This is a genomic window from Mycobacterium sp. (assembly GCF_965230835.1).
GTDB lineage: Bacteria > Actinomycetota > Actinomycetes > Mycobacteriales > Mycobacteriaceae > Mycobacterium.
The window spans coordinates 1-115,343 of record NZ_CBDDLW010000001.1; the positions used below are offsets into that span (position 1 = coordinate 1).

The following is a 115,343-nucleotide window of genomic DNA, read 5'->3' on the forward strand; positions in this document are numbered from 1 at the left end:
TGGCAATAGATTTTGTTCTTGTCGCGTTCCGCGTCGGCGGCTCGTTTGAGGACGACAAAGCCGCCACCTTCGCCGCGAACATATCCGTTGGCGTCACGATCAAAAGGCCGACAGACTCCGTCATCAGACAACACGCCCAATTCCGCGATACACCGCCCGGCTTGCGGATCTAGGTTGAGGTGCACCCCACCCGCGATGGCCACGTCACACTCACCCTTGCGCAGGCTCTCCACCGCCTGGCAGATTGCTACGAGCGACGATGATTGGCCGGTGTCAACAACAAGGCTCGGGCCTCGAAAGCCAAACCAGTGCGTGATGCGTCCGGCGATTACTGAGCGGAGCGAACCCAAGGTGCTACGCGCATTGGGAGCAAACGCAGGACGCGAGACTAATGACGCAAAGTCGTCGCGCATCGCGCCGACGAAAACGCCCACCGACGACGAATCCGCGACCCGCTGTGGAACCATCCGTGAGTCTTCAAACGCCAACCATGCCAACTCCAACGCCAACCGTTGTTGCGGATCCATGTGCTCGGCCTCGACGTCTGAGATCGAAAAAAACGTGGAATCGAAGCCAAACGCATCGTCCAAAAAGGCGCTGTATCTCAACGGCTCAAGAAAAACCTCGTTAACGTCGAACGGAACTCGTTCAGTCTGGTCGCAGGAAACACTGCTCGCCTTATAAAACAAAGTCTGCCACAGTTCATCTGGGCTGTTCACGCCTGCCGAGCGACACGACAGGCCGACAATAGCCACACGACGATCAGCAAACACATTAAACCCAACGGTCGTTAGCGAAACTGGACGACGATTTCTCTGTCGAAGCTCTGAAAGCAACTGCACTGTAACGGGATTTGCTGATAGGTTTCTGAGTATTTCCTGTAAGTGTGATGGTGTCGGAGTCGCGAATGGTCGTATTTCATGAGTGCGAGGGCGTGGTCTAGCTGTTGTGCGGCATGAACGCGCAGCGGAGTCCTATGTAGCAAGGTGGTGTTGATCCCGACTAAGGCGGTCGATGCCACTGCGGTGTCAGGAAAGGCCTTCGCAGTGTGGTTCAGTGCCTCACTGCGTCAGGGTGGTGGGTGGTAACGGCGTGCTCTGGGCCTTGTCCTGGTCCGGGCGAAGCTCGCGGTCAGTATCGGTCAGGCTGCATCTGCAGTCACCTAGATCGGTGACGATCTTGCGACACTGCTTTTCGTGTATCTTTCAACCTCGCGTGTCCATGACGTTCTTTTGCGGCGGTGAAAAGAATGTCTACATGGATGAGACATCATTGCGAGCCGACTCCGCAACACGATGGCATGGGCAATTGGTGAAGCGGTCGGACACGTTCATCTGCGAGTCAACCGCAGGCGTCAGCCAAACCGGGCACACCAAACCTGCGTGGAATTTCCTGTTCAGTCACTCGTTTTTGCGTGTGCAGTGAACTGCCCAAAACGGTGCATGCACGAGATGGTCTTCGAGCAGCGGTCCTAGTATTCGGATTTGTTCGCGGACAGGCTTCATCTGCTCCGCCCACGCTTGGTTACCAGATAGTTTGGCGAACATGTCGGGAGCCAGCCGACATTGGTACGTCGTGGGACCTAAGTAGTCGATGTTCCAACCCGATGCTGGTAGCACGTCAGTGAACGTTGCGGCTGCTAGCCCGTCCCATTGCAGACCGTTGATGTTCTGGCAGCCGAATTCGAACATGTAAAGCCGGGCTCCTGGTTTGGTGGCCCGATACAGCGCCCGCATATACCGATGTTGCGAATCTTCATCGTTTCGGAAGACGTGATACAAGGCGGTGGCGACGACGGTGTCAAACCGATCCTCAAACCCGTCGAGTTTCGTGGCATCAGCCACCTGAAAGTCGGCTTCGACTCCGGCGAGCTCCGCGTTGCGCTTGGCTTTCTCTATCGCCGCCGGCGACGCGTCGATCCCTGTGACTGAATAGCCTTGCGACGCAAAGTAGATCGCGTGGTGGCCGGGTCCGGTCCCCGGTTCGAGGATCTCTCCGCGCAATGCGCCGTGGGCTACCAACTCCCGTACGACCGGCTGCGGACCTCCGATGTCCCACGGTGTGAAGGCAGCCGGACCCGACGCGGATAACTCGTTCTGGTACAGCTGCTCGTAGGCGGTCTGGAAGGTTTCCCCAGGTCGCGGTGGCGTGTTTTCCACAGGCGGTTCCGTCATCACGAGTGATCCCATCTGGGGGGCACGGATGCTTCGACGGCGAAGGTGAAGTTCGTCGGTATGACATCGGTACGCAAATGTTTGACCTGCTGGTATTCCGGGCAGTTCCAGAATCCCCGCAACGCGTCCATGGACGGAAACTTGAAGAGCGTGAAACGTGCTCCTTGATTCCACTCCCCCTCGAAATGATGCAGGAACTGGCCGGTCGAGCCGGCGATGAGAACCTCGCCACCGTATTTCGCGAGCAGCGGCTGGGCTGCTGTCCCGTAGGGTTCCAGTGAGCCGTGACCTTCGTGCATAAATGAACTGGCCACCAGATAGGCCGGGTTGTCGTTAGCCATCGCTGGCCCTCCTCTTCTACTTGTTGTGTTGTTTGCCCGGCGTCCATGCCGGCCTGTGAGTGCGCCTTGGGCGGTGGGTAGCGCTTGCGCGTTTGGTGAGGCTGGCTTCTGTGCCGTTGCCAGCGAATGCGCTGCTCACGAATTAACATCGGCGAGCTGGTTGAGGCTCGACGTCGGTATTCGATCGGGGCGATCTCCGAAGCAGCCCGCCCCGTGGGTGTCCACAGTGTGGGCGGTCGGGGAGTAGCAGTGCGCTGTCGCCGAATTCGTGCCAGAGGTATTCGTGGGTAAGCGCTTGTTGGTAGGCCGCGCCGATGAGGTCGCTGCCGGCCACCGCTTCCAAGAGCAGTAAGTGCGACGCGGTCGCGTCGTGCCACCCGGTGATCAGGCCATCGACAACGCGAACTGGTTGGTCGGGTCCGATGACGATTTCAGTCCAGCCATGTGCCGGACCAACGCTGCCGTCGTGGCAAGCTGCGGATTCCAGGGCTCGAGTGGCCGTCGTGCCGACCGCGACGACCCGACCACCGTTCGCGCGAGTCAGGTTCACCAGCTGCGCGGTGCTCGGTGAAACGTCGAACGATTCAGCGGCCGGTGACTCGCCAGCCTCGGCCGAGGAAACACCGGCGTGCAACGTGATCGGCGCGATCCGAATTCCGGAAGTCACGAGTGATACGACAAGCCGCGGACTGAATGGACGAGCCGCACTGGCCATCTCGGCACTGCCGGGACTGCGAGCGAACACGGTTTGATAGCTGGCCAGCGGCCAGCGCCGTGGTACGTACGCGTAGCGGATCGGCCGTCCGTAGCGGGCCAGAAACGTTGTGACGTCGCCTTGAATTGTGACGCGTGTGCTCCACAAACGGCTGCCGACGACACCGGGATCTGGATATGACGACAGCACTGTCGACGTTGCGCCGCCCGGTAGATCGATACGTTGGCCGGGCCGAACATCTAAAAGATGGCCTCGAGCGATCTCTGCTGGTCGCAGCTCCACCACCCAGGTACCGTCATCGCGCGCCATGGAGAAATGGACGGTAATCGGCCGGCCCGCGCGGTTACCGTCGACCGCGGCGGCCATGGTCGCGGAATTGTTCACCACCAACAGGTCGCCGGCCTGAAGATAGTCGCCGAGATGGGTGAACCGCGTGTGCGTGATGCCGCGCGGGGTGGCGACGAGTAGCTTGACCGCGTCGCGGGCCACACCATGAGCCTCGGGGGGCTCAGTGGCATCCGAACTCGCAGGGCGGTCGAAGTAGGTGTGCGGAGCGGCCAGCATCAGATGCTCTCTCCAACACGCGACAGATCGCTCGCCCGATAGCGGTCGCCCGGCGGCCTAGCGTCGAGCAGTCGAAGCATTGACGGCACAACGGACTCTGGCTCGGGGCGGTCTGTGATGTCTTGGCCCGGGAACGCGGCCTGATGCATCTCGGTGCGCATGTCGCCGGGATCGAACGCGTATACGTTGACCGCAGTGTTCTCTACCGCAAGAACTGCCGAAAGTTGAACAAGGGCAGCCTTGGACGATCCGTAACCGCCCCAGCCCGCGTAGGCCTCAGTCCCCGCATCCGAGGAGACGTTCACGATCGTGCCAGCGTTGGCAGTCAATTCGGGAAGCGCAGCTTGGATCATGGCGAGTGGCGCAAACACGTTGACGTCGTAGACGGCGCGTAGGTCGCCAGCTGGGTACTCGGCGAGGGCCGGCTGCGGGGTAGGCCCGAGGCAGCTGGCGTTGTTCACCAACAAACTCAGCTTGCCGGAGCCGACAGCGGCGTCGATCAGTACGGCGCGATGAGCGGCATCAGTGATATCCCCGGCGTGGGCGATCAGGCGTGGCGAGTTGAGTGCGGCGGCGGTTGCCGCCAAATCGGCACTACGTCGGGCGTCTATCACGACTTTCCAGCCTCGATCGAGCAGAGCTGCCGTGATCGCTCTGCCCAATCCGCGCGAAGCGCCGGTGACGATCGCAACAGGACAACTGCGTTGAAAGCGCGTCATTCCCACATACTTGTAGTTAAAGTAAACTTTAAGTCAATACCCGAATAACTATGAGGTACTTCACATGGACGACCTCCTTACCGTCGGAGAACTGGCGAACCGCAGTGGTTTTGCCACGTCAGCGATCCGCTTCTACGACAAGCAGGGGCTCATCACTGCCTCGCGAACAAGCGGTGGGCAGCGCCGATTCGAACGGAACATGTTGCGGCGACTAGCATTTATTCGCGCCGCTCGCAACGTTGGCCTCAGCCTCGAAGAAATCGCTGCAGCCTTGGCGACCTTGCCTGACAACAGAACTCCGGCTAAAGCGGACTGGAGCCGATTGTCGAAGGCATGGCGGGAACGCCTCAACGATCGGTGGCGTCTTAGGACTGGTGTAAAAACGCTGGGCGCATGTTCCTGGTGGTCATGTTACGCGGCGGTGGTGTCGGTCGTGGTTGTTGTGGTGGGGGGATGCAGTGGGCGGGGTGGCTCGAGCAGTTGGTGGCGTAGTTCTTGGAGGTGGCGGCTGGTCGCTGATGTTTGGGTGACTCCGCGCCAGCCGCGGCTGGCGCGGTCGAGGACGGCCCATACCAGCGACAGACAGCTGGTTTCGCCGGGTAGGCGGCCGATGACCTTGACCCGGCGACGGGATTCTCCGAAGGTGCGTTCGATGAGGTTGGAATGGCGGATGCGTGTCCAGTGTTGGCGGGGGAAGCGCAAATGCACGCTCAGCGAGGCGAAGTCGTTGGCCAGGCAAGCGACCGCGGCTGGGTAGAGCCCGCGGTATGTGGTGGTGAACTCCTCGGCGCGGCGGGTGGCTTCATCCACGGCCTGCTGGCCGGGTGGCTGGTCAATGTCATCGAAGATCGACCAGAACGCGGCTTTGATCTCGTCCTGGACCGCGACAGGTGTCTTGGCGATGACGTTACGGCAGCGATGGATCAGACACCGCTGACGCAGGCTTGCCGGAAACGTGGTCTCCCATGCGGCGATCAGGCCCGGCGCCCCGTCGGAGATGCCCAGTAGCGGCGGGCGTAGTCCCCGGTTCCTCAGGTCAGCCAAGAAGTCGGCCCACGCATCAGCCGACTCCGCTGCGGCTGGGGCCAGCCCAATAAACAGGGGCTTGCCGTCGGTGCAGATGCCCCAGGCGGCCAGCACCGGCTCGGCCGGGGCGTTGGGATGCATCCGAAAGTTCGAGGCATCCAAGAACAGGTAGTCCAACACCAGCTCATCAAGGCGTCGAGACGACCACGCAGCGAACTCGTCTTTGATGGCCGCACAAATCCGGCTCACCGTCGAGCGCGACAACGCCGCCTGCGAGCCCAGCACCTCGGCCAACGCGGCCTCGATGTCGCGATCCGACAAACCGCGCACCCATCCCGAAATCACCAACGCCTCCAGAGCGTGGGTGCGCGTCACCCCGGCACCGAATAGCCGCGAACAGAACCGCTCGTCGGTGTCGCGTAGTTTCGGGCGGCATAATTCGACCGAGCCCATCGTGGTCTTCACCGTCGCCGGCGGTTGATACCCATTGCGGTACCCGCCCGGGCCGTCCTGAACCCGACGCTGGTGACGGGCTCGGCCCAACACTGCTTCTACCTCGGCCTCCACGGCGACCTGAAACACCAGACGCACCGATAACCGCCCGACCTCCTCCAAAATCTCGGTCAACGGCCGCTCGGTCGCGGCGAACAACTGATCCATCTCAACACGCACACGCTCAATCGGCGATACTCGCTTGGTCACGGGCGTAGCCCCTCCTTCATAGCTTTCGTCGGTTGCGACGGAACCTACGCCCGTGACCATTTACACCAGCGATGAGACGCGACCGCAACGATCAGATCGCAGGATTAATAACTCTTCGTGATCAGCTCGACGCTTGTATCGGGTGTGGCTGCCTATCACTGAAGCGCTGCGCGATTGCCAACCCCGTCGACACCGCAGCTTGGGCGGGTCCGGGCGCGGTCTACCTGCCCAAAACACTGCGGTGACAACGCATGGATTGGGTATCCGATATCCATCTACCTGCTGCCGGTCACCCGGTATCCGAACCGGCCATTGTGATCGACGCATCCAGCCTGGGTGGTCACATGCCTGCGGCCGTGGTATGACCGCAAAAACTTCAGGTTGTGTGGGTTGTGGCAGTGGGGGACAGGGTTGGTTGTTGGGTTCGGCTTCCTGAGGTCTGGTAGTCGGCTTGATCCGGGAGACGTCCGCTACGTAGCAACAGCACGGTGAGGACGGCGCCGGCGAGAAAGAGTCCGCCGTTGATGCTGAACGCGACGCCGTAACCGTGGACGGAGGCCGCAGCTTGCACCTGCGAGGTCGGCGGTTGGTGGTCGGCTACGTAGCGTGTCAACGCTGAAATGAAGATAGTGGACAGCGCGGCGGTGCCGATCGCGCCGCCGATCTGCTGGCTGGTGTTGACCATCGCGGAGGCGACCCCGGCGTCTTCGTGGGCAACGCTGGCCGTAGCTGTGGCGACCGCGGGGGCGAAAGTCAGGCCCATGCCGACGCCGAGGGTGAACACTGGGCCAATGACATCGTGGGTGTAGCCGGAATCGATGCCCAACTGTGCGAGCCAGAACATGCCGCCCGCAGCGATCAGCATGCCGAACGGGATCAAAGGGCGTGGCCCGAACCGCGGGACGAGAATTGTGTTCGCCGATCCAGCGGAGAGGCCGATGCCGGCGGCGAGAGGGAGAAACGCCACGCCGGTTTTCATAGGGCTGTAGCCCAAGTTCTTTTGCGCAAAATAGGTGAGAAACAAAGACGCGCTGAACATCGCGCAAAAGGCGAACGCGATAGCTAGATACGACCCGCTGCGATTGCGGTCGGCGAGGATACGCAGGGGCAGCAATGGCTCGCGGACCAACGCCTCGATTGCGATAAAGCTGACCAGCAGAACCGTGCTGGCAGCGAACATGATGATGGTCAGCCTGTCGCCCCAACCATGGGTTTGGGCGTTCGACAGGCCATAAACCAGGCAGAACAACCCACCGGATACCGCAAGAGTGCCGGGGATGTCCAGCCGTCGGCTCCGGTCGCTAGTGTCCTTGACAGCGACAAAGACCACTGCGGCGATGGCCGCCGGTAGGGCGAAAACCAGGTTCACATACAAACACCACCGCCACGACAGCCACTCGGTCAGTGCGCCACCCAGAATCAGTCCGACTACCGCGCCCCCGGCAGAGATCGCAGCGTAGATTCCGAGAGCTTTGCCACGTTCCTTGGGCTCGGTGAAGGTCACGTTCAGGGTGGACAATGCTGCGGGCGCCAGGACGGCGGCGAATACGCCCTGTAACGCGCGCGCGAAGACGAGGGTTGCGAATCCAGGTGCTGCACCGCCGAGTGCGGAGGCCGCTGCAAACCCGAGTAGTCCGATCAGCAGCGTCCGCCGCCGCCCGATCTGATCGGAGAGCCGACCGCCAAATAGCAGCAGACTTCCAAATGCCAGCGAGTAGGCGGTGATGATCCATTGCCGACTGTCAGTGCCGAAACCGAGGTCGGCCTGTGCGGAGGGCAAAGCGATATTGATGATGGTGGTGTCGAGCACCACCATCAGCTGCGCCGCACCGACGATCGCCAGCACCAGCCAGCGGTGCGCCGGCGCCGACCAGCCATTAGCTTGAATGGTCTCGTTGATGGGTTGCGGCGGTACGTCGACGCCTCTGGGTTTGGGTCTGCGGCGCGGCATTAGTTGTCCTCCTGTTGCGGGGCCCAAACGAAGGGGGCGATACAGTCTTGGATTGTTCTACAGCAGGCCGGCGATCTGTGGTTCCGCGCCCTTGCGATCGGACCGGCACGCGCGTGACTTTTCCGGTATTTGCTGCGTCCAGCTGTGAGTCGGCAGGATTCATCTCAAGGTCTGTCTCCACCGGGATGAGGCTGTGCCTGCCTGCAAACCTTTTTGGGGGGATGCTTTCCGAGCGCTGCAACACCCGAAGCCGGTTAATCGGATCGATTCTGGCGAGGCAGGGTTGAGCGATTGCCGCCACGACCAACCGCAGTGGTGTGACAATCGCCGCTGCATTAGCGGTTCTCTCCAGTGCGAATGGCCCGTAGAACCTAGCCTAGGTTTTTCTGCTGATCTGGTTGCGCTGGGGTCAATGTCAGTTCGCGTGATTCGAGCCAGATGTGGATTCGTTGGGCGACTGCGGCCCATCCCGGTTCAATCATCATCTCGTGCCCCATATCCGGAAACAGTTCCGGCTGAGCGCTGTACGCCCGTGCCGTCGCGAGGGCTTCCTTGTCGCCAAAGATTCCGTCGCACTGCCCGCTCAAAACTAGTACCGGCGTTGTGACGAGTTCGGGTGTCGGCAGGTTCAGAAACATCATGTCCAGGTAGATCGCTCGTTTGCTCTCTGGCTGAAACCGCCCGGCACAGTCGGAGACGAACGGCTCCGGGGTTCGCTGCGAGAACATGTACTCGCGGATATGTTCGGAGGTGCTGACAAGCGCCATGGTGTCGCCGGTGAGCACTGATTTAGCAGCGAGCCAGGGGTGGCTTCTAGCGAAACGCAGCATGGCCGCGCGGATTCCTTGCGGGGGCACGGACGCCAGCAGAACGGCGGCGGGAGCTCGCCGTGATTCTAGATACTTTTGCACGATGAAGCCGCCCATCGAGTGACCGATGACCACTGGCTTTGTGGGCAAACTGTCCGCAACCGCGGTGACATCTTCGACGTAGTCGGCAATTGAGCAAGTTCGAAGCGGTTTCGCCGACGAGCTGTTTCCATGTCCGCGCAGACTCACCGCCAGGGCGCGGTACCCCTTCGCGGCGAAGAAGTCGAGGAAGTGTTGGTCCCAGCACCACGCGGCCTGCCAGGCGCCGTGGACAAAGAGTAGTGGCACCGGACGGGATTTGCTGGATGAACCTTTGTCGATCACTTCGAGCATAAGCATGTTTCCTCGACTGGGCAGCTATCGACGACTGTCGATGCGGTTGTTGGTCGTGGCTGCGCTGAGGAGAGCATCCTGCTCAACACATTGAATTTGCTGAGTTCCTTACACAATAGTTGGTCAGCTGTTGGGGCTCGTACCTAGCGTCGCCGTCGACATTGGGTTGCATCCGGCCAAAGTGCGGTCGCCCAGCGCAAACAATAGGGTGCAGACACGGAGTCCACGGGTGGCAGGGATCGGGCTTCGTGAGCTGCATCCTGAGCCGCACGGCGCCCGAATGGGCTCACCTATCTGGCTACCCGAACCCCCATGCAGGAGGAGCGCACATGATCAACGACATCGACGGTCGAGAAGCGTTGGGGGTGAGTTCAATTCGGTCTGTACGAGCGACACCATTGAGACGGGTAGCGATGGCGAGCTTTGTGGGAACCGCGATCGAGTACTACGACTTCTTCATCTATGGCACCGCTGCCGCGCTTGTCTTTCCCGACGTGTTCTTCCCCGATCTGGGGCCCACTGTTGGGATGGTCGCCTCGTTCGCGGCGTTCGCCGCAGCCTTCTTCGCCCGTCCGCTGGGGGCGGCGTTTTTCGGGCATTTCGGTGACCAGATTGGCCGGAAGAAGACCCTGGTCGTCATTTTGGTCACCATGGGCATGTCGACTGTCGCTGTCGGGCTGGTTCCTTCAACCGCGTCAATTGGGATAGCCGCACCTCTTATTTTGGTCACTTTGCGACTGTTGCAGGGATTCGCGGTGGGCGGCGAATGGGCCGGCGCAGCGCTATTGAGCGCCGAATACGCTCCCCACGGCAAGCGTGGAACGTATGGAATGTTCACCCAGCTCGGCGTCGGCGCTGGAAGTGTGCTGGCCACCGGAGTATTCTTGGTCATCAATTTCACCATCGGTGAACAGAGCCGGACATTTATGACCTGGGGGTGGCGGCTGCCGTTTCTGCTTAGTGCGGTCCTGGTCCTCATAGCCTTCTACGTTCGGCTCAACATCGCTGAAACGCCGGTGTTCGTCGCGGAAAGCGCTCGCAACGCCACGTCGAAAGCGCCCCTGCGAGAGCTGCTCGATAGTCAGCTCCGTCAAGTCATGCTCGCGGCCGGAGTCATGCTGGCCCCCTTCACGTTCGGCTTTCTCGGTGGCACCTATCTGCTTGGCTACGCCAATACCGAGATTGGGCATCCACGTAATCTGGTCCTTGGAGTCGGGATGCTCAGCGGGCTGGCAGTGATGGTGTTCATCGCCTTGTCGGCACGCCTGTGCGACACCCTGGGACGTCGACGCATCATCTTGTTCGGACTGGCTCTGGCCCTACCGTGGTCGGCGGCTGTATTCCCCTTGATCGATACCGGCTCACCAGTGCTATTCGCGGTCGACATGGTGGTGACCCCCGCGATCCTCGGTGTGACCTTCGGGCCCCTGGCGGCATTCATCCCGGAGATTTTCGCCACCCGCTACCGCTATACCGGCGCGGGACTGGCACTCAACCTCGGCGGAATATTCGGGGGTGCTGTTCCGCCAGTTATTGCCGGCGCCTTGCTTGCCACGCTCGGTAGCTGGGCTGTCGGTCTGATGATGGCGATGACGGCGGTAGTCAGCCTTATCTGTGCCTACCTACTGCCCGAAACTATGGGCTCTGCACTCGACCCCAGCGAACGGTTCGCCCCAGCATCGGCGTGAATTTGATTGCACTCATGGCGCCGAAAGTGTTGCGGGTGCTCCGGTGCAGAATTCTCCGCCCCGGACTTTCAGACCAAGGGTGAACAAGTGTCGTATCAGGATGGTCGCGCCAGCGGAGCCTTGGTCGCGTTGTCGGGAGGTGCTGCTGAGTCGGCGCCCCAGGTGTGGGGCAGCATTGGCGCCCGCGGGCTGCCCCCGAACGCGTCTTCGGCCAACGTGGCCAACCCGGCCGGTCTCGCACCGCTCGCCCGGGCCGCGGTGCCGGTGAATCCGCGTGGTCCGGCATGGCGGTCCGAGGCGGTCACGGTTGGCTCCGGTTCCAAATCCATGTATTCATAACCGCGGCCGAGCGTGGTAGCCCTCGTCCGCCGGCGCCGTTGTACCTGTTCCTTAGGAGCCGTTATAGCCGTTGGGGTTTCGGTGCTGTCGGGCACTGGAGTCTTCTGGGCGCGGCTACTGGTGCTGGCCGCCCGCTGGGCGCCCAAGCCCAGATCACCGACCATGTAGAGCATTCCGTCCATGGTTGACCACGGTGGTCCCGCTGGTGTTGGCGGTGGGCCGCCAAGTGCGGGCGGTGCGGGTGTTGGAGCCGGTGCCGCCGGTGCTGGTGCCGGTGCAGATGCCGGGGATGCGAGAGCGGGTGGCGAGGGCGGAGGCGGAGCTGAAAACACCCCGGGCAGCGGGGGCGGTACCGGTGCGGCCGCGACGGGGGCCAGCCCTGCCAAGCCGGCTAGGCCCGCCAGCCCGACCGGTGCGATCGCCAGCGAAGCTAGGGAGGGGATCGCCAGCGGCAGGATGGCCGGTATCACGGCAACGATGGTCTGCTCGATCAGATAGTGCAGCAACTGGATGGTGTTGCCGATTGTGGAGCCGATGATCTCGACGGATGCCAGCGCTATGACCAGGGGCAAAGCGTAGGGGTTAAATGCGGCGGTGTACAGAATCGCCAGTATGTCGTCGATGATGACGATGGACGTAAACGCGATGTATGACCCAGGATCCAGTGGCACCGCCAACACGTAAGCGATGGTGGCGGGGTTGAGATAGCTCAGCGGGTTGCCGGTGAACGCCAGCCACGACCCAGGTACACCAACCGGCGGCAGCAACGACGACCCGTTCAGCGACTGAAAAAAATGTGCGAGCGGATCTGGGATTTCGGTGAAACCGATCTCGTGGAAGAAGTTCAATATTTGCTGATAGAGCGGGAAGTCGTTGGTGTCGGGATATGGCGGTCGAGGGAAAAGACCTTCCAAAAACTTCTGTAAGTCCTCAAACCATGCGGGCGGTTCTGGTTGTGTCGGCTGGGCGGCTGCCACCGACTGGGTAATCGTCGGCGACGGTTCGGGCGGCGGGGCCGCCGCGACCGCTACGTTGGCGACGCTCTCGTAGGTGCTCATCACGGTGGCGGCCTGGATCCACATCCGTGTGTAGTCGGCTTCGTTGAGCGCGATCGGGATGGTGTTGATGCCGAAGAAATTTGTCCCCAGCAATACCGCGTGGGTGGCGTGGTTGGCGGCCAGCTCTGCCAAGGTTGGCATCGCGGCCAGTGCGGTGGTGTAGGCGGTGGCGGCGATTTCGTGCTCGGCGGCCACAGCGGAGCTGTTGGCGCTTTCCTGTAGCAGCCACGCTAGATATGGCGCATGGGCGGCCAGGTACGCTTCGGCGGTTGGGCCTTGCCAGGCCCCGGCCTGCGCGGCGTCCAGCACCGCGGTCAGCTTGCCAGCCGTCTCAGTGTAGGCGGTGCTCAGCGCGTTCCACGCCCCTGCGGCCGCGAGCAGCGGCCCCGGACCGGGGCCGCTGCTCAGCAGAGCCGAGTGCACCTCTGGGGGAGAAGCTATCCAGATCGGGGCGGTCATCGCCGGTTACCCGCGCTTGGATAAGACAACGTGACAATGGTCGTGGTGGCCGTTCGGGCCTTGGGCAGGACGCGCAGCATCATGACGGGTCAGCTCTCTCGGGGTACACCGCCCCGGGTTGGCAGGACGCGATGACGCGAGTCTCCTGGCTCTCGGATCGATGCTCGCCTCGCCTTCCAACCTTGCGGCCGTGGCTTTGAGGGTTGCTCCCCGATGACAGTGGCGGGACCGCGCCGGATTCGCACCGGCTTCCTCTATCGTCATCGCCTTACGCAGGACCCTACCGCATGCCGGTCAGCGGTCGGTGCTCTGTTTGCAAAGATGCTCTTGCACATAGGGCGAAAGGAAGGAAGCGTCATGACCGATGTCAAGACGGACACCCCCCCGGTTGTCGAAAACGATGGAGGCGGACGCGAACAGCGTTGGCCGCTGCCCGTTGACGAGCAGAGCTTGCTGGACTTGATCCACCTGTGCTTCGACGAGTACTGGGACGAAATTTGGTTTGGCATCATCATGGAGGGCGCGGCGTGGGAAGTAGCGGCGCCGAATCCGCCCAAGCGCGTCTCGGTGCAAGATGGCTACGCGACGGTCGACTTCGGTCGTTGGCATTTTCACCTGTGTATCGGAGAGCATCGCGCAAGCGGGCCAGAGCGCGGTCGCATCCGCCGATGCACACGGGCCGAGCTATATCGCGGCGTCGACGGCGGCGGGCACCCCAGCACCTGGGGTGTGCGCTTGTATAACGGTCGTGACGAACAGATGATGACGCTGATGCTGCCGAACCCGTTCCTCACCAACGACCAGCAGCTCCGCGACGAGCCCGCCTGGGGACAACTGGAATTGTGGGATCGGCTGCGGGCCCGCTACCTGGGCTTAGATTCTGACCCGCAGGATCGCGCCGGCAAGGGTTTTCGGCACGGCTGAACCGGGTTCAGCGGCCGGTGCATGTCCACCTCACTGTGCGGCTAGGCCGCATCTGACACTCGGCAACGCCAGCTGCATGATCGTGTTCGCGGCTGGCGGCAGCAAAGCTGCCGGATGCAACAGGTCGGCGACCTGGGCTACGGAGCGCATCATCGGCGAAACCCTCTCCACGACGGCATAGGTGCCAGTAGGCCACGTATGAGACGCTGCCGGGGTGTTTGCGTCACCGCGGCGGACCCGGATCATCGGCGTGTTGGCCGGCTACTTGGCCGACCTTGCCCTGGGCGATCCGAAGCGCGGCCATCCGGTCGCGTTGTTTGGCCAAGGTTCGGCAGCTGTGGAGCATTACACTTACCGTGACACTAGGGCTGCCGGGGCGGTGCACACTGGCCTACTAGTCGGTGCGGTCGGTGCGTTGGGTGCGTTATTGCAGCGAAGTGCCCGATACCAGGGACGGTTCTGGCCCATGACATTGATCGCAGCGGCCACCTGGTTATCCGTGGGCGGCGCATCCTTGGCGCGCACAGGGATGCAGATGTCAGATCTACTGGACAGCGGTGACGTCGAGGCAGCGCGCCGGCTGCTCCCATCGTTGTGTGGACGTGATCCAACCCGGCTCGACGAATCCGGACTCGCGCGTGCTGCACTTGAATCGGTGGCGGAGAACACCTCCGACGCGGCGGTGGCGCCGCTGCTGTGGGCGGCCGTGGGCGGGGCGCCGGCGGTGCTGGGATATCGCGCCATCAACACCTTGGACTCAATGATCGGATATCGCTCGCCGCGCTACATCCGATTTGGTTGGGCCGCGGCGCGTTTAGATGACGTGGCCAACTATGTCGGCGCGCGTGCGACTGCGGCGCTGGTCGTCCTGTGCGCGCCAGTGGTAGGTGGTTCGCCTGCGGGCGCGTCGCGGGCTTGGCGCCGTGACGCCGCTCGGCACCCTAGCCCCAACGCGGGAGTGGTAGAGGCGGCCTTCGCCGGCGCGCTCGGCGTGCAGCTGGGCGGGCCCACCCAATACCGTCATGAGCTGCAGATCCGGCCTACGCTCGGCGACGGGGTTCGCCCCGAGGTAGCCGATCTGCGCCGCGCGGTGGTGTTGTCGCGGACAGTGCAGGCGGCGGCTGCCTTAGTCAGCGCTTTCTGCCTTCAGATCCGTCGCCCATAGCGGTCGGCAAGTTTCTCCTCGACGGTCATCGGGCTGCCCTGCGGTGAAGCCTGCTGCTTTTCGCGGCGGCGAGCGCGGATCTCCGCGTAGGCGAAATACCCGAGTCCGATCGGCGCCAGGATGCCAAAAGAGATCCATTGGATGCCGTAGGACAGGAAGGGTCCTGGGTCTAGCCGCGGAACGCCGACCGCTGCCAACCCCCCGGGTTGTTCGTCTACCAACTGTAGATAGGACCCGGCCAATGGAACTTTGGTCACCGCTGCGATTTGTTCGGTGTTAATCGAATAGACGTGTTGGTTACCGTCCTGAGTGAACGGTTGCTGGCTCGCGATCGGCTCGGAGTTGCGCAATCGGGCTGTGATGGTGACACGCTCTTGGGGCGGATGGGGGATCGCTGGAACGCCAGAGCCCTGCTCAGGCCGCACGTACCCGCGGTCCACCAGGACAGTCGGTCCGCCGTCGACGGCGAACGGTGCCAGTACTTCGAAAGCCGGGTTTGCGTTGATCACCCGTAATCGTGCTAGCACCTGCACGTTCGGCAGGTAGTGCCCAGTTGCGGTAACACTGCGCCACTGGCTGCCCGGAGCCGACGAATCCTGCTGCGGTAATAGTCTTTTCAGCGCTACCGGCGGGGCATTGAGGGCATGTTCGATTTGCTGGTTCTCGCGCGACGTTTTGGTGTTCTTACCTAGCTGCCACGGCGTGAGCACCATAAAGCACAGATAGGTGAACGCGATAACCACCAGGGCCAATACCAGCCAGCCTGGCCTGAGCAGGAATGCCAAGCGTGACAGAAAACGGGGCATCAACCTGGTCCGTTCTGTGCGAGCCGCTCATCGACCCAGGTGTGCAGGCCGGGCAGGGCGGCCTCGATAACGGCGAAGACCTCTTCGAAGTCGTCGTGGTCGCCATAGTAGGGATCCTCGACGTCGAGGGCATGGGCACCTGACCGCGGGTCGAATGAGCGCAGCATCCGCAGCCGGTCTTCGTCAACCCCTAGCTGGCGCAACAGTCGGGCGTGGTTGCGTCCCAGAGCCACTACCAGATCCGCTGCCAGGTGCTCGGCGTCGACCTGTGCCGCACGGTGGTCGGTGGGGTAGCCGTGGGAGCCCAAGACCGACCGTGCCCGGGTATCAGCCCCGTTGCCCACGTGCCAGTTCCCGGTTCCCGCACTGGTAACCCGCACACTGCCGCTCAGCCCTCGGCGCTGGATCTGGTGTGCGAACATCTTCTCGGCCATCGGCGAACGACAGATGTTGCCAGTGCAGACAAAGGTCACGTGTAAAGCTGTGTCAGACACCGAGGGCCCTCCGCAGCTCGTCGATGGTCGCGGCATGCGTTACGCCCGCGGAGCAGGCCCGGTCAGCAAAATCGGCATGTCCGTAGCCCCACCCGACCACGACGGTGTCGATGCCATGCGCGGCAGCTCCTTCGACGTCGTGGCTGCGATCGCCGACCATGACAGTGCGCTCGGGCACGGGTTGCAGCTGTGCCAGAGCGTGGGCAAGCACCTCTACTTTGCTGCTCCGGACGCCGTCAATACTCGCGCCTGCGATGACGTCGAAGTAGTGCGACAATCCGAAATGAGCAAGGATGCGCCGTGCGGATGGCTCGGCTTTGGAGGTGGCGACGGCCAGGCGGACCTGAGCGCTGCGAAGGTCGGCCAGAAGCGGTTCGATCCCGTCGAACAGGCTGTTCATCGCCCATCCCCGCGAGGTGTAATCGTCGCGATAGGCTGCGATAGCTTGCTCGGCGTGCTCGCCGAGTTCCATCGCGCGCAGCGTAACGTGCATTGGTGGGCCGACAATCTGGGCGACAAGGTCACCTGCGGGCACGGCGGCGCCGATGTGACTGAGTGCGTGGCGGAAACTGGCAACTATCCCTGGTGCCGAGTCGGTGAGTGTGCCGTCCAGATCGAAGATCACCAGCTGCGGTGTCGCGCGGGTGGACAACGCCCGCTCGGCGATGTCGCGGGATGGGGGCGGGAGGTCGCTCCCCGCCGAGCCGGTGGCTGTCACGTGTCCATTCTCCGCGATGGACCTGCCATTAGGAGACGGTCCTCCCAATAATCGGTTGGTCTGGCGGCGCACTAGTGTTCTAGTGATGGTCAATCCAGATCACAGCGCGTCGATGAGCTACCTGACGTCGCGTTACCACGGTGATCAGGCCGTCGAGCCCGGCATGCTGGACTTCGCCGTAAACGTCCGTCATCCGCAACCGCCGTCATGGCTGCTAGAGCGACTGGCCGCCCGGCTGCCGCAGTTGGCCCACTACCCGGGCTCTAGGGATATAACGGACGCTCAAGACGCGGTCGCGCGCCGCCACCGCCGAACCCGCGACGAGGTCCTGCCGCTGGCCGGAGCAGCGGAAGGATTCGCATTACTGAGTAATCTGCGCCCGGCCCAGGCGGCGATCATCGCGCCCTCGTTTGCAGAGCCGGCTGTAGCGCTGGCCGCGGCCGACGTTCCCGTGCGGCATGTCGTCTTAGAGCCGCCGTTCAGCCTCGACGGCGTGCAGGTGCCCGACGACGCTGATCTTGTTGTGGTCGGTAATCCGACCAACCCCAGCTCCGTGCTGCACACCCGCGAGCAGCTGCTCGCGTTGCGCCGGCCGGGGCGGCTTGTGGTGGTCGACGAAGCTTTTGCCGATTCGGTACCTGGGGAGTCGGAGTCGGTGGCTGGTGATGCGCTGCCCGACGTACTGGTGCTGCGCAGTCTGACGAAGACCTGGGCACTAGCCGGATTGCGCGTCGGCTATGCGCTTGGCACACCCGAGGTGCTGGCCCGGTTGGCCACGCAGCGCGCGCATTGGCCGGTGGGCACGTTGCAGCTGACGGCGATCGAGGCCTGTTGTGCATCGCAAGCCGTCGCCGAGGCCGCCGCTGACGCTGTGCGGTTGGCGTCGCTGCGCGCGGAGATGGTGGCCGGTCTGGAGGCGGTGGGTGTCGAACCGGTCGATGGTCGGGCCCCGTTTGTGTTGTTTCGCACGCCCAGTGCCGAACTGATCCGTCGCCGACTGCACGACAAAGGTATTGCGATCCGCCGTTGTGACACATTCGTCGGTCTGGACCGGTGCTACCTGCGGGCAGCAGTGCGGAAGGAGTGGCCGTTGCTGGTGCAGGCAATCGCCGAAGTAACCGATTGCGCGAACAATGGGAGGCACCGATGAGTGCTCGGCTGGCGGACGTCATCGCGGTGCTCGACGAGGCATACCCGCCGCAGCTTGCTCAGTCGTGGGACTCGGTAGGCCTGGTGTGCGGCGATCCCGATGATGTGTTGGATTCGGTAACCATCGCCGTAGACGCGACACCGGCGGTCGTCGACAACGTTCCCGAGGCCAGTTTGCTGCTCGTCCATCACCCATTGCTGTTGCGGGGGGTGGATACGGTTGCGGCCAGCACCCCGAAGGGCGCGCTGGTGCACCGCTTGATTCGCAGTGGGCGATCCTTGTTCACCGCGCACACCAACGCCGATTCGGCGTTCCCGGGAGTATCCGATGCCCTAGCACACGCTCTTGGCTTGCATGTCGAGGCCGTGCTCGATCCACTGCCTGCTGTGGCCGATCTCGACAAGTGGGTTATCTATGTCCCGCGCGAGAATTCAGAAGCGTTGCAGGAAGCAATCTTTGCGGTTGGTGCCGGACACATCGGCGACTATTCGCACTGCAGTTGGAGCGTGACCGGTACCGGGCAGTTCCTGCCGCACGACGGTGCGTCGCCGGCAATCGGCAGTGTCGGAACTGTTGAGCGGGTAGCCGAAGACCGGATCGAGGCCATAGCGCCGGCCCGACTGCGGACCGATGTGCTGGCCGCACTGCGTAACGCGCATCCGTACGAAGAGCCGGCGTTCGACATCTTCGCTCTGGTGGCACCACCGGCGGAGGCCGGGTTGGGGCGCATCGGCACGCTGCCGCAACCCGAGCCGCTGCACGCCTTCGTCTCTCGGGTCGGTGCCGCGTTGCCGCGCACGTCGTGGGGGGTGCGTGCCGCAGGAGACCCTGACATGCGTGTTTCGCGGGTTGCCGTGTGTGGCGGTGCGGGCGACTCATTGCTAGCCAGCGCTGCCAGCGCGGACGTCCAAGCCTATGTCACCGCTGATCTGCGCCACCACCCGGCCGACGAGCATCGTCGTGCTTCGAATGTTGCCTTGATCGACGTCGCGCATTGGGCGAGCGAATTCCCTTGGTGCGGCCAGGCCGCCGAGGTGCTGCGGTCCCATTTTGGCGTGACGTTGCCGGTGCAGGTCTGCACCATCCGCACCGACCCCTGGAATCTGACAACAGCGGTGGGGAACGAGTCTTTGGGAGATTCTTCATGAAAGCCGAAGTGGCACAGCAGCGTTCGCTTATGGAGCTGGCAAACCTGGATGCGGAGCTGGCCAGGATCGCGCATCGTGCCAACCATCTGCCGCAGCAGGAGGCCCATGATCGGGTACAGGCTGAGCACGACGCTGCCAACGATCGGTTGGCTTCTGTCCGGATCGCGTTGGAGGACTTGGACGCCCAAGTGTCGCGATTTGAATCGGATATAGACGCGGTGCGCAAACGTAAGGACCGAGACCACTCGTTGCTGACATCGGGTGCGACCGACGCCAAGCAGCTGTCTGATCTGCAGCACGAGCTGGACACCTTGCAGCGCCGTCAGGGCAGTCTGGAAGATTCTTTGCTGGAGGTGATGGAGCGCCGTGAGGAGCTGCAGACTCAGCTGTCAGCTGAGTCGAGTCTGCTCGCGGGGCTGCAGAACGACTTGGTGGGCGCCCGAGGAGACCTCGACGCAGCGCTTGCCGAGATCGATCAGGCACGCCAGGACCATTCATCGCGACGTGACGCGCTGACCGCGGCGCTGGACCCGCGCCTTTCTGAGCTGTACGAACGACAGCGTGCCGGGGGAGGGCCGGGTGCTGGGCCTTTACAGGGGCATCGTTGCGGCGCGTGCCGGATCGAGATCGGCCGCGGCGAGCTGGCCAGTATCTCGGCGGCTGCCGAGGACGATGTGGTGCGGTGTCCGGAATGCGGGGCGATCCTATTGCGGGTCAAAGGGTTCGGCCAGTGAAGGTAATCATCGAAGCTGACGGTGGATCGCGGGGGAACCCCGGCCCAGCGGGCTACGGAGCGGTGGTGTGGACTGCAGACCATGTGACTGTGCTTGCCGAGAGCAAGCAGGCGATCGGCCGGGCAACGAACAACGTCGCTGAGTACCGAAGCTTGATAGCAGGTTTGGACGACGCCGTGAAGTTGGGCGCCACCGAAGCCTCCGTTCTGATGGATTCCAAGCTGGTGGTGGAGCAGATGTCGGGCCGATGGAAGGTCAAACACCCCGACTTGGTTCAGCTCAATGCTCAGGCTCGCGCGCTCGCGTCGCAGTTTCGCCAGATCAATTTCACGTGGATTCCGCGGGCCAAAAATTCGCATGCCGACCGATTGGCCAACGAGGCGATGGATGCCGCTGCGCACGCTAAGCGCGACGTGGAAAAAGCCACCGTTCCGGTTGCCGGGTCCGGCAAAGACTTGGCGACCGAATCCCCCACAGCTCCCGGTTGGACGGGTGCGCGCGGCACGACCACCCGGCTGTTGTTGTTGCGGCACGGGCAGACCGAGTTTTCGGTGCAACGGCGCTATTCGGGGCGCGGCAACCCCGGTCTGAACGACGCTGGCCGGCGCCAGGCTGAGGCGGCGGCACGGTATCTGGCTCAACGCGGTGGGATTTCCGCGGTGGTCTCCTCACCGCTGCAGCGGGCCTACCAAACCGCGAAAACAGCGGCCGGCGCGCTGGGCTTGGAGGTGGCCGTCGACGAAGATCTCATCGAGACCGATTTCGGTGCGTGGGAAGGCCTGACGTTCACCGAAGCCGCTGAACGCGATCCTGATTTACACCGCCGCTGGTTGCAGGATGCCGACATCAAGCCGCCGGGCGGTGAAAGCTTCGATGACGTGCTGCAGCGGGTTCGCCGGGGACGTGACCGCATAGTGGCGGCCCACGAAGGTGCGACGGTGTTGGTGGTCTCTCATGTCACGCCGATCAAAATGTTGTTGCGTCTGGCCTTGGACGCCGGTCCGGGGGTTCTGTACCGGTTGCATCTTGATCTGGCTTCGCTGAGCATCGCCGAGTTCTATTCCGACGGGGCGTCATCGGTGCGTCTGGTGAACCACACCGACTACGTATAGTGGTGTATTCGTCGCAGCAATGCGCGTGGCGATGGTATCGCTTTGGCTTACGCGTGCTTCGCTTGTAGTGCGGCAGAACATGCGTCGAAGTAGATGGCTGCGGGTAACGCAGTCGGCGCAACGCCGCTGGCCTAGCGGTGCGGTAGCGAGTACGGTGATGTTCGCGGACGAGTTGGCTGGGCGGCCGCGGCCGGCGCTGGACCGAGTGGTCCGGTGCCGAGTCGAGGAAAGTCCGGACTTCGCAGAGCAGGGTGATTGTTAACAGCAATCCGAGGTGACTCGCGGGAAAGTGCCACAGAAAACAGACCGCCACCTTCGTGGTGGTAAGGGTGAAACGGTGCGGTAAGAGCGCACCAGCATCCCGGGTGACCGGGGTGGCTAGGCAAACCCCACCCGAAGCAAGGCCAAGAAGGCCACACCGAAAGTGTGGCCGCGCAGGTGTTCGAGGGTTGCTCGCCCGAGCCTGCGGGTAGGCCGCTTGAGGTACCCGGCAACGGCGTGCCCAGATGGATGGTCGCCGCCCGTACCACCGTTGGTTGAGCCGCGGTGGTGGGGAACAGAATCCGGCTTACAGGCCAACTCGTCCGCCCTGACCGGGGACCCGAGCATTTTGCTAGTCGGAGCTGCAGTCTTCGGCAGTACATCCGAGCCGAGTCGATCGCGTCCCTGGTCCGATCGTCAGAATCGGGTCGCAGGTGGGTGTAGGTGTCCAGCGTCTCGACCGCACGGGCTAACGAGTGGCGGGGCTCTCTAGGCCGACACTACCCTGGCCACTGTTCGTTTCCCTAAGTCAGGCGGCAGGGGGTGGACACGGCACCATCCCAGGGCCACCGCCGGCTACAGCATGAAAGCAAATCTTCAGATATCGGTCGTCACAATAAGAGCGCAACGGGTGGAGGCTACATGCGCGCTTCTTCATCAGAAGAGTTCACCGAGGCACCTGACCACGAAGCGCCGATGCGGCGTGTCGCAATATCCAGCCTGCTTGGCATCACCTTCGAGTACTACGACTTTTTGTTGTACGGCACCATGAGCGCGCTGGTATTCGGTCTGGTTTTCTTTCCGCAGTCCGACCCATCAGCGGCCGCGATTGCAGCCTTCGGCACTTTGGCAGCGGGCTATGTGGCGCGTCCACTTGGGGGAGTCCTTTTCGGCCACTTCGGTGACCGGCGTGGGCGCAAATCAATCCTTGTAGTCACCATGGCCATGATGGGTGTCGCGAGTGTGCTGATAGGGATGGTCCCGACATACACAGCGATTGGTGTGGCCGCGCCCGTCATCCTCGTCACGCTGCGCGTCATTCAAGGTGTAGCGATCGGAGGGGAATGGGGCGGCGCCACGTTGATGGTTACCGAGCATGCTGATCCGGGGCGCCGCGGCATGTGGAACGGCTTCATGCAAATGGGGTCAGCGATCGGCGGACTTCTCGCGGCCGCGGCGGCTGCCGCTGTTACCTATCTGCCTGAGGCCGCCTTCCTGACATGGGGATGGCGTCTTCCTTTCCTGGCGAGCGTCATCTTGATTGCGGTTGGCTTGTATATCCGGCTTGGCATTCCGGAGAGCCCTGTTTTCCACAAAGCCCACACCACGGCTGGAACACCTGACAACTCAATACCGTTGCTGATGCTGCTGCGCCGTCCCCGCTCTCTTGTGCTTGCGTGCTGCGTTGGCGTCGGGCCGTTCGCGTTGACTGCTCTTAACAGCACGTACATGATCTTCTACGCCGTAGCCATCGGTTATGAGAGATCCGATGTCACGACCGTTCTGGTGTTGATGGCCGCCAACGCCTTGATAACCATCCCTGTTTTCTCCGCGTTGTCCGACCGCCTTGGGCGCCGCACCGTCATCGTGGCCGGTGCGATCGGAATCGTTGCCTACGCGTGGCCGTTCTACGCCATGGTCGGGACCGGTTCGCTACCAGTGTTCATCGTCGCGATGATGATCAGTCAGGTCATTCAGTCGGCGATGTTCGCACCGTTGGGAGCATTGCTTGCAGAGGTATTCGGAACCGCTATCCGTTACACGGGAGCGTCGATGGGATATCAGCTCGCAGCGCTCATCGGTGCCGGCTTCACGCCGTTAATCGCAAGTAGCGTGCTGGTCTCGGGGCCGCGTAGCGGCCCTTTGGTTGCGCTGGCGATGGGCTGCGGAATCGTGAGGTCGCGTCTCATCGCTGGTGTAAATGGTCACGGGCGTAGGTTCCGTCGCAACCGACGAAAGCTATGAAGGAGGGGCTACGCCCGTGACCAAGCGAGTATCGCCGATTGAGCGTGTGCGTGTTGAGATGGATCAGTTGTTCGCCGCGACCGAGCGGCCGTTGACCGAGATTTTGGAGGAGGTCGGGCGGTTATCGGTGCGTCTGGTGTTTCAGGTCGCCGTGGAGGCCGAGGTAGAAGCAGTGTTGGGCCGAGCCCGTCACCAGCGTCGGGTTCAGGACGGCCCGGGCGGGTACCGCAATGGGTATCAACCGCCGGCGACGGTGAAGACCACGATGGGCTCGGTCGAATTATGCCGCCCGAAACTACGCGACACCGACGAGCGGTTCTGTTCGCGGCTATTCGGTGCCGGGGTGACGCGCACCCACGCTCTGGAGGCGTTGGTGATTTCGGGATGGGTGCGCGGTTTGTCGGATCGCGACATCGAGGCCGCGTTGGCCGAGGTGCTGGGCTCGCAGGCGGCGTTGTCGCGCTCGACGGTGAGCCGGATTTGTGCGGCCATCAAAGACGAGTTCGCTGCGTGGTCGTCTCGACGCCTTGATGAGCTGGTGTTGGACTACCTGTTCTTGGATGCCTCGAACTTTCGGATGCATCCCAACGCCCCGGCCGAGCCGGTGCTGGCCGCCTGGGGCATCTGCACCGACGGCAAGCCCCTGTTTATTGGGCTGGCCCCAGCCGCAGCGGAGTCGGCTGATGCGTGGGCCGACTTCTTGGCTGACCTGAGGAACCGGGGACTACGCCCGCCGCTACTGGGCATCTCCGACGGGGCGCCGGGCCTGATCGCCGCATGGGAGACCACGTTTCCGGCAAGCCTGCGTCAGCGGTGTCTGATCCATCGCTGCCGTAACGTCATCGCCAAGACACCTGTCGCGGTCCAGGACGAGATCAAAGCCGCGTTCTGGTCGATCTTCGATGACATTGACCAGCCACCCGGCCAGCAGGCCGTGGATGAAGCCACCCGCCGCGCCGAGGAGTTCACCACCACATACCGCGGGCTCTACCCAGCCGCGGTCGCTTGCCTGGCCAACGACTTCGCCTCGCTGAGCGTGCATTTGCGCTTCCCCCGCCAACACTGGACACGCATCCGCCATTCCAACCTCATCGAACGCACCTTCGGAGAATCCCGTCGCCGGGTCAAGGTCATCGGCCGCCTACCCGGCGAAACCAGCTGTCTGTCGCTGGTATGGGCCGTCCTCGACCGCGCCAGCCGCGGCTGGCGCGGAGTCACCCAAACATCAGCGACCAGCCGCCACCTCCAAGAACTACGCCACCAACTGCTCGAGCCACCCCGCCCACTGCATCCCCCCACCACAACAACCACGACCGACACCACCGCCGCGTAACATGACCACCAGGAACATGCGCCCAGCGTTTTTACACCAGTCCTAAGACGCCACCAATCGTTGACGTTGCTTGCTGTCTGGCAGATTAGCGAGACCAAAGGCAGTGACCTGACGGCCACAACCTGAAAGCGCCAATCCGAGGGCGCGCGATCAATCACACAGCCGGTCAACGGACAATATTGACAGTTCCGTTCTGGCTTAGCGTCGTGCGTGGCGCGCCGACTTGTCTAGCTTGCGTAGGGCGGCGTCGAGTTGCTCACGGCAACTGTCAGCCAGGTCGGCTTCCCGTTGATAGAGCAGGCCGTAAGTGAACGTGTCCTCTCCCGCAGCATGCGCTGCATTGGCTTCGTGAATCAGGCGCTCCCGGCTGACCACGCTGTCCTGATGGTCGCCGAGTAACGTCTGAATGGCTTTAGCCTGCTGGGACACCTCTTTCGCTCCGGTCGCTGCCGCGGTGTAGCGCAGGCGCTTGGCGCGCTTACGGATCTGGTGTAGCGCCTCGTTGTGCTGTGCGCCATCGTCCGGGTCGCCTTGAGCGGCGGCGTTCGCCGCCTTTGCGGCCTTTCGGACCCGCCTGTACGCCGCTTCTATTCCCACCGGGGCCACCGGTTCGACTGCCTGGCCGGAACTGGCGGCCGGGCGTATAGCAACCATTTCGTCGAGAGCGTCGAGGAGCCGGAAATAGCGTTGCGATCGCATTGCGACCAACGAACGGCGCAGCCCTGTTTGATAGCGGCGTTGTGCGTCGTTGACCAGACGTTCCCGAACCCGACCACGCACCAACGCGGGTGCGAGCCGATTCAGTTCGCACTGGTAACGCTCGCCGAGCACCTCCGCGTCGCGTGCCACGCCGAGGACTCCGGCCAGCTCGCGAAGTTCGTCGATGACCCACGCGTTGTCGGACAGTCCGAACAAATCCTGAGACTCACGGAGCAGACTTCGGATCTTGCGTATGGTGACCCGCATCTGGTGTACGGCATCATGGGCGTCGGCACGCACCGCGCGATCCCATGCCAGCAGCTCAGCTACTTGTTGGGCCACCGCACGGTGTACTGGGTCTGACGGTTGCGTGCCGGCGGGCGCAGGCTTCACGTTGAGCACCCGCGCCAGCTTGGATCCGTGCCCCGCCGGCGAACCGCCCGCATCGAGCAGCCGGTTGCTCAGCCGATCCAGTAGTTCCCGGTCGGCTGAACCGTTTGATGCCACGATTTCTAACTCCCATTCGCGCCACTGTTGCGCGGCCGGGTCCGAGTCGGAGCTATCGCACTTTGTGCTGGACCGGGCGGTAACGCGATCGTTGCAGAACTCGGCTACAGCGACGCCGCGGCCGTCGTACAACACTTGGCTTTCGCGCTCGGTCGTGATCTGGGCGACCGGTTCAACCGGTCGGTCACGAACAATCGCAAGCACGACATCGAGCAACTCTGTGGGCGCGGTGTTCCCAGCAGCGCCGCCGCATGGGGCAAGCGGCATTCTCAACTCCGTGCGGGCGTCGGGTCCAGCCGGCAGTTTGAGGTGCCAACCGGGGTCCTGGCCACCGGTGCGGCGGCGCAGGGTGACCCGGTTGCGCGCCAGGTCTTGTGCGGGCGTGTCGAAATACACCGCATCCAGCGATTGGACGGGCAACTTTTCGACGCGGGCCACCGCTGCGATGCCGTCGAATGACGGCGGCACTGTGGATTCGACGGCGTCGAACTTGCGCTCCACCTCCAGCTGACGCGACGCTTTTGACGCTTTTACAGGCATTGCCGCCTCCGGTGAAAACACGCTGCCACGATGCTGGGCGGTCGTGTGTGGTCGTGTCGCTGTGGCTGTCTCCGCAGCGGGTCTGGCTGGCGCTCGCCTCGGACATTCGAGGCCGAACTCACCTTAGGGCGGTGGTGGCGGCGGATAGTCTTCGGGCAGCGGGGCGTAGTAGCCGGGTGGCGGGGCATAGCGGGAAATGGCATCGGCGACATTGGCGCACCCAATCACCGAAACACGCCGACCCACGTTGACGCACACATCGGCTTGGGCAACGCCTGTAGACCGCACTATAGCCGTAGCCCCGAAACCCAGGGCAAACGTCGACAAGATCAGCAGAGCCAATAGGTGCCTGGTCCAACCGTGTCGCTTCATCCTCGATCTCCTCCCTAACACCACCGAGTCGGTGTCGCAGTTCGGCGGGCGGACTGAGGATTGGAGTATATCGACCAAAGGGTATCCAGCCGGTCGTACGGGTTGGGCTTGTTTGGTCGATGCCAATCACCTAAACCGCATATCGTCTTCGGCATCAGCGACCGCTGCGGCTCGGCTGTCAGATATCTGATGAAGGAGCTTTCCATGATATTTGTTGGTTGTTTCCCATCCCGCATCGTTGCTGGTGGAATAGTCGCCGCCGCGTTGAGCGCAACCACGTATCTGGGTTCGACCGGCTTGGCATCTGCCGAACCCGCGCCGGCAGCGCCGAACTGTACGGCTGCCGACGTGGCCGGGGTGTCGGCAGGCGTTGCTGCGGCCACATCCGTCTACTTGTTCACACATCCTGAAGTCAACGACTATTTCACCAGTTTGAAGGGCCAGTCGCGCGGGGATATGCGCGATCAGCTGCAGCAGTACATGGATTCTCATCCGCAGGTGCACGCTGAACTTCGGGGCATTCGTCAGCCCTTGACCGATCTGAAAAACCGGTGCGGCGAGATAGTCGCAGACTGAAGATGGCGCTGGACGCCCGGCGATTCGGATGCGATTTCAGAAGCAGTGTTCGTCAGCTGGAAATACGCCGCCGGCTACTTCGTCCGCGTATTTCATTGCTGCACTTCGCAGTTCACTGGCAATGTCTGCGTATCGCTTGACGAATCGGGGGGGTTTACCGCTGCTCATGCCGGCCATGTCCTGCCATACCAGGACCTGGCCGTCACAGTTGGGACCGGCTCCGATCCCGATTGTGGGAATGGTGAGCTTGCCGGTGATCTGGGTGGCCAGCTCGGCCGGGACCATCTCCATCACGACCGAAAACGCTCCCGCCTCGGCGACGGCGATCGCGTCCGCGATCGTTTGTTCCGAAGCGTCACCGCGGCCCTGCACCCGGAAGCCACCCAAACTGTTGACGCTTTGCGGGGTAAAGCCGATATGGGCCATCACCGGGATGCCCGCGGCGGCCAGGCAGGCGATCTGCTCGGCTACTCGCTCACCGCCCTCAAGCTTGACTGCGTGCGCGCCGCCCTCTTTCATGAACCTGGTGGCGCTGGCTAGCGCGGCAGCAGGTCCAGCTTCGTAGCTGCCAAATGGCAAGTCGGCGACTACCAAGGCGTTCTGCGCGCCCCGCGCTACGCCGCGGACGAGCGGGAGCAGCTCGTCAATCGAAACGGGCAGCGTGGTGTCATAGCCGTAGACCACGTTGGCGGCTGAATCACCGATCAGCAGAACCGGTATGCCGGCCTCGTCGAAGATTCGGGCGGTCGTGTAGTCGTAGGTCGTGAGCATGGCCCACTTTTGGCCTTCGGCCTTCATTTTCTGAAGGTGGTGGGTGCGGATCTTGGTCCGGGGCGTGGCAGGCGGGTTGGATGGGCCAGGCCCATAGATATTCTGCTCAGACATCACTGTCCTTAAGGGATGGTCGGGTCGATCCTCGTGGCCCTCAGGTCTAGCGCTGGTGGGTCCCCGGGTTCGTCTGACCCCAATAGTCTGCCATCTGTTCCGCGCGGGTGCACCACGCGCCCCCATCCGCATACCATCGACACATGCAGCGGCTCAGTGGGCTCGATGCCAGCTTTCTGTATCTGGAAACCTCCACTCAGCCTCTGCATGTTTGCTCGATCATGGAGTTGGATACCTCGACAGCGCCGGGCGGCTATACCTTCGACCGCTTGCGTGACGCGTTGTCGCTGCGGCTCAAGGCGATGCCGGAGTTCCGCGAAAAGCTTGCCAACAGCCCCCTGAACCTCGACCATCCGGTCTGGGTGGATGACAACAACTTCAGAGTCGATCGGCATTTGCATCGCATCGGGTTGCCGCCACCTGGCGGGCGGGCTGAATTGTCGGAGATCTGCGGTCATATTGCGTCGTTACCGCTGGACCGCAACCGGCCGCTGTGGGAGATGTGGGTCATTGAAGGTGTGGCGGGCACTGACTGCCATCGCGACGGCCGGGTGGCGCTAATGGCCAAGGTTCACCATGCTGGCGTGGACGGGGTGACAGGGGCCAACCTTATGTCGCAGCTGTGCACCACCGAAGCCGATGCGCCCGCCCCCGATCCGGTGGACGGCGTCGGCGGCGCCAGCGGCTGGCAGATCGCTGCTGGCGGACTATTGAAGTTTGCCGGCAGGCCACTGCAGCTGGCCAACATGGTGCCGGAGACGGTGTCCTCGTTGGTCTCGACACTGCAGCGGGCGCGTGACGGCCGGACTATGGCGCGCCCGTTCACTGCGCCGAGAACCGCATTCAACGCCACCATCAGCGGCCGCCGAAACATCGCCTACGCCGAGCTGGATCTCGAGGACATCAAGACGGTGAAGAATTACTTCGGAGTCAAGGTCAACGACGTGGTGATGGCTTTGGTCTCCGGGGTGCTCCGGCAATACTTGGCTGACCGCAAAATCTTGCCTGATTCGTCGCTCGTCGCAATGGTGCCGGTGTCGGTGCACGGAAAATCTGATCGTGCCGGGCGCAACCAGGTTTCGGGAATGTTTTCCAGTCTGGAAACTCAAATTGTCGACCCGGTCGAGCGTCTGAAGGCTATTGCCGAAGCTAATTCCGTTGCTAAGCAACATAGTTCAGCAATCGGTGCCACGCTCTTGCAGGATTGGTCAGAGTTCGCCGCGCCGGCGGTCTTCGGTGCCGCGATGCGGGTCTATGCCCGGACCCGGTTTACCGAGAGCCTGCCGGTGCACAATCTGGTGATCTCCAATGTGCCGGGTCCGCAAATCCCGCTTTACATGTTGGGCTGCGAGGTCAAGGCGATGTACCCGCTAGGGCCGATCTTTCACGGCTCAGGACTCAATATCACCGTGATGTCGCTGAACGGTAGTCTCGACGTCGGGCTCATCGCATGCCCAGAACTGCTGCCGGACCTGTGGGAAATGGCTGACGAGTTTGCCCGTGGCATGGAAGAACTGGTGGCAGGGACCCGGTAACCACGGTTTTCCAGCGATCTCTGGCAGCATAGAAGGTATGGGCTTTTTTCGCCGCGACAAGATCGCGCGCATGCTGCTGATCTGGACCGTGATTGCCGCCGTGGCGATGGTTCTCTCGGGCTGCATCCGCGTGGTCGATGGGCGCGCGCACATGTCCGAGCCGAAGCTGGGTGAGCCGATTGAGTGGAAGCCGTGCCGATCCCTCGGCGGGGTGGAAATCCCCGGCGGTGCGCTGTGCGGCAAGCTCGCCGTGCCGGTCAACTACGACCGTCCCGAGGGCGCCGTGGTGTCGCTAGCGATGATTCGTTTTCCGGCGACAGGAGACAAGATCGGTTCGCTGGTAATCAATCCGGGTGGCCCCGGTGAATCCGGCATCGAGGCCGCGTTGGGCGTTTTCCAGACATTGCCCAATCGGGTTCACGAGCGGTTCGACCTTGTTGGGTTCGACCCCCGTGGGGTGGGGTCTTCGCGGCCGGCGATTTGGTGCAACTCCGACGCGGACAACGACCGGCTTCGCGCCGAGCCTCAGGTTGACTACAGCCCGGCAGGCGTGGCGCGAACGGAGAACGAAACCAAGCAATTTGTCGGTCGCTGCGTCGACAAGATGGGCAAGAACTTCCTGGAGAATGTCGGGACGGTCAACGTCGCTAGGGATCTGGATGCCATCCGCGCGGCGCTAGGTGACGATAAATTGACCTACCTCGGCTACTCCTATGGCACGCGGATCGGCAGCGCCTACGCCGAAGCCTATCCACAGCGGGTACGGGCGATGATCCTGGACGGTGCTGTCGACCCCAACGCCGATCCCATCGAGGCGAACTTGCGCCAGGCCAAAGGATTCCAGGAAGCATTCAACGACTATGCCGCCGACTGCGCCAACGACTCGACCTGTCCGCTGGGCACTGACCCGGCTAAAGCGGTTGATGTCTACCACAGCCTGGTTGACCCGCTGGTCGACCCTGACGACCTTACGGTCAGCCGGCCGGTACCGACGAAGGACCCGCGCGGGCTGAGCTACAACGACGCGATCGTGGGCACCATCATGGCGCTGTACTCACCCAATTTCTGGCACCACTTGACCGACGGGCTGGCAGAGCTAGTAGACCATCGCGGAGATACGCTGCTTGCTCTGGCCGACATGTACATGCGACGCGATGGTAGCGGGCATTACTCCAATGCCACTGATGCGCGAGTGGCGATCAATTGTGTTGACCAGCCTGCGATTACCGATCGTTCTAAGGTCATCGAGGAAGACCGCCGAGCACGTGAGGTTGCGCCGTTTATGAACTACGGCAAATTCACTGGCCACGCGCCACTGGGTACCTGCGCATTCTGGCCAGTCCCGCCGAGCAGCAAGCCGCATACCATCTCGGCTCCCGGCTTGGTGCCGACGGTTGTGGTATCGACCACGCATGATCCGGCGACGCCCTACAAGGCCGGAGTTGATTTGGCGAGTCAGCTTCGCGGCTCCCTGCTGACCTTCAACGGTACCCAGCACACCGTGGTGTTTCAGGGCGACAGTTGTATTGACAACTACGTGACGGCGTATCTGATCGGCGGCACGACACCGCCCAGCGGTGCCAAGTGTTAGCGTTGCGCTAGGCGCCGATGCGGCCCGCGCTCGGCGCGGCGCGGCGGAGGCTTGCCGTTCTCCGGTACGTGCCGATTGACTAGAGATCAAGGCGTGACCATTTCGCGCCGCCACAGGTATTAGAGAGTGAGACGATGGCGGCCATGTGGCGCCTGAGACAGTTGAGTTTGGCGCTGGTATCGGTAGGGCTGTTGTTGGCCAGTCAATCTGTGGCAGCACCGCTTCGGGCCAGCGCGACACCAGAACCCGATGCCGGTCAGAACACCAACCCAGTGCCGGCGGTCGTCGCGCCGCCCCAAGCCTGGGGTTCGTGCAGCGGATTCATCGGAGACACCCGCGTCATCCCGACCGCGCAGTGCACGACGGTGTCGGTCCCGATCGACTACGACAACTCCGGTGGGCCACAAGCCAAGTTGGCGCTGATTCGCGTTCCCGCGACTGGTCAGCGGATCGGTTCGTTGCTTGTCAACCCCGGGGGGCCCGGGGCGTCTGCGGTCAACACGGTCGCCTCGATGGCGCCAGCTCTGAAAGACACCGACCTCACTCGCCACTTCGACCTGGTGGGCTTCGACCCAAGAGGGGTCGGGCATTCGACGCCTCTGCTGCGCTGCCGCACCGACGCCGAATTCGACGCCTACCGGCGAGAGCCGATGGCCGATTACAGCCCGGCTGGCGTTGCGCACATCGAGCAGCTCTATCGACAATTAGCGCAACAGTGTGTCGACCGCATGGGCCCGGGATTCCTGGCTCACGTCGGCACGGCATCGGCCGCTCGCGACATGGATATGGTTCGTAAGGCACTGGGCGACGATCAGATCAGCTATCTCGGATTTAGCTATGGCACGGAGTTGGGGACTGCCTACCTCGAGACGTTCGGCACCCATGTGCGAGCAATGGTGCTCGACGGCGCGATCGACCCGACCAGGGGCCCGATCGAAGAAAATGTCAACCAAATGGCCGGATTCCAGACTGCCTTCAACGACTATGCCGCGGACTGCGCCCGCTCGGCGGCCTGCCCATTGGGCACCGATCCGGCCCAATGGGTCAACCGTTTCCACGCCCTTGTTGATCCGCTGGTTGACAAACCGGGACCGACCTCGGATCCCCGTGGATTGAGCTATTCCGACGCAATCACCGGCACCATCAACGCGCTCTACACTCCGCAGCGGTGGAAGTTTTTGACTAGTGGTCTGCTTGGACTGCAGCGCCGCACTGACGCAGGCGACCTGCTGTTGCTTGCAGACGACTACGACGGTCGCGACAGCGCCGGGCACTACAGCAACGACCAGGACGCGTTCAACGCGATCCGTTGCGTCGACGCGCCAACGCCGACGGATCCGGCCGCCTGGGTGGACGCTGACCGGCGGTTCCGCCAAGCCGCGCCGTTTGTTAGCTACGGGCAGTTCACCGGTTATGCGCCGCGTGATCTTTGCGCAGTGTGGCCGGTCCCGGCGACCTCGGCGCCGCACGCCGCCGCGCCGGTCGCGCGGGGTAAGGCCATCGTGGTCTCGACCGTGCACGACCCGGCCACCCCATATCAGGCCGGGGTGGACCTGGCTCGCCAACTTGGTGCCCCGCTGATCACCTTTGACGGCACCCAGCACACCGCGGTGTTCGGTGGCAACCAGTGCATCGATACCGCAGTGCTCGGCTACCTGCTCAATGGGACGCTGCCGCCGCCGAATCTGCGTTGCCGGCCTTAGGTCGACCCCGGCTCGCCAGCCGCCCACTTCGGAAGTCCCGAGAGGCCGCTGGCCGAACCCCGGTTACACAGAATTAATAGGACTTGCATAGTGTTCGAGGCATGGATCGACAGAAGGAATTCGTCCTCCGCACTCTTGAGGAGCGCGACATCCGGTTCGTTCGGCTCTGGTTCACAGATGTGCTGGGTTTCCTGAAGTCGGTCGCCATCGCGCCGGCCGAACTCGACGGCGCCTTCGAGGAAGGCATCGGATTCGACGGATCCTCGATCGAGGGATTCGCGCGGGTATCGGAATCCGACACGGTTGCGCACCCCGATCCCTCCACCTTCCAGGTGTTGCCGTGGTCGACCACCTCCGGCTACCACCACTCGGCGCGGATGTTTTGCGATATCACCATGCCCGACGGTTCGCCGTCGTGGGCTGACCCGCGACATGTCCTTCGGCGGCAGTTGACCAAGGCGAACGAACTCGGTTTCTCGTGCTATGTACATCCGGAAATTGAGTTCTTCCTACTGAAGGCTGGGACCGAGGATGGGGAGGTGCCCATCCCGATCGACAACGCGGGCTATTTCGATCAGGCCGTGCATCAATCCGCCTCGAAGTTTCGCCGGCACGCGATCGACGCCCTGGAGTTCATGGGAATTTCGGTTGAGTTCAGTCACCATGAAGGTGCACCTGGCCAGCAGGAGATCGATCTGCGGTTCGCCGACGCGCTGTCCATGGCCGACAACGTGATGACTTTTCGCTACGTCATCAAAGAAGTCGCACTCCATGAAGGGGTGCGGGCGACGTTCATGCCTAAGCCATTCGGCCAACATCCTGGCTCGGCGATGCATACACATATGAGCCTTTTCGAAGGGGACGTCAACGCCTTCCACAGCGCCGATGATCCGCTGCAGCTGTCGGATGTCGGCAAGTCGTTCATCGCCGGGATACTTGAGCATGCCTCTGAGATCAGTGCGGTCACCAATCAATGGGTCAATTCCTACAAGCGGCTCGTTCTCGGTGGCGAAGCGCCCACCGCTGCCTCGTGGGGGGCTGCCAATCGATCAGCCCTGGTACGCGTGCCCATGTACACACCGCACAAGACGTCGTCGCGGCGGGTCGAGGTGCGTAGCCCAGACTCGGCATGTAACCCTTACTTGGCGTTTGCCGTCCTGCTAGCTGCCGGCCTGCGCGGAGTCGAGAAGAACTACGTGCTGGCTCCGCAGGCCGAGGACAACGTTTGGGACTTGACGCCCGAGGAACGCCGAACGATGGGATACCGCGAGCTGCCGTCAAGTCTGGACAGTGCGCTGGGCGCCATGGAAGCCTCAGAGCTGGTCGCGGAAACCCTGGGGGAGCACGTTTTTGACTTCTTCCTACGGAACAAGCGCCGAGAGTGGGCCAACTATCGCAGTCATGTGACTCCGTTCGAGCTGAGCACCTACCTCTCGCTTTAGCGCGCCTGGCGCGCTGCTAACCAACAGGGATCGCCAGTCGGTTCGGCGACATTTCATTGTGCGCTACGGTCGTGATCGTGACCAAGCCCGCGACGCAGCGACCCAAGTTGCCCAGTGTCGGCCGGCTCGGATTGATGGACCCGCCCGCTGGTGCGCGTCTTGACCAGCTCGGTTGGACGGGAAAGGACGACCAGGCATACGTCGATCGGCTGTGGTCGCTGTCGCGCGCCGCAGATGCCGACGCCGCGCTGCGTGCAATGGTCCGCCTGTCCGAGAACCCAGAAACCAGCTGGGACGAACTGAACGCGGCGCTGCTCACCGAACGGAGCCTGCGCGGCCGGTTGTTCGCGGTTCTGGGTTCGTCGTTGGCGCTGGGTGATCATGTGATCGCCCATCCGCAGTCCTGGAGGTTGCTGCGGGGCAGGGTCACGCTGCCGTCCCGCGATCGTCTGCATCAGGCATTCACCCAGTGCGTTGAGCAGGCGTCGGGCGCGCCGGGCTCGGTTGTGCACGAATTACGTGCTCTGTACCGCGATCACCTTCTGGTGCTGGCGGCGCTTGACCTGGCCGCGACGGTCGAGGACGAGCCGGTGTTGCCCTTTACCGTGGTGGCCGCGCAGCTGGCGGACACAGCCGATGCCGCGCTTGCCGCAGCGTTGCGGGTGGCCGAAGCGAACGCATGCGGTGATCGGACACCTCCGCGTCTGGCGGTCATCGCCATGGGAAAGTGCGGCGCCCGCGAACTCAATTATGTCAGCGATGTTGACGTGATCTTCGTTGCCGAGCGCGCCGACGCACAGAGCGCACGCGTCGCAAGCGAGATGATGCGGGTGGCATCGGAAGCGTTCTTCGAAGTAGATGCCGGGCTGCGCCCCGAAGGCCGTAGCGGAGAGCTAGTGCGCACGCTCGATTCGCACATTGCCTACTACCAGCGGTGGGCTAAGACCTGGGAGTTCCAGGCTTTGCTGAAAGCCCGGGCGGCAGTTGGCGATGTGGAACTTGGCGAGCGCTACGTGGCCGCGGTGATGCCGATGGTATGGAGAGCCTGCGAGCGCGATGACTTTGTGACCGAAGTCCAGGCAATGCGGCGCCGCGTAGAGCAGCTTGTTCCGGCTGATATCCGTGACCGCGAACTCAAACTCGGTAGCGGTGGACTACGGGATGTGGAGTTCGCAGTGCAGCTGTTGCAGCTGGTGCACGGCCGCAGCGACGAGTCGTTGCACGTGGCTTCCACAGTGGATGCGCTTGCGGCGTTGAGCGCCGGCGGTTACGTCGGACGCGACGATGCGGCGAACTTGACCGCCTCTTACGAATTCCTTCGGTTGCTGGAGCACCGACTGCAGCTGCAGCGGCTCAAGCGCACCCATGTGCTGCCCGAAGCTGATGACGCGGAGGCGGTGCGGTGGCTTGCGCGCGCGGCCCATATCCGCCCGAACGGCCGGCTCGACGCTGCCGGGGTCTTGCGCGAGGAACTCAGGCATCAGAATGTTCGAGTCTCCCAACTGCACGACAAACTCTTCTATCAACCGTTGCTCGAATCGATCGGTCCAGCTGGTCTGGAAGTTACACACGCGATGACCTCGGAGGCCGCGGAACGTCAGCTGGCTGCGCTCGGCTACGACGGGCCAGAGACCGCGTTGAAGCACATGTCGGCGTTGGTCAACCAAAGCGGGCGGCGCGGGCGGGTGCAGTCGGTGCTGTTGCCAAGGCTGCTGGACTGGATGTCATACGCTCCAGATCCCGACGCCGGGTTGCTGGCCTACCGGCGCCTTAGCGAGGCGCTGGCCATGCAAAGCTGGTACCTGGCAACGTTGCGCGATAAGCCTGCGGTGGCCAAACGCCTCATGCATGTGCTGGGCACCTCGGCTTACGTGCCGGAGCTGTTGATGCGCGCACCGGAGGTCATCCAACAGTATGGGGACGGGGCGTCTGGTCCTAAGTTGCTCGAGACCGACCCGGCGACAGTGGCTCGTGCGTTGATCGCCTCGGCGAGCCGCTACGGTGACCCGATTCGAGCCATCGCGGGTGCGCGCACGCTGCGCCGGCGGGAGCTGGCGCGCATTGGTTCCGCAGATCTGCTGGGCCTGCTTGAGGTGACTGAGGTGTGTTGCGCACTCACGTCGGTGTGGGTCGCTGTGCTGCAGGCAGCGCTGGACGCGATGATCCGGGCGAATCTTCCCGAAGACGGCCGCGCACCGGCAGCGATCGCGGTCATTGGTATGGGCCGTCTGGGCGGTTCGGAGCTCGGTTACGGATCGGACGCCGACGTGATGTTCGTCTGCGATCCGCGCAGCGGTGTCAGTGACGCGACCGCAGTCAAATGGTCCACGTCGATCGCTGAACAGGTTCGCGCGTTGTTGGGTACGCCCACCGTCGACCCGCCGCTAGATCTCGATGCAAATCTGCGGCTGGAGGGGCGCAACGGTCCGCTGGTTCGCACGTTGGCCTCGTACGCGGCTTACTATGCCCAGTGGGCTCAGCCCTGGGAGATTCAGGCCTTGTTGCGTGCGCAAGCCGTTGCCGGCGACGCCGAGCTGGGGCAGCGGTTTCTGCTGATGGCCGACAAGACGCGATATCCGACCGATGGCGTATCAGCCGAGGCGGTACACGAGATCCGCCGCATCAAGGCTCGCGTCGAATCCGAGCGGTTGCCGCGCGGCGCTGACCCCAACACCCACACCAAGCTCGGTCGTGGCGGACTAGCTGACGTCGAATGGACTGTGCAGTTGATGCAACTACGGCACGCGCACCGTATTCCGGCCCTGCACAACACCTCGACGTTGGAATCCCTGGACGCTATCGCCGCGGCCGACCTGGTTCCCGAAGCCGACGTGGGGGTGCTTCGGCAGGCTTGGTTGACTGCCACCCGGGCTCGTAACGCCTTGGTGCTGGTTCGCGGTAAGCCCACCGACCAGCTTCCTGGACCCGGACGCCAGCTCAACGCGGTCGCCGTTGCCGCAGGCTGGCCAGATGATGACGGTGGTGCGTTCCTGGACAACTATCTGCGGGTGACGCGGCGAGCCAGGAAGGTTGTGCGCAATGTGTTCGGCAGCTAGGGCGGGAGGCTGGTCAGGTTGGACGCCACGTTTGAGGCACTAGGTGAAGCGGAGCTCAACCGGGTGACATCGACGTACGCTCCGCTTACCGATGCTGTCCGGGATCTCATCGATGCCACCATTCGCACCCAGGCTGACGACGACCTCGTCGCCGAGGCGCGGACGGCGATCGAAGCGGTGAGCCGATCGCTGCGCAGCCAGCGCAACCGGCCAATCGGCGTGAGTTATCACGCTGACGGCCGCCCCGTGCCGTTGGGTAACGCCGCCGTTGGCCTGTGCAACCCGATAGCCCCGCCGATGGTCATTCATCATGACCACGATGCCGAAGACGGACGGTGTTGGAGTGAGTTTGCCCTGGGGGTGGCCTACGAGGGTCCGCCGGGCTTGGTGCACGGCGGTGTCTGCGCGTTAGTGCTCGACCAGATCCTCGGCGCGGTTGCCAGCGAGGGACTGACCAAGCCACGGTTCACCGGAACGATCACCGTGCGCTACCTGCGTGGCACCCCGCTGGGGTCACTTCGGGCTGAGGCTTTCGTCTATGGCACCGAAGGTGCCAAAGTATTCGCCCGCGGATCTATTTCGGATGCAACGGGAGTCACAGCGGAGGCCGAAGGGATCTTTGTGGAGCCGGCGTGGTCGCGGGAAGCTCGCCGCTGACCATCGCCATGGCGACCACAGCGGTCTCACCGGAAATCCCCGGCGCACCATTGGTGTTTGATGCTGTCGGCGGCAACTGAATACTGACCAGTGGGCGGCAATTGAAAATTGACCAGCTTCCTAGAGTGCCTTGGCTATGTGTCAAGGAGGAGGCAGGTGTTGAACGTGGAGGATTGGGCTGAGATTCGCCGGTTGCGCCGGTCGGAGCAGTTGCCGATTGCCGAGATTGCGCGGGTGATGGGTATTTCGCGGAATACGGTGAAGTCGGCGTTGGCTTCTGATGGGCCGCCGAAGTATCGGCGTGCGGTGAGGGGTTCTGTTGCTGATGAGGCCGAGCCGCGGATTCGGGAGTTGTTGGCGGCCTATCCGCGGATGCCGGCGACGGTGATTGCTGAGCGGATCGGTTGGTCGTATTCGATCCGCACACTGAGTGGGCGGGTGCGTGAGTTACGGCCACTGTATTTGGCGCCGGATCCGGTGTCACGGACGACGTATGTGGCCGGTGAGGTCGGGCAGTGTGACTTCTGGTTTCCCGATGTTGTGGTGCCGGTGGGGTATGGCCAGGTTCGTAGGGCGGCGACGTTACCGGTGTTGACCATGGTGTGTGGGTATTCACGGTGGGCTTCGGCGCTGTTGATTCCGACACGCGCTGCCGAAGACTTGTATGCCGGTTGGTGGCAGCATCTTTCGACGTTGGGTGCGGTTCCACGGGTGTTGGTGTGGGATGGTGAGGGCGCGGTCGGGCGGTGGCGGGCACGCCGACCAGAGTTGACCCCGGCATGTCAGGCTTTCCGCGGGACCTTGGCCACCACGGTAGGGATCTGTAAACCCGCTGATCCTGAGGCCAAGGGTCTGGTTGAACGGTTCCATGACTATTTGGAGCGGGCGTTTTTGCCGGGGCGGGTGTTTGGCTCCCCAGCCGATTTCAACATCCAGTTGCAGGCCTGGCTGGTGGGGGCCAACCACCGCCAGCATCGGGTGCTGGGATGCCGGCCAGCAGATCGCATCGCCGCCGATACCGCAGCGATGCTGGCATTGCCGCCGGTTGGGCCCAGCATCGGATGGCGACGCTCAACGCGGTTGCCTCGCGATCATTACGTGCGCCTCGACAGCAACGATTACTCGGTGCATCCGGCCGCGATCGGCCGCCGTATCGAGATCATCGCAGATCTAAACCGGGTGCGGGTCTGGTGTGACGGCACGCTGGTCGCCGACCACGACCGGATCTGGGCCAAACATCAAACGATCAGCGATCCCGAACATGTCCAGGCCGCGAAACTGCTGCGGCGCAAACGGCTCGAGGTTGTTGGTCCACCGCATCACGTGGAGGTCGAACAACGCCGTCTCGCTGATTACGACGCCTTGTTGGGCCTTGACGGGCCGGTGGCGTGATGGCTGCCAAGACCGCGACCAGCAGCCGTGATGTCACCGCCGAGCTGGCGTATCTGACCCGGGTGTTGAAAGCCCCGACGCTGCGTGAGGCCATCGAACGTCTCGCTGAGCGCGCCCGAACCGAAGCGTGGAGCTATGAAGAATTCCTCGCGGCGTGTCTGCAGCGTGAGGTGTCGGCTCGGGAATCTCACGGCGGCGAAGGGCGCATCCGCGCTGCCCGCTTCCCATCACGTAAATCGTTGGAAGAGTTCGACTTCGATCATGCCCGCGGTCTCAAACGCGACATCATCGCCCATCTGGGCACCCTGGACTTCGTCACCGCTAAAGACAACGTGGTGTTCCTCGGCCCACCAGGGACCGGCAAGACCCACCTGGCGATCGGGATTGCGATGCGCGCTTGTCAAGCAGGTCACCGCGTTGCGTTCGCGACCGCTTCGCAATGGGTTGATCGTCTTGCTCGCGCCCATCACAACAGCACCCTGCAAGCCGAATTGGCGCGGCTGGCCCGCTACCCCCTGCTGGTTGTCGATGAAGTCGGCTACATCCCGTTTGAACCCGAAGCCGCCAATCTGTTCTTCCAACTCGTGTCGTCGCGTTACGAACGGGCCAGTCTCATCGTCACCTCGAATAAGCCCTTCGGGCGGTGGGGCGAAGTGTTCGGCGACGACGTAGTCGCCGCCGCCATGATCGACCGACTCGTCCATCACGCCGAAGTCATCGCCCTCAAAGGAGACAGCTACCGCATCAAAGACCGAGACCTCGGCCACACCACCACAGCCGAGGACCAATGAAACCAAGCTGGTCAATTTTCGATTGCCGAAACCTGATCAGTTTTCACTTGCCGTTGACAGATGCGAGACGGGGACCGGCGCGCTCGAACAGTCGACAGAACTCCCGCGCCAGCGGTATTAGCTGGCTAGATCGTAGGGCTCGCAGATTACCAGTGGGATCACCCGGTTCGTAGCTTCTTGATAGCCATGGTATTGCGGGTACATCCGCAGGAACTGCGGCCAGTAGAAACGGTGCTCCTCGGCTGCGTCCAGATGCCGGTGTAAAAGGCAGGGCCAGTTTCGCTCCGCTGTTAGCATACGGGCGTCTGGTTCGGCGGCAGGTCGATTCGCGGGTTGGGGGTTGTACGGGCCGGTCGTGGTTCGTGCGCCGGCGATGTTTGGGCTATGAGGGCGCTGGTGGTTGTTTCTGCGTGGTCGAGGTGGCGACCGCAGGCGATTCGGGACGCTGACCAGTGGCGCGACGCGATGCCGCGGTGATGAGGGTGCGCTGCCAGTCGGGTGGGACCGCAGCGAAGATTCCGCGGTCGATAGTGGCCAGCGCCTGTGCAGCGACCTCGGCGGGGTCGATGCCGTCGGTGGACATGCCTGTCGAGACCAGGGCGGGGCAGATCATGCTCACGCCGATCGGCGTGTCGGCCAGTGCCAGCGCGGTGTGTTCGGCCACGGCCACGACGGCGTGCTTGGAGGGTCCGTAAGCGCCGCCGCTGGGAAAGGTCAGCACCCCAGCCAATGAGCCGGTGATCAGGATGTGCGCGGGCTGGTTCGCGGCCAGCAGTCTGGGTACGAACGCACGCAAGCCGTTGACAACGCCACCGACGTTGACCGCGAACACCCTGTTCCAGTCAGGAGCGGCCACTTCCCACGGAGCACCAAAGCTCCTACCGGTGATTCCGGCGTTCAGGCACACGACCCGGGCGTCGCCGGCGGCTTCAGCGAGCGATTCGACCGCATCCGGCATGGCAACGTCAGTGGGAACCGCTTGTGCCCCCAGTGACTGCGAAACTTCGCTCAATGTGACGGTGTCGATGTCGGCGAGCACGAGGTTGGCTCCACGGTCGGCCAGTGCATGCGCCAACGCGCGCCCGATGCCACTAGCTGCGCCGGTCACCACCGCTGTCATCCCATTCAGATCCACATTGTGCAGGCTATCGACCACGGCCACGCCGCCGTGGCAAACGGTTTCCCTCACCTCCCCTTACTGGGACCGGGTGGGCGTCGTCACGCGTGCGTGCGCCTCGCTACGCCGTGGCGGAGACGGGATCTGCCTGGCCGGTAGGTGCTTGACTTTGAGGCGGTCGCAGTTGGCGGGGTGAGTCGAGCAGGGATCGGCGTAGGTCTTGCAGCAGTCGGGTGCCGACCGGTGTCATGGTGAGGCCGCGCCAACCGGCCGAGGCGCGGTCGAGCACGGCCCACACCAGGCTGATGGCGCTGGTCTCGCCGGGGAATCGGCCAATGACCTTGGTCCGTCGCTTAGTTTCTCCAAAGGAGCGCTCAATGAAATTTGAGTGCCGAACGCGGCCATGGTGTTCAACCGGAAACCGCAGATAGGCGGTCAGCCCTGCTTTGTCGGTGAGCAGGATCCGCATAGCCGCCGGGTAGAGGTCGGAGTATTTAGCGGCGAACGCCTCGATCCGCTTGTCGACGATCTCAACCAGCTGCGGTCCCGGCTCGATACCCAGGCCGGTGGTATCAAAAATCGCCCAGTATCTGTCACGGACCTCGACTTGCATCCCGGTGGGGATCTTCGCAAGCACGTTGCGAAGGCGATGAATAAGACATCTCTGGCGCAACGCTTTTGGGTAGATTTGTTCGATGGCTGCGATCAGTCCCTTGGCGCCGTCAGAGACGATCAGCAGCGGAGTGGCAAGACCGCGTTCGCGCAGGTCGGTCAGGAAGTCGGACCACGCGTCGGTGGACTCTCCGGTCCCGGGTGACAATCCGACGAACACGGGTTTGCCCTCGGTGGTGACGCCCCAGGCGGCGAGCACAGGCTCGGCCGGCGACCCGGGATGCATCCGAAAGAAACTGGCGTCCAAAAACAGGTAGTCCAGAGCGATCTCACCGAGTGGGCGACGAGCCCACGCCTGGTATTCGGCCCGGATCGCCTTACAGACTTCCGAAACCGCGGACTTGGAGATCGCCGCCTGATCGCCGAGCGCTTCAGCGAGGGTGGCCTTGACATCCCGGACGGACAGGCCGCGGATGAACGAGGCGATCACCAGCGTTTCCAGGGCGTTGGTTTTCGTCACATGCTTACCGAACAGCCGAGAGGCGAACGCTTGCATGGTGCCACGCAGTTTCGGCCGCTCCAAGGTGACCGCACCTGTGGTGGTCTTGATGGTCACCGGCCGATATCCGTTGCGCGAACCGCCGTTAGCGTCGGCACAGGCGGCGGTACGTTGGTAGCGTTCACGACCGAGGAACTCGGTGACCTCAGCCTCCAGGGCCGCCTGCATCAGTAGCTGGGCGCCGAGGCGGGCGATTTCTTCAAGGATTTCAGGCAGTTCCCGATCCTCGGCGAACAGGGCGTCGATTTTGGTGCGGATACGGTCGGTCGCTGATACGCGGACAGGCACGAGCGTGACTCCTTCTTCGCAGACTTGCAGGTCGTGAAGCGGAACCTACGCGCGTGCTCCCTATTTACACCGGATCCCGGACACGACCGTGCTCCTCTGCATCGGCATCGCGGGCAACGAGCGGCCGGCGTTCGGAGCCGGTTTGCACCTCTACCTTCGGATTTGCCCGAATGTTGTTATACCACAAAGGGTTTTTCTCCCTGCCCATGAACGAGGCCGGAAAAATAACCCGGTCGCCGTCACGAAGATGGAGCATCGGAGTGGTACGTGGCAGACCGGTCTTGCGTCCAGTAGTGGTTAGCAATGCCACCGGAATGACTGCTGAGGGAAGCCACAGCAGCTTGGCGCCAACTTTGCCATTAGTACGCCGGTACAGCCATGTGTGTGCACGTGCAATTAACTTGATAACAAAGATAGCAAACTTGGAATTACGGATCCAATGTTGGTCGTGATCGGTCTCGCTGCCCAATAAGTTCAACATGATTAGTAGCCCCGTACACTAGAGTATAAATTCGACATGGAAACAGACGCGGCTATTACGACTGTGGATGACATTAGCTTGAAGATCGCGTAAATTACAGCTCGTAATTGCCGTGCCGGCCGAACCCGGCAATCAGCTCAGCTTCGATGCCGCGCCGGGCCGATATGGTCCGAATCGCCCTGCTGCAGAACCTATCATCGGCGGGAAGTAGCTGTCCAAGCTGGATGGGTGTGACTTTTCGCACACGATATTGCATATCTTTTCGCACACGATATTGCATATCGTTGAAATGCGTCGCTGGGCTAAGATCGAGAACAGCATCCAGCAATGCCCAGGGTTCGTTGCCTCATATTCTTTCGTTTGACGTGCCCTGACGCGGAAGGCGTCTAGTCGCCGTGTCTCATACTGAGATATCGGGAGTGCGCGTTCATGGCGATCGTGATAAACCTGTCACATTACGCAAACATGATTATTCATCTCACATAGAGCTACCAATGAGTAGATGGTTAAAATGCCGCGGAGCCCGATTATGCGTTTAGCGCAGCTCAAGGGGGACTAACAGTGATCAGAATTATCAAAAAGACGTGGATGCCGTTCATCATCGTGGTTGTGGTGGCTATCGCTGGATTCACCGTGTCCCGAGTTCGTGCGTACTTCGGTGCCCAAGACGCTACGTCGGTGACCAGTCCGACGGCCGATCGCATTGCTCCATTCAACCCCAAGCATGTGACCTATGAGATCTTCGGTCCCCCTGGTGCTGTGGCGACTATCAACTACCTGGATCTAAATGCAGAGCTGCACACCGTGGACAACACTCCGTTACCGTGGTCGATTACATTGACGACGACCGCGCCCGCGGTCTTGTCGAACATCGTGGCGCAGGGCGACAGTAACTCTATTGGCTGTCGCATTATCGTCGACGGACAAGCTAAGGACGAGCGGAAGAAAAGCGGAGTGAGCGCCCAGACCTTCTGCCAAGTGAAGTCGGCATGAGCGGCAAGGAATCAAAGCCCTCTTTTGCTTCGCGCACCACCAGGCAGTACGCCGTTCCCATCGTATTGTTCTGGGTGGTGATTACTGCCATCCTCAATGTCGTTGTGCCGCAACTAGAAGCGGCAGGAAAAGCGAATTCGGTATCCATCAGCCCAAGCGATGCGCCTTCGCTACGAGCGATGAAACACATCGGCCAGGTGTTCAAAGAGTTCGACTCGGACAGTGCCGCGATGATCGTTCTGGAAGGTGATAGGCCTCTGGACGACGGTGCCCATCGTTTCTACGACGAACTGATCAAGAAGCTTGATCGAGACACCAAACACATAACGCACGTCCAGGACTTCTGGGGGGATCCGCTCACTGCAGGAGGAGCGCAAAGCGTCGACGGCAAGGCCGCGTATGTGCAGGTATTTCTGGCGGGTGACCAGGGGGAGTCGCTAGCCAATGAGTCAGTCGATGCGGTCAAGCATATTGTGGACAACACCCCGGCGCCGCCGGGCGTGAAGGCCTATGTAACTGGCCCCGTGGTTCTCGTCGCAGATATGAACGAAAGCGGCGACCGAAGCATTCTGCTCATCACCGTTGTCACTGGCTTGGTGATCATGGCCATGCTGCTCTTGGTCTTCAGATCTGTCGTCACCATGATCCTTGCCCTTGTCATGGTGGGGCTGGAGCTGTCTTCTGCGCGGGGAGTTGTCGCGTTTCTTGCGCATTTCAACGTGATCGGCTTGTCGACGTTCGCGGTCAACCTAATCGTCGCCCTGGCGATGGCCGCTGGAACTGACTATGCGATCTTCCTCATTGGCCGCTATCAAGAGGCGCGCCAAGCCGGCGAAGATGTCGAGACTGCCTACCACACCATGTACGGTGGAACCGCCCACGTTATTTTGGGTTCTGGGTTGACTATTGCCGGTGCCGCATTCTGCCTAAGCTTCACCCGGTTGCCTTACTTCCAAACTATGGGTGTCCCGTTGGCAACAGGGATGGTCGTGGTCGTTGTGGTGGCACTCACCATGGGTGCTGGCATGATCGCCATCGGCAGTCGTTTCGGTCTTTTTGAGCCGAAGCGGATGATCAAGAGTCGTGGCTGGCGCCGCGCCGGCGTTGCAGTCGTTCGGTGGCCCGGGCTGATTCTGGCGGCAACATGTGTCATCTCGGTCGTCGGCTTGATCGCGCTGCCTGGCTACCAGCAGAATTACAACGATAAGAACTACGTGCCGGCTGAAATCCCGGCTAACGTTGGATATGCGGCTGCCGACCGACATTTCTCGCCGGCTCGGATGAATCCCGAATTACTATTGGTCGAAACCGACCATGACCTGCGCAATCCCGCGGATATGCTCATCATCGACAAAATAGCCAAATATGTTTTCCATGTTCCCGGTATTGCGCGGGTGCAAACTATTACAAGGCCTTTGGGGAGCCCGATCGAGCATACATCTTTGCCGTTTCAGATCAGCATGATGGGGGTTACGCAGTTTGAGAATATGAGCTATATGAAAGAACGTATGGCTGACATGTTGAAAATGAGCGATGGCATGCAGCGGATGATCGACAGCATGGAAAAGATGTCGGCGCTTTTGCGAAAGCTCAATGGCACAACCCAATCGATCGTCGGCAAAACTAGGCAAACGGCAACACAAACCAAGGAACTAAAGTCTTATGTCGCGGATTTGAAGAAGTTCTTTGGTCCAGAGAGGGACGGTAGCTCCGCTGAACCGCAATGTTTCAGTGCCTCCGATTGCTCGCAACTTCGTTCCATGCTGGCCAGCCTCGATACTGTAGATGCTCTCAGCAATAACCTCGCTGGTCTCACGGGGGATATGGGAAACCTGAAACACGCAATGCCGCAGATGCTGACGCTTCTGCCGCCGATGATCGGGACCATGAAGACGATGCGGACAACGATGCTGAAGATGCATAGCACATTTTCGGGGCTGATGGACCAGATGGGCGCCATGCAGAACGATGCAACCGCAATGGGTCGGGCATTTGACGCCGCTAAGAACGACGATACCTTCTACCTGCCACCTGATGTTTTTAAGAATCCCGATTTCAAGCGTGGCCTAAAGATGTTCGTATCGCCTGATGGCAAAGCCGTTCGGTTCATCATCTCCCACGAAGGCGATCCCGCTAGCGCCGAGGGAATATCCCACGTTGACGCCATCAAGAGTGCCGCCAAGGAAGCTATCAAGGGCACTCCATTGCAAGGGGCCAAGATAGAACTGGCTGGCACCGCCGCGACCTACAAAGATATGCGGGACGGCTCTACGTGGGACTTGATGATCGCTGGAATATCCGCGCTTACGCTGATCTTTATCATTATGCTGATCATTACACGTAGTATTATTGCTGCGGCTACGATCGTCGGTACTGTCGTGGTATCGCTGGGCACATCAATTGGACTTTCTGTGCTGATCTGGCAGCACATTCTCGGCATCGAATTGCATTGGATGGTGCTGGCGATGTCGCTGATAATACTATTAGCAGTGGGCTCCGACTATAATCTTCTGCTGGTGTCCCGCTTCAAAGAAGAAATTGGTGCCGGATTAAATACCGGTATCATTCGGGCAATGGCTGGTTCAGGTTCGGTGGTGACTTCAGCTGGTCTGGTATTCGCATTCACCATGGGGTCGATGCTGGTTGGCGATCTGCGCATCATCGGGCAGATCGGCACGACCATTTGCCTCGGGCTATTGTTCGACACGCTCGTGGTGCGGGCATTTATGACGCCATCGATCGCAGCACTTTTGGGGCGTTGGTTCTGGTGGCCACAGAATGTTCGAACTCGGCCGGCTTCACCGCTGCGCCGGACGCCTGCCTAGCACGTGTTAGACAGCTGTCTAACACGTGCTAGTGGCGTGCACGCTTGATGCGACCGTCATGCTGTGATCAAATCAGCTGCTTACGTTCGATTTTCGCGAAGAGGCGTCGTGGCATCAGCCGCATTACCTGCATAAGAAATATCCAGGGCCACCGTGGTACGACTGCGCGTGCTGGCTGTGCTTCGATGGCGTCAACAAGAGCTTTGGCGCCATCGGTGTTCTTTGTCATGAGCATGGTGCCACCATTGCTGCTATCAAGGAGCTCTGACTCGATGTACCCCGGCTCAATAACCGATATTTTGATCGGCGTTCCAGCGTATTCGGAAAGCAAGGACTCGCCAAGTGAACTTAGCCCTGCCTTGCTGGCCGCGTAAGCGGCATCCCTGCCGGGTACACCCCTGACGCGGGTAACCGAAGATATCAGCACTAGATGGCCTTTATTGACTTCGGAAAATATCCCTAGCGCAGCTTCGATTTGCACGAGCGCGGCAACAAGGTTGGTTTCGAGTGTTTCCTTGTTGGCTACCACATTGCCAGATCCCAATAATGCTCGTCTATTTACGCCAGCGTTAACGATAATCCTGTTTATTCCGCCAATTTCATCGTTCAGTTCGGTAAATACTTTTGGTATCTCGTCGTGGTCGTTGACGTCTAAACCCGCGACAGCGATAACCGTGCCGGGGTAGAGTTGTGTAAGCTCAGTTTTCAGCTCTTCCAGTCGATCGACACGGCGGGCGCATAACGCCAAATGATAGCCTTTGGAAGCGAATATTCGAGCCATTCCAGCGCCCAGACCGGAGCTGGCGCCGGTAATAAGAACCTTTCCCCTGGGGGCTGGTAATGCGGGATCAAAGTATGATTCTGAATCTGCGCGCGTCACGCGGGATTTAAATGCGGTACTGCTCAACAATGTTGCTGCTGTTAATGCTACAGGAAGTGGGGATAGGGTTGGCCGTATTTTGCGATGCGATTGGCGGATCGGTACGGATTCGTCGCGCTTAGCGGATTGCCTGGAAAAAGGGAAAAAGTTTGAATTATGAATCCACGTTCGAGAGCTTTCAGTCATGCCGCCCAGTATAGCCGAACCGCGTGCCAACAGGGCCCGAAAAATAGGGTAGCAAACCTCACAGTCATGGCGCCGAAGGTGTCGAGGCGTGACCCTCCGGTTAACGATATATGAATCGTAAGTTAGGTTTACTCGAGGGAAAATTATTGGCAGATTTGATTGTTAATCGTGCGGATTGGGTTGTTTGACTAGGCGTGCGGAATTATGCAAAACGATTGTCCAAATCGGGTCTGTCTTGCTATTTTATATCGCGTAAAATATATCCCTCTCCGACGGCTATATACCGATTTTTCTGGGCCTTTATCTCGATTGAATATCGCCTAATATGTCGGGTGGCCGCATTTTTCCGGGGCTATCTAAGGTTCTCATATCGTGTGCAACTCGAAATCACTTCGCGGTGCGTTCGAGGTTGCGTTCGAGGCGTGCAGCGGCATGCGGCCGCGACGATCGGGACGGTTGCTGCCGGGCGCAAAGCCGGTTCGTGTTGCGTGGTCGGGGCGGCTGCCTGGACAGCGTCTTCAAGCTGGCGGTGGAAGCGCAGAAGGGGCTTACAAAACGGCTTGACGGACAGCGTCGGGGGAGCCAGGTGCGTCGCCTAATGTCCGGCGATTCGCCCATTGTCACGTGACGGTCAGGAGTCGGACTGGCCCCGCGGGTCTTCGGATCACAGCCGTTGCCCGTGGGCGGTGGCTGTGCGGGCGTGGTTGGGTTCGCCAGAGCGGTGAGAGTACGCAGATCCTGCAGGGCTGGGCACTGACGTCGACGAATTTTGTCCGCTCGGCGATTGAAGGGCCAATCGCCGAGCGGACAACCGTATTCGAGGAGCTACGAGCGACGGACTACGGACGCGGCGGCTCGCCGACGCATATTTACGCAGTCCCGGGTGGAAGCCCGGATCACACGTCGTAGTAGAGCGCGAACTCGTACGGGTGCGGCCGGACGTTGATCGGCTCGATCTCCTTCTCCCGCTTAAAGCTAATCCACGTCTCGATCAAGTCGGACGTGAATACGCCGCCCTCGGTGAGGTATTCGTGGTCCGCTTCGAGGCGGTCGATCACCGCGGCCAGCTGGGTGGGAGCTTGCGGTATGTTGGCTGCCTCTTCCGGGGGAAGTTCGTAGAGGTCTTTGTCGACCGGTGCCTGCGGCTCGATCTTGTTCTTGATGCCATCAAGACCGGCCATCAGCATCGCCGCGAACGCCAGGTACGGGTTGCCCGACGAGTCTGGGCAGCGGAACTCGAGCCGCTTGGCTTTCGGGTTGCTACCGGTGATCGGGATGCGCACGCATGCCGACCGGTTGCGCTGACTGTAGACCAGGTTGATCGGCGCCTCGAAGCCAGGAACCAGTCGCTTGTAGGAGTTCACCGTCGGGTTGGTGAAGGCTAGCAGCGACGGCGCGTGGTGTAACAGGCCGCCGATGTAATGGCGGGCGGTGTCCGACAAACCTGCATACCCAGTCTCGTCGTACATCAGCGGGCTGCCGGCTTTCCAGAGCGACTGGTGGGTGTGCATACCGGAGCCGTTGTCGCCGAACAGGGGCTTGGGCATAAACGTCACCGTCTTGCCGGCCTGCCATGCGGTTTGTTTGACGATGTATTTGTACAGCTGCATGTCGTCGGCGGCGTGTAGCAGAGTGTTGAACTTGTAGTTGATTTCGGCCTGTCCGCCCGTGCCCACCTCGTGGTGGCCTTTCTCCAGGCTGAAGCCGGCCTTGATCAGGTTGGTGAGCATTGAGTCGCGCAGATCGACGTAGTGATCGGTGGGGGCTACCGGAAAGTAGCCGCCCTTCGCGCGGACCTTGTATCCGCGGTTGGGGCTGCCGTCAGACTCCGTGGCCGCGCCCGTGTTCCAACACCCCTCGATCGAGTCCACCTCGTAGAACGAGCCGTTGGTGCTGGAGTCGAAGCTCACCGAGTCGAAGATGTAGAACTCTGCCTCCGCGCCGAAGTAGGCGGTATCGGCGATACCTGTGCTGACCAGGTACTTTTCGGCCTTGCGCGCGATGTTGCGCGGGTCGCGCGAGTATGGCTCGAGGGTGAAGGGATCGTGGACGAAGAAGTTCAGATTGAGCGTCTTCGCCGCACGGAACTGGTCGATTTGGGCGGTTTCAGGGTCGGGAAGTAGCAGCATGTCAGACTCGTGGATGGACTGGAACCCGCGAATCGACGAGCCGTCAAAGGCCAAGCCTTCCTCGAACACGCTCTTATCGAAGAACGAAACCGGAATCGTGAAGTGCTGCATGATGCCGGGCAGGTCGCAGAACCGGACATCGACAAATTCGACGCTCTCGTCCTTGGCGAGTTTGAAGACGTCGTCGGGCGTCTTATCCGTCACAGAATGCTCCTTTACTTGGTGATTCGCGGCCGACGCTAGGGAGCCGTTATTGCCCGTCAGTCAACCGCGTGTTGCGCAGACGTTACGTGACCACAGCCCCTGTACGTAGACCCGGGATGCCCCTGGGGCCCTATTGTGAAGCCATGGCCCGCAAGATGGTATCTGGTCGGCAGTCGGGGTTTCGCGGGTTATTGTGCCGCTTGTCTGGTCGGAGATGGTGCCACCTGGCCGGTGCGGGCCGATGACCGCGGAATCGCCCACCGAGTACCCTGGCGCATCACTTGGCCTACCCCAGATCGGACAGGGTTCAATGGCTCCAATGGGGCGGAGGCTGGTAGCGCTGCTGATCGACTGGCTGGTGGCCTATGGCCTGGCGCTCCTGGGCCTGCGGGTCGGCGTGGTGTCTCAGGTGATGCTTTCGACGGCGGTCCTGGTGATCTGGTTGGTGCTCGGTGTCGTGGCGGTACGCCTGTTTGGATTTACGCCAGGCCAGCTGGCGATGGGGCTGGCGGTGGTCACGGTGGACGGACAGCCCAGTGTGGGGATTGGCCGTCTGCTTGGCCGCGGCCTCCTGATCGGGTTGGTGGTCCCGCCGCTGTTCACAGATTCGGACGGACGTGGGCTGCACGACCAGCTGACCAGGACAGCCGTGGTTCGCCGCTGAAGTTTTGACCGTGCTACTTGCGGCGCACAGTGCGTTGGACACCTCGCATCTTGGCGGCGGTGGGCAGCGGTCCTTTGGGCATGATGCTGGCCCCGGCGCGCGAACTCAGTGCCGCCAGGCGTGACTCTAGAGTGTCCATCTGTTTGACGGTGATGTTGGTTGGTAGTCGGGTGAGGTGACGCTCCAACTTGGCTAGTGGAACCTCATCGTCGCCGTTGCCGACGATGATGTCATAGATCGGTACGTCGCCGACTAGCCGCGCGGTGCGCTTTTTCTCCTGGGCCAACAGTGGTTTGACCCGGGCTGCCGATCCCTCGGCGACGAAGATCACACCGGGCCGGCCGATCACCCGATGTACGGAATCGAAGTGGCCGGTGGCTGCGACACCTGGGCTCACCCGCCACTTGCCGCGCAGGTTTTCCAGGGCCCAAGCGGCAGCGCCGGTTTGGCCCTCGGCTTTGCGGTAGACCGCTCGCTGTGCGCGGCGACCGAAGATGATGAAGGCGACCAAGGCGCCAAGCAGGACGCCCAACGGGATCATCGTGATCATGGTGAACCCACCGGCCCAGAGCCCGACCGCTACCGACACGCCCACGATTAGCGCGAAAGCGCCGATCATGTACGGCAGCAGCCGCTTGTCCTCTTTGCGCTGCATGTTGAACGCCTGCCACAGCTGAGTGCGGCGCTGGCGACCGGCCGCCTTGCGAGCTGCCTTTGCTTGCGCCCTGGCAGCCTTTTTTTCGGCGGCGCTTCGGGGTTTAGCCATAGTCAACCAGGATACGTAATCGCCGCCTAAAGCGAGGCCGAGGTCCGAGAGACACAAGCTTGCTCGTAGAGCCGGCGCGCTCGATAGGACGACCGCACCAGCGGCCCGGCCAGGACCCCAGTGAAGCCCAGCTCTTGGGCGAATTGAGCGTACTCGACGAACTCCTCGGGACGCACCCAGCGCTCGACGGGGTGGTGACGAGGTGACGGGCGCAGGTATTGGGTGACGGTGACGATGTCGCAGCCAGCGACTCTCAGGTCTGTTAGGGCGGTGTGTATCTCGTCGGGGGTTTCGCCCAAGCCCAGGATGAGGTTGCTCTTGGTGACCAACCCGGATTCGCGCGCCGCGATGAGTACGCGCAGACTGCGCTGGTACTCGAAAGCGGGGCGGATCCGTTTGAAGATGCGGGGAACGGTTTCAACATTGTGCGCCAACACTTCCGGGCGGGATTCGAAGACCGTGGCGAGTCGGCCGGGCTCGCCATTGAAGTCGGGGATCAACACCTCGACACCGGTCTGCGGGTTCTGTTTTTTGATGGCGGATACCGTTGCTGCGTAGAGCCAGGCGCCACCGTCAGGAAGGTCGTCGCGTGCGACACCGGTGATGGTGGCGTAGCGCAGTCCCATTGTTTGCACGCTTTCGGCGACCCGCCGTGGTTCGTCAGGATCCAGCGCCGCGGGCTTACCGGTGTCAATTTGGCAGAAGTCGCAGCGTCGGGTGCACTGGTCGCCGCCGATCAGAAATGTAGCTTCTCGGTCTTCCCAGCACTCGAAGATATTAGGGCAACCTGCCTCTTCGCAGACCGTATGCAGCCCCTCACGCCGGACCAGGCTCTTCAGCTGGGTGTACTCGGGTCCCATCCGAACCCTGGTTTTGATCCACGGCGGCTTGCGCTCGATTGGTGTTTGCGCATTGCGCACCTCTAGGCGCAGCAAGCGCCGCCCCGCCGGGGCAGCGGGGTTGGTGACATCAGGTTCGGGTGTGACCGTCACATCGCTGATGCTACGCGGCCAGGGGAATGCTCGCGGACTGGCAGGAGGCCGTCCAGGGCATCGCAGACGGCATCGGCGACCGCCGACCGGATTTCGTCGACGGCAACTGTGTGTCCCAGTTCGGCGGACAACGACGTGACCCCGGCATCGGTGATGCCGCACGGCACGATGCTGGCGAACATGTCCAGGTCGCAATCGCAGTTGAGCGCAAATCCGTGCAGGGTGGTCGCTCGTGCCACCCGGACGCCGATTGCGGCAACTTTGCGTGCCGGTCGGTCGGCGCTATCTGGCACCCACACTCCCGATCTGCCGTCGACTCGACAGGTGCGCAGGCCAGCATCGCCGCAGACTTTCATCAGTGATTCTTCGAGCCGCCGAACGTAGTTGACGACGTCGAGAGGTTCGCTCAGTCCGATGATGGGGTAGCCGACCAACTGTCCGGGACCGTGCCAGGTGATCTTGCCGCCCCGGTCGGTGTCAACCACAGGGGTGCGGTCGGTCGGTCGTTCGTTTGGTTGGGTGCGCCGTCCAGCTGTATAGACCGCGGGGTGTTCCAGCAGCAGCAATGTGTCGGGACCGCCAGCGACTCTGGCATCGGCTAGGCGTCGCTGCAGCTGCCAGGCGGCACGGTAGTCGATTCTTCCCAGCTGTCTAACATCGACCGCGGCCGGGCTCGACCGGATGGAACCCGTCACGACGGCCAGTTTACCCGTGAGCTGGCCGAACGCTGCGGGTCGCGGGCGCCATGTGCCCCAACGATCTGCCCGTCGGGTTCGGCTAGAGGCCTGCTAGCGGTCGTCGATGCGGCGCCGGTGCGAATAGGTCTACTACTGATCGGGCCGTGCGGTGGCATAGTCGAATGCTTCGCCAATTGTGTTGTGGTGAAATCTGAAGCCGGCACGCTCCAGCGCGGCTGGGATCGCGCGCTGGCCCACGAGTAAGCCCTCGTCGGCGAACTCGCCGAGGGCAGCCCGAACTGCAATGCTCGGCAGTGCGAATGGGGTTGGCCGGTTGACCGCGCGGCCGAATGCGCTGGTGAACTCGGCGTTGGTGACCGGCGCCGGCCCGGTGATGTTCACCGGGCCGGACAAGCTGGTTTCGGAGATGGCGAACAGCAACGCCCGAACCTCATCCTCGAGGCTGACCCACGACATGTACTGACGTCCGCTGCCCAGGCGCGCACCCAGGCCCACCAAGAACAGCGGACGCATCCGGCGTAGCGCACCGCCTGTCGGAGCCAGCACGAGCCCGGTGCGTGCCAACACCACACGGGTTCCGGCGCGTTTGGCCGGCTGCGTGGCCGCTTCCCAGTCCACGCACAGCTGAGCCAGGAAGCCGTCGCCCGCTGCGTCTTTCTCGTCGACCACCCGGTTCTTGCTGTTCCCGTAGTAGCCCACCGCACTGGCATTGATCAGCGTACCGACGCCCGCTTCGGCCACGGCTGCGGACAGGACCTCGGTGGGAGTGATCCGGCTGTCTCGCAGGCTCTGCTTAAACGCCCCCGACCAACGGCGCTGGCCGATGCTGACGCCACAGAGGTTCACGACAGCGTCGACATCGGTGAGCGCGTGCGAGTCGAACTCACCGCTTTCGGGATTCCAGTGCAGTTCTTCGGAATTGGCCGGTGTGCGGCGCACGATACGGAGCACCGGGTGGGCGGCCGCGCGCAATGCCGCTGTCAGCGCGGAGCCGATCAAGCCAGACGAGCCCGCTATCGCGATTACTGCTTTGGTCACGCTCTCACAATCCTAAATCGGCCTCGAACGCTCCTTCTTCGAGGCGATGCTTGACTGTGGTGAGGAAACGTCCGGCGTCGGCGCCGTCGATCAGGCGATGGTCGTAGGTTAGCGGGAGATAGCAAATCGACCGCACCCCGATCGACTCGTTGCCGCCCGCGTCGGCGACTACTCGCGGTCGTTTGACGATGGCTCCCGTACCGAGCATGGCGGCCTGGGGGGGTACCAGTATGGGTGTGTCGAACAATGCGCCTTGGCTGCCGATGTTGGTGATGGTGAAGGTGCCGCCGGACAATTCGTCCGGCTTCAGATTGCCGGATCGCGCGCGGGCGGCAATATCGGCGATTGCCCGAGCCAGGCCTGCCAGCGACAGGTCGCCGGCATTGTGGATGACAGGGGAAAGCAGTCCCTGGTCGGTGTCTACGGCGAACCCGAGGTGTTCAGCGTCGTAGTAGGTGATCTCCTTGGTGTTGTCGTTGTAGCTCGCGTTGATATTGGGATGAATCTTGAGGGCGTCGATCACGGCCCGCGCGATGAACGGAAGAAATGTCAGGTTCACGCTCTCGCGCTCGGCGAACTCGGCCTTGGCTTTGCCCCGCAGCCTCACGATCGTGGTCATGTCGACCTCGTGAGTCTGGGTGAGCTGCGCTGTCGCCTGCAAGGATTCGCGGGTCTTGTTTGCGGTGATCTGACGGATCCGGCTGGCCTTCTGCGTGGTGCCCCGCAGGTGCGCTAGCGCAGCCGATGCAGCGGGGGCTGCGGTAGCTGTCTTGGGCGCGACCGCTGCTTGGGCGTTCGGCGCTGCCTTGGCGTCTTCGCCGCTTTGTTTTTTCTGCTGTGCTGCGGCCAGCACGTCTTGCTTGCGGATGCGACCCCCGACACCTGTGCCAGTGATCTTGGCGAGGTCGACGTTGTGTTCGGTGGCCAGTTTCCGCACCAGCGGTGTCACGTACGGGGCTCCTTCGCCGCTAGCGGCTGCCGGCTGCGCCGCGGCAGGTTCGGTTTTCGGTGCGGGTGCGGGTGCGGGCTGACGAGCTGCCGGGGCCGGAGCCGGGGGTGTCGGTTCGGGTGCGGGAGCGGCACTGATGTTGGCTGCTGCGCCGATACGCCCCAGTTCCCCTCCGACCGGGACGGTGGTGTCCTCATCGGCGGTGATGCTTGCCAGCACGCCGGCCACCGGTGACGGGATTTCAGTGTCGACCTTGTCGGTGGAAACCTCTACCAGCGCATCGTCAACCTGAACCGAATCCCCAATCTTTTTCAACCACCGAGTCACCGTGCCTTCGGTCACTGACTCACCAAGCTCGGGCATCAGCACCGGCGTCGCGTGTTCCCCCGCGGCTGGCGGGGTCGGTGTTCTTTCGGGTTCCGGCCGGCTTTGCGGTTGCGGAGCCGGTGCGGCTTCAGTCGAGGGCTCGGGTTCGGGCGGCGCGTCTGTGCCTTCCGCTAGCTCGCCGACTAGTGCAAGTTGGCCACCGACCTCCACCGTGTCGTCTTCCAACGCGATGATCTTGATCAGCACGCCTGCAGCCGGGGACGGGATTTCAGTGTCGACCTTGTCGGTCGAAACTTCCACAAGGGGCTCGTCGATGTCGACCGCGTCGCCTTCTTGCTTGAGCCAGCGGGTGACCGTCCCCTCGGTGACGCTCTCACCAAGTGCCGGCATCTGGACTGAGAAGGCCATCTGTGTTGACTCCTCGATCGATCGTCGGTCGGGACTGGTCTCGACTTCTGGCTTACCACACAGTCGCGCGCCGGGTATGCAGCCTAAGCCGATGTCGAAACCTATCCTGTCACTGGCCTTCGGCCGGCACACATCCAGGGCGCCGAGGCTTCGGACGGGGTCGGACCGTTTGCCATGGCTCGGCGGGACGTCGGAACGGCGGAGTGCACTTGCTACGGTGATCCGACCGAAATCGCAGCAAGTCGCAGGTAGGCGGAGGTCCGATGCCGGCAGCACAAGAGTCAACTCAGTGGTTTGTCGGCAGCGCAGATGGCGTCCGCATCGCGGTTTACCAGGAAGGTAACCCCGAAGGGCCGACCGTAGTACTGGTGCACGGCTTTCCCGACTCGCACAGGCTGTGGGACGGTGTCGTGCCGTTGCTGGCCGAGCGATTCCGAATCGTGCGTTACGACAACCGCGGTGTCGGCTTGTCGTCGGTGCCCAAACGTGTCGCGGCATACTCCATGGCCCGGTTCGCCGACGACTTCGGGGCCGTCGTCAATGAGCTCGGCCCCGGTCAGCAGGTACACGTGCTCGCCCACGACTGGGGTTCGGTTGGTGTATGGGAGTACCTGGGCCGGCCCGCTGCCAGCGACCGAGTCGCGTCGTTCACTTCGGTGTCTGGCCCCAGCCAAGATCATCTGGCCGCCTACGTGCTGGCCGGCCTGAAGCGACCCTGGTACCCGCGAACCTTTGTGCGGGCGCTGAGTCAAGCCCTGCGGTTGAGCTACATGGCCGTGTTTTCGATACCGGTGTTGATACCGCTGGTGCTTCGCGTCGCATTGTCGAGGGCGGTGGTCCGGCGGAACATGGTGGACAACATCCCCATCGACCAAATCCACCACTCGGATACTCTGGCTCGCGATGCCGCCCATTCGGTGAAGACGTACCCCGCCAACTACTTTCGGTCATTGGCTGCCAGACGCCGCAAGGCCATCAGGATCGTCGATGTACCGGTGCAGCTCATCGTCAACACCGATGACCCGTACGTGCGGCCGCACGGCTATGACGAGACCGCGCGCTGGGTTCCGCAGCTGTGGCGACGTGACATCAAAGCTGGCCACTTTTCACCCATGTCGCACCCCCAGGTGATGGCTGCTGCGGTGCACGATTTTGCCGACCTGGTCGAAGGCAAACCGCCGAGCCGCGCCATGCTGCGCGCGCAGGTCGGCAGGCGTCGTAAATATTTCGGCGACATGCTGGTGTCGGTCACCGGCGCCGGCAGCGGAATCGGTCGGGCGACCGCGCTGGCATTCGCCGCGGAGGGCGCCGACGTCGTGGTCAGCGACATCGACGAGGTGAACGTCAAGGACACCGCTGCGCAAATAGCCGCCCGCGGTGGCACCGCATACCCCTATGTACTCGACGTGTCCGACGCCGAGGCGGTCGAGCTATTCGCGGAGCAGCTCAGCACCGAGCGCGGAATCCCTGACATCGTGGTCAACAACGCTGGCATCGGACAGGCGGGGCGGTTCCTCGACACCCCGGCTGACCAGTTCAACCGAGTGCTAGACGTCAATCTCGGCGGCGTGGTCAATGGCTGCCGGGCTTTTGCCCGGCAGATGGTTGAGCGTGGCACTGGGGGACACGTCGTCAACGTGTCGTCGATGGCCGCTTATGCGCCGCTGCAGTCGCTGAGCGCCTACTGCACATCCAAGGCAGCGACCTACATGTTCTCCGATTGTCTGCGAGCCGAACTGGACGCGGCCGGGGTCGGCCTCACCACGATCTGCCCCGGCGTAATCAACACCAACATCATTCAAGCGACCCGATTCGATGCACCGGCCGGTAAGAACGATCAGGTCGATGGGCGGCGCGGCCAGCTAGAGAAGATGTTCGCACTCCGCCGCTACGGACCGGACAAGGTTGCTGACGCAATCGTGTCTGCGGTGAAGAAGAGCAAGCCGATCCGGCCGGTCGCGTTCGAAGCATATGCGCTGTACGGGGTTTCGCGGGCGCTGCCACAGGCGTTGCGTAGTACCGCGCGCATGCGGGTGGTCTAGCCGAATTTGGCGCGCGGTTGATGGGGCCAGCGTAACCACTACCGCCGCTAGCCGTGTTCAGCGATGTCAGCAAGCACTGCGATCATGGTGCGCGTGGGCAGGCCGGTGCCGCCCTTGGGCGTATAGCCCCATGGGCTGCCGGTGTTGTACGCCGGGCCGGCGACGTCTATGTGTACCCAGTGCACCGAGTCGTCAACGAATTCCCGCAGGAACGCGCCAGCTACCAGCATGCCGGCGAAGCGCTGCCCGCTGACGTTGGCCAGATCGGCCACCGTGGACTTCAATTCGTCCTTGAGATCCTCGGGCAGCGGCATTGGCCAACCATTGTCGCCGACGCGCTGAGAAATCGACGCCACTCGGTCGCGGAACTCTTCGCTGCCCATAACCCCCGGAATGCGGGTGCCAAGCGCTACGGTCTGCGCACCGGTCAGCGTGGATGTTTCGATGAGGTAGTCCGGGTCGTCTTCACAGGCCCGAACAATGGCATCGGCCAGGATGAGCCGACCCTCCGCGTCGGTGTTGAGCACTTCGACGGTTGTTCCGCCGTACTGCGTCAGCACGTCGCCCGGTCGCTGCGCGGTTGCCGACGGCATGTTCTCGGCCATCGGCACCGTGGCGATCACATCGATAGGCAATTCCAGCTGAGCGGCCAAGGCGACAGTAGCGATCACCGCCCCGGCACCGCCCATATCCGAGGTCATATGGTGCATCGACGCCGCGGGCTTGATTGAGATTCCGCCGGTATCAAAGGTGATGCCCTTGCCCACCAGGGCAACTTTTTTTGCCCGCTTGGCCTGTTTGGCCTTGGCCAGCTGCGATCCTCGATGGATCAACCGCACCAGCCGTGGCGGACGCGAAGAGCCTTGCCCGACACCGATCACGCCGCCGTAGCCCGCCTTCTTCAGCACCTTGTCGTCGAGTACCTCCACTTCGAGACCAGCAGCTACACCCAAGGCTTTGGCGCGTCGGGCAAACTCGGCTGGGTAAAGGTGGCTTGGCGGAGTGTTGACGAAGTCGCGCGCGGTGGCTACTGCGGTGGCGACTGCTGCGCCGTACGTCGTTTGCTTCTTGGCCCCTTTGGCCCCCTTATCTTCAGCGCAAAGCACGGTGATCTTGCGTAGACCCGTGTCCTTCGGAGCTGTCTTGGCGCTGCGGAAGTCGTTGAACCGGTAGCTGCCCAGGATCAATCCCTCGACGGTAGCCGAGCAGATCCCTTCGCCTGGCAGCTCGGCCAGCGTTGTGATCGCCGCCTGCGAACCGCCTCCAAGCGCACGCGCTGCCACACCGGCGGCGCGGCGGATTGTATCGGCGGGCCATTCGGCGCGCGGTTTGCCTAAGCCGACTGCCAGCACACTGGTCACCGGCAGCGACGACACGGCCAAGCGGTGTACCTGCTCACTGGCGCCAGTCGCGTCCAGCGCGCGCAGGCCAGCTTCGATTTCTGCTATCGCATCAGCAGCCAGAAACTTCTCTGCGCAGGTGACCGCCGCCCCCGGTGCGTCGTCGGTGGTCGAGACGACCGGCACGATCAGCACTGAAGAAGCGACGCTGCGTTTGGGCAATGTGGTGGCAACGTTGACAGAAGGGCATTGGTAACCCGATTCGGTGGTCACGGGCAATCACCCTAGTCACCTGCGAATGGGGTTCACTCAGTAGTGTCGCTTGCATTGCGGCTGCGGCGCAGTTCCACGACGGTCACCGGGGCGTCAAAGCCTTTAAGTGTCAATGGGCCATGGGTGCTGGCGGGCCAGTCCGGCAATCTCGCTTGCAGTTCTGATGAGGCCAGGATCTGCCCTGGCTGCGCGGCGGACACGAGTCGCGCCGCGAGGTTGACCGGATTGCCGAAGTAGTCCCCATTGATGGCTAGGACTGTGCCGTAGGCAAGGCCGGCGCGAACCTGGACTCCCGCCGCGTGCGCTCGTGGGTGGTCGACGAGATCAGCCGCTGCTTTCGCAAGCCGCTCGGGTGTCGAGCTCACCCACATGACGGCGTCGCCGATGAACTTCACCACTCGACCGCCGTCGGCATGCACCACGTCTGTAACCGTGGCGCCGAACTCGTTGAGAACCTCCGACAGCTGCGGCGGAGTAAGCGCTTGGGTCAACGAGGTGAAGCTGGACAGATCCGCAAAACCGATACCGCACACCACACTGGCGGTCGCGTCACGAAGGACGTCTTCGAAGTATGTTCGGGCGCTGATCATGTGATGACGGTGAATGGTGTCCAGCAAGGCGCCCATGCGGGGCACGAACTCTGCGGCTGAGCGGTAGGCCTGGGCGGTGGCGAGCTCGTCATTGGTATAGGTCATGTCGATGTTCGGCGAGGCCGTGCGGATCATTGTCGCCTCGGCTTCTGCAAGTCGCGCCATCGCGGCGCCCAGAACTCGCAAAAGTCCGAACGCGCCGTCGTCGCCGATCAGGCCTTTGAGGGCGACCCAGGTCGCCAGGCCGTCGACATCTGCCTGGCTCAGCGCAATAACGTCGGGACCGGCGACCGTCAGGCCCAGCAATGCCCAGGCGTGTGCAACCTCCTCGGCTGTCAACCCAAGTTGTTCGGCTGCGGACTGCACCGTGTAAGCCGGGGGTCCCGACCGTTGTAGGACATCGCCGGCCAAGCCGAACAGCCGGCCACGACGTTCGGCGTCGGCCATCTCGTCGACGGTGAAGCCGAGCCCTTCCAGGTACTTCAGCAAGTTCACCCGGTCGCGCGGGTTGGCGATTCCAGCAGCTTCCAGGGCATCGAAGTCCAAGGAATCGCACACCTGCCCAAGTGTGCCAGCAGCGGGGCGGATTAGGGTGTGACGCCGTGAGTGTTGAGCCAGAGCTGCTGCAGGGACCGTTGGAAGACCGCCATCGCGCGCTGGGCGCCAGTTTCGCCGAGTTCGGTGGCTGGCTGATGCCGGTGTCGTATGCCGGAACCGTGAGTGAACATAACTCGACTCGGAACTCGGTCGGCTTGTTCGATGTGAGTCATCTCGGGAAGGCGTTGGTCCGTGGCCCGGGGGCTGCGCAGTTCGTCAACTCGGCGCTGACCAACGATCTCGGCCGTATCGGGCCGGGTAAGGCGCAGTACACGTTGTGCTGCAACGAGTCCGGCGGCGTCATCGACGATCTGATTGTCTACTACGTTGATGACGACGAGATCTTTCTGGTGCCCAACGCCGCAAACACCGCGGCGGTGGTCGCCGCGCTGCAGGCCGCGGCACCGACTGGCTTGACGATCACCAACCAACATCGGTCCTATGCGGTGCTGGCTGTGCAGGGGCCCAGGTCCACCGACGTGCTCAGCAACCTGGGGCTGCCAACCGACATGGATTACATGGGCTACGCCGACGCCTCCTTCTCGGGGGTGCCGGTGCGAGTGTGTCGCACCGGCTACACCGGCGAGCACGGCTACGAACTGTTGCCGCCGTGGGAGTCCGCAGGCGTTGTGTTCGACGCGCTGGCAGCGGCGGTATCGGAGGCCGGAGGCGAGGCTGCCGGCCTGGGCGCGCGCGACACCCTGCGCACCGAGATGGGTTATCCGCTGCATGGGCATGAACTTTCGCTCGACATCTCGCCGCTGCAGGCGCGATGCGGCTGGGCCATCGGCTGGAAGAAGGACGCCTTTTTCGGCCGTGACGCTTTGCTGGCCGAGAAGGCAGCGGGGCCGCGACGTCTGCTACGAGGGTTGCGTGTCGTCGGCCGCGGTGTGCTGCGCCCCGGGTTGACGGTGCTGGGTGGACAGACCCAGGATGCTCAGGTCGGGATCACCACGTCGGGAACATTTTCTCCGACCTTGCAGGCTGGTATCGCGCTGGCGCTGATCGACCGCGACGCCGGCATCGAGGACGGCCAGCAAATCCTCGTCGACGTCCGCGGCCGCGCGGTGGAATGTGAAGTGGTGCGACCGCCGTTCGTCGAGGTAAAAACTCGCTAGCAGTGCCTTTCGCAGCGAACGCGACGGCAAAAACCCGCTTGCACTTGGATATACAATCGGCCACATGACCAGCGGCTCCCTAGCGTTCACGGTTTCGCATGCGACACAGCCGGCGACCGCGGCCGAACGGGAATCGATTCTGGGTGACCCTGGCTTCGGCAAATACCACACCGATCACATGGTGTCGATCGAGTACACCGAAGGCCGGGGTTGGCACGACGCGCGGGTCATCCCGTACGGGCCAATTGAGCTGGATCCTTCGGCGATCGTGCTGCACTATGCGCAAGAAGTTTTCGAGGGACTCAAGGGCTACCGTTGGGCGGATGGGTCGATTGTGTCGTTTCGTGCCGCGGCCAATGCTGCGCGGCTGAGGTCGTCAGCCCGTCGGCTGGCGATCCCCGAATTGCCCGACGAGCTGTTCATCGAATCCCTGCGCCAGCTGATCGCTGTCGATAACGCCTGGGTACCGGCGGCTGGGGGGGAAGAAGCCCTGTATCTGCGGCCGTTCATCTTCGCCACTGAGCCAGGTTTGGGAGTGCGGCCCGCCAAGCAATACCGCTACCTACTGATCGCGTCGCCCGCCGGTGCGTACTTCAAGGGCGGCATCGACCCGGTCAGTGTCTGGGTGTCGACAGAGTATGTGCGGGCTAGCCCGGGGGGCACAGGCGCGGCGAAGTTCGGTGGCAACTACGCCGCCTCGCTACTGGCTCAGGCCGAAGCTGCCGACAACGGTTGCGAGCAGGTGGTGTGGTTGGACGCGATCGAACGCCGCTACGTCGAAGAAATGGGGGGGATGAATATCTTCTTCGTGTTCGGCGGCGGCGGTCTGACCCGCCTCGTCACCCCGGAGCTATCCGGTTCGCTGCTGCCCGGCATAACGCGGGATTCGTTGCTGCAATTGGCCGTTGACGCAGGATTCGGTGTTGAGGAACGCAAGGTCGATATCGCTGAGTGGCAGAAGAAGGCTGCTGCTGGCGAGATTACCGAGGTGTTCGCCTGCGGCACCGCGGCCGTCATCACCCCGATCTCGCGGGTGAAATGCAGCGACCGCGAGTTCACCATCGCCGATGGCCAGCCGGGTGAAGTGACGATGGCCCTGCGCGACACGCTGACCGGAATTCAACGAGGTACTTTCGCCGACACACACGGTTGGATGGCTCGGCTGGGCTAGCACGTCATGACCTGGTTGCGGGGCAATGATTCGGCAATCGTAGTGGGCGCCGGAGCTAGACCTGGACCAACCCCGCAAGCGCCACAGCGGTCACCGTCGTGGTCAGTTCGATAGCGGCGCCGAGTACATCACCGGTGATGCCACCGAAGCGGCGCACGCAGTGTGCGACCAGGATCGCGCCGCACGATACTGCTAGCAGTATGGCAACCGGTCCTTGCCACGGTTGCGATCCTGCTGGCACCGAAATGACCAGCAGGACGACCAGCCAGGCCGCCGCGACCGGTGCTGGCTGAGTACCCGCAACTTTCGCCCCTAAAGTGCTGCCCTCCGCCGTGGGTATTGATCGGCGGCAAGCCAGTACCGCGGTTACCCGGCCGGCAACGACCGCAACGAGGATCCCGGGAACGCCGAGGCGCCCGAGTGCGCCCAGCGCGGTGAAGGCATACCCCTGCAACGTGATGACCAAGGCGACGGCAGCCACTCCGAACGGGCCGGTTGACCCGTCTCGCATTACCGCAAGTGCCCGCTGCGGTGGCCCGTAGCAGCCCAGCCCGTCTGCGGTATCGGCGACGGCGTCGATGTGCAGACCGCGGGTTGCCAGCAACAGCACGGCTACCGCGAGCATCCCGGACAGTGGGCTGGACGGGCCGAATACCAGAGCGCTCCCGTAGGTCACGGCCGCGGCTAGGCCGCCCAGCGCAGCGCCGACCAACGGCAGCGCTGTTATGGCGCCGCGGCCTAAGGTGGCGGCCCACGAGGCTGGGACGGGTATGACCGTTCCGAACGCGAAAGCTGCCGCCAGCGAGCGCATTAGGTTGGATCTATGGGGTCAGTGCGGGGACCCGCCTGACCGGTTACGCCAGGTGCCCCGGCTATTCCAACGACACCGGCCTCTGCGAACGTTGCCATCGATGACAACGCCGCCACGGCGCAGCGCAGCACCGACAATGCGACCGTCGCGCCAGTACCCTCACCCAGTCGCATACCCAGATCCAGGATCGGGTCCAACTGTAGAGCCGCAAGCGCCGGCGGATGGCCTGGCTCGGTGGACCGGTGGCCGGCCTGCCACCACCGCCGAGCGCCGGGGGCTAGGCGCTCGGCGACCAATGCTGCTGAGGTGGCCACCATGCCGTCGAGCAGAAGGGGGGTACGCCGGACGGCGGACTGCGCGCAGAAACCTGCCATCGCTGCCAGATCCGCGCCGCCCCCGCAGCGCAGCAAACCGACCGGGTCAGGCAACACAGACCGTGCCCGAAACAGGGCGTCGCGCACCGCAGCTGTCTTGCGGGCCCAGCCGGCGTCGTCGATACCGGTGCCGAATCCGACCGCCGCGACCGGCTCGACGTTCGCCAGCGCCGCTACCAGCACCGACGCCGCTGTGGTATTTCCTATCCCCATGTCACCGACGATGAGCAGGTCAGCGCCGGCGTCGACCTCTTCGTCGGCGATCTGTTGGCCAGCCGCGATGGCGGCCTCGGTTTCGGCCTCGGTCAACGCGTCCTCTGTGGCGATATTGCCGCTGCCGCGCCGCACCTTGTGCAGAGCGATCTTTTCCGAAACCGCATCTGCATCTACCGCAAGGTCTGCGATCCGCAGCGTCGCCCCAGCCACGTCGGCCAGCGCGTTGATCGCCGCCCCGCCGGAGTCGATGTTGGCGACCATCTGAGCGGTCACCTCCGGCGGGTAGGCCGAGACGCCGGACCGGGTGACACCGTGATCACCGGCGAATACGACTACTCTGGCGCGCTGAAACTGCCGCGGCGGGCAGTGCCCCTGGCAGGACGCGACCCACACCGACAGATCTTCAAGACGGCCTAGCGCGCCGCGGGGTTTGGTCAGGGCGTCCTGATGCGCGCGGGCGGCTGCTTCGGCGCGTGCATCGGGCGGCACCACGGGCGCGAACCCGATCATGTTTCCGACGATTTGATCGGTAACGTCTCTCCGGCGGTTGCCCCATGGCTGGCCTGCTGGGCCCGCGTGATGAGTTCTGCGGCCCGGCCGGATTCAGCCGACCTCGTATCGCCGGACGTGTTGGTCCACATTGGGGTCAGACGACTTTCCGGTGACGATTAGTCGACATCGCTGCCACGCTCGACCCTGGGGCGGGGAGCCCGCATACGACGCATTTGGGAAGCCCGTCCGGCCGCATAAAAGCCCAATTTCCAACGGCTTTCGGTGTTATTTGGGAACTTCGCGTCGACCAGCCGGGCAACCTTTCGGCCCAATACGAGTCCGTCTATGGTCATCAGCGCCATCAGCAACAGCATCGCCGGAGACATGTAGAGCTGCACTTGGGGGACAGCGAACATGACGAAGAGCAGAGTCAGTGCTGACGGCATGAACAGGCCGAGCACGTTGCGTCGGGAGTCCACCACATCGCGGACGTAGCGTCGTACTGGGCCCTGATCGCGAGGTAGCAGGTAGGCCTCTTCGCCCGCCATCATGCGCTCCCGGCGATTCGCCATGCGGGCTCGGCGCTCGGCTTTGTCGGATCTACGTTCTTCTCGGTTGCGTTTGGGTCCGGCGAGAGTCTTCCGCCGGGCCCGCGCTTGGGCGGCCGTCATGGGTGCCGGTGCTACCGGGCCCTTTTTTTTCGTGTGGCGCCGGACGGCATCGCTTCGCTTGGGTGTGGGTCGGCCCTTCGGGCTCGTCGTACGCGACCCGCCAGGTGTGTCTGACGTCGATGCACCACCAGAATTGGCGGTCCCTCCGGGCGGGTCCGTCGTGTCGGATTCCCCGTCGGAGCCTTTCGTGTCGCCCTTCTTGCGGCCCAACAACTTCACGGTCGCCAGGTTACTTTGCGGATTGCCGGCACCGGAATTCGCATAGCCAGGCGCGCGCCGGCTGTGGGGCCCTAGTCTGGCCAGTGATGAACGGCTCGCAGGACTTGGATGCTGTTGGTGTGTTGGGGCCCGGTCGGCTCCAGCTGCCCGAGATGCGGGTGCTGGTGGCCCCAGATTGCTACGGAGACAGTTTGTCTGCGGTGGATGCCGCTGCCGCCATCGCGACCGGTTGGACCAGGTCACGTCCGGACGACCGGTTTATTGTCGCCCCGCAATCCGATGGCGGTCCCGGCTTCGTCGAGGTGCTACGCGGCCGGCTAGGGCAGTTGCGACGATTGCGCGTGGCAGGACCGCTCGACACCGCTGTGGACGCGGAGTGGGTCTTCGATCGCAGCTCGGAAACGGCCTACCTGGAATGTGCACAGGCGTGTGGGCTGGGTTTGATCGGTGGTCCGCCGTCACCGGAGACCGCGCTGTCGGCTCACAGCAGGGGAGTCGGTCAGCTCATCGCGGATGCGTTGCGTGCCGGAGCGGCGCGGATCGTGGTCGGGCTGGGAGGCAGTGCGTGCACCGACGGTGGGCAGGGACTGATCGCCGAGTTGGGTGGCCTGGATGCCGGTCGCGAGCAGTTGGCCGGAGTTGAGCTGATTGCGGCGTCGGACGCCGAGTACCCGTTGCTGGGGCCGTGGGGCGCGGCGCGGGTTTTCGCGCCGCAGAAAGGCGCTGACGCCGCCACAGTCGCGGTGCTGGAAGGCCGCCTCGAGACGTGGGCCGGCGAGCTGGACGCGGCGGCGGGACGCGCAGTAAGCGCTGAACCGGGTTCGGGCGCCGCTGGCGGAATCGGGGCGGGATTGCTCGCGCTCGGCGGCCGCTGCGAATCGGGTGCGGCAATCATCGCGGAGCATACTCAGTTGGCTGAAGACATCGCCGACGCAGACATGATCGTCACCGGTGAGGGCCGTCTCGACGAGCAGTCCTTGCATGGAAAAGTGGTAGGCGCGATCGCGGATGCGGCCCGTCCGCTGGGGATTCCGGTGATAGTGCTAGCGGGCCAGGTGTGCTTGGACAAGTCCGCGACTCGCGGAGCGGGCATAATGGGGGCTCTGTCTATAGCCGAATACGCGGGTTCGGTGCGGCTGGCTTTGGCCGACGCCGCCAATCAGCTGATGGGTCTTGCGTCTCAGGTGGCGGATCGACTCGGGAATAGCGGCGCCGCAAGGTACCGTTGAGGCAGTGGGTAATCCCGAAGCAGATCGCAGACTGGTGTCTATTGAGTTGGATTCCGCTGGTTCGGACCCCGACGATCGAGCCATGTAGGAGAACTAATGACGGTGCAGAACGAGTCGATTACCAAGACGCACGGCGTCATCCTCACCGAGGCCGCTGCCGCGAAGGCGAAATCGCTGCTCGATCAGGAGGGGCGGGATGATCTGGCGCTGCGAATTGCAGTTCAGCCGGGCGGATGCGCTGGGCTGCGTTATAACCTCTTCTTCGACGATCGGACCCTGGACGGTGACCTGACCGCCGAGTTTGGTGGTGTAACCCTCACCGTGGACCGGATGAGTGCGCCTTATGTGGACGGTGCGTCGATCGATTTCGTGGACACGATCGAGAAGCAGGGTTTCACTATCGACAATCCCAACGCCGCCGGCTCATGCGCGTGCGGGGATTCGTTCAACTGACCTTCAACTGGCCGAGGTCTGCTGAGTCGCGGCCGGGTTGGCCCAGCTAGTACGTCCCTGCGGTGCGCAGTACGTACGAGCAGACCAACAGCTGGCCGCGCTGTAGGAGCAACTGTGCAACGCCTTGCACGTGGCCTCGCGGCGGGCCGCCGGTCGCCGGCGTCACTTCCATGGTGAACAGCACTTGCGCCTGGTAGGGCGACCAGTACACGATCTTGTCGATCGAGGTCACGTCGGCTTTCGAGAACTGCTTGCGGAAGGCGTCGCTGCTGAGTTTGGCTAGCGCTTCGTCGGAGCGCTTGTCGCGGACGCCGTCGTAGATGCCGCACAGCGCGTTGCGGACGATGACGTCGAGGTCGCGGTTCACGAGTGCGTTCAGGTATCCCTGAATTGCAGTCTTGGTGGAGCCCTGCGAAAACGTGCCTGCGCTGTTGCTCTCATTGGTGCGAATCCCGAACACGATAACCGTGGCCAGCACGGCCACCAGGGCGACAGCCAGCAGAACGCCGATGACCAGCCGTTTAGCTCCCCGTTTCGGGTACGGTACTGGCGGCGGCAGTGGCCCCGGAGGGTTGACGGACGGGGGCACAGCGTCGCCTACCGGTGTGGCGGTTAAGGGCGGGGCCATGGGACTACACTCGTTGGGGAAGTCAAGGGCCCGAGGCTGGTAGGGGCCTGACACGGGGTAAGGTCGCACTTCCTGAGGTCCGTCGGCGCCGACGGCAGGGTTCGGCGGGTGCGGACCGGCCATCGTCGTTCTCCTACGGTGGTGAGCTGGGCTACGGATGGTTGCCACCCAGCAAGGAGTTGGGCAACCAGATGAGTTCTCTAGGCAGGCTAGCGTAAGAGCTGCCGGCGCCCGTGGATGCGACAACGTTAGTCGCACAGCCGATGGTCATGAGAGGTTAGATGACCTCACAAACGAAGGGTGGAGATTTAGTGACGATTGCGGTAACGGGTTCGATTGCGACCGACCATCTGATGCGGTTTCCGGGAAAATTCTCCGAGCAGCTGCTGGCTGATCACCTGCACAAGGTGTCACTCAGTTTCCTGGTCGATGATCTGGTAGTACACCGCGGTGGCGTCGCGGGCAACATGGCGTACGCCATCGGTGTGCTCGGCGGTGACGTCGCCCTGGTCGGCGCGGCAGGCGCCGACTTCGCCGATTATCGCGATTGGTTGAAGACCCACGGTGTCAACTGCGACCACGTTCAGATCTCGAAGACAGCGCACACCGCGCGTTTCGTGTGCACCACCGACGTGGATATGGCCCAAATCGCGTCGTTCTATCCAGGGGCCATGTCGGAGGCACGCGATATCTCACTCGCCGACGTGGTGTCGTCCGTCGGCACGCCAGAGTTGGTGATCGTCGGTGCTAATGATCCAGCCGCCATGCTTGTGCACACCGAAGAGTGCCGCAAGCTCGGATTGGCTTTCGCTGCTGACCCGTCGCAGCAGCTGGCGCGGCTCTCGGGTGATGAGATCCGCAAGCTCACCGACGGCGCCGCGATCTTGTTCACCAACGATTACGAATGGGAACTGCTGCTGTCTAAGACCGGCTGGTCGGAGGCCGATGTGATGGCGCAGATCGGGTTGCGGGTGACCACGCTGGGCGCCAAGGGGGTGGACTTAGTGGAACCCGACGGGACCACGGTCCACGTGGATGTGGTCCCGGAGAACAGCCAGACGGATCCGACTGGTGTCGGTGATGCGTTCCGATCCGGCTTCCTCACTGCGCGCAGCGCCGGTTTGAGCCTGGAGCGTTCGGCTCAACTGGGCTCGCTCGTCGCGGTACTGGTGCTGGAGTCCACGGGGACCCAGGAGTGGGATTGGGATCGCGGGGTCGCCGCGACTCGTTTGGCCGGAGCCTACGGCGAGGATGCTGCCGCGGAGATTATGGCGGTGCTCACCTAATCCAGCCAGTAGGAGTGAAGTCCCCCGAGAGTCGCGCGGTTCTCGGGGGACTTTCCGTAGGGTTGTCGATCAATCAAAGGCGCACCGGGTACTGCGGCTCGCGGATTTGCGGCGCCACACTGTGCTCGACGAATATCGCATGCCACAGCATGAAAATCAGTATCGTCCACAATCGGCGGCTGTGATCGTTGGTGCCGCGTCGGTGCTCGTCGAGCATCTCGCGCACCGCAGCACTGTCGATGAGGTGATTGGTTTGCGATGAGTCGACCATCGCGTGAGCCCATTCCAGAAGTTCCCCGGCGCGCAGCCAATGCCGGATGGGGACCGGGAATCCGAGTTTCGGCCGATGCAACACATGCGCTGGAACGACGGGTTCCAGCGCCCGTCGCAACGCGTACTTGGTGGTGGTTCGGGTGATCTTTGCCTTTAGCGGCAATCGCGAGGCCACGGCGAACACCTCGGGATCTAGGAACGGCACCCGTAGTTCCAGGGAATTGGCCATGGTTATCTTGTCGGCCTTGACCAGAATGTCGCCACGCAGCCAGGTGAGCAGGTCGACGTGTTGCATGCGGGCGACTGGATCCCAGCCCGCGGACTCGGCGTAGATGGGCGCCGTCACGTCGGTGTGGTTCCAGTCGGGCCGGAATCCGGGCAGTACCGCGCGCAGTTGTGCGTCAGAGAAACTGCGTGCATTGCCGTAGTAGCGCTCTTCGAGGGTCAACGACCCACGGTGCAGCAGACTCTTGCCCCGTATGCCTTCTGGCAGCGGTTTGGACACCTTTCCCATCGACCGCCGCACGGGTTGGGGTAGGTAGTCGAACGGCCGCAACGACAGCGGCTCACGATAGATCGTGTAGCCGCCGAACAGCTCGTCGGCGCCCTCACCCGATAACACCACTTTGACGTGTTTGCGGGCCTCGCGAGCCACGAAGAATAGCGGTACCAGCGCGGGGTCTGCGACTGGCTCGTCGAGATACCAGACGATCTCAGGCAAGGCCGCGACGAACTCCTCCGCGCTGACCACCTTCGCGATGTGGCGCGCGCCGATGGCCTCGGCGGAGGCAACCGCGACGTCAATCTCGGAGAAGCCTTCGCGCTCGAAACCGGTGGTGAATGTGATCAGCCGCGGGTTGTGTCGGATGGCAAGCGCGGCGATCGCCGTAGAGTCGATCCCCCCGGACAGGAACGCGCCCACGGTGACGTCGGCGCGCATGTGCTTGGCCACCGAGTCCTCCAGCGCCGAAGTTATCTCGTCGTAGCGAGCCTGTTCGGTGCCGCGGGTGATCGGCGTGGCCGCGAATCGGGGCGCGAAGTAGCGGGTGACCTCCGGGGCAAGCTGGCTGGGGCGGATTCTGGCGTAGCAGCCTGATGCGAGCCGGCGCACTCCGCGCTGCAGCGTCTCTGGCTCGGGCACGTATTGCAGAACCGTGTAGTGCTGTAGTGCCCGGTGATCGATAGCGGGGTCGAATTTCACCAACTCGACCAAGTCAAGCAGGCATTTCTTTTCGCTGGCCACTGCGGTACCGCCGTCGCCGGTGGCGATAAACAGCGGCTTGATCCCGAATGGGTCGCGGGCGCAGAACAGCTCACGGGTGACGGTATCCCAGAGGGCGAACGCGAACATGCCGCGCAGTCGATTCAGGACGTCCGCGCCCCAGTAGTGGTAACCAGCGGCGATCGCTTCACCGTCGCCTTCTGTGGAAAAAGTGGCGCCGTGTCGGTTGGCTAGGGCGTCGCGTAGTTCCAGGTAGTTGTAGATCTCCCCGTTGAACACCAGCACGTAACGACCGGGTGTTTCCGGTGGCCCCCACCGTAAGGGCTGATGCGAATGCGCAATGTCGATGATGGACAGCCTGTTGAACCCGAAAACAACGGTGCCGTCGGCGTGTGGATCGGTCCAGGTGCCCGGTTCGTCAGGCCCCCGGTGGCGCATCAAATGTGCTGCGCGGGCGATTGAGATGTCGGCGTGGGCGGCTGGAACTGCAGCGGCGTCGGGGGAGGCGGCCGCGGTTGGGGCCGAAACGAACGCCAGCAGTCCACACACGGCGCCCCAGTATGCCGCACTGTGGCGGCCTTGGATATGCCCCTGTAGATGTCGCGCGCGGCGTTCGAGATGACCAGGCAGTCGCCCGGTCAGACCGCGTGGTCTACGCTGCGTAGTATTCGACATCCGAGTTAGCCGACGGGTTCCGCCGCAGGCGGCGCTTCGCCAGCCGGTCCAGCTTGTGATATAGGAGGCGCCAACGTGACACTTCGCGAGCCAGGTCGTTCGCAATGCTTGTCGCAGTGCAGATCTCAGCATCGTTCCGAAGGCCAACGGCGAGGTTCCGCTCGTCGCCTTCGGCTGGTGGCATTGGCCGGGACGTTCGCCACGCTGGCCGTTACTCTGAGCGGCTGCAGCTGGTCTGAAGCACTGGGTATGGGATGGCCGGAAGGTATTACTCCGGAAGCTCACTTCAACCGGGAGTTGTGGATCGGTTCGGTGATCGCGTCCCTGGTCGTGGGCGCCATCGTGTGGGGTCTGATCTTCTGGTCGGCGACGTTCCACCGGAAGAAAAAAACCGACACCGACCTTCCGCGTCAGTTCGGCTACAACATGCCGCTTGAGCTGGTGCTCACTCTCACTCCGTTCCTGATCATTTCGGTGCTGTTCTATTTCACCGTGGTGGTGCAGGAGAAGATGCTGAAGATCGCCGACGATCCGGAGGTGGTCATTGACATCACTGCTTTCCAGTGGAACTGGAAGTTCGGTTACCAGAGCGTCAATTTCAAAGACGGCACCTTGACCTACGACGGTGCCGACCCGGCGCGCAAGCGGGCAATGGCGTCCAAGCCAGAGGGCACCGACGAGCACGGCGAGGAGCGTGTCGGGCCGGTTCGAGGGCTGAACACCGAGGACCGAACCTACTTGAACTACGACAAAGTCGAGACTTTGGGAACCAGCTCTGAAATTCCGGTCCTCGTGCTCCCGGTGGGCAAGCGGATCGAATTTCAAATGGCGTCTGCTGATGTGATACATGCCTTCTGGGTGCCAGAGTTCTTGTTCAAGCGTGACGTGATGCCCAATCCGAAAGCAAACAACTCTGTCAACGTCTTCCAGATTGAAGAGATCACCAAGACGGGGGCTTTCGTAGGCCACTGCGCCGAGATGTGTGGGACTTACCATTCCATGATGAATTTCGAGGTTCGGGTGGTAACTGCCAACGACTTCCACGCCTATCTGCAACAACGCGTCGACGGAAAGACCAACGCCGAGGCTCTGCAGGCGATCGACCAGCCACCTCGCGCGGTGACCACCCACCCGTTCGACACCCGCCGCGGTGAATTGGCCCCGAGGCAGTAAGTTAGGACATCCAATGCATATCGAAGCCAGGCTGTTCGAGTTCGTCGCCGCGTTCTTTCTTCTGACGGCAGTGCTATACGGCGTGCTGACTTCGGTGTTCGCCACCGGTGGTGTCGAGTGGGCCGGCACTACTGCGCTCGCTTTGACGGGCGGGATGGCGTTCATCGTGGCCACCTTCTTCCGGTTCGTGGCTCGCCGGCTCGACACCCGGCCGGAGGATTACGAAGGCGCTGAGATCAGCGACGGGGCAGGAGAATTGGGCTTCTACAGCCCGCACAGTTGGTGGCCGATCATGGTCGCTTTGTCGGCTTCGGTGGCTGCGGTCGGTATCGCATTGTGGCTTTCCTGGTTGATCTTCGCCGGCGTGGTTTTAGTCCTCGCATCGGCGGCCGGTTTGGTCTTCGAGTACTACGTCGGTCCCGAGAAACATTGATCGGTGCCGGAAAGGTCACAATCAGAGCAACAGTTGCTCGGGGGTCAGTTCGTCGAGACTTCTGCGCTACGGCCGGTTGGGTAGGGTAACCGAGGCACCATGAGAATCCACCGGGCGTGGGCGCGACGGTATAGATGCGAAGCCCCGCGTTATGGAGATGCAGTTGGACAGGGTAGGCAAACATGAGCGGGCCGAATCCCCCGGGATGGGAACCTGAAGAACCTGAACCCGCCGGTGCATCCAGCGGCGAGCTGGTACCCGAGTGGCAAACCGGCGGCGACAATGGAAACAAGCTGGACGTGGGGATCGAGCCTGGCGAACTAATCGAACCTCGCAGCGGTGGCCACGAAGGTGGGCCGAGCGACATAACCACCGAACTCGACGAATATTCGCGAGCGTACTCAGCGCCGGAACACGAGCAGTTCACCGGCGGCCCTTACGTACCTGCTGATCTCGGCCTTTACGACTACGACAGTTATGACGAGCTGTCCGATCCAGATGACGAGCCGGCCGCGCCGCGCTGGCCGTGGGTGCTTGGCGTCGCTGCGATCATTGCCGCCATTGCCTTAGTGGTATCGGTGTCGTTGCTCGTGACACGCACCGGTGTCCATAAACTCGCCACTCCCAGCACCACTGTGTCGGTACCGCCTGTGCAGGACGAGATCACGACAACCAAGCCGCCGCCGCCACCACCCCCGCCGCCGCCACCACCCACCACCGAGATCCCGACAGAGACGGAAACGGAGACCGTGACTGTGACGCCTCCACCTCCACCTCCGCCTCCACCTCCGCCGGAGACCACAACGCCGCCGCCAGAAACCGGCACGGCAGCCCCCCCGCCTCCCCCCCCAACAACAACGCTGGCCGGTCCGCGACAAGTCACCTACGCGGTGACCGGCACGAAAGCGCCGGGCGACATCATTTCTGTGACTTATGTCGATGCCTCCGGTCGCAGACGGACGCAGCACAACGTCTATATCCCCTGGTCGATAACCGTCACACCGATCTCGCACTCTGACGTGGGCTCGGTCGAGGCACACAGTCTCTTCCGAGTCAGCAAACTCAACTGCTCGATCACCACCAGCGACGGAACGGTGCTCTCATCCAATTCCAACGACGCAGCGCAGACGAGGTGTTGATGGTTGGCAGGTCTTCGGCATACCGGCGTGGGCCGGACACCATCTCAGCGGACGTCGTTGACCGCATCATGGTCGGGGCGTGCGCCGCAGTCTGGCTGGTGCTGGTAGGCGTCAGCGTGGCCGCTGCAGTTGCCTTGGTCGACCTGGGTCGCGGTTTCCACAAGATGGCAGACAGTCCGCACACCACTTGGGTGTTGTACGCCGTTATTGTCATTTCCGCGCTGGTTATCGCTGTTGCTATCCCGGTACTGCTGCGGACTCGGCGGGTGGCTCACGCGGAACCGCCGCCGTGGTCGGTGCGCGTCAGGAGCGCGTCTCATCCCGTTGCGGAGCGCTCTGCGGCGCGCAGTCTGGGGCAGTCGAAGCGTGCTGAGCCAGCCGAGGCTGTTGGCGGGGGAGCCGAGTGGTTCGGCCAGGCGGTGGACAGGATTTGGCTGCGGGGAACGTTGGCGCTGGCAGGCGCTATAGGGATGGCATTGATTGCGGTTGCGACGGCGACCTATCTGATGGCTGTCCGCCACGAAGGAGCATCTTGGGTCAGCTACGGTCTAGCCGGTGCGATTACCGCGGGAATGCCGGTGATCGAATGGCTCTACGTTCGTCAGCTGCGCCGAGTGGTTGCCCAGCTCTAAACGCGCTCTGACGCCGGAATTTCGGTGCTCCTCGGCGAACGCGAGCAGCGTTGGCCCTGCAACGACATCCGCCGCAGGGTACGGCGTCGCTAGGTTCAGGGCGCTCCTGGCCGGTTACGGAGCGCTCTGCGGCGCGCAGTCTGGGGCAGTCGAAGCGTGCTGAGCCAGCCGAGGCTGTTGGCGGGGGAGCCGAGTGGTTCGGCCAGGCGGTGGACAGGATTTGGCTGCGGGGAACGTTGGCGCTGGCAGGCGCTATAGGGATGGCATTGATTGCGGTTGCGACGGCGACCTATCTGATGGCTGTCCGCCACGAAGGAGCATCTTGGGTCAGCTACGGTCTAGCCGGTGCGATTACCGCGGGAATGCCGGTGATCGAATGGCTCTACGTTCGTCAGCTGCGCCGGGTGGTTGCCCAGCTCTAAACGCGCTCTGACGCCGGAATTTCGGTGCTCATCGGCCAACGCGAGCAGCGTTGGCCCTGCAACGAGATCCGCCGCAGGGCGCAGCAGCCGCCAGGATTGGCAGCGTCGCTGAGGCTAGTGCTCCCCGTCTGATGAGTTCGAGACGCTTTCCTGATGCTCGCGCAATGCCGTCAAGGCACGTTGTTCGGCGGCATGCCCGGACTCGCGTAGCGCGGCATCCTCTGATTCCGGATCGGCGAACAGGAAGCTGCCGCTTCCCGGCGAGCCTGCCGAGCCCAGCTTGTTCATCCGCTTGGGCAGGGGAGTGCCCTGGTACTCCAGCGGAATGGGGTGGCCGTGTTCGTCGACCGGCCCCAGCGGTTGATGCAACTCGACATAGGCGCCGTGCGGCAGCCGCTTGATGATGCCGGTCTCAATGCCGTGCTCGAGAACTGACCGGTCGCTGCGTTGCAGCCCGATACACCATCGATAGGTGACGAAGTAGACCAGTGGCGGAAGAATCACCATGCTTATCCGCGCGATCCAGGTCGTCGCGTTCAGCGAGATATGGAAGTTCAGTGCGATGATGTCGTTCATCGCCGCCAAGGTGAGCACCATGTAGAAGCTGATTGCCATGGCGCCGATGGCAGTGCGCACCGGTGCGTCCCGCGGACGCTGCAGCAGGTTGTGGTGGGCGTAGTCGCCAGTGAATCGTTTCTCCAGGAATGGGTAGACGATCAGCAGGACGAAGACGAGGGTCATGATTATCGCGACCCAAACCACGGCGGGGATTGTGTGATGCCAGAAGTAGAACTCCCACGGAGGCCAAATACGTGCCAGACCCTCGGTCCACATCATGTAGAAGTCAGGCTGTGAGCCGGCCGAGACCTGCGATGGCTTGTAGGGGCCGAGATTCCAGATCGGGTTGATTTGCAGTAGCCCACCCATCAAGGCGAGCACGCCGACGATGCTCGCGAAATAGGCGCCGGACTTGAACGCGAATACCGGCATGACCCGCACGCCGACGACGTTGTGCTCGGTCCGTCCCGGACCGGGGAACTGCGTGTGCTTCTGGAACCACACCAATGCCAGATGCATCCCGATCAGCGCCAGGATGATCCCGGGAAGCAGCAGAATATGCAACGCGTAGAGCCGGGGGATCAGGATCGTGCCCGGGAAATCGCCCCCGAACAGAGCCCAGTGCAACCAGGTTCCGATCACCGGCATGCCCAGCGTGATCGATGAGAGCGCGGCGCGCAGGCCGATACCGGACAGCAGGTCGTCAGGCAGCGAGTAGCCGAAATAGCCTTCGAACATCGCCAAGATCAGCAGCAGCGAACCAATAACCCAGTTGGCCTCGCGCGGGCGCCGAAACGCCCCGGTAAAAAAGATGCGTGCTAGGTGCACCATGATCGCCGCTGCGAACATCAACGCAGCCCAGTGGTGGATCTGGCGGACGAATAAGCCGCCACGGACTTCGAAGGAAATATCCAGGGCCGTCTCGTAGGCGCGCGACATCTCGACTCCGCGTAGCGGCTGATAGACACCGTTGTAGGTGACCTCGGTCATGGACGGATCGAAGAACAGCGTCAGATACACCCCGGTGATCAGCAGGATGACGAAGCTGTACAGCGCGATCTCGCCCAGCAGGAACGACCAGTGCGTCGGAAAGACCTTGTTCAGCTGGCGGCGCAGCGCCGCTGACGGGTGATAGCGAGTGTCGATTTCCTGGGCCTGGCGGGCCAGGACATCCCCAACTTTCGGGACTTTCGGACTCATGAGGTGCGCTCCCAGAATGCCGGTCCGACGGGCTCGATGAAGTCGCCGTTGGCGACCAGGTACCCGTCTGTGTCGATGGTGATGGGCAGTTGTGCCAGCGCGCGCGCCGCCGGACCGAATATCGGTTTGGCGAAGTGCAATGCGTCGAACTGCGACTGATGGCACGGGCACAAGATGCGGTAGGACTGCTGTTCATACAGGGATGACGGGCAACCTAGATGCGAGCAGACCTTGGTAAAGGCGAAGAACTCGCCGAAGTTGAAGCTCTCTTGGCCCTTGCGTTTGACCACACGCGACAAGTCGTTGGGTTTGATACGGATGAGCATGACCGGATTCCGGATGCCCATTGCGACCGACTGCAACTTTTCGTGCGACTCGGTGGTGGTGCCGTCGCCGTCGGATTCCCGCCACGGGAATACCGTCTCCATCCCGCCAGCGTCGATATCTTCTGGGCGCATCTTGATGAACGGTGGCCCATCGTTGGTGCCGGTGGCCCGCGCCAGATAGATGGTCTCGCCTTTGTAGCGTGGGGTCCAGCCGGACGTCCACAGCACGGCCTTCATCCCGTTGGCTGTGGGAACCACCGGCTTCCACGGGTTCTTGATGAGGCCGCCGATAAACGCCACGGCGGTGCCCAGTCCGAACGCGCCCAGGCCAACACCCAGGGACAGCCCGACGAGCTTGCGGCGCCCGATAGTCGATCCCTCGAAGGCGCTGGTGAGATTTGCCGCCACCGTTTTGCGGTCTATCTCGCGGGAGTCGCCGTCGTGTCGTTCCTGGATCGAAATCTCTTCGGGGATAAATCTTTTCTGGAACTGGATTGCCCCGATCGCGATCGCCAGGATCGAGAGTCCGAAGGTCACGCCATAAAGCGGTGTGGCCAGCGAGTACAGGAAGTTGTACTGGCCGTCAGATGTCTTGTACTGCCAGGGCCAAAACAAAAAGACCAGCAGGAGCGCAAGGCCGAAGAAGCCGCCCAGCAACAGCCAAATGGCGACCCCCCGCTCGGCGCGTTTCTCGGCTTTGGTGTCCGCCACCGGCCAGCGAGGCTCCTTGTAGACGGTCTCGACGCCGTCCATGCGGCCGCCCAATGCCACGAGTTCGTCGTTGGACATTGCGGTCAGCGCCGCGTCGTCGGGCTGATCTGGAACATTGGTGTCGTTGTCAGAGGTGGCGCCGTTGCCGATGTCGCTCATGAACGCGCCCCAATCCAGAGTGCCAGCCCTATCGCGGCAACCATTCCGATGATCCACATCGCCATGCCTTCGGGAGCGGGTCCGAATCCACCGAGGTTGTAACCACCTGCCTGTCTCGGCTCCGTAATGGTCCGTACGTAGGCGATGATGTCTTTTTTCGCGTCGAAGGAAAGTTGGCGGTCGGAAAACTTGGGCATGTTCTGCGGTCCGGTGCGCATCGCAGCCAGGATTTGCTGCTCGTTGGCGGGCCGCAGGTCAGGCGCGTATTTGCCGGAAGACAACGCCCCGCCCTTCCCGGTGAAGTTGTGGCATGAGGCGCAGTTGAGCCGAAACAAGTCACCGCCGCGGCCCAGGTCGCTGCCGCGCAAAGAGTGCATCGCCAAGCTGCCGTCTTCGTTGCGTACCACAGTCGGGCCGCCCCCGTTGGCCTGAACGTAGGCACCGATAGCATCGGTCTGCGCCTCGTCGAAGATTGGATCCTTGCGGGGTGCCTGGGCCTCGCCGCGCATTGCAGGCATCCGGCCGGTTGACACTTGGAAGTACACGGCTGCCTCGCCGACACCGATCAAACTCGGTCCGTGGTCAGGCACGCCCTCTAGGTTGGCGCCGTGGCAGGACACGCATGAGGTGTCGAACAGCTGTTTTCCCTTGCGCAGCAACGCCGAAGTGGACTCGTCGGCGACGGCTACCTGCGGGGTGGGTGTTAGCACGGCGGCCAGCCCGCCGGCGATGGTCAGTGCGACGAGTAGCAGTAGGCCGCCCGACAGTCGGCGACGGAGCCGCCGTCGCGAGTGACTGGTCTGCTGACCTTGCGCGGCTGTGGACCGTCTGCCGCCGGATCGCGTGAACCTCAGTTTCTTCAACCGAGCACTCCTGTTCGTTCCTGTTCGGGTCAGTTCGGGGGCTGCGGGCTCATCGGATGAAATAGATCACCGCGAACAGCGCGATCCACACGATGTCGACGAAATGCCAGTAATAGGAAACGACGATGGTCGCGGTGGCTTGCGCCGGGGTGAACTTGCTCAGTCGGGTGCGGATGAGGAGCAAGACGAAGGCGATCAGGCCACCGGTGACGTGCAGCCCATGGAACCCGGTGGCCAGGTAGAACACGCTGCCATACGCGCTGCCCGGAATGGTGGTGCCGTGTCTCACCAAGTTGATGTACTCGTAACCTTGGCCCAGGATGAAGAACAAGCCCATCAGGAACGTGACCACGTACCAGCGGCGCATCCCGAAAACGTCGCCCCGCTCGGCTGCGAACACGCCCATCTGGCAGGTGAACGATGAGGCGATCAGGACGAGCGTCACTGGCACGGCCTGGTAAAGATTCAGCTCGGTTGGTGGCGGCGGCCAGCTTCCGCCGGCCTGAGCTCGCGCTGTGAAATACATCGCAAACAGGCCGGCAAAGAACATCAGCTCGCTGGAAAGCCAGATTATGGTGCCAACACTGACCATATTGGGTCGATTGAGCGAATGCACGCGCGACGTGATCGCAGTACCCGAGGTCCCCACAGCGCTCGTCACACCGCAAGTATGACGCTTTGTAGTTGTCGAACTCTACCCGGGTCAGGAATTTTCGTCGTTCCGTTGCCTGCGTCGCGCCGACTGTCTTTGCCGGATGGTTCGTGCGCGGTTGTCGGTGGGTGGTTGGGGGCCTTTGATCGTCGTGGGACCATCGGCGCGTGGCACTCTCGTCTGAGGATTCTTCTGCCCGTGAGTCTGGCGGGCCCGCGTCTGGGGCGATGATGTCCTGGCCGCTCGTTGTGGGTCGGCTCACCGATGGGCAGGATCTGGCGCCGGGGCAGGCTGCTTGGGCGATGGAACAGATCATGAGTGGCGCAGCCAAGCCGACGCAGATCGCCGCATTCGCAGTGGCGATGAAGATGAAGGCTCCAACCGCAGCCGAAGTCGGTGAGCTGGCCGACGTCATGCTTAGTCACGCCCGTGCGGTTCCCGGCGCGACGATCGGCGACACCGTCGATGTTGTCGGCACCGGTGGTGATGGCGTCAATACGGTCAATCTGTCCACCATGGCGGCGATCGTTGTGGCGGCCGCAGGCGTCCCCGTGGTCAAACACGGAAACCGGGCCGTGTCCTCGTTGGCTGGGGGCGCCGACACGCTAGAGGCGCTTGGGGTGCGCATCGATCTGGGGCCTGATCAGGTGGCGCGCAGTCTCGCTGAGATTGGGATCGGGTTCTGTTTCGCTCCGCAATTTCATCCGTCCTATCGGCACGCGGCCGCGGTGCGCAGCGAGATTGGGGTGCCTACCGTATTCAACCTGCTTGGGCCACTAACCAATCCGGCTCGGCCGCGGGCCGGGTTGATCGGCTGCGCGTTCGCCGACCTTGCGGAGGTAATGGCCGAGGTGTTTGCCGCGCGTGACTCCAGCGTGCTGGTGGTGCACGGTGACGATGGGCTCGATGAATTGACCTCGACCACCACGAGCACCATTTGGCGGGTGCAGGCCGGGACGGTGGAAAAGTTGACTTTCGACCCTGCCAGGTTTGGGTTCGCGCGGGCCGAGCTTGACCAGCTGCGCGGAGGGAACGCGCAGGTCAACGCCGCCGAAGCGCGCTCGGTGCTGCGCGGCGCCAAGGGTGCGGTCCGCGACGCTGTTGTGCTCAACGCGGCAGGCGCGCTGGTTGCCTACGCTGGGCTATCCAGCCGCGTCGACTGGTTGTCGGCATGGGAAGACGGCTTGCGCCGTGCCAATGCTGCGATCGACACCGGAGCGGCTGAACAGTTGCTCGCGCGATGGGTGCGGTTCGGTCAGCAGGTCTGACTGATCGTCATCGAGATCTGCGCCCGTCTGGTCGGTCGTCAGCCGCGCTGCGCGCGCCGATGCTGCCCATGCTGCCCATGCGCCCGCTGCCCGCAACGGCGAGGACCACCCCCCGCCATCGGGGGAGCCGACCCCGGTGACCCGCACAATGCGAACTCCCGATGTTGCCAGCCAGCGCGCGATGAGCGTGGTTTCTTCCACCAATGCGCCGCCGAGTGGGGCTGGTGTCGGCAGGACTATCTGGGCTCCGGCGCGGAGTGCGTCGACCACCGGGATCGGTGGCACCCCGCGCTGCGCGGTACCAGCCGCCGAGAGTTGGCCGTGGCGGATGACGGCCAACTGGTAGCCACCGCTGCCGTCCGAAGCTGCGGCGATCAGCTCGGGCAGCGTGGTCAGCGCACGTAGGCGCTGGCCACGCCACAGTGCCTCGATCGCGGTGGCGATTTGGTCGCGCAGCCGCGCGGCGTTCTCGTAGCGGTGGCGCTCGGCGAGCGCGGTGACCTGTTGCACGGCCGCAGCAAGCGCGGTGTTGTCCAGCCCGTCGATGAGGGCCGTTGCGCGCCGAGCCGCCCCGGCATACTGTTCGGCCGTCACGTCGCGGGCGGCGGGGCAGGGGGACACTTCCACCTCAGGGCAGGTCGGACCGTGCACGGAGAAACGGGACAGCCGGCTGGTGCAGGTCCGGATTCCGGTGAATCGGGCCATCAGGGTTGCCGTCTCGGCGGCGATGGCTCGGGACCGGAACGGGCCGACGACTCGGTCGTGTCGGGGGCTGCGGATCACTGATAGGCGCGGAAAGGGTTCATCTGTGAGCGCCACCCACCACCAGCGGTGCGGAAACCTCGACCGGCGGTTATACGGCGGTGCATGGGCAGCCAGCATTCGCAGTTCGCGGACACCAGCCTCTAGCGAGTGCGCGCACTCGACATGGTCGACGTTGTCGGCGAGGGCGACCATCTCCTTCATCCGGCCACGGGGGTCTGCGCCGTTGAAATACTGACTCACCCGGCGTCGCAAGTCGACCGCAGTGCCGACGTAGAGAACTTCGCCGGAAGGCCCGCGGAATAGATAAACTCCTGGCCGGTGCGGCAGGCCGTCTGCCAACACCCGTTTTCGGCGCTGAGCCGGCGTCACACTGGGCAGATACGAACGCAGGTCGGCGTAGGTGTGCACGCCCTGATTGCCCACTCTTTCAATGAGCGAGTGCAACACGTCGACGGTGGCGCGGGCATCGTCGAGGGCGCGGTGAGTGGGCTGCGTAGCCACCGCGAAAAGCCGCGCCAACGCGGCCAGTCGCACGCTGGGAGCTTCCTCCCGGCTCAGCACCCGACGTGCCAGCCGAACGGTGCACAATATCTTGGGTCGCGGCCACGAGATACCGCCCCGCTGTGCGGCGGCCCGCAGGAATCCGATGTCGAAACCGGCGTTGTGGGCTACCAGGACAGAACTGCCGGCGAATTCCAAAAACATCGGCAGAACAGCGTCGATGGTTGGGGCGTCGGACACCATCGCCGTGGTGATGCCGGTTAGCCGCACGATCTGGGGCGGAATGCTGCGCTGCGGATCCACCAAGGTGGCGAATTCGCCGAGGACGACGCCACCGCGCACCTTGACCGCGCCGATCTCGGTGATCGCGTCAGGGGGCGATTGCCCGGTACCGGCTGCGCGTCCGCCTGTGGTCTCCAAGTCCACCACGACAAAGGTCGTCTCGCGCAACGACACGTCTTCGGCTGTGCAGGCGGCCGGGGCAAGCCCGGGAAAGGCCACCGGGTGAAGCTCAGCGAAATTGAGCTGAGTCGCATCGGTCACGCCCATGGTCGTGACGTTAGGCATGCGCACCGACATTCGGCGGGAACCACGCTGGTTAGAGCCCAACCTGCTTGCCGGCTGAGTCACGGATTGCTGTCGGTGGCCGCGGTTAGCGTTCAGCGCGACACCACATGGTGTGCGAAAGCTCAACCGAGAGGATCCACTCGATGGCACAAGACAACGGAACCGCTGGCAACCTTGCCTCGGTAACCGGACCGGCCGAGCCGGTGGTGATCGATTGTGACGATTGTGCGGTGCGGGGGCCCGGATGCCGCGATTGTGTCGTGAGTGTGCTGCTCGGGACGCCGGAGACCTTGTTGCACGATGAACGAGCCGCGTTGGAAGTGCTCGCTGATGCCGGATTGGCTCCGCGGCTGCGCCTGGTGCCGCTTCGGCGTGGCCGCTCCGGTGTGGCTTAGTCGTTTGGAAGTCGTTTGGAAGTCGTTTGGAGGCCGTTTATAAACCGCCTGGAACACCCAATCCGAGGTCGCAGCGGTCGCCCTGCGCCGCTCACAATCTTTGGCCAGAAATCTGGCTGTTTTCTTAACGATCTGCTTTGGACAACGCCGAGATCATTTCGTAACCTGTTTGAGATCTGAACCAGCTCGGCCGGTTTGCGCCGATGGCAGTTTAAGGAAACAAAGACTTTGAGGCTTCACCTTGGGTATCCGATCATGCGCGTTGTCATGCGCACCGCCATCGGGACGCTAGCGAGCCTCACCTTGGTTTTATCCGGTTTACTGGCCACCAACGCGGCGGCAGACCCAGCTGACGACGCAACGGCAAAACTGAACGAGTTGTCTCGGCAGGCGGAGCGGACCACCGAAGCTATGCACTCCGCACAGCTCGACCTGAACGACAAGCTGGCCGCCCAGCAAGCCGCGGAAAAAAAGCACGCGGACGATCAGGCTGCGGTGGAGGCCGCCAACACACGCTTGGCTGAATTTCAAGGCACTGTCGATAAGCTTGCGGCCGCCACGTACATGGGTGGGCGCACCGACGGCACGGAAGCCATCCTGACGGCGTCGTCACCGCAGAATCTGATCCAGGGTCTGTCGGTGCAGCGTGTCCTGGCGGCTCAAATGGCGATGCAGATGGCTGACTACCGAGCTGCTGGCGAGCGGGCCGCGAAGGCGGCGCAGGCATCCTCCCAGTCCGCTGCCGAGGCCAAGACCGCGGCCGAGCAGGCTGCCGCCGTGCGGGCGGGCCTGCAGCGGAAGCAGACTCAGCTGCAGGTGCAGATCGCTGTTGTCAAGTCGCAGTATCGTTCGTTGACTCCGGAGCAGCGCACCGCCCTCGCCGATCCGGGACAGGTTCCGCCGCCTGCTGCAATCCCCCCAGCCCCGGCGCCGGAGGTGTCGCCACCAGGTGAACCACCAGCTGACGGGCAAGCCCCCGGTGGGGCTCCGCAACCGGGCGGGTTGCCACCCGCGCCGCCAAATGGCGGGGGCCGGGCAGCTGTTGTTCAGGCTGCGTTGACCCAGGTTGGATCACCCTATGTGTGGGGTGGCGCCGCGCCTGGCGGGTTCGACTGCTCGGGTTTGGTGATGTGGGCCTTTAAGCAAGCCGGTGTTGCACTGCCGCACTCAAGCCAGGCGCTGGCGAACGGCGGACAGCCGGTGGCGCTGTCCGATCTGCAGCCCGGTGATGTCCTGACGTTTTACTCCGATGCGTCGCACGCCGGCATTTACATCGGTGATGGACTCATGATCCACTCTTCGACTTACGGCGTTCCGGTGGGTGTGGTACCGATGAACGCGTCCGGGCCGATCTACGACGCCCGGCGCTACTGACCACGGATAGCTCGGTCCAGCTGCCGCCGTGGCGGCGGTGGCAGCGGTTATCGCTAGTCTGTGTGCTTCTGTGTGAGCTGGTTGCCGCGGCGGTTTTGCAGATCCAGCTGGCAGGCAATATGCGTGCAGCACCTCCCCGGTTGGTGGCTTCAGACGCTGCCACCCCAGCGACACGGCTGGCTGTCGGCAACCGTACTGTCCGCCTGGTCAGCCTTGGAGGTCGCCGAACCGACCGTTTGTTGTCCCGAGTCGCGGCGAACGTCGGTGCCGCTGTTGACGACGTCGTGGCTTTCTGGGGAGCCGGATGGTCGAAAGACATCTCGGTGGTGGCCGCAGGCTCGGACAAACAGTTTCGTGCGGCCGCGGGAGGAGGCGCGGCGTCGCAATGGGCGGACATCGCGGCGGTGACCGTGGCCGACTATGTCGATCCCGTTAACCGGGTGCTGGTCGGGCAACGTATCGTCTTCGCCCCGGGCGCGGTCACAATGAGTACCGCCGCGCTGCGAATAGTCCTGACTCACGAACTTTTTCACTATGCCGCGCGGGCCGACACCGTCGCAGATGCGCCTCGATGGTTGACTGAGGGAGTAGCCGATTTTGTTGCCCGCCCAAACGTCGCAGTGCCCGCCGAAGCGACGTCTGTCGTGGAGCGGCTACCGTCGGACACCGACTTGGACACACCGGGGCCACGGCGTTCGGTCGCCTATGACCGTGCCTGGTGGTTTGCTCGTTTCATCGCGGCCAGCTACGGTCCCGCCACGTTGCGAACGCTCTACCTGGCTGCGTGCGGTGTCGGACACGCCGACTTGCCCACTGCCTTCCGTACGGTGCTTGGGGCCGACTCAGCCGGCTTGCTCGCGCGCTGGCGACATTGGGCGACCCGCTAGTGCATGTGCCTAACCTGTACCGGCTAGATTGGCGCGGGTGAGCCGGGTCCTGCTGGTAACCAACGATTTCCCGCCCCGCCGCGGTGGTATCCAGTCCTACCTAGGCGAGTTCGTTTCCCGATTGGTGCAATCCGGATCGCACGCTGTGACAGTCTACGCGCCACAGTGGAAGAGCGCGGACGCCTTCGACGAGGAAGCCTGCGCGCAGGGCTATCAGGTGGTGCGACACCCGGGCACATTGATGCTGCCCGGTCCGACAGTCGATGGGCGGATGCGCCGGCTGATTGCCGAGCATGACATTGACACCGTCTGGTTCGGGGCGGCAGCGCCACTGGCCTTGCTTGCGTCGCGGGCACGGAAAGCCGGCGCGACTCGGGTGCTGGCCAGCACACACGGCCACGAAGTGGGCTGGTCGATGCTGCCAGCAGCGAGGTCGGTGCTGCGTCGTATCGGTGACAGCACGGATACCGTGACGTTTGTCAGCCACTACACCCGGTCCCGATTTGCCTCCGCTCTTGGCCCCGCGGCATCGCTGGAATACTTGCCTTCCGGGGTCGACACCGAGCGGTTCCGTCCCGATCCCGCCGCTCGCCAGACGCTGCGTGAACGCTATCGGCTGGGCGAGCGCCCCACGGTGGTGTGCCTGTCCCGGCTGGTTCCGCGCAAAGGCCAGGACATGCTGATCAAGGCGTTGCCGTCGATTCGTCGTCGTGTTGATGGAGCGGTTCTGGTTCTCGTAGGCGGCGGTCCCTATCGGGACAAACTGCGCAGACTGGCCCAGGACTGCGGGGTGGCCGACGCTGTGACATTCGCCGGCAGCGTGGCTGCCGACGAGCTACCTGCTCACCATGCACTCGCCGACGTATTTGCGATGCCTTGTCGCACACGGGGCGGCGGAATGGACGTCGAAGGTCTAGGCATCGTGTTTCTGGAAGCCTCGGCCACCGGTGTGCCGGTGATCGCCGGCGAATCTGGCGGTGCACCGGAAACGGTGCAGCACAACAAGACCGGGGTGGTGGTGGACGGCACCTCGGTGGGCGAGATCGCCCGTGCGGTTACCCAATTGCTGACCGATCGCGACCGTGCTGCTGCAATGGGTGCCGCGGGGCGGGACTGGGTGACTACCGATTGGTGTTGGGAGACGCTGGCCGCGCGGTTGGCGGACCTGCTACGCGGCGCGCCGCCCAATGTCGAGCCGCCGCGCTAAGCCCCCGATGCACTGCGCAGCACACCACGCAGGTGCCGGGTGTGTTACCCGTTAATCGCTGTAGATCGCTTCGATGTCCGAGGCGAACTTCTTGACCACCACATTGCGCTTGACCTTCAGGGTCGGCGTCAGCTCGCCGGTGTTTTCAGTGAAGTCAACAGGCAGAATGCGGAATTTGCGGATCGATTCGGCATGCGACACCGCCAAGTTTGCCTGCTTAACGGCTGCGTCCAGCTCGGTGACCAGGTCCGGATCGGTGGCGAGATCGCCGACCGAGGCATCAGCTGGCTTGCCGCCGCGCTGCTTCCAGCCGTCGAAGGCTTCGGGATCGATGGTGATCAGGGCGCCGATGAACGGCTTGGCGTCCCCGACCACAACCGCTTGGCTGATCAGCGGGTGTGCTCGCAGCTGATCCTCGAGCACCGCCGGGGCGACGTTTTTCCCCGCTGCGGTCACGATGAGTTCTTTTTTGCGCCCGGTAATGGTTAAGAATCCGTCTTCGTCGACTGAGCCGAGGTCGCCGGTCTTGAACCAGCTGTCAGTGAACGCTTCGTTGGTTGCCTGCTCGTTGCGCCAATAACCGCTGAATACGACGCCACCGCGTACCAACAGCTCTTTGTCGTCGGCCAGGCGCAGACTGTTGCCGGGCACCAGTGTTCCTACCGTGCCGATCTTCAGGTCGCCGACCTGGTTGGCCGTGATAGCTCCACTGGTCTCAGTTAGGCCGTAGCCTTCGTAGATCGTCAAGCCGACACCGCGGTAGAAGTGGCCCAATCGCGCTCCAAGCGGAGCGCCACCCGAGACGGCCGCGTGGCAGTCGCCGCCGAGCGCCGCGCGCAGCCTGTGGTAGACCAGCCGGTCGAAAAGAGCATGCTTGGCGCGCAGCAACAATCCCGGTTGGCCATCGTCCTGCGCTTGGCTCCAGTCGATGGCAGTTTGCACGGCGCTGGCGAAAATCCGACCTTTGCCGTCGTTGGCGGCGTTCTGCTCAGCGGTGTTGTATACCTTCTCGAAAACCCGCGGCACCGACACCACGATCGTCGGTTTGAATTCTGCGAACAAGGGCAGCAGGTTCTTGATGTCGCTGGTGAATCCGACGGTCACTTTGTTGGTGAACGCCGATAAAGTCACCGCCCGGGCCAGGACGTGGGCTAGTGGCAGGAAAACCAGTAGCCGCTGACCGCGGCACAGCAACGTTGGGAAGCGCTCGTGGGTGCCCTCGATCTCGTGGAGCAAGTTGGAGTGGGTGAGTTGGCAGCCTTTCGGGTTTCCGGTGGTGCCGGAGGTGTAGATAAGCGTCGCCGGGTCGTCGGAACGCAGCGCCTGCAGTCGGGTGGTCAGCACGCCAGGGTCGACCGATGCGCCGGCTGCGGCCAGTTCGTCGAGGGCCTTTGGCCCTGAACCGTTGATCCGCAGCACCTGGCGTAATTCGGGCAGTTCGCCGGTTAGTTCGGTCACTGTCGCCGCGTGCCCATCGGTTTCTGCGAATACCAACACCGCTGCGGAGTTCTGCAGCACCCAGCGCACTTGCTCGGCCGACGACGTCTCGTAAATCGGCACGGTGATCGCGCCCACGGAGAGGATCGCGAAGTCGAGGATTGCCCACTCGTAGCGGGTGGCCGAAAAAATCGAGACCCGGTCGCCGGCCTGCACTCCTAGGGAAATCAAACCTAGTGCGGTTGAGCGAATCTGGCTGGCCGCTTCCGCGCACGTCACATCGATCCAGGCGCCATCGACTTGGCGCCGATAGATGACAAAGTCTGGGTCATCGCGCTCGTGTTCGAATACTGTGGCCGCGATGTTGTCGTGCTCGGCGATGGAAAAGTGGGCAGGTGCACTGTACTGACTCACTCTATTGACCTCGCTTGAGCTAAGTAGGACGTCGCGTGACGCTTCTCGGTGCTGGTCTTCCACGGCACAGCCTAATCTGGGTATTCCCGCAGAGGGGCTTCGGCTTGCCGACTGGCGGGCGCCTGAGCTGAGGGCGGATGGGCTGTGTGAAGCTGGGGCAATGAACAGCATCCAGATTGCCGACGAGACATACGTAGCCGCCGACGGTGTGCACGTCGGAGCCGCGATAAGCGATTGTTCGAGCTGGTCCCGCTGGTGGCCCGATCTGAGGCTGCAAGTCACCGAGGACCGGGCGGACAAGGGAATCAGGTGGACGGTGGCCGGTGCGTTGACCGGAACGATGGAGGTCTGGCTGGAGCCGTCGTTAGACGGGGTGGTGCTGCACTATTTCCTCCATGCCGAACCGACCGGTGCCACGGCTGCGCAGCTGGCCCGAATGAATCTGGCCAGAATGACACACAAGCGTCGGGTCGCGGGCAAAAAAATGGCGTTTGAGGTGAAGTCGACGTTGGAGAGGTCGCGCCCGATCGGGGTTTGTCCGGTAGTTTAACCCGCGTCTAGATTCCGCGTGAGAGAGTACCGTTTCGGCTTGGATGCGGGGTGCTCACGGAGGTTCCTGGGGTCGGCCCTGGTGCGGGGAAGGAAGTGGCTAGGTGGCGGAGAAGACAACGCAGACGATCTACGTTGATGCGGATCCAAGCACTGTGTTGAAGGTGATCGCCGATATAGACACCTACCCAGACTGGATCTCGGAATACAAGGAAGCCGAAGTCCAGGAAAGAGGCGCCGACGGCTATCCGAAGATCGTACGATTCGTGATGGACGCTGGCGTGATCAAAGACACCTTGGTGATGTCTTACGAGTGGCCGGCAGATCGCCAATCGTTAAGCTGGACCTTGGTTTCCAGCTCGCTGCTGAGGTCCCTCGAAGGGACATATCGCTTGGCCGCCGAAGGTTCTGGCACCAAGGTAACCTACGAACTCTCCGTTGACCTTGTCATCCCGATGATCGGGATGCTTAAACGCAAAGCTGAACGAAGGTTGACAGACGGCGCTTTGAAGGATCTGAAGAAACGAGTCGAGGCTGAGTGAGTCCGTTGCGCCTACCCCGGCCCAGATCAGTCTGTTTGTTGGCAAAGGCGGGGTAGGAAAGTCGACCCTGGCGTCTGCCAGTGCGGTTTGTGATGCGAGCGCCGGTCGGCGAGTGCTGCTGGTCTCCACCGACCAGGCGCACTCGCTGGGCGATGTGCTTGGTGTTGCCGTCCCGCCGACCGGCCAGGGTGATCCCGTGCGCGTGCTCTCCGACGACCCGGCCGCCGGCGGCGGTTTTGTCGACGCGCTGGCGCTGGATACCCTAGCGCTGCTTGAGCAGCGGTGGCGTGCGGTCGTGGATACCCTAGGCCTCCATTTTCCCGAATCCGAGTTGAGTAGCCTCGCTCCCGAAGAACTTTCGGCGCTGCCCGGGATTCAGGAAGTTCTCGGCCTGCACGCGGTCAGCCAGCTCGCGGCGGCCGGGCGCTGGGATCGCGTCGTGGTTGACTGTGCCTCGACTGCCGATGCGCTTCGTATGTTGACCCTGCCCGCCACATTCGGGCTGTATGTGGAGCGGGCCTGGCCGCGGCATCGGCGGCTGAGCATCGCGGCTGACGACGCCAGGCTGGTCGCATTGGCGGAACTGCTTGAGCGAACCAGCGCGAGCGTCGACCGACTCAACGCATTGCTGACCGACGGCGAGCTGGTGAGTGCGCACCTGGTGCTCACTCCGGAGCGGGTGGTGGCCGCTGAGGCGGCCCGGACGCTAGGCGCGCTGGCGTTGATGGGAGTGCGGGTCGAGGAGTTGCTCGTTAATCAGGTTCTCGTGCGGGACGAGGCGTACGAGTACCGCAGTCTGCCGGACCATCCGGCGTTCTCCTGGTACGCCGAACGTATCTCCGAGCAATGTGCCGTCCTTGCCGAACTCGACACCACCATCGGTGATGTTGCGTTGGTGCTGGTTCCGCACCTGTCCGGGGAACCGATTGGCCCCAAGGCGTTGAGTGGCCTGCTTGACAGCGCTCGTCGCCGTCGTGGCGCCGCGCCACCGGGCCCACTACGCCCTATTGTGGACTTGGAGTCCGGGTCAGGTCTCGGATCGGTGTATCGACTGCGGCTGGCGTTGCCTCAGGTTGACGCAGGAGCGCTGACTCTGGGCCGGGCCGACGACGACCTTGTCATCAGCGCTGGCGCGATGCGGCGCAGAGTTAAGTTGGCGTCCGTGCTGCGGAGGTGCACAGTGCTGGATGCGCATCTGCGAGGTAGTGAGCTGACAGTTCGTTTTCGACCAGATCCGGAGGTGTGGCCGAAGTGAGTGGGGCTCATGCCGACGTGGGTCCGGAGCTACGCAGGCTTGCACAGGCAATCCTGGATGGAATCGATCCAGCGGTACGGGCGGCGGCCGCAATGGCGTCAGGCGTTGGATCGGCCGGTGACAACGGCCCCGGCAAGTGCCAGCAAGTGTGGTGTCCGTTGTGTGCGTTGGCCGCGGTGGTGAGCGGTGAGCAGCACCCGCTGCTGACCGTCATCGCTGACCATAGCGTTGCTTTGCTGGAGGTAATCCGAGCCATAGTCGACGACATCGACCGATCGCCGAAACCTCCACCCGATGGCCCAGCCGGAGACGGTCTTAGCGCTGAGAACAGCCCCGGCAGTGGCCCTGTGAAGACGCGCTACCAGGCCATTCCCGTTACCCTCGAGGAGTAATGCCGGGTCGTTGTCCCGCGGAGGTGGTCGCCACCCACTGCAGGTGGGTAAAGTTGGCGCAGACGCGAGAGGGAGGGTCATGTGGTACTGGCTATTCAAGTACATTCTGATGGGCCCGCTGTTTACTTTGCTCGGTCGGCCGAAAGTTGAAGGACTAGAACACATCCCGAGTTCGGGGCCGGCGATACTCGCAAGTAATCACCTAGCGGTGGCAGATAGCTTTTATCTTCCCTTGGTGGTGCGGCGCAGGATTTGGTTCCTGGCGAAGGCGGAATATTTCAACGGCACCGGGCTAAAGGGCTGGATCAACCGCTGGTTCTACAGCGTGTCTGGGCAGGTGCCCATCGACAGAGCCAACGCCGATGCCGCGCAAGCCGCGCTGGAATCGGCGCAGGGATTGTTGGGTCAGGGCCGGCTGCTAGGCATGTACCCCGAGGGCACCCGCTCGCCTGACGGTCGACTCTACAAAGGCAAGACTGGGTTGGCCCGCCTAGCCCTACACACCGGGGTTCCGGTGATTCCGGTAGCAATGATCGGCACCGATGTCGTGAATCCCCCCGGTCGCAAGATGTTGCGGTTCGGCCGTGTCACCGTACGTTTCGGTGCGCCGATGGACTTCTCGCGTTTTGAGGGGTTGGCCGGCAACCACTTCATAGAGCGGGCTGTCACCGACGAAGTGATCTACGAGTTGATGGGGCTTTCGGGCCAAGAGTACGTCGACATATACGCGGCCAGCGTCAAGGGCAGCAGCGCCGGTGCTGATGCCGGTTCCAAGGATGCAGCGCGGATCCCCGAGACTGCAGCTGGTTAACTCCGGTTTCTCAAGGGTCAGCCGACCGTCGACATCGGGGTCGATGTGTCGGCGGTCGGCTGTTGCGCCGTGATCCGGGTGGCGACGCTGAATCCGGCCGTGGCGATGACGGCAAGCGCCCACCAGACATAGGACATCCCGGCAAGTTGACGCCACCAAGCCGCGGCTGTCTCGTGGTGTTGGGGGAGCAGGTCGATCGGCGTCCATTTCATTAGTGCGACACCGGCGGCGCTGACCAGGGCCAGCGCAAGATTGCGGCGACGAAAGCCGATAACGCCGGTCACCAACACCGCAGGTAGCATCCACACCCAATGGTGGGACCATGAAACCGGCGAAACCACCAAGCCGAACAATGCTACGCATATCACGGCCAGGGTCGGTTCTTCGGCAGTCAGCACTCGTCGCATCGCCCATACGGTGGCTGCGAGCACGAGTAGCGACGCAGCCACCCAGAGCAGGAAGCGTTCATGTTCCCCGATCGCCAGGAGCCGGGCGAGCGCACCCATGATGTTCTGGTCGGTGTTCAAGGCAGCGCTGCCGATTCGATCGGTGTGGAGCACCGTGTGAGTCCAGTACTCCCACGAATCCGACCCGGCCAGGACGAAGCCAATCAGCGTTGCGCCCGAGAAGGACGCCACCGCGGTCCCGGCGGCTCGGTTGTCTCGACGCAGTAGGAAGTAGAGCAGAAACACCGCCGGAGTGAGTTTGAGGGCTATGCCGAGACCCAGCGCCAAGCCCCGTGGCCACCGAGTGTGACGCGGGAAGCAATCGACGATCACCAGGGTCATCAGCACAACGTTGATCTGGCCGAAAGCAAAGTTCGAGCTGATCGGCTCAAGCCATACTGCGGCCGGCGCCACTATCGCCACGGTCAGCCATGACCGGCGTAGCCAAGCTGGTCCGGGCAGCAACGTCGAGCTGGGCCAAACATCGAGGCGGGTTAGCACGATCATGGTCGACAGGAGCAGCAGCACCAAAGTCAGCAGTGTGATTGCGATGCTTGCGGCTGGCATCTGTAACCATGCGAACGGGCTGAACACCACGGCAGCCAGCGGGGGATAGGTGAACGGCAAGTTCAGCCCGATGGGCGTGTGAAACAGTACGTCTCCGCTGTACAACGGACGCCCGTCCAGCCACGCTTGACCGCCCATCTGGTAGATGTCGATATCGATACGGTAGGGCGTGTGCCCGAACAATCTCCAAGCCGTGTAACCCAGCGCCGCAGCGGCGAGCAGCCAGAGCAGGCACCATAACAAAACCGGCCCGCGTGGACTGCCGAAGCCGGGCGACTGCGATCTACTCATGTCGCACACAGCCTAATCGGTGCCCGGCGATGTCACCTGTATGCAGCTCGGTTCGGCCGATTGGGTGGCGTGTTGGGCCCACCGGATACGGCTGGCCGATAGGCTGCGGCGGTGCGGTACTTCTACGACACCGAGTTCATTGAGGACGGCCGCACTATCGAACTGATCTCCATCGGTGTGGTAGCCGAGGACGGTCGCGAGTACTACGCGGTGTCCACTGAATTCGATCCTGAACGTGCTGGTAGCTGGGTGCGAGCCAACGTGTTGCCTAAACTGCCGCCACCGGCCTCACAGTTGTGGCGCTCGCGCAGTCAGATCCGGGCGGACCTGGAGGAATTTTTTGACGTCTCGGGTTCCGATCCCATCGAGTTGTGGGCTTGGGTGGGGGCCTATGACCACGTGGTCTTGTGTCAGCTTTGGGGGCCGATGACGGGCCTGCCGCCGGCGTTGCCCCGCTTCACTCGAGAATTGCGGCAATTGTGGGAAGACTCCGGCTGTCCGCGGATGCCGCCGCGGCCGCGCGACGTACACGACGCGTTGGTCGATGCTCGCGACCAGCTACGCCGATACCGGCTCATTACATCCGCAGACACTGTGGGTCGCTGAGGTGGCAGACAATCAGTTCCCGCCGGAAGGTGTGGCTGAGTTGACGTATCGTTCGCCCCAATTAGCCGATCGTGCGGCCCAGTTACCATGGACCGATGAATTGGACCGTCGACATTCCGATCGACCAGCTGCCGTCGTTGCCGCCGCTGCCGGCCGATTTGCGGGCCCGGCTGGACGCCGCGCTGGCCAAGCCAGCCGCCCAGCAGCCCAGCTGGCCTGCCGACCAAGCGTTGGCGATGCGCACGGTCTTGGAGAGTGTGCCGCCGGTTACGGTGCCGTCGGAGATCATCCGGTTGCAGGAACAGCTAGCCCAGGTCGCCAAAGGTGAGGCGTTCCTGCTGCAGGGCGGCGACTGCGCGGAGACGTTCACTGACAACACAGAGCCCCACATTCGGGGGAATATCCGCACCCTGCTGCAGATGGCTGTAGTGCTGACCTACGGGTCCAGCTTGCCGGTGGTGAAGGTAGCCCGTATCGCGGGTCAGTATGCCAAACCCCGGTCGGCAGATATCGACGCGTTGGGGCTGAGGTCTTATCGCGGCGACATGATCAATGGTTTTGTTCCGGACGCCGAGGCGCGTGAGCACGACCCGTCCCGGCTGGTGCGGGCCTACGCCAACGCCAGCGCCGCGATGAACTTGGTGCGGGCGTTGACGTCGTCGGGCCTGGCATCATTGCACCTGGTCCACGACTGGAACCGGGAATTCGTCCGAACGTCTCCGGCGGGCGCGCGCTACGAGGCGCTGGCCACCGAGATCGACCGCGGGTTGCGGTTCATGAGCGCCTGCGGAGTGGCGGACCGCAACCTGCAGACGGCCGAAATCTATGCTAGCCATGAGGCTTTGGTGCTCGACTACGAGCGCTCCATGCTGCGATTGACGGATGGATCCGATAGTGAAGCAGGGCAACCGCAGCTCTACGACCTCTCGGCGCACACCGTCTGGATCGGCGAGCGGACCCGTCAACTCGACGGCGCACATATTGCGTTCGCCGAGGTTATCGCTAACCCAATTGGTGTCAAGATCGGTCCAACGATTACTCCGGAAGCGGCTGTCGAGTACGTCGAGCGGCTTGACCCGCACAACAAGCCGGGCCGGTTGACGTTGGTGAGCAGGCTGGGTAACAACAAGGTGCGCGATCTGTTGCCGCCCATCGTCGAGAAGGTCCAGGCCACCGGTCACCAGGTGATCTGGCAGTGCGACCCGATGCATGGCAACACTCACGAATCATCCAATGGGTACAAAACCCGGCACTTCGATCGCATCGTCGATGAGGTGCAAGGTTTCTTCGAAGTGCATCGTGCTTTGGGGAGTCATCCGGGGGGTATTCATCTCGAGATCACCGGTGAGAACGTCACGGAATGTCTCGGTGGCGCACAAGACATTTCTGACACCGATCTGGCCGGCCGCTATGAGACGGCATGCGATCCGCGGCTGAACACGCAGCAGTCGCTCGAGTTGGCGTTCTTGGTCGCGGAGATGCTGCGCGACTAGTTCCCACCGTTTCTTTGTCGACCGCTACAGCAGTCCGCTCAGATTGTTTCCGATCGTCCATGCAGCGGTCGCGACCAGCCCGGTGACTGCCAGCACGACCGCAACCCAGATGAGTACCATGCGCCGGGCGTGCTGTCGTGCCCAGACGAACTCGTCCATGGCGATGCCGGCGAATTGGCCCGACACCGGCTCGTATTCATATTCGTCGGGTGGTTCTTCGCAGTCAGCCGGTCGAGTTTGCTCAGCCCAGTCCCCGGGGCCGCGAGTCAGTTGCCGGGTGGGATGGTGAGGTGGTTGGGGGGAAGGCGGATGCGGCTGCGCCGCCGCGGTGCGGGGGTCGGTGACACGGCTATGGTGTAGCTCAGCCGACCGGTGCTGGGCGGAGTCCTGTGGCGCCGGCACCTGGAAGTATGGCAGCGCGAGTTCTTCTGCGATCTCGTCCAAATCGGCGCCCATCTCGACCGCGTCGGCGTATCGGTCTGCGGGGTCGAGTGCGGTCGCGCGCGCCACGAATTCATCGAACTGTATTGGCACACCCTCGATTTCAGTGCTGGGGGGAGGCACTTCGGTGTCAAGGCGTTGATAGGCGATCGATAACGCGGAGTCGCCGGTGAACGGTGTGCCACCGGTCAGCAGCTCGTAAGTGAGAATCCCGGTGGAGTAGACATCGCTGCGTGGGCTGGCGGACCCGTCGCGGACCTGCTCTGGCGATAGGTAAGCCGCGGTACCCAGAATGACACTGGTGGAGGTGATTCCGGCCGCGGCAACGGCGCGCACCAACCCGAAATCTGCGATCTTGACGTCGCCGTCGTCGGAGATCAGGACGTTCTCCGGCTTGACATCGCGATGCACCAGGCCAGCACGATGGGCGGCGGCGAGCCCGCCCAGCACGGGGCGAAGCACCGCCACCACAGCATGCGGTGGCATGGGACCGCGTTCGGCCAGCAGCTCGCGTAGGGTGCCGCCTTCGATCAGCTCCATCACCAGAAACGGGTGGCGGGCATCGAGGCCTTGATCGTAGACGGCGACCAGACCGGAATGCTTCAGGCGGGCGACCGTACGAGCCTCCCGTTGAAACCGGGTCAGGAATTGCTGATCACCGGCGTAGCGTGAGTCCATCACCTTCAGCGCGACTGGGCGGTCCAGCCGGACGTCTAAGCCGCGGTAGACTGTCGAAGTACCGCCGCTGGCTATCCTGGCCTGAACGAGATAACGGTCATCCAACAAAGTACCGTCCAACGGGTCGGCTGTGCTGACTTCAGCGCGTCGACGATTCGGGCCAGCATGGCCCGAGGTGGGGGCACCTCCCGCTTGCGGGGGAGAGCCGGGCAATTCGGCTCCGGTCACGGGCTAATGGTAGGTGGTATCGGCCGCTAGAACTGTGCGCAAGGCGCATGCCGGGCCGTGTCTAGGCTCTACACTTGGCCGGTGGTCAGTATTCCCGCCGGCGACGACGTTTTGGGCCCCGACGAGCCTACTTATGAGCTGCCCCGGGTCGCGGCATTGCTCCGCGTGCCAGTAACCAAGGTGCACCAGCGTCTTCGAGACGGTCATCTGGTCGCGGTGCGTCGCGCCGGAGGTGTGGCGGTGCCACAGGTTTTCTTCACCGACTCTGGCCAGGTGGTCAAGAGTCTGCCGGGTTTGCTGACCATCTTGCGCGACGGCGGCTACGACGACACAGAGATAATGCGCTGGCTGTTTACCCCCGACCCATCGCTGACTATCACCCGGGACGGCTCCCGCGATAGCGTCGATAACGCGCGTCCGGTCGATGCGCTGCACGCCCACCAAGCCCGGGAGGTGTTGCGGCGGGCGCAGGCTATGGCCTACTGATCGCTTGCGCTTCGGTCTTGGCGACCGGCGGCTCTGACGCCCGATGCAGCGAATACCAGGCGATCAACGCGAACCCGGTGGCTAGCGATACGTGCAGCCAGGAATACATGCCGTGTGACCCGTCGGGCTTGAAGATCACCATGAGCCACGTTGAGAACCCGGCGATGATCGCCATTGCCCGCCGCGATTGGGCCAGCGGGGCAAGGACGGCCAGTGGCCAGGAGTAGTACCAAGGCAACGCGGCCGGGACGAACAGCACCACGATCAGCATTACCCACACGATGCCGGTGAGTGCGGCCCGGTCATCGCGGCGGAATCGCCACCACAACACGGGCAGTGATACGCCAATGATCACGATTCCGATGAGCCTGGTGGCCCGCAGCGTTGCATAGAAGTCGACCGCGAAGAACCCGCTACCCAAGGCGTGGATCAGGTTCGCTGCCGCCGTCGGTACGGTCAGCCAGTTGATGATCTTGACGGAACCGGCCAGCGCGGATAGCCACCCCAATCCGACGCCAGCCACGGCCGACAACACCGCGAATACCGCGACAAAAATTGCCAGAGATGCGCCGGCTGCGGCCAGGAATGCCGGAATCGGTCGGTGCCCCCGGTCCTCGCGCAGATGCCGCATCCAAACCCAGAATAGAAACGGCAGAGCCAGTCCGGCAGTAGCTTTGACCGCGATTGCGACGGTAACCAAGGTGATGCCCGAGACATGGTGGCGCTGCAACATCAGCGCGATGCCAGCGGTCATCAGGCCCACCATCAGCATTTCGTTGTGCACTCCACCCATCAGGTGGATGAGAACCAGGGGGTTCAGCACGCAGATCCACAGGGCTATTGAGCCGTCAGCGCCGAGATGGTGGGCCAAGCGAGGAGTGGCCCAGATCAATAGCGCTAGTCCGGGCAACATGCACAAGCGCAGTAGCGCCGTTCCGGTGACCACGTTGTTTCCGACAACGATTGTGACGAACTTCGCAATCAGGATGAACGCCGGACCGTAAGGGGCTGTAGTGATCGTCCAGATGGGGCTGACGTCGTCCAGCAACGGGTTCGGATTGCCTACCGGACCAATCGCATAGGGATCTAGACCGTCGCGCAGCAGTGCGCCCTGGGCCAGATACGAATAGGTGTCCCTGCTGAAGACCGGTACCGACAGCAGCAGCGGCGCCAACCAGAAAGCCGTGGTGGCTCTCATGGTGAATTCGGTGGCTTCGCCGGCGATGATCCGGCGGCCCAACGCCAGCCATGCGATCAGCATCAGAGCCACACCCAGCCACAACAGAACCGATGACAGCACCAGCCCATGCCCGAAGCGCAGCCAGGATATGTGCGTGCCCTCCAGCAGCGGGTCGTGTTGGCGGGTGCTGCCTGCCCCCAGGCCGCCGGCGGTGATGAGCACTGCGCCGACGAAGCCCAGTCGGGCGGGGCCGGCCTCAGCAGTGGTTGTGAAGGTACGTATCCGTGAAAAATATTGTTTTATAGATATTTTCGTATTTTCCGCGTCTGCCGTAGATGAGTGCGTCGGAGTCGTCATGCGTTCAAGCGGACCGGTCTGTGGCCATTTTGGCCAGTTCGGACAGCCCTGCCCGGGCTGCCGCGGTGATTGGTGCGGATTCTAACGCGGCCAGCGCCCGCTGGGTCAGTTCGGTGATTCGTTCCTCCGCGGCGGCCAGCGCGCCGACCTCGGTGATGACGCAGCGAAGTTCATGCACCTGCGGGTCAGTCAGCCGGGTGCCGATCAAGGTGCGCAACAGTTTGGCGGCTAGGGGATCTGATTTGTCGGCGAGTTCGATAGCTTCGGCCACGAGCACCGTGCGCTTGCCGGACCTGAGGTCATCCCCGGATGGTTTGCCCGTTACGGCCGGGTTCCCGAACACTCCGAGTACGTCGTCGCGCAGCTGGAACGCCACCCCGAGGTCTGTACCGAACTGCCCGAAAACGGCCTCTACGTCGGGTCTGTCAGCGGCGGCGGCCACTCCGAACTGCAGCGGTCGAGACACCGTATAGCAGGCGGTTTTGAAGGTGGCGACGTTCATCGCCGACGAGATCGAGTCCGCCGCGCTGGCCTCGGCGACGATGTCCAGATATTGCCCACCGAGTACTTCGGTACGGATAGCAGCCCAGACCCGCTGGACTCGCCGGTGAGCGTCGGGCGAAAGCCGGTCTTGGGCTACTCGCGAGACAATGTCGTCCGCCCAGGCGTGTGCAACGTCACCGAGCAGGATCGCCGCCGACATCCCGAACTGGTCTGCTGAGCCCCGCCAATTCTGCTCGCGGTGCAGCGTTGCGAAATACTCGTGAGCCGTTGGTTTGCCGCGCCTGGTGGAAGAGCGGTCGATCACATCGTCGTGAATGAGCGCCCAGGCGTGCAGCAGTTCCAGCGCGGAAAACAACAGCAACTCGTCAGGATCGGGTTCTTGGTTTGCCACCGCGCGCCAGCCCCAATAGGCGAAAACCGGCCGCAGCCGTTTGCCGCCCCTGAGTACGAAGTCTTTGAGCAACGCCGTCACGACGTCATAATCGGCGCCAATGTGGGAGGCCTCTGCGCGGCGGTCGTCAAGATATCGTCGAAGTTGGACGGCAATTTTGCCGGCCAGTTCGACGGTTGCCGATGCTTGGACGGTCAGTGTGGCGCCCCTTTCTGCTCGGCAGGTCTCTGGCCCGACAGTCTATTCGGCGCAGGTCCGGGCGGGTGGGCGGGACGGTTTGGATGAGTGCGGGCGGGCCGCGTTGAGCTACCAGGCGGGGAGTTGCTTCGACTGACTCACTATCTCGGACTTATGCTGGGATGGCGACCTGGGCCAGCTGGCCGGCCCGGGGCCCAGCAGGAGAGGTTTGCGCGGCGCGGCGCGGCCCGGGAACGGTCAGCGCAACAGTTGCCTGAAAGAGGAGCTACGTGACGCTTAATACGATCGCGCTTGAGTTGGTGCCACCGAACGTCGACGATGGCAAGGAGCGGGCGCTTGACGATGCTCGCAGGGTGCGACAGTACTCGGCCGATTCCGGGCTCGACGGCCGGATAGGGCATGTGATGATGCCGGGGATTATCGCCGAGGACGAAGATAGGCCCGTCCCGATGCTGCCCAAGATGGACGTGCTCGACTTCTGGTCGATTATCAAGTCGGAGTTGCCGGGGGTGCGTGGCCTCTGTACCCAGGTCACGGCGTTCATGGACGACGCAGCGCTGCGCCAGCGGCTCGGCGATCTGTCTGACGCCGGCATGGAGGGTGTTGTCTTCGTCGGTGTACCGCGCACGATGAGTGATGGTGAGGGCTCTGGAGTCGCGCCGACGGATGCCCTTTCGATGTATCAACAGTTGCTCGCGAACCGCGGTGTGATCTTGATCCCGACCCGAGAAGGTGAACAAGGTCGGTTCGACTTCAAGTGCAATCAGGGCGCGACCTACGGCATGACCCAGCTGCTGTATTCCGACGCAATCGTGGGGTTTCTTCGAGAGTTCGCTCAGACCACCGATCACCGGCCCGAGGTGCTCCTGTCGTTCGGCTTCGTGCCCAAGGTTGAGAGCCGGATCGGGCTGGTCAACTGGCTGATCCAGGATCCGGGCAATGCCGTGGTGGCCGATGAGCAGGAATTCGTCAAGAAGCTGGCCGCCAGCGAGCCCGCGCGGCGGCGCCAGCTCATGGTCGACCTTTACAAGCGCGTGCTAGACGGAGTCGTCGATCTCGGCTTTCCGCTGAGCATCCACCTCGAAGCGACGTACGGTGTTTCTGCGGCCGCGTTCGAGACCTTTGCAGAGATGCTGGCCTACTGGTCGCCGGCCCCGCAGGATCAGCGCATCTAGCTGCGTGGCTGGTCGCCTGGCGTGGTAAATCGGGGGGAGCGGTCTCGACTGAACCATGCCAGGACTGCGACCACTCCGGCGACCGCGAACGACGCGATGCCAAGCCAGATACCGGCCGCGGTGAAGGACCGGGTGTTGGGATCGGTGTAGCGGGCTTGGGCGTTCATGGTGCTCACCACACCCGGTTTGAGGTTCCATTGCACGACGTCAGGCTGGATGCGGTCGCCGTTGGTGGACGTGACTACTCCCGGGAAAGCGACGGTCAGTTCGATATCAGCTTCGGGGTCGGTCAGTGACGTCAGGTCGGCCCGGCCTTCCAAGATGACCAGGTTGCCATTGCGGCGCAAGGACAGGTTCACGCCGGCGGCGTCGGAGTTCATATTGGCGAGCTGCGGCAGCTCGGCGAAGGTCAAATCGGAAAACACCGCCTGCGACCCCACGTAGCCGTCGCTGTCGTAGTTCGAGATCGCCACTTTGTGGCTGAACGGCAAGTTGCTCTGGAGTTGGGGGCCAGTGTCTTTGTCGTTCCTGGGCGTAGCTGCGGCGATGATCTCCCCCGATACCAAGTCGTCGGGGGAGATGGTGATGGATGCCCTGACCCGCAAGCAGCTGGTAACCAAGGGCACCAGGATCAGTAGCATCGCCGTTGCCAACACGCGGCGCTGCCGGGCCCTGGCTTGCCGGGATCCTGGGGTGGGAAGCGGGGGGAGGCTGGCGCGCACCAGGTCATCGTGCCAGATTCGGATGCCGCTGCGGCAAGCAATCTCCGGGTGCGGGTTACAGCGGCAGCGTTCGCCCCAGGACGGCGAAGGCGCGCGGGTCGCCGGCGAAGTGATAGCCGCGGAGGAAGTCGGTGAACCCGAGCCGGCGGTAAAGCCGCCACGCTCGATTGGGCTCGTCGTTGGACTCCGGGGTGGAAAGCAACACATGGTTCTCGGCCCGATTGGCCAGCAGTCGGCGGGCCAGGGCCTCGCCGAGACCGCGGCCTTGGATGCGGGGATCAATGTGCAATTCGCTCAGCTCAAAGTAGCTGTTCAGCAGCCGGTTCACCGCCTCGGACGGAAAGCCGCTGCGCTGCAAGCCTAAAGCGACCTGTTGCTGCCACCACTGACCAGGCGCCCCGGGGTAGCCGTAAGCGATGCCGAGTAGCGGCGCAGTGCTCAGTTCCTCAGCCGACGGCAGCTGCCCGGCGGGTGGAGGTGACTCTTCGGTTGCATCGCCACTTCGGCCTGCCGCCACGTCAAAGGCCGCGACCGCTTTCCAGCCAGGTCGTCTGCTGTGTTCTAGCCACATGGCCGCGCGCTGGCTCTCGGTGCCTCTGGGGTAGCCCATCGCGTCGACATAGACGCGCAGCGCGTCGCCGAGGCGGTGCTCCATTGCCCGTTGGGGCAGATCAGTGAGGAATATCGCCAACTCGCGGTGTCCTTCTCAATATGGTGATCCGTTGCGTTGCTTTGGCATCAGCATCGGGCGAGCACCCGCCGATTCGCCGGCGAGTTGAAGCGACACGCTGATGGCGCAGCCCGCCATTGTCGACGAGATGTACTGCAGAATACGTGCGGCCCATCTCGTCGCCGCGGTGTAGCCGGGATAGAATCGCTCGCGAACTAGTGGTACGGCGCAGATTGACCTCGTATCATCTGAGTTAGTTGCCCCGCAACGGGCATCGGCGTGCTACCGGTAGTTATATGAAAGCTTGTCGGCAAGGAGGGACGAATGCCACTCTCCGATCATGAGCAGCGGATGCTCGACCAGATCGAGAGCGCTCTCTACGCCGAAGACCCTAAGTTCGCGTCAAGCGTCCGCGGTGGCGGCCTGCGCGCGCCGACTACTCGGCGGCGTTTTCAGGGGGCGGCGTTGTTCATCGTCGGTCTGGCGATGTTGGTCTCCGGCGTGGCGCTAAAGGCCACGATGATCGGAAGCTTCCCGATTCTGAGCGTTTTTGGCTTCGTCGTGATGTTCGGTGGCGTCGTGTTCGCTGTCACCGGTTCCCGCACGCCAGGCAAGGTGGGTCAGTCTGGTCCGGTGCCCGGCGCGTCGCGCCAGCGTCGGGCTAAGGGCGCAGGAGGCTCATTTACCAGCCGGATGGAGGATCGCTTCCGGCGTCGCTTCGACGAGTAGCCGGAACACGGTCAGATTCAGGGGTGGTCAATGACCGCCCCTTTTTTGTATCCGAGTCACGTTCGAGCCGGATTTGTGGCCCATCCGTGCCCCACTTAGCCCCACTTGGGCCCAATGCCGCAAGTTAGGTCTCGTGAAATGCGGTTTCTCTCCCTTGTTGCGGGTTTGCGCACTGGCTGAAGGTGCTCCTGGCCCGGCGTTTGTGGCTGGTGAAGAGGAAGACACGGTTTTCAGGCATCGCATATGGGGAAAAGTGGGGGAATGTGGGGTATGGTGGCCGAAGCGTTTGGGTGTGAAGGAGCCGCTCTAGGCGGGAGGTGTCTCACGTGTTTCTCGGCACCTACACGCCCAAACTCGATGACAAGGGGCGGTTGACGCTGCCGGCCAAGTTTCGTGACGCGTTGGCAGGGGGATTGATGGTTACTAAGAGCCAAGATCACAGCCTTGCCGTCTACCCGCGGACGGAGTTTGAGCAGCTTGCGCGTCGGGCGAGTAAAGCGCCACGGAGCAATCCGGAAGCGAGGGCATTTCTGCGTAATCTCGCTGCCGGCACCGACGAGCAGCATCCTGACAGTCAAGGCCGGATCACGTTGTCAGCCGACCACCGTCGCTATGCAAACCTCTCCAAGGACTGCGTGGTGATAGGGGCGGTCGACTACCTCGAGATCTGGGATGCACGCGCTTGGCACGACTACCAACAAATCCACGAAGAGAACTTCTCTGCGGCCAACGATGAAGCACTTGGCGACATCTTCTGAGGTGCACACCCGTGCACCGTGGTCTCTGCCCGAAGCGACCCTGGCGTACTTCCCCAACGCCAGGTTCGTGCCTTCGGACAGGGACCTCGGTGCAGGGGTGGCGTCGCCCGGTGTGACTTCGGCAGCCGACAAGGACTGTCAGACCCGGAGAGGTGTTGCGGTGGTCGACGAACCACGTTTCGGGCCAGGTGATTCCGGTCTTGGGGATGATGCTGAATTCGGCCACATACCTGTCTTGCCGCGACGCTGCGTCGAGCTGCTAACCCCCGCGCTGACTCGCTACCACGCAGACGGCTCGGGGGCGGTCCTCGTCGACGCCACCATTGGCGCGGGTGGACATGCGGAGCGGTTCTTGACGCGCTTGCCGGGCCTGCGCGTCATCGGACTCGACCGCGACCCGGGTGCGTTGGATACCGCACGAACTCGATTGGCGCGTTTCGTCGATCGGGTCACGCTGGTCCGCAGTCGCTACGACGAACTGGCCGCGGCACTAGCCGAATCCGGTTATGGCGCTCTGGAATCGGTTGACGGAGCGCTATTCGACCTAGGGGTCTCGTCGATGCAGCTCGACCAAGCCGAACGTGGCTTCGCCTACGCCCGGGACGCACCTCTAGACATGCGGATGGACCCGGCATCCCCGCTGACCGCGGCCGACATTGTGAACAATTACGACGAGGCCGAATTGGCCGATATCTTGCGTCGGTACGGCGACGAACGGTTCGCGCGCCGTATCGCTGCGAATGTTGCCCGCCGGCGCGCCCAGGGCCCGATCACTTCGACCGCCGAGCTGGTCGCCCTGCTGTATCAGGCGATTCCGGCTCCGGCCCGGCGTACCGGAGGGCATCCGGCGAAACGCACGTTCCAGGCGCTGCGGATCGCCGTCAACGACGAGTTGGGCTCGCTGCGCGGTGCGATTCCCGCTGCGCTGAATGCTTTGGCTGTCGATGGGCGCATTGTGGTGTTGTCCTACCAGTCGTTGGAGGACCGGATCGTTAAGCGGTTGTTCGCCGATGCGACGGCCTCCCGCACCCCGGCGGGTCTGCCCGTCGAACTTCCAGGCCACGGGCCGCGATTCCGTTCGTTGACGCACGGAGCGGAACGAGCAGATGAATCCGAGCGGGAACGCAACCCGCGCAGCACCTCGGTGCGGTTGCGGGCTCTGCAACGAGTGGAGCACGGGATGAAACCACAACAGCAGGCGAGTGGAAAGGGCGTTTCATGAGTGCCGAGCGCAAGACGCCGAAACGCCGCGCCAACGATAGTCGCGGCCCACGTGAGGGTTTTGCTCGCACGAGCAATCGCGTCGCTGTTGAGGCAACGCCGTCGCGCCGCACCCGGGCGCGTTCCGGCACGACCTCGGCGCCTAACCGTGAGACCCGGGTTCCGAAGTCCGGACCGCACACCAACCCGGCCGGCCGGCCGGCAACCAGGCCGGCACCGCCCAAGAACACCAGCCAGGCCAAGGCGCGAGCCAAGGCTCGGAAAGCCAAGGCGCCCAAGGTCGTCCGGCCGAAGTTCTCGGAGCGGTTGGCGACTCGGTTGGCGTCGGTCGATCTACGGCCCAGCGCCGTGGTGAGCAAAGTTCCGTTTGTGGTGCTCGTCATCGCCGCTCTCGGTGTCGGGCTGGCCCTCACCCTGTGGTTGTCCACGGATGCGGCGGAGCGTTCGTACCAGCTCAGCCATGCCCGCGAGCGGACTCGGATGCTGCAGCAGCAGAAGGAGGCTCTCGAACGCGATGTGCGCGAGGCGGAGTCCGCGCCGGCGCTGGCCGAGGCGGCGCGCAAACAGGGCATGATCCCAACCAGGGATACCGCGCACCTGGTTCAGGATCCGACCGGCAACTGGGTCGTTGTGGGTACCCCGAAACCGGCTGACGGCGTAGCGCCGCCGCCGCTGAACACCAAGCTGCCGGAACAAGGCCCGCCACCGCCTCCGAAGCCACCGGCTTTGCCGCCGGAGGTTCCGGTGCGTGTGTTGCCCAATCCGGATGCGCCACCCTCGGTGAGGTCTGGTCCTGAGGTATTGGTGCGGGCGCCAGATGGTGCTTCGACGCTGGGCAGTACGCCGTTGCCGCCCCAGGCCGTGCCGCATTCGCCGGGCCAGGTGCCAGCGCCGGGGCAGGCGCCGATGCCGGGCCCGGGTCCCGGGGCTGCGCCAGGCCAGACGCCGGGTCCGGTCGGGACAACCGTGGTGCCTGGTGATGCACCGGCCCCCGTTCAAGCCGGGCCAGTACCGCATGTCGTTTCACCCGCGGTGCCTCCGACGCCCCCTGGGTTCGCATCTGCGCCGCAACCCAACGGCGTACCACCGGTGCTCGCGCTGGTACCGCCTACTGGCGAACAGTTTGGCCCGGTCGCCAACCCGATTCCCGCTAATGCGCCTCCGGTGCCGCAGGGGGCACCGTGAGCCGCGGCGACTCTGGGCATCAACACTCTTCAAAAATGACCCGGCGGTCGTCTGGTCCCCGTAAACGTCCGCCAGCTCAGGATGCCCGACAAACGAAGAGATCTCGGAAACCGCAAGAAGCTCCAAAAGCCCAGAAGATCCGAAAAGGCCAGGAGTCGAAGCGATCTCGGAAAGCGAGCGAAGCTAAGAAGTCAAATACTGCGCCGCGGGCTAAGGCGGCTCCGGGGGGGCGGTCCGCACGGGAGCGGCGCACCCGACAGGCTGTCGAAGTGGCAACTCGAGGCGCGTCGTTCCTGTTCCGATATCGAGCTGGCAATGTGGTCATCTTCGCGCTGATGCTGGTGGCCGCAACGCAGCTGTACTTTCTGCAGGTGTCCAATGCCGCAGATCTGCGCGCCCAGGCGGCTGGCCAGCTTAAGGTCACCGATGTCGAAAGAGCGGTGCGCGGCAGCATCATCGACCGCAACAACGACCGACTTGCGTTCACCATTGAAGCCCGCGCCCTGACATTTCAGCCCAAGCGGATCCGCAAGCAGTTGGAGGAGGCCAAGAAGCGTTCCCCGGCGGCTCCGGACCCCCAACAGCGGCTACGGGACATTGCCAAGGAGGTCGCCGCCCGGTTGAACAATAAGCCCGATGCGGCGACCGTGTTGAAGAAGCTGCGAAGCGACGAGTCGTTTGTCTACTTGGCGCGCGCCGTCGACCCGGCGATCGCCAGCGCGATCACCACGAAATATCCACAGGTCGGCTCGGAGCGGCAGGACTTGCGCCAATATCCGGGCGGGTCGCTGGCCGCGAATATTGTCGGCGGTATCGACTGGGACGGCCACGGGTTGCTGGGCCTAGAAGATGCCCTGGATGCTGTGCTCGCCGGAACCGACGGCGCGGTCACCTACGACCGCGGGTCCGACGGCGTCGTCATCCCGGGCAGTTATCGCAACCGGCACAAAGCTGTCCAGGGCTCGACCGTCCAGCTCACCCTCGACGATGACATCCAGTTCTATGTCCAGCAGCAAGTTCAGCAGGCAAAGAACTTGTCAGGGTCGCACAACGTCTCAGCCGTCGTCCTCGACGCCAAAACCGGCGAAGTTCTAGCGATGGCGAACGACAACACCTTCGACCCGTCGCAGGACATCGGACGCCAGGGCGACAAGCAGCTCGGCAACCCGGTGGTGTCTTCGCCCTTTGAGCCGGGCTCGGTAAACAAGATCATCACCGCGGCCGGGGTTATTGAGTACGGGTTGAGCAATCCAGATGAAGTGCTACAAGTTCCCGGATCGATCGAGATGGGCGGCGTCACCATACACGACGCTTGGCAACACGGGGTGGTGCCTTACACCACCACCGGGGTATTCGGGAAATCGTCCAACGTCGGCACTCTGATGCTCGCCGAGCGCATCGGTCCGAAACGTTTCTTCGAGATGCTCCGGAAGTTCGGTGTGGGTGAGCGCACCGGCGTTGCGCTTCCTGGTGAGAGCGCCGGATTAGTGCCGCCAGTCGACCAATGGTCGGGCAGCACCTTCTCGAACCTGCCAATTGGCCAGGGGCTTTCGATGACCCTGCTCCAGATGACGAGCATGTTTCAGGCCATCGCCAATGATGGAGTGCGGGTACCGCCACGAATCATCAAGTCCACCATCGCTTTTGATGGGACTCGGACCGAAGAGCCGCGTCCGGACGGAGTTCGGGTCGTGTCGGCGCAGACCGCGCAGACCGTGCGTCAGATGCTGCGTGCGGTGATGCAACGGGACCCGATGGGTTATCAGCAGGGCACCGGGACCGCTGCCGCGGTTCCCGGCTATCAGATGGCGGGAAAGACCGGGACCGCTCAGCAGATAAATCCTGCCTGCGGCTGCTATTTCGACAACGTTTACTGGATCACCTTCGCCGGCATCGCCACCGTGGACAATCCCCGCTATGTGATCGGCCTGATGATGGATGACCCCAAGCATGCCGCCGATGGCTCACGGGGTTCGTCGGCCGCGCCACTGTTCCACAACATCGCTGGCTGGTTGATGCAGCGAGAGAATATCCCGCTGTCGCCCGATCCGGGGCCGCCGTTGACGTTGCAAATCACCTAAGGGATCGCGTACCACCGCAACCACCGCCAGCCGCCGCAGGGCGGGTCGATTTACGCTTGCTTCGTGCGGGCGCGGGAGGCACCCGGCGACCTGATGTCTGGGTAGGGTGGCATGGCCGACCATGGATTCTCCCGACGTCGGCCGCCGTATGGAGGTGGTGGAAAAGGTGGTTTCGGAGCCCACCGGGCACAGTCTCAGTGCCAGGGCCGGCAGGGGCGTGCGGCTGCCCGCATTAGCGGCCCAGGTAGGCGCGAAGCCGTCAGCCAGCCCTGATCACTCCGCAACCGTCCCAGATCTGCCGGTCACCGGTGTGACATTGCGTGCTCAGGATGCCCGTCCAGGCGACCTCTTCGCCGCCCTGCCCGGCTCTGCCACGCACGGCGCGCGGCATGCGGCCGACGCGATCGAGCGCGGCGCCGTGGCAGTGCTCACCGACCCTGCTGGGGTGACCGAGCTGGCCGGCTCGGCGCCGGTCAACGTGCCTGTACTGGTGCATCCGGATCCCCGGGGCGTATTGGGTGCCCTTGCCGCCACGGTGTACGACCATCCGTCCAACCGGATGGCGGTGGTCGGGATCACCGGTACATCCGGTAAGACCACCACGACGTATATGGTCGAGGCCGGTCTGCGGGCTAGTGGGCGAGTTTCCGGGCTAATCGGCACCATCGGCGTCCGAATCGACGGTTTCGACATTCCCAGCGCTCTGACTACCCCCGAAGCGCCCACGCTACAGGCGATGCTCGCGGAGATGGCCGACCGAGGGGTGGACACCGTGGTCATGGAAGTTTCCAGCCACGCCCTGACACTTGGCCGGGTGGACGGCACCGGATTCGCGGTTGGAGGCTTCACCAACCTGTCCCGCGATCACCTCGACTTCCATCCGAGCATGGCCGACTACTTCGAGGCCAAAGCCTTGCTGTTCGACCCGGCGTCGTCGCTGTGTGCCCGTGCCGTCGTGGTGTGCGTCGACGATGAGGCCGGGCGGGCGATGGCGGCTCGCGCCCACAACGCGATCACCGTCAGTGCTACCGATCAGCGTGCCGATTGGCGCGCAGTGGACGTAGCGCCAATGGGCGCCGGCGGACAAGAATTCACCGTGATCGACCCCGCTGGCGCCTACCACCGGGTTGGCATTCGGCTGCCGGGCCGCTACAACGTGGCCAACTGTCTTGTCGCGCTGGCGATCCTCGATGTGGTTGGGGTGTCTCCGGAACAGTCGGCGCTGGGGCTGCGCGAAGTCCGCGTCCCAGGGCGACTGGAGCAAATCGACCGCGGTCAGCCTTTTCTCGCGCTGGTGGACTATGCGCACAAGCCCGAAGCGCTGCGGGCGGTGCTCACCACGTTGGCGCATCCGGATCGTCGGTTGGCGGTGGTTTTCGGCGCCGGCGGTGAGCGTGATCCGGGCAAGCGCGCACCGATGGGTGAGATCGCGGCCGAGCTGGCCGATTTGGTTGTCGTTACCGACGACAACCCGCGCTGTGAGGATCCCGCGTCGATCCGGCAGGAGATCCTGCGTGGTGCACGAGGAGGCAGTGCTAGGGCGCAGGTGGTCGAGGTCGCCGACCGGCGCGCCGCGATCCGGCACGCTGTTTCCTGGGCGGTCGCGGGCGACGTCGTGCTTATCGCGGGCAAAGGGCACGAAACCGGGCAACGTGGCGGCGGGGAGGTTCGCCCCTTCGACGACCGGCTAGAGCTAGCCGCCGCGTTGGAGGAACACACGTGATCGACCTGACTGTCGCACAGATCGCCGAGATCGTCGGTGGTGAGCTGGTCGATATCACCCCAGAGTCCGCCGCCCAGTGCCATGTCACCGGGACGGTTGAGTTCGACTCGCGTGAGGTCGGCTCGGGCAGCTTGTTCCTGGCCCTGCCGGGTGCGCGCACCGACGGTCACGACCATGCGGCGTCAGCGGTGGCAGCCGGTGCGGTCGCTGTCCTCGCGGCCCGACCGGTCGGAGTCCCCGCCATCGTGGTCGCCCCATCCCTCGCCCCGGTCGAGGCAGATGCCGAGCGAGGGCTTTCGGGGGTGCTGGAGCACGATGCCGACGGATCAGGTGAAGCGGTGCTGGACGCGTTGGCCAAGCTGGCAAAGGCGGTTGCTGCGGAACTGGTAGCGGGTGGGCTGACGATCATTGGGATCACCGGCTCGTCGGGCAAGACATCTACAAAGGATTTGGTGGCCGCGGTCCTGCGCCCGCTCGGAGAGGTGGTGGCACCGCCGGGGTCGTTCAACAACGAGCTGGGCCATCCCTGGACGGTGCTGCGGGCAACCGACAGTACCGACTACCTGATTTTGGAGATGTCGGCGCGTCATCCCGGCAATATCGCCGCGTTGGCGGAGATCGCACCGCCCGCGCTCGGGGTGGTCCTCAACGTTGGTACCGCGCATCTAGGTGAGTTTGGCACACGCGAGGCCATTGCCCGGACTAAAGCCGAACTGCCGCAATCTGTTCCGCAATCGGGCGTAGTGATACTCAATGTTGATGACCCGGCAGTGGCGGCGATGAGCGACAAGACACTGGCCCGTGTGGTCCGGGTCAGTCGTAGGAGCCGGACTGAATCTGGGGCCCCCGACACCGCGGACGTGTGGGCCGGACCGGTGACGCTGGACGAATTGGCCAGACCACAGTTCACGATGCACATCGGAGGCGAATACGCAGCCCACGGCGTCGCGGCCGACGTGCAGCTCGGGGTATACGGCGACCACAACGTCAGCAACGCGCTGTGTGCCGGTGCTGTGGCACTGGAGTGCGGTGCGAGTCTTGATCAGGTGGCGGCCGCGCTGGCCGCGGCCGGGCCGGTGTCACGGCATCGGATGCAGGTGACCACTCGGCGCGATGGAGTGACGGTGATCGACGATGCCTACAACGCCAACCCCGACTCGATGGTCGCCGGGTTGCAGGCGCTGGCCTGGATCGCCCACGGCGGGTCCGATGCCGCGGGGGAGCGCGCCGCCAGGCGGCGCAGTTGGGCGGTCTTGGGCGAGATGGCTGAGCTCGGTGCGGACGCGATAATCGAGCACGATCGCATCGGCCGGTTCGCGGTGCGCTTAGATGTGTGTCGACTTGTTGTCGTGGGAACCGGGAGGTCGATGAGCGCCATGCACCACGGAGCGGTCATGGAAGGTTCTTGGGGATCGGAAGCCGATAGAGGGGCTGTTGCCGTGCCCGACGGCGACGCGGCGTTGGCGTTGTTGCGAGCCGAGCTGCAACCGGGGGATGTGGTGTTGGTGAAGGCGTCGAACGCGGCCGGGCTGGGTATGTTGGCCGACGCGCTGGTGGCGGCCTGCGCGCCGGACGCAGCGGGGTCTGGCGCCGATAACGGTGGGAGCGGGGGTCTATGAGGCAGATCCTTATCGCGGTGGCCATCGCCTTGACGGTGTCCATCCTGTTGACTCCGGCGCTGGTCCGAGTGTTCACCAAGCAGGGATTCGGACATCAGATCCGCGAAGACGGACCGCCCAGTCACCACACCAAGCGGGGTACGCCGTCGATGGGTGGTGTGGCGATTCTGGCCGGTATGTGGACGGGTTATCTAGGCACTCACCTGGCCGGGCTGGCGTTCGATGGCGAAGGAGTGTCGGCATCGGGTCTGTTGGTATTGGGCTTGGCGACCGTGCTGGGGGGTGTCGGGTTCCTCGATGATCTGATCAAGATACGACGGTCGCGCAACCTTGGGCTGAACAAGACGGCCAAGACTGTCGGCCAGATCACCGCCGCGGTGTTGTTTGCGCTCTTGGTGTTGCAGTTCCGCAATCCCGCCGGCTTAACACCGGGTAGTGCGGATCTGTCCTATGTGCGGGAGATCGCCACGGTCACTTTGGCACCGGGACTGTTTGTGCTGTTTTGTGTGATTGTCGTCAGCGCCTGGTCGAACGCGGTGAACTTCACCGACGGGCTGGACGGCCTGGCGGCGGGCAGTATGGCGATGGTCACCGCCGCCTACGTGCTGATCACTTTCTGGCAATATCGCAACGCTTGTGTTAGCGCACCGGGCCTGGGCTGCTACAACGTGCGCGATCCGCTGGACTTGGCGCTCATTGCGGCCGCAACCGCCGGTGCGTGCATCGGCTTCTTGTGGTGGAATGCCACACCAGCCAAGATCTTCATGGGTGACACTGGATCGTTAGCGCTGGGTGGAATTATCGCGGGGTTGTCGATCACCAGCCGCACTGAGATCCTCGCCGTCGTGCTCGGCGCGTTGTTCGTCGCCGAAATCACCTCCGTGGTGCTGCAGATCCTGGCTTTCCGCACGACCGGGCGCCGGGTATTCCGGATGGCGCCCTTCCATCATCATTTCGAGCTGGTCGGCTGGGCTGAAACCACGGTGATCATCCGTTTCTGGCTGCTCACCGCGATCGCGTGCGGCCTGGGTGTGGCGCTGTTTTACGGTGAGTGGCTAGCTGCGGTCGGCGCTTAATGACCACCCATGGCGGCCTTAAATCCCTGATGGCCGGCGCGCCGGTGCTGGTAGCCGGCGGCGGAGTCACCGGGCGGGCGGCGCTGACAGCGCTGACTCGGCTTGGTGCGGCTGTGACGCTGTGCGATGACGATCCGGGCACGCTGCGCCAGCACGCCGAAACCGGGGTGGCGACTATAGGCACATTGGCCGCTGCACCGCAGGTATCCGATTACTCGCTGGTCGTCACCAGTCCAGGATTCTCGCCGGCCACGCCGCTTTTGGCCGCGGCAGCGGCGGCTGGTGTGCCGATCTGGGGCGACGTGGAGTTGGCCTGGCGGCTGGACATGGCGGGTTGCTTCGGGCCGCCGCATAGCTGGTTGGTTGTGACCGGCACCAACGGCAAGACCACCACGACGTCGATGCTGCACGCGATGCTGACCGCGGCGGACCGCCGCAGCCTGCTGTGCGGCAATATTGGTCGGCCAGTTCTGGAAGTGCTGGATGAGCCGGCCGACTTGCTGGCTGTCGAGCTGTCCAGTTTCCAGCTGCACTGGGCGCCGTCGCTACGGCCCGAGGCCGGTGTCCTGCTCAACATCGCTGAAGACCATCTGGACTGGCATGGAGCTTTTGCCAACTATGCCGCGGCCAAAGCGCGGGCGCTGACCGGGCGGGTGGCAGTGGCCGGGCTGGACGATAGCCGGGCAGCTGCGCTGCTGGGTGCTGCGCCGGCGCAGGTACGTGTGGGTTTTCGGCTGGGCGAACCAGCTGTGGGAGAGCTTGGCGTGATCGACGGCCAACTTGTTGACCGCGCCTTTTCGCATCATCTGGCGCTGGCGGAGGCCGCGTCGATACGGGTTCCGGGCCCGGTGGGAGTTTTCGATGCGCTGGCCGCGGCGGCGCTGGCCCGCTCGGTCGGTGTTCCCGCCGCCGCGATCGCGACCGCGATCGCAGGATTTCAGGTGGGCCGGCACCGGGCCGAGGTGGTGGCTGTCGCCGGCGGCATCAAGTATGTCGACGATTCCAAGGCCACCAACCCGCACGCCGCCGAAGCATCCGTGCTGGCCTATCCGCGGGTGGTCTGGGTGGCTGGTGGTCTGCTGAAAGGTGCGGCCGTTGATGCTGAGGTCGCCCGAATCGCTTCTCGGCTGGTCGGGGCGGTGTTGATCGGAAGGGATCGCGCAGAGGTTGCCGAGGCGTTATCGCGACACGCCCCCGATGTCCCCGTCGTCCATGTTGTGACAGGCGAGGATATTGATATGCATGCGACGACTGTGACTACTGATGTTTTTGTGGCCAAAGTTGACAATTCTGCCGATACCCTGGGGGCTCGTGTGATGGCGGCGGCGGTGGCTGCGGCCCAGCAGATGGCCGAGCCCGGTGACACGGTGTTGCTGGCCCCGGCCGGCGCGTCCTTCGATCAGTTCAGTGGTTACGCCGACCGTGGCGATGCCTTCGCTGCCGCTGTGCGCGCCGCGGTCCGGTAGGTCGGAGTGGGCAACGTACTGACCCGGCTGCTGCGCAGGGGCGAGGCGGCCGAGGCGAACAACCAGGCTCAAGACGTGCCCGAGCCTGACCAAACGGGGGAGATGGACCAATCAGAAGATTCGGCCCCGC

Annotated in this window: 101 protein-coding genes, 1 other RNA gene, 2 pseudogenes and 1 riboswitch (1 of these 105 running past the window's edge); of the genes and pseudogenes, 58 read left to right on the forward strand and 46 right to left on the reverse strand. The window is 63.1% G+C overall.

Translation table 11 applies throughout. The annotated features are described in order from the left end of the window. The 5 genes from ACO07W_RS00005 to ACO07W_RS00025 form a co-directional block, all read right to left on the reverse strand. Positions 1-755 (reverse strand): polyketide synthase (locus ACO07W_RS00005; protein ID WP_421839967.1); only part of this gene is annotated, 755 nt, incomplete at its 3' end. 645 nt (positions 756-1,400) lie between these two features. Continuing rightward, complete coding sequence (locus ACO07W_RS00010) at positions 1,401-2,174, reverse strand: class I SAM-dependent methyltransferase (protein ID WP_421839968.1); 774 nt, start codon at positions 2,172-2,174, stop codon at positions 1,401-1,403. Next, positions 2,174-2,515, reverse strand: a complete 342-nt coding sequence (locus ACO07W_RS00015; RefSeq protein ID WP_421839969.1) for a DUF1330 domain-containing protein — start codon at positions 2,513-2,515, stop codon at positions 2,174-2,176. Before ACO07W_RS00015 ends, ACO07W_RS00010 begins: the two co-directional genes overlap by 1 nt. Positions 2,516-2,657: 142 nt before the next feature. Continuing rightward, positions 2,658-3,794, reverse strand: a complete 1,137-nt coding sequence (locus tag ACO07W_RS00020) for an S-adenosylmethionine:tRNA ribosyltransferase-isomerase (RefSeq protein WP_421839970.1) — start codon at positions 3,792-3,794, stop codon at positions 2,658-2,660. Beyond that, the gene (locus ACO07W_RS00025) at positions 3,794-4,513 is read right to left on the reverse strand and encodes an SDR family NAD(P)-dependent oxidoreductase (RefSeq protein ID WP_421839971.1); all 720 of its coding nucleotides are present in this window, start codon (positions 4,511-4,513) and stop codon (positions 3,794-3,796) included. Before ACO07W_RS00025 ends, ACO07W_RS00020 begins: the two co-directional genes overlap by 1 nt. Positions 4,514-4,577: 64 nt before the next feature. Between ACO07W_RS00025 and ACO07W_RS00030 the strand changes: the two are divergent. Next, a pseudogene (locus ACO07W_RS00030) lies at positions 4,578-4,817 on the forward strand (MerR family transcriptional regulator); the annotation flags it as partial. A 107-nt stretch (positions 4,818-4,924) separates the two neighbouring features. On the opposite strand, the gene ACO07W_RS00035 reads toward ACO07W_RS00030, so the two are convergent. The 3 genes from ACO07W_RS00035 to ACO07W_RS00045 all read right to left on the reverse strand — a co-directional run bounded on the left by ACO07W_RS00035 (position 4,925) and on the right by ACO07W_RS00045 (position 9,394). Next, positions 4,925-6,199, reverse strand: coding sequence for an IS256 family transposase (locus tag ACO07W_RS00035; protein ID WP_421840071.1), 1,275 nt, complete (start codon positions 6,197-6,199; stop codon positions 4,925-4,927). Between the two features lie 418 nt (positions 6,200-6,617). Continuing rightward, positions 6,618-8,192, reverse strand: coding sequence for an MFS transporter (locus tag ACO07W_RS00040; RefSeq protein ID WP_421839972.1), 1,575 nt, complete (start codon positions 8,190-8,192; stop codon positions 6,618-6,620). Positions 8,193-8,563: 371 nt separating this feature from the next. After that, a complete protein-coding gene (locus ACO07W_RS00045; protein ID WP_421839973.1) occupies positions 8,564-9,394 on the reverse strand; it encodes an alpha/beta hydrolase in 831 nt (276 codons plus the stop codon). 329 nt (positions 9,395-9,723) lie between these two features. Here ACO07W_RS00045 and ACO07W_RS00050 point away from each other — a divergent pair, with 329 nt between their 5' ends. Next, a complete protein-coding gene (locus ACO07W_RS00050) occupies positions 9,724-11,082 on the forward strand; it encodes an MFS transporter (RefSeq protein WP_421839974.1) in 1,359 nt (452 codons plus the stop codon). Between the two features lie 95 nt (positions 11,083-11,177). Here ACO07W_RS00050 and ACO07W_RS00055 read toward each other — a convergent pair whose 3' ends face one another. After that, complete coding sequence (locus tag ACO07W_RS00055) at positions 11,178-12,938, reverse strand: PPE family protein (protein WP_421839975.1); 1,761 nt, start codon at positions 12,936-12,938, stop codon at positions 11,178-11,180. 118 nt (positions 12,939-13,056) lie between these two features. Next, a riboswitch (cobalamin riboswitch) is annotated at positions 13,057-13,236 on the reverse strand. Between the two features lie 59 nt (positions 13,237-13,295). On the opposite strand from ACO07W_RS00055, the gene ACO07W_RS00060 reads away from it, so the two are divergent. Then, positions 13,296-13,862, forward strand: a complete 567-nt coding sequence (locus ACO07W_RS00060; protein WP_421839976.1) for a DUF7676 family protein — start codon at positions 13,296-13,298, stop codon at positions 13,860-13,862. 30 nt (positions 13,863-13,892) lie between these two features. On the opposite strand, the gene ACO07W_RS00065 is transcribed toward ACO07W_RS00060, so the two are convergent. Further along, positions 13,893-14,015, reverse strand: a complete 123-nt coding sequence (locus ACO07W_RS00065; protein ID WP_421840091.1) for a hypothetical protein — start codon at positions 14,013-14,015, stop codon at positions 13,893-13,895. A 61-nt stretch (positions 14,016-14,076) separates the two neighbouring features. Between ACO07W_RS00065 and ACO07W_RS00070 the strand changes: the two genes are divergently transcribed. Then, positions 14,077-15,027: a cobalamin biosynthesis protein gene (locus ACO07W_RS00070; protein WP_421839977.1), complete on the forward strand. Its 951-nt coding sequence runs from the start codon at positions 14,077-14,079 to the stop codon at positions 15,025-15,027. Here ACO07W_RS00070 and ACO07W_RS00075 read toward each other — a convergent pair. The 3 genes from ACO07W_RS00075 to ACO07W_RS00085 are packed head-to-tail and all read right to left on the reverse strand — an operon-like array spanning position 15,009 to position 16,952. Further along, positions 15,009-15,821, reverse strand: coding sequence for an SURF1 family protein (locus ACO07W_RS00075; RefSeq protein WP_421840072.1), 813 nt, complete (start codon positions 15,819-15,821; stop codon positions 15,009-15,011). The genes ACO07W_RS00070 and ACO07W_RS00075 overlap by 19 nt on opposite strands. Positions 15,822-15,832: 11 nt before the next feature. Further along, positions 15,833-16,363 carry a low molecular weight protein-tyrosine-phosphatase gene (locus ACO07W_RS00080; protein WP_421839978.1) on the reverse strand — a complete coding sequence of 177 codons (531 nt, stop codon included), beginning with the start codon at positions 16,361-16,363 and terminating at the stop codon, positions 15,833-15,835. Beyond that, entirely contained in the window at positions 16,320-16,952 is a 633-nt protein-coding gene (locus ACO07W_RS00085; RefSeq protein ID WP_421840073.1) for an HAD-IA family hydrolase, read from the reverse strand. Before ACO07W_RS00085 ends, ACO07W_RS00080 begins: the two co-directional genes overlap by 44 nt. Positions 16,953-17,130: 178 nt before the next feature. Here ACO07W_RS00085 and cobC point away from each other — a divergent pair, with 178 nt between their 5' ends. The 7 genes from cobC (at position 17,131) to ACO07W_RS00120 (ending at position 24,748) form a co-directional block, all read left to right on the forward strand. Then, positions 17,131-18,195: an Rv2231c family pyridoxal phosphate-dependent protein CobC gene (cobC, locus tag ACO07W_RS00090; RefSeq protein WP_421839979.1), complete on the forward strand. Its 1,065-nt coding sequence runs from the start codon at positions 17,131-17,133 to the stop codon at positions 18,193-18,195. Next, positions 18,192-19,343, forward strand: a complete 1,152-nt coding sequence (locus ACO07W_RS00095) for a Nif3-like dinuclear metal center hexameric protein (protein ID WP_421839980.1) — start codon at positions 18,192-18,194, stop codon at positions 19,341-19,343. Before cobC ends, ACO07W_RS00095 begins: the two co-directional genes overlap by 4 nt. Then, positions 19,340-20,077: a zinc ribbon domain-containing protein gene (locus tag ACO07W_RS00100; RefSeq protein WP_421839981.1), complete on the forward strand. Its 738-nt coding sequence runs from the start codon at positions 19,340-19,342 to the stop codon at positions 20,075-20,077. Before ACO07W_RS00095 ends, ACO07W_RS00100 begins: the two co-directional genes overlap by 4 nt. Then, complete coding sequence (locus ACO07W_RS00105; protein WP_421839982.1) at positions 20,074-21,189, forward strand: bifunctional RNase H/acid phosphatase; 1,116 nt, start codon at positions 20,074-20,076, stop codon at positions 21,187-21,189. Before ACO07W_RS00100 ends, ACO07W_RS00105 begins: the two co-directional genes overlap by 4 nt. A 168-nt stretch (positions 21,190-21,357) precedes the next feature. After that, positions 21,358-21,776: RNase P RNA component class A (gene rnpB, locus ACO07W_RS00110), an RNA gene on the forward strand. A gap of 316 nt (positions 21,777-22,092) precedes the next feature. After that, entirely contained in the window at positions 22,093-23,415 is a 1,323-nt protein-coding gene (locus tag ACO07W_RS00115) for an MFS transporter (RefSeq protein WP_421839983.1), read from the forward strand. A gap of 58 nt (positions 23,416-23,473) precedes the next feature. Next, on the forward strand, positions 23,474-24,748 hold the full coding sequence (locus ACO07W_RS00120; RefSeq protein WP_421840071.1) for an IS256 family transposase: 1,275 nt from the start codon (positions 23,474-23,476) through the stop codon (positions 24,746-24,748). A 198-nt stretch (positions 24,749-24,946) separates the two neighbouring features. Here the strand turns inward: ACO07W_RS00120 and ACO07W_RS00125 are convergent, their stop codons facing one another. Next, complete coding sequence (locus ACO07W_RS00125; RefSeq protein WP_421839984.1) at positions 24,947-26,494, reverse strand: CHAD domain-containing protein; 1,548 nt, start codon at positions 26,492-26,494, stop codon at positions 24,947-24,949. 123 nt (positions 26,495-26,617) lie between these two features. Further along, the gene (locus tag ACO07W_RS00130; RefSeq protein ID WP_421839985.1) at positions 26,618-26,866 is read right to left on the reverse strand and encodes a hypothetical protein; all 249 of its coding nucleotides are present in this window, start codon (positions 26,864-26,866) and stop codon (positions 26,618-26,620) included. Positions 26,867-27,070: 204 nt separating this feature from the next. Between ACO07W_RS00130 and ACO07W_RS00135 the strand changes: the two genes are divergently transcribed. Further along, positions 27,071-27,442 carry a heme-binding protein gene (locus ACO07W_RS00135; RefSeq protein WP_421839986.1) on the forward strand — a complete coding sequence of 124 codons (372 nt, stop codon included), beginning with the start codon at positions 27,071-27,073 and terminating at the stop codon, positions 27,440-27,442. Between the two features lie 36 nt (positions 27,443-27,478). Here the strand turns inward: ACO07W_RS00135 and panB are convergent, their stop codons facing one another. Beyond that, on the reverse strand, positions 27,479-28,327 hold the full coding sequence (panB, locus tag ACO07W_RS00140; RefSeq protein ID WP_421839987.1) for a 3-methyl-2-oxobutanoate hydroxymethyltransferase: 849 nt from the start codon (positions 28,325-28,327) through the stop codon (positions 27,479-27,481). A gap of 143 nt (positions 28,328-28,470) precedes the next feature. On the opposite strand from panB, the gene ACO07W_RS00145 reads away from it, so the two are divergent. The 8 genes from ACO07W_RS00145 (at position 28,471) to istB (ending at position 40,494) form a co-directional block, all read left to right on the forward strand. Then, entirely contained in the window at positions 28,471-29,862 is a 1,392-nt protein-coding gene (locus tag ACO07W_RS00145) for a WS/DGAT/MGAT family O-acyltransferase (protein ID WP_421839988.1), read from the forward strand. Positions 29,863-29,899: 37 nt separating this feature from the next. Next, a complete protein-coding gene (locus ACO07W_RS00150) occupies positions 29,900-31,453 on the forward strand; it encodes an alpha/beta hydrolase (protein WP_421839989.1) in 1,554 nt (517 codons plus the stop codon). A gap of 134 nt (positions 31,454-31,587) precedes the next feature. Then, positions 31,588-33,156, forward strand: coding sequence for an alpha/beta hydrolase (locus ACO07W_RS00155; protein ID WP_421839990.1), 1,569 nt, complete (start codon positions 31,588-31,590; stop codon positions 33,154-33,156). A gap of 101 nt (positions 33,157-33,257) precedes the next feature. After that, complete coding sequence (locus tag ACO07W_RS00160; RefSeq protein ID WP_421839991.1) at positions 33,258-34,598, forward strand: glutamine synthetase family protein; 1,341 nt, start codon at positions 33,258-33,260, stop codon at positions 34,596-34,598. 71 nt (positions 34,599-34,669) lie between these two features. Continuing rightward, a complete protein-coding gene (locus tag ACO07W_RS00165; RefSeq protein WP_421839992.1) occupies positions 34,670-37,654 on the forward strand; it encodes a bifunctional [glutamine synthetase] adenylyltransferase/[glutamine synthetase]-adenylyl-L-tyrosine phosphorylase in 2,985 nt (994 codons plus the stop codon). A gap of 18 nt (positions 37,655-37,672) precedes the next feature. Beyond that, the gene (locus tag ACO07W_RS00170) at positions 37,673-38,311 is read left to right on the forward strand and encodes a PaaI family thioesterase (protein ID WP_421839993.1); all 639 of its coding nucleotides are present in this window, start codon (positions 37,673-37,675) and stop codon (positions 38,309-38,311) included. Positions 38,312-38,467: 156 nt separating this feature from the next. After that, entirely contained in the window at positions 38,468-39,703 is a 1,236-nt protein-coding gene (gene istA, locus ACO07W_RS00175) for an IS21 family transposase (RefSeq protein ID WP_421839994.1), read from the forward strand. Continuing rightward, complete coding sequence (gene istB / locus ACO07W_RS00180) at positions 39,703-40,494, forward strand: IS21-like element helper ATPase IstB (protein WP_421839995.1); 792 nt, start codon at positions 39,703-39,705, stop codon at positions 40,492-40,494. The genes istA and istB overlap by 1 nt, the downstream gene beginning before the upstream one ends. 117 nt (positions 40,495-40,611) lie before the next feature. On the opposite strand, the gene ACO07W_RS00185 is transcribed toward istB, so the two are convergent. The 4 genes from ACO07W_RS00185 to ACO07W_RS00200 form a co-directional block, all read right to left on the reverse strand. Then, a complete protein-coding gene (locus ACO07W_RS00185) occupies positions 40,612-40,947 on the reverse strand; it encodes a nitroreductase/quinone reductase family protein (protein WP_421840074.1) in 336 nt (111 codons plus the stop codon). Beyond that, the gene (locus ACO07W_RS00190; protein ID WP_421839996.1) at positions 40,877-41,683 is read right to left on the reverse strand and encodes an SDR family NAD(P)-dependent oxidoreductase; all 807 of its coding nucleotides are present in this window, start codon (positions 41,681-41,683) and stop codon (positions 40,877-40,879) included. The genes ACO07W_RS00185 and ACO07W_RS00190 overlap by 71 nt, the downstream gene beginning before the upstream one ends. Before the next feature lie 49 nt (positions 41,684-41,732). Next, on the reverse strand, positions 41,733-43,070 hold the full coding sequence (locus ACO07W_RS00195; RefSeq protein ID WP_421839997.1) for an IS256 family transposase: 1,338 nt from the start codon (positions 43,068-43,070) through the stop codon (positions 41,733-41,735). Between the two features lie 64 nt (positions 43,071-43,134). Continuing rightward, positions 43,135-43,551 (reverse strand): nitroreductase/quinone reductase family protein, encoded by a 417-nt coding sequence (locus tag ACO07W_RS00200; RefSeq protein ID WP_421839998.1) that lies wholly within the window; start codon positions 43,549-43,551, stop codon positions 43,135-43,137. Between the two features lie 588 nt (positions 43,552-44,139). On the opposite strand from ACO07W_RS00200, the gene ACO07W_RS00205 reads away from it, so the two are divergent. After that, positions 44,140-44,544, forward strand: coding sequence for an MmpS family transport accessory protein (locus tag ACO07W_RS00205; RefSeq protein WP_421839999.1), 405 nt, complete (start codon positions 44,140-44,142; stop codon positions 44,542-44,544). Beyond that, the gene (locus ACO07W_RS00210; protein WP_421840000.1) at positions 44,541-47,369 is read left to right on the forward strand and encodes an RND family transporter; all 2,829 of its coding nucleotides are present in this window, start codon (positions 44,541-44,543) and stop codon (positions 47,367-47,369) included. The genes ACO07W_RS00205 and ACO07W_RS00210 overlap by 4 nt, the downstream gene beginning before the upstream one ends. A gap of 67 nt (positions 47,370-47,436) precedes the next feature. On the opposite strand, the gene ACO07W_RS00215 is transcribed toward ACO07W_RS00210, so the two are convergent. Then, positions 47,437-48,249: an SDR family oxidoreductase gene (locus ACO07W_RS00215; RefSeq protein WP_421840075.1), complete on the reverse strand. Its 813-nt coding sequence runs from the start codon at positions 48,247-48,249 to the stop codon at positions 47,437-47,439. A gap of 1,082 nt (positions 48,250-49,331) precedes the next feature. Next, positions 49,332-50,768 carry a type I glutamate--ammonia ligase gene (gene glnA / locus ACO07W_RS00220; RefSeq protein WP_421840001.1) on the reverse strand — a complete coding sequence of 479 codons (1,437 nt, stop codon included), beginning with the start codon at positions 50,766-50,768 and terminating at the stop codon, positions 49,332-49,334. A 241-nt stretch (positions 50,769-51,009) separates the two neighbouring features. Between glnA and ACO07W_RS00225 the strand changes: the two genes are divergently transcribed. Beyond that, complete coding sequence (locus tag ACO07W_RS00225) at positions 51,010-51,432, forward strand: RDD family protein (protein ID WP_421840002.1); 423 nt, start codon at positions 51,010-51,012, stop codon at positions 51,430-51,432. 13 nt (positions 51,433-51,445) lie between these two features. Here ACO07W_RS00225 and ACO07W_RS00230 read toward each other — a convergent pair whose 3' ends face one another. From ACO07W_RS00230 to sucB, 5 genes are all read right to left on the reverse strand, one after another. Continuing rightward, entirely contained in the window at positions 51,446-52,198 is a 753-nt protein-coding gene (locus ACO07W_RS00230; protein WP_421840003.1) for a DUF4191 domain-containing protein, read from the reverse strand. A 26-nt stretch (positions 52,199-52,224) separates the two neighbouring features. Beyond that, positions 52,225-53,190, reverse strand: coding sequence for a lipoyl synthase (gene lipA / locus ACO07W_RS00235; protein WP_421840004.1), 966 nt, complete (start codon positions 53,188-53,190; stop codon positions 52,225-52,227). Then, positions 53,187-53,885, reverse strand: a complete 699-nt coding sequence (gene lipB / locus ACO07W_RS00240) for a lipoyl(octanoyl) transferase LipB (protein WP_421840005.1) — start codon at positions 53,883-53,885, stop codon at positions 53,187-53,189. The genes lipA and lipB overlap by 4 nt, the downstream gene beginning before the upstream one ends. 132 nt (positions 53,886-54,017) lie before the next feature. Beyond that, positions 54,018-54,926 (reverse strand): TIGR01777 family oxidoreductase, encoded by a 909-nt coding sequence (locus ACO07W_RS00245; protein ID WP_421840006.1) that lies wholly within the window; start codon positions 54,924-54,926, stop codon positions 54,018-54,020. A gap of 4 nt (positions 54,927-54,930) precedes the next feature. Next, complete coding sequence (gene sucB / locus ACO07W_RS00250; RefSeq protein ID WP_421840007.1) at positions 54,931-56,610, reverse strand: 2-oxoglutarate dehydrogenase, E2 component, dihydrolipoamide succinyltransferase; 1,680 nt, start codon at positions 56,608-56,610, stop codon at positions 54,931-54,933. Positions 56,611-56,873: 263 nt separating this feature from the next. Here sucB and ACO07W_RS00255 point away from each other — a divergent pair, with 263 nt between their 5' ends. Then, positions 56,874-58,652 (forward strand): SDR family oxidoreductase, encoded by a 1,779-nt coding sequence (locus ACO07W_RS00255; protein WP_421840008.1) that lies wholly within the window; start codon positions 56,874-56,876, stop codon positions 58,650-58,652. Between the two features lie 47 nt (positions 58,653-58,699). Here ACO07W_RS00255 and ACO07W_RS00260 read toward each other — a convergent pair whose 3' ends face one another. Together ACO07W_RS00260 and ACO07W_RS00265 are read right to left on the reverse strand one after the other, a co-directional pair. Then, entirely contained in the window at positions 58,700-60,265 is a 1,566-nt protein-coding gene (locus tag ACO07W_RS00260; RefSeq protein WP_421840009.1) for a leucyl aminopeptidase, read from the reverse strand. Between the two features lie 32 nt (positions 60,266-60,297). Then, complete coding sequence (locus ACO07W_RS00265; RefSeq protein WP_421840010.1) at positions 60,298-61,413, reverse strand: adenylate/guanylate cyclase domain-containing protein; 1,116 nt, start codon at positions 61,411-61,413, stop codon at positions 60,298-60,300. A gap of 44 nt (positions 61,414-61,457) precedes the next feature. On the opposite strand from ACO07W_RS00265, the gene gcvT reads away from it, so the two are divergent. Beyond that, a complete protein-coding gene (gene gcvT, locus ACO07W_RS00270) occupies positions 61,458-62,570 on the forward strand; it encodes a glycine cleavage system aminomethyltransferase GcvT (protein WP_421840011.1) in 1,113 nt (370 codons plus the stop codon). A gap of 64 nt (positions 62,571-62,634) precedes the next feature. Beyond that, complete coding sequence (locus tag ACO07W_RS00275) at positions 62,635-63,741, forward strand: branched-chain amino acid aminotransferase (protein ID WP_421840012.1); 1,107 nt, start codon at positions 62,635-62,637, stop codon at positions 63,739-63,741. 55 nt (positions 63,742-63,796) lie between these two features. Here the strand turns inward: ACO07W_RS00275 and ACO07W_RS00280 are convergent, their stop codons facing one another. From ACO07W_RS00280 to ACO07W_RS00290, 3 genes are all read right to left on the reverse strand, one after another. Then, positions 63,797-64,552 carry an adenosylcobinamide-GDP ribazoletransferase gene (locus ACO07W_RS00280; RefSeq protein ID WP_421840013.1) on the reverse strand — a complete coding sequence of 252 codons (756 nt, stop codon included), beginning with the start codon at positions 64,550-64,552 and terminating at the stop codon, positions 63,797-63,799. After that, the gene (gene cobT / locus ACO07W_RS00285; protein ID WP_421840014.1) at positions 64,552-65,652 is read right to left on the reverse strand and encodes a nicotinate-nucleotide--dimethylbenzimidazole phosphoribosyltransferase; all 1,101 of its coding nucleotides are present in this window, start codon (positions 65,650-65,652) and stop codon (positions 64,552-64,554) included. The genes ACO07W_RS00280 and cobT overlap by 1 nt, the downstream gene beginning before the upstream one ends. 158 nt (positions 65,653-65,810) lie before the next feature. Beyond that, entirely contained in the window at positions 65,811-66,524 is a 714-nt protein-coding gene (locus tag ACO07W_RS00290; protein ID WP_421840015.1) for a DUF3043 domain-containing protein, read from the reverse strand. A 152-nt stretch (positions 66,525-66,676) separates the two neighbouring features. Here ACO07W_RS00290 and ACO07W_RS00295 point away from each other — a divergent pair, with 152 nt between their 5' ends. Both ACO07W_RS00295 and ACO07W_RS00300 read left to right on the forward strand, forming a co-directional pair. Next, complete coding sequence (locus ACO07W_RS00295; protein WP_421840076.1) at positions 66,677-67,753, forward strand: glycerate kinase; 1,077 nt, start codon at positions 66,677-66,679, stop codon at positions 67,751-67,753. 96 nt (positions 67,754-67,849) lie between these two features. Next, positions 67,850-68,206 carry an iron-sulfur cluster assembly accessory protein gene (locus tag ACO07W_RS00300; protein ID WP_421840016.1) on the forward strand — a complete coding sequence of 119 codons (357 nt, stop codon included), beginning with the start codon at positions 67,850-67,852 and terminating at the stop codon, positions 68,204-68,206. Positions 68,207-68,252: 46 nt separating this feature from the next. Here ACO07W_RS00300 and ACO07W_RS00305 read toward each other — a convergent pair whose 3' ends face one another. Continuing rightward, complete coding sequence (locus ACO07W_RS00305; protein WP_421840017.1) at positions 68,253-68,957, reverse strand: hypothetical protein; 705 nt, start codon at positions 68,955-68,957, stop codon at positions 68,253-68,255. A gap of 188 nt (positions 68,958-69,145) precedes the next feature. Between ACO07W_RS00305 and ACO07W_RS00310 the strand changes: the two genes are divergently transcribed. After that, a complete protein-coding gene (locus ACO07W_RS00310) occupies positions 69,146-70,120 on the forward strand; it encodes a carbohydrate kinase family protein (RefSeq protein ID WP_421840077.1) in 975 nt (324 codons plus the stop codon). A gap of 73 nt (positions 70,121-70,193) precedes the next feature. Here the strand turns inward: ACO07W_RS00310 and asnB are convergent, their stop codons facing one another. After that, on the reverse strand, positions 70,194-72,164 hold the full coding sequence (gene asnB, locus ACO07W_RS00315) for an asparagine synthase (glutamine-hydrolyzing) (protein ID WP_421840078.1): 1,971 nt from the start codon (positions 72,162-72,164) through the stop codon (positions 70,194-70,196). A 201-nt stretch (positions 72,165-72,365) separates the two neighbouring features. Between asnB and ACO07W_RS00320 the strand changes: the two genes are divergently transcribed. From ACO07W_RS00320 to ACO07W_RS00340, 5 genes are all read left to right on the forward strand, one after another. Next, entirely contained in the window at positions 72,366-73,463 is a 1,098-nt protein-coding gene (locus ACO07W_RS00320) for a cytochrome c oxidase subunit II (RefSeq protein ID WP_421840018.1), read from the forward strand. Between the two features lie 13 nt (positions 73,464-73,476). Further along, positions 73,477-73,896, forward strand: coding sequence for a cytochrome c oxidase subunit 4 (locus tag ACO07W_RS00325; RefSeq protein WP_421840019.1), 420 nt, complete (start codon positions 73,477-73,479; stop codon positions 73,894-73,896). 182 nt (positions 73,897-74,078) lie between these two features. Next, on the forward strand, positions 74,079-75,035 hold the full coding sequence (locus tag ACO07W_RS00330; RefSeq protein WP_421840020.1) for an MmpS family transport accessory protein: 957 nt from the start codon (positions 74,079-74,081) through the stop codon (positions 75,033-75,035). Further along, positions 75,035-75,667 (forward strand): DUF2561 family protein, encoded by a 633-nt coding sequence (locus tag ACO07W_RS00335; protein WP_421840021.1) that lies wholly within the window; start codon positions 75,035-75,037, stop codon positions 75,665-75,667. Before ACO07W_RS00330 ends, ACO07W_RS00335 begins: the two co-directional genes overlap by 1 nt. A 50-nt stretch (positions 75,668-75,717) precedes the next feature. Further along, entirely contained in the window at positions 75,718-76,089 is a 372-nt protein-coding gene (locus ACO07W_RS00340; RefSeq protein ID WP_421840022.1) for a DUF2561 family protein, read from the forward strand. Positions 76,090-76,203: 114 nt separating this feature from the next. Here the strand turns inward: ACO07W_RS00340 and ACO07W_RS00345 are convergent, their stop codons facing one another. The 4 genes from ACO07W_RS00345 to ACO07W_RS00360 are packed head-to-tail and all read right to left on the reverse strand — an operon-like array spanning position 76,204 to position 80,567. Further along, positions 76,204-77,847 carry a cytochrome b gene (locus ACO07W_RS00345; protein ID WP_421840023.1) on the reverse strand — a complete coding sequence of 548 codons (1,644 nt, stop codon included), beginning with the start codon at positions 77,845-77,847 and terminating at the stop codon, positions 76,204-76,206. Then, a complete protein-coding gene (locus tag ACO07W_RS00350; RefSeq protein WP_421840024.1) occupies positions 77,844-79,043 on the reverse strand; it encodes a ubiquinol-cytochrome c reductase iron-sulfur subunit in 1,200 nt (399 codons plus the stop codon). Before ACO07W_RS00350 ends, ACO07W_RS00345 begins: the two co-directional genes overlap by 4 nt. After that, the gene (locus tag ACO07W_RS00355) at positions 79,040-79,906 is read right to left on the reverse strand and encodes a cytochrome c (RefSeq protein WP_421840025.1); all 867 of its coding nucleotides are present in this window, start codon (positions 79,904-79,906) and stop codon (positions 79,040-79,042) included. Before ACO07W_RS00355 ends, ACO07W_RS00350 begins: the two co-directional genes overlap by 4 nt. Positions 79,907-79,955: 49 nt before the next feature. Further along, the gene (locus tag ACO07W_RS00360; protein WP_421840026.1) at positions 79,956-80,567 is read right to left on the reverse strand and encodes a cytochrome c oxidase subunit 3; all 612 of its coding nucleotides are present in this window, start codon (positions 80,565-80,567) and stop codon (positions 79,956-79,958) included. A gap of 158 nt (positions 80,568-80,725) precedes the next feature. Between ACO07W_RS00360 and trpD the strand changes: the two genes are divergently transcribed. Further along, a complete protein-coding gene (gene trpD, locus ACO07W_RS00365; protein WP_421840027.1) occupies positions 80,726-81,826 on the forward strand; it encodes an anthranilate phosphoribosyltransferase in 1,101 nt (366 codons plus the stop codon). Here the strand turns inward: trpD and ACO07W_RS00370 are convergent. Then, positions 81,764-83,671 (reverse strand): annotated as a pseudogene (locus ACO07W_RS00370) (DEDD exonuclease domain-containing protein); the annotation flags it as partial. The gene trpD and the pseudogene ACO07W_RS00370 overlap by 63 nt on opposite strands. Positions 83,672-83,802: 131 nt before the next feature. On the opposite strand from ACO07W_RS00370, the gene ACO07W_RS00375 reads away from it, so the two are divergent. The 4 genes from ACO07W_RS00375 to pimB all read left to right on the forward strand — a co-directional run bounded on the left by ACO07W_RS00375 (position 83,803) and on the right by pimB (position 87,522). Continuing rightward, positions 83,803-84,054 (forward strand): hypothetical protein, encoded by a 252-nt coding sequence (locus ACO07W_RS00375; RefSeq protein WP_421840028.1) that lies wholly within the window; start codon positions 83,803-83,805, stop codon positions 84,052-84,054. Between the two features lie 255 nt (positions 84,055-84,309). After that, positions 84,310-85,428 carry a peptidoglycan hydrolase RipC gene (ripC, locus tag ACO07W_RS00380; RefSeq protein ID WP_421840079.1) on the forward strand — a complete coding sequence of 373 codons (1,119 nt, stop codon included), beginning with the start codon at positions 84,310-84,312 and terminating at the stop codon, positions 85,426-85,428. Between the two features lie 119 nt (positions 85,429-85,547). Next, entirely contained in the window at positions 85,548-86,315 is a 768-nt protein-coding gene (locus tag ACO07W_RS00385) for a hypothetical protein (protein WP_421840080.1), read from the forward strand. Positions 86,316-86,352: 37 nt separating this feature from the next. Further along, positions 86,353-87,522, forward strand: coding sequence for a GDP-mannose-dependent alpha-(1-6)-phosphatidylinositol monomannoside mannosyltransferase (gene pimB / locus ACO07W_RS00390; RefSeq protein WP_421840029.1), 1,170 nt, complete (start codon positions 86,353-86,355; stop codon positions 87,520-87,522). A 51-nt stretch (positions 87,523-87,573) separates the two neighbouring features. Here pimB and ACO07W_RS00395 read toward each other — a convergent pair whose 3' ends face one another. Then, positions 87,574-89,373, reverse strand: coding sequence for an AMP-dependent synthetase/ligase (locus ACO07W_RS00395; RefSeq protein ID WP_421840030.1), 1,800 nt, complete (start codon positions 89,371-89,373; stop codon positions 87,574-87,576). Positions 89,374-89,533: 160 nt separating this feature from the next. Here ACO07W_RS00395 and ACO07W_RS00400 point away from each other — a divergent pair, with 160 nt between their 5' ends. The 5 genes from ACO07W_RS00400 (at position 89,534) to ACO07W_RS00420 (ending at position 92,922) form a co-directional block, all read left to right on the forward strand. After that, the gene (locus tag ACO07W_RS00400) at positions 89,534-89,923 is read left to right on the forward strand and encodes a polyketide cyclase / dehydrase and lipid transport (protein WP_421840031.1); all 390 of its coding nucleotides are present in this window, start codon (positions 89,534-89,536) and stop codon (positions 89,921-89,923) included. Between the two features lie 103 nt (positions 89,924-90,026). After that, the gene (locus ACO07W_RS00405) at positions 90,027-90,464 is read left to right on the forward strand and encodes an SRPBCC family protein (RefSeq protein WP_421840032.1); all 438 of its coding nucleotides are present in this window, start codon (positions 90,027-90,029) and stop codon (positions 90,462-90,464) included. Then, positions 90,457-91,719, forward strand: a complete 1,263-nt coding sequence (locus ACO07W_RS00410) for an ArsA family ATPase (RefSeq protein WP_421840081.1) — start codon at positions 90,457-90,459, stop codon at positions 91,717-91,719. The genes ACO07W_RS00405 and ACO07W_RS00410 overlap by 8 nt, the downstream gene beginning before the upstream one ends. Continuing rightward, complete coding sequence (locus ACO07W_RS00415; RefSeq protein WP_421840033.1) at positions 91,716-92,111, forward strand: hypothetical protein; 396 nt, start codon at positions 91,716-91,718, stop codon at positions 92,109-92,111. The genes ACO07W_RS00410 and ACO07W_RS00415 overlap by 4 nt, the downstream gene beginning before the upstream one ends. Before the next feature lie 79 nt (positions 92,112-92,190). Further along, positions 92,191-92,922, forward strand: a complete 732-nt coding sequence (locus tag ACO07W_RS00420; protein ID WP_421840034.1) for a lysophospholipid acyltransferase family protein — start codon at positions 92,191-92,193, stop codon at positions 92,920-92,922. Positions 92,923-92,939: 17 nt separating this feature from the next. On the opposite strand, the gene ACO07W_RS00425 is transcribed toward ACO07W_RS00420, so the two are convergent. Then, entirely contained in the window at positions 92,940-94,226 is a 1,287-nt protein-coding gene (locus ACO07W_RS00425) for a glycosyltransferase 87 family protein (protein WP_421840035.1), read from the reverse strand. A gap of 111 nt (positions 94,227-94,337) precedes the next feature. Here ACO07W_RS00425 and ACO07W_RS00430 point away from each other — a divergent pair, with 111 nt between their 5' ends. Continuing rightward, positions 94,338-94,832, forward strand: a complete 495-nt coding sequence (locus tag ACO07W_RS00430; RefSeq protein ID WP_421840036.1) for a polyadenylate-specific 3'-exoribonuclease AS — start codon at positions 94,338-94,340, stop codon at positions 94,830-94,832. A gap of 95 nt (positions 94,833-94,927) precedes the next feature. Then, on the forward strand, positions 94,928-96,325 hold the full coding sequence (locus ACO07W_RS00435) for a class II 3-deoxy-7-phosphoheptulonate synthase (RefSeq protein WP_421840037.1): 1,398 nt from the start codon (positions 94,928-94,930) through the stop codon (positions 96,323-96,325). Positions 96,326-96,349: 24 nt separating this feature from the next. On the opposite strand, the gene ACO07W_RS00440 is transcribed toward ACO07W_RS00435, so the two are convergent. Continuing rightward, entirely contained in the window at positions 96,350-97,564 is a 1,215-nt protein-coding gene (locus ACO07W_RS00440) for a protein kinase domain-containing protein (protein ID WP_421840082.1), read from the reverse strand. Between the two features lie 189 nt (positions 97,565-97,753). On the opposite strand from ACO07W_RS00440, the gene ACO07W_RS00445 reads away from it, so the two are divergent. Further along, complete coding sequence (locus tag ACO07W_RS00445; RefSeq protein ID WP_421840038.1) at positions 97,754-98,158, forward strand: Rv2175c family DNA-binding protein; 405 nt, start codon at positions 97,754-97,756, stop codon at positions 98,156-98,158. Here the strand turns inward: ACO07W_RS00445 and ACO07W_RS00450 are convergent. Further along, complete coding sequence (locus ACO07W_RS00450; RefSeq protein WP_421840039.1) at positions 98,145-99,695, reverse strand: alpha-(1->6)-mannopyranosyltransferase A; 1,551 nt, start codon at positions 99,693-99,695, stop codon at positions 98,145-98,147. The genes ACO07W_RS00445 and ACO07W_RS00450 overlap by 14 nt on opposite strands. 4 nt (positions 99,696-99,699) lie before the next feature. Next, on the reverse strand, positions 99,700-100,758 hold the full coding sequence (gene idsA2 / locus ACO07W_RS00455; RefSeq protein ID WP_421840083.1) for a bifunctional (2E,6E)-farnesyl/geranyl diphosphate synthase: 1,059 nt from the start codon (positions 100,756-100,758) through the stop codon (positions 99,700-99,702). Between the two features lie 299 nt (positions 100,759-101,057). Between idsA2 and ACO07W_RS00460 the strand changes: the two genes are divergently transcribed. After that, entirely contained in the window at positions 101,058-101,963 is a 906-nt protein-coding gene (locus tag ACO07W_RS00460) for a mycobacterial-type methylenetetrahydrofolate reductase (protein ID WP_421840040.1), read from the forward strand. Here ACO07W_RS00460 and ACO07W_RS00465 read toward each other — a convergent pair. Both ACO07W_RS00465 and ACO07W_RS00470 read right to left on the reverse strand, forming a co-directional pair. Beyond that, positions 101,960-102,604: an LppM family (lipo)protein gene (locus ACO07W_RS00465; protein WP_421840084.1), complete on the reverse strand. Its 645-nt coding sequence runs from the start codon at positions 102,602-102,604 to the stop codon at positions 101,960-101,962. The genes ACO07W_RS00460 and ACO07W_RS00465 overlap by 4 nt on opposite strands. Positions 102,605-102,740: 136 nt before the next feature. Further along, positions 102,741-103,376, reverse strand: coding sequence for a GNAT family N-acetyltransferase (locus ACO07W_RS00470; RefSeq protein WP_421840041.1), 636 nt, complete (start codon positions 103,374-103,376; stop codon positions 102,741-102,743). 303 nt (positions 103,377-103,679) lie between these two features. On the opposite strand from ACO07W_RS00470, the gene ACO07W_RS00475 reads away from it, so the two are divergent. The 10 genes from ACO07W_RS00475 to ftsW form a co-directional block, all read left to right on the forward strand. After that, positions 103,680-104,084: a DUF3040 domain-containing protein gene (locus ACO07W_RS00475; protein WP_421840042.1), complete on the forward strand. Its 405-nt coding sequence runs from the start codon at positions 103,680-103,682 to the stop codon at positions 104,082-104,084. A gap of 326 nt (positions 104,085-104,410) precedes the next feature. Further along, complete coding sequence (mraZ, locus tag ACO07W_RS00480; protein WP_421840043.1) at positions 104,411-104,842, forward strand: division/cell wall cluster transcriptional repressor MraZ; 432 nt, start codon at positions 104,411-104,413, stop codon at positions 104,840-104,842. A gap of 1 nt (position 104,843) precedes the next feature. Next, complete coding sequence (rsmH, locus tag ACO07W_RS00485; RefSeq protein ID WP_421840085.1) at positions 104,844-106,064, forward strand: 16S rRNA (cytosine(1402)-N(4))-methyltransferase RsmH; 1,221 nt, start codon at positions 104,844-104,846, stop codon at positions 106,062-106,064. Further along, a complete protein-coding gene (locus tag ACO07W_RS00490; RefSeq protein ID WP_421840044.1) occupies positions 106,061-107,248 on the forward strand; it encodes a hypothetical protein in 1,188 nt (395 codons plus the stop codon). Before rsmH ends, ACO07W_RS00490 begins: the two co-directional genes overlap by 4 nt. Further along, on the forward strand, positions 107,245-109,329 hold the full coding sequence (locus tag ACO07W_RS00495; RefSeq protein ID WP_421840045.1) for a penicillin-binding transpeptidase domain-containing protein: 2,085 nt from the start codon (positions 107,245-107,247) through the stop codon (positions 109,327-109,329). The genes ACO07W_RS00490 and ACO07W_RS00495 overlap by 4 nt, the downstream gene beginning before the upstream one ends. 121 nt (positions 109,330-109,450) lie before the next feature. Beyond that, positions 109,451-111,052 (forward strand): UDP-N-acetylmuramoyl-L-alanyl-D-glutamate--2,6-diaminopimelate ligase, encoded by a 1,602-nt coding sequence (locus tag ACO07W_RS00500; protein ID WP_421840046.1) that lies wholly within the window; start codon positions 109,451-109,453, stop codon positions 111,050-111,052. Next, positions 111,049-112,671 (forward strand): UDP-N-acetylmuramoyl-tripeptide--D-alanyl-D-alanine ligase, encoded by a 1,623-nt coding sequence (locus ACO07W_RS00505; RefSeq protein ID WP_421840047.1) that lies wholly within the window; start codon positions 111,049-111,051, stop codon positions 112,669-112,671. The genes ACO07W_RS00500 and ACO07W_RS00505 overlap by 4 nt, the downstream gene beginning before the upstream one ends. Next, entirely contained in the window at positions 112,668-113,747 is a 1,080-nt protein-coding gene (gene mraY / locus ACO07W_RS00510; protein WP_421840048.1) for a phospho-N-acetylmuramoyl-pentapeptide-transferase, read from the forward strand. The genes ACO07W_RS00505 and mraY overlap by 4 nt, the downstream gene beginning before the upstream one ends. After that, on the forward strand, positions 113,747-115,213 hold the full coding sequence (murD, locus tag ACO07W_RS00515) for a UDP-N-acetylmuramoyl-L-alanine--D-glutamate ligase (RefSeq protein WP_421840049.1): 1,467 nt from the start codon (positions 113,747-113,749) through the stop codon (positions 115,211-115,213). Before mraY ends, murD begins: the two co-directional genes overlap by 1 nt. A 6-nt stretch (positions 115,214-115,219) precedes the next feature. Continuing rightward, positions 115,220-115,343: the 5' portion of a putative lipid II flippase FtsW gene (gene ftsW, locus ACO07W_RS00520; RefSeq protein ID WP_421840050.1), read on the forward strand. It continues 1,547 nt past the right edge of the window; the window shows 124 of its 1,671 coding nt (coding positions 1-124); it begins with the start codon at positions 115,220-115,222; its stop codon lies off the right edge, out of view.

Excerpts from the sequence above, each read along its gene's own strand:
- ACO07W_RS00010 (WP_421839968.1), bottom strand. The coding sequence starts at position 2,174 with ATGACGGAACCGCCTGTGGAAAACACGCCACCGCGACCTGGGGAAACC.
- ACO07W_RS00015 (WP_421839969.1), bottom strand. The coding sequence starts at position 2,515 with ATGGCTAACGACAACCCGGCCTATCTGGTGGCCAGTTCATTTATGCAC.
- ACO07W_RS00020 (WP_421839970.1), bottom strand. The coding sequence starts at position 3,794 with ATGCTGGCCGCTCCGCACACCTACTTCGACCGCCCTGCGAGTTCGGAT.
- ACO07W_RS00025 (WP_421839971.1), bottom strand. The coding sequence starts at position 4,513 with ATGACGCGCTTTCAACGCAGTTGTCCTGTTGCGATCGTCACCGGCGCT.
- ACO07W_RS00035 (WP_421840071.1), bottom strand. The coding sequence starts at position 6,199 with ATGGATCAGTTGTTCGCCGCGACCGAGCGGCCGTTGACCGAGATTTTG.
- ACO07W_RS00040 (WP_421839972.1), bottom strand. The coding sequence starts at position 8,192 with ATGCCGCGCCGCAGACCCAAACCCAGAGGCGTCGACGTACCGCCGCAA.
- ACO07W_RS00045 (WP_421839973.1), bottom strand. The coding sequence starts at position 9,394 with ATGCTCGAAGTGATCGACAAAGGTTCATCCAGCAAATCCCGTCCGGTG.
- ACO07W_RS00050 (WP_421839974.1), top strand. The coding sequence starts at position 9,724 with ATGATCAACGACATCGACGGTCGAGAAGCGTTGGGGGTGAGTTCAATT.
- ACO07W_RS00055 (WP_421839975.1), bottom strand. The coding sequence starts at position 12,938 with ATGACCGCCCCGATCTGGATAGCTTCTCCCCCAGAGGTGCACTCGGCT.
- ACO07W_RS00060 (WP_421839976.1), top strand. The coding sequence starts at position 13,296 with ATGACCGATGTCAAGACGGACACCCCCCCGGTTGTCGAAAACGATGGA.
- ACO07W_RS00065 (WP_421840091.1), bottom strand. The coding sequence starts at position 14,015 with ATGATGCGCTCCGTAGCCCAGGTCGCCGACCTGTTGCATCCGGCAGCT.
- ACO07W_RS00080 (WP_421839978.1), bottom strand. The coding sequence starts at position 16,363 with ATGCCGCGACCATCGACGAGCTGCGGAGGGCCCTCGGTGTCTGACACA.
- cobC (WP_421839979.1), top strand. The coding sequence starts at position 17,131 with ATGGTCAATCCAGATCACAGCGCGTCGATGAGCTACCTGACGTCGCGT.
- ACO07W_RS00095 (WP_421839980.1), top strand. The coding sequence starts at position 18,192 with ATGAGTGCTCGGCTGGCGGACGTCATCGCGGTGCTCGACGAGGCATAC.
- ACO07W_RS00100 (WP_421839981.1), top strand. The coding sequence starts at position 19,340 with ATGAAAGCCGAAGTGGCACAGCAGCGTTCGCTTATGGAGCTGGCAAAC.
- ACO07W_RS00115 (WP_421839983.1), top strand. The coding sequence starts at position 22,093 with ATGCGCGCTTCTTCATCAGAAGAGTTCACCGAGGCACCTGACCACGAA.
- ACO07W_RS00120 (WP_421840071.1), top strand. The coding sequence starts at position 23,474 with ATGGATCAGTTGTTCGCCGCGACCGAGCGGCCGTTGACCGAGATTTTG.
- ACO07W_RS00125 (WP_421839984.1), bottom strand. The coding sequence starts at position 26,494 with ATGCCTGTAAAAGCGTCAAAAGCGTCGCGTCAGCTGGAGGTGGAGCGC.
- ACO07W_RS00130 (WP_421839985.1), bottom strand. The coding sequence starts at position 26,866 with ATGAAGCGACACGGTTGGACCAGGCACCTATTGGCTCTGCTGATCTTG.
- ACO07W_RS00135 (WP_421839986.1), top strand. The coding sequence starts at position 27,071 with ATGATATTTGTTGGTTGTTTCCCATCCCGCATCGTTGCTGGTGGAATA.
- panB (WP_421839987.1), bottom strand. The coding sequence starts at position 28,327 with ATGTCTGAGCAGAATATCTATGGGCCTGGCCCATCCAACCCGCCTGCC.
- ACO07W_RS00145 (WP_421839988.1), top strand. The coding sequence starts at position 28,471 with ATGCAGCGGCTCAGTGGGCTCGATGCCAGCTTTCTGTATCTGGAAACC.
- ACO07W_RS00150 (WP_421839989.1), top strand. The coding sequence starts at position 29,900 with ATGGGCTTTTTTCGCCGCGACAAGATCGCGCGCATGCTGCTGATCTGG.
- ACO07W_RS00155 (WP_421839990.1), top strand. The coding sequence starts at position 31,588 with ATGGCGGCCATGTGGCGCCTGAGACAGTTGAGTTTGGCGCTGGTATCG.
- ACO07W_RS00160 (WP_421839991.1), top strand. The coding sequence starts at position 33,258 with ATGGATCGACAGAAGGAATTCGTCCTCCGCACTCTTGAGGAGCGCGAC.
- istB (WP_421839995.1), top strand. The coding sequence starts at position 39,703 with ATGGCTGCCAAGACCGCGACCAGCAGCCGTGATGTCACCGCCGAGCTG.
- ACO07W_RS00200 (WP_421839998.1), bottom strand. The coding sequence starts at position 43,551 with ATGTTGAACTTATTGGGCAGCGAGACCGATCACGACCAACATTGGATC.
- ACO07W_RS00205 (WP_421839999.1), top strand. The coding sequence starts at position 44,140 with ATGCCGTTCATCATCGTGGTTGTGGTGGCTATCGCTGGATTCACCGTG.
- ACO07W_RS00210 (WP_421840000.1), top strand. The coding sequence starts at position 44,541 with ATGAGCGGCAAGGAATCAAAGCCCTCTTTTGCTTCGCGCACCACCAGG.
- ACO07W_RS00225 (WP_421840002.1), top strand. The coding sequence starts at position 51,010 with ATGACCGCGGAATCGCCCACCGAGTACCCTGGCGCATCACTTGGCCTA.
- ACO07W_RS00230 (WP_421840003.1), bottom strand. The coding sequence starts at position 52,198 with ATGGCTAAACCCCGAAGCGCCGCCGAAAAAAAGGCTGCCAGGGCGCAA.
- sucB (WP_421840007.1), bottom strand. The coding sequence starts at position 56,610 with ATGGCCTTCTCAGTCCAGATGCCGGCACTTGGTGAGAGCGTCACCGAG.
- ACO07W_RS00255 (WP_421840008.1), top strand. The coding sequence starts at position 56,874 with ATGCCGGCAGCACAAGAGTCAACTCAGTGGTTTGTCGGCAGCGCAGAT.
- ACO07W_RS00275 (WP_421840012.1), top strand. The coding sequence starts at position 62,635 with ATGACCAGCGGCTCCCTAGCGTTCACGGTTTCGCATGCGACACAGCCG.
- ACO07W_RS00280 (WP_421840013.1), bottom strand. The coding sequence starts at position 64,552 with ATGCGCTCGCTGGCGGCAGCTTTCGCGTTCGGAACGGTCATACCCGTC.
- cobT (WP_421840014.1), bottom strand. The coding sequence starts at position 65,652 with ATGATCGGGTTCGCGCCCGTGGTGCCGCCCGATGCACGCGCCGAAGCA.
- ACO07W_RS00295 (WP_421840076.1), top strand. The coding sequence starts at position 66,677 with ATGCGGGTGCTGGTGGCCCCAGATTGCTACGGAGACAGTTTGTCTGCG.
- ACO07W_RS00300 (WP_421840016.1), top strand. The coding sequence starts at position 67,850 with ATGACGGTGCAGAACGAGTCGATTACCAAGACGCACGGCGTCATCCTC.
- ACO07W_RS00305 (WP_421840017.1), bottom strand. The coding sequence starts at position 68,957 with ATGGCCGGTCCGCACCCGCCGAACCCTGCCGTCGGCGCCGACGGACCT.
- ACO07W_RS00325 (WP_421840019.1), top strand. The coding sequence starts at position 73,477 with ATGCATATCGAAGCCAGGCTGTTCGAGTTCGTCGCCGCGTTCTTTCTT.
- ACO07W_RS00330 (WP_421840020.1), top strand. The coding sequence starts at position 74,079 with ATGAGCGGGCCGAATCCCCCGGGATGGGAACCTGAAGAACCTGAACCC.
- ACO07W_RS00335 (WP_421840021.1), top strand. The coding sequence starts at position 75,035 with ATGGTTGGCAGGTCTTCGGCATACCGGCGTGGGCCGGACACCATCTCA.
- ACO07W_RS00345 (WP_421840023.1), bottom strand. The coding sequence starts at position 77,847 with ATGAGTCCGAAAGTCCCGAAAGTTGGGGATGTCCTGGCCCGCCAGGCC.
- ACO07W_RS00350 (WP_421840024.1), bottom strand. The coding sequence starts at position 79,043 with ATGAGCGACATCGGCAACGGCGCCACCTCTGACAACGACACCAATGTT.
- ACO07W_RS00375 (WP_421840028.1), top strand. The coding sequence starts at position 83,803 with ATGGCACAAGACAACGGAACCGCTGGCAACCTTGCCTCGGTAACCGGA.
- ripC (WP_421840079.1), top strand. The coding sequence starts at position 84,310 with ATGCGCGTTGTCATGCGCACCGCCATCGGGACGCTAGCGAGCCTCACC.
- ACO07W_RS00385 (WP_421840080.1), top strand. The coding sequence starts at position 85,548 with ATGCGTGCAGCACCTCCCCGGTTGGTGGCTTCAGACGCTGCCACCCCA.
- ACO07W_RS00400 (WP_421840031.1), top strand. The coding sequence starts at position 89,534 with ATGAACAGCATCCAGATTGCCGACGAGACATACGTAGCCGCCGACGGT.
- ACO07W_RS00420 (WP_421840034.1), top strand. The coding sequence starts at position 92,191 with ATGTGGTACTGGCTATTCAAGTACATTCTGATGGGCCCGCTGTTTACT.
- ACO07W_RS00425 (WP_421840035.1), bottom strand. The coding sequence starts at position 94,226 with ATGAGTAGATCGCAGTCGCCCGGCTTCGGCAGTCCACGCGGGCCGGTT.
- ACO07W_RS00435 (WP_421840037.1), top strand. The coding sequence starts at position 94,928 with ATGAATTGGACCGTCGACATTCCGATCGACCAGCTGCCGTCGTTGCCG.
- ACO07W_RS00450 (WP_421840039.1), bottom strand. The coding sequence starts at position 99,695 with ATGACGACTCCGACGCACTCATCTACGGCAGACGCGGAAAATACGAAA.
- ACO07W_RS00465 (WP_421840084.1), bottom strand. The coding sequence starts at position 102,604 with ATGCTACTGATCCTGGTGCCCTTGGTTACCAGCTGCTTGCGGGTCAGG.
- ACO07W_RS00475 (WP_421840042.1), top strand. The coding sequence starts at position 103,680 with ATGCCACTCTCCGATCATGAGCAGCGGATGCTCGACCAGATCGAGAGC.
- ACO07W_RS00490 (WP_421840044.1), top strand. The coding sequence starts at position 106,061 with ATGAGTGCCGAGCGCAAGACGCCGAAACGCCGCGCCAACGATAGTCGC.
- ACO07W_RS00500 (WP_421840046.1), top strand. The coding sequence starts at position 109,451 with ATGGATTCTCCCGACGTCGGCCGCCGTATGGAGGTGGTGGAAAAGGTG.
- mraY (WP_421840048.1), top strand. The coding sequence starts at position 112,668 with ATGAGGCAGATCCTTATCGCGGTGGCCATCGCCTTGACGGTGTCCATC.
- murD (WP_421840049.1), top strand. The coding sequence starts at position 113,747 with ATGACCACCCATGGCGGCCTTAAATCCCTGATGGCCGGCGCGCCGGTG.